Origin of the sequence: Schaalia turicensis ACS-279-V-Col4 (genome assembly GCF_000296505.1) — a bacterium.
GTDB lineage: Bacteria > Actinomycetota > Actinomycetes > Actinomycetales > Actinomycetaceae > Pauljensenia > Pauljensenia turicensis_A.
Map to the genome: position 1 here is coordinate 350,062 of NZ_JH815209.1, position 115,343 is coordinate 465,404.

Consider the following 115,343-nt stretch of genomic DNA (forward strand, 5'->3'; position numbering starts at 1 on the left):
TGTTCCCACCCAGCATGCGTATCCCCGCAACATTCGTCGCCGTCCTTGTTGCGCTCGGTTTGACTGGGTGGATCTCAGCGATTCTTGGTCGCGCACCTCGCCTTCCCGCAATTGCACGTCTGCTCGTTGGCGGCAGCGTCGCAATGACACTGACCTTCGCCGTCGGCCACATATTCGGCGTCGCAGTCTGAAAAACGCGGCCGGCCTCGTCAATTCGGCGACGAGGCCGGTTTGGTTTATCTGAAACTGACCGCATACGCAAACACGAACCAGCAGCCCCGCGCTGACCACGCGAGCGCCCCAACTGACGTAGGCTGGTGACGTGAGCGACATTCTTCTTCCTCGAATCCCAGTCACTGAAGTTTTCCCTGTCGTTGAAGACGGCACGTTGGCCGCAAAGGCAACAGAAAACGAGCCTCTTCCCATTCGCGCGACGGTTTTCCGCGAAGGACACGACGCATTTGCGGCCGAAGCGGTCTTGCTCGACCCCGATGGTGTCGAGCACATGCGCGCTCCAATGGCGGACATCGCACCCGGCCTTGACCGATACGAAGCGTGGGTCAAACCCGATCGCCCCGGCACGTGGTCTTTCCGCGTCGATTCATGGTCGGACCCCTATGCCACGTGGCGTCACGACGCAACCATCAAAGTTGACGCAGGTGTCGACGTCGAATTGATGCTGGAAGAAGGCGCACTCCTGATGGAACGCGCCATCGACGGAAAAGCCCTGAACAACCCCCTGCAGCAGCCCCTCGATGCCAAGGACGCCGAGGTTCTGCGTGACGCCGCAGCCCACCTGCGCGATACGTCACGTTCGGTTCAGCAACGCCTGTCCGCGGGCGTGTCGTCACACGTGCGCGCCGTGTTCCGCGCCCACCCCGTACGTGACCTTCTTGGGTCTTCACGCGAATACCCTCTGGCCGTTGCCCGTGAGCGCGCCCTGACCGGTGCTTGGTATGAGATCTTCCCGCGTTCAGCCGGCGCGTTCCAGCGCGAAGATGGATCGTGGGTGTCGGGAACTCTAAAGCAGGCTTCCTACGAGCTCGACCGCATTGCTGAAATGGGCTTCGATGTCGTCTATCTGACACCTATTCACCCGATCGGCACGACAAATCGTAAGGGTAAGAACAATACACTGGTCGCCTACGAGGGCGATCCGGGTTCCCCCTACGGCATTGGTTCCCCCGATGGTGGACACGATGCGATTCACCCCGAGCTGGGCGATTTCAATGATTTCGACGATTTCGTTGAGCGCGCGTTAGAGCTTGGACTTGAAGTCGCCCTCGACTTCGCGTTGCAGTGCTCCCCCGATCACCCGTGGGTCACCGAACACCCCGAATGGTTCACAACCCGCGCCGACGGTTCGATTGCATTCGCGGAGAATCCGCCGAAGAAGTACCAGGACATCTATCCGCTGAACTTCGACAACGACTATGACGGCATCTACGAGGCCATTCGTGATGTCCTCGAAGTGTGGATTGAGCACGGCGTGACGATCTTCCGCGTTGATAACCCGCACACGAAGCCGGTGCGTTTCTGGCAGGAAATCATCGCTGACGTTCACGATACGCACCCGGAGATTGTTTTCCTCGCTGAGGCATTTACTCGCCCCGCGATGATGCGCACCTTGGGCGCAGTCGGATTCGATCAGTCCTACACGTACTTTGCCTGGCGTACTGAAAAGCAGGAGATCGAAGAGTATCTGACCGAGGTTTCGACGCAAACCGCTCACCTGATGCGTCCGAGCTTCTGGCCGACCACTCACGATATTTTGACCCCGCAGATGACGACGGGCGGTACCGCGATCTTTGCGATTCGTGCAATGCTCGCTGCTCTTGGCGCTCCGAACTGGGGGATTTACTCGGGCTACGAGTTCGTTGAGAATGTTCAGCGTCCCGGCTTTGAAGAGCAGAACGATAACGAGAAGTATGAGTTCCGCCCGCGTAACTGGGAAGATGCTGAGCCTCTTGGCATTACGCGCTTGTTCACCCTGTTGAATGCTGCTCGCGCGAAGCACCCTGCCCTGCGTCAGCTTCACCAGCTTCGGATTCACCCAACCTCTCACCCAGAGATCATTTGTTTCTCCAAGCAGGTTTCCGGAGTATTCACCGAGTCCGGGAACACGGACACGGTGATCTGCATCGTGTCGCTCAATCCTCATGAAGGTGTGTCAGGCACCGTGCACATTGATCTGAACGACCTGGGAATTCAAACCGCCGGTGGTCATTTCCGCGTTGTCGACGAGCTTGACGGCACCACCTACACCTGGGGATCCGAAGGCTGGGTTGACCTTTCCCCCGTTACTCGTCTTGGTCATGTGTTCTCTGTTGAGCCCACAACTGACCTCGAACCTTGGACCAACCGACACTGACATCGAGAAAGGACGGCTCTCACGGTGTCTTATGGCGAATTTTAGTGTCGCCCATCTCACAAAGATGCCGATGACGTGCGAGAATGTGGACATGACTAATGACTTGACCCCCATCCCCGTGGATCTAGCGACGCTCGATGCCGTTGGCAACGGCGCTCACTACAATCCTCACTCTGTCCTCGGCGCACATATTGGTGATTCATCAGTCACCATCCGCTCCGTTCATCACCTTGCTGATGCAGTCGACATTGTCACCGCAACCGCAGCGTACCCCGCGACCCACGAACACGCCGGCGTGTGGGTTGGCGTCCTTCCCGGTGAAGAAGTCCCCGACTATCGCGTTCGCGTCACCTACGGTGATCAGATCACGACTCTCGACGACCCCTACCACTACCTGCCAACGCTCGGCGAGATGGACACCTACCTCATCTCCGAAGGCCGTCATGAGCAGCTCTGGAAGGTTCTTGGCGCGCACGTTAAGCACTACAGCGGCGACATGGGCGACGTCGACGGTGTTGCCTTCGCCGTGTGGGCACCGAACGCACGCGCTGTCCGCGTTGTCGGCGACTTCAACTTCTGGGACGGCACCGCAACCGCGATGCGTTCTCTTGGCTCGTCCGGCGTCTGGGAAATCTTCGTCCCCGGCGTCAAGGTAGGCGCACGCTACAAGTTCGAAATCCAAGGTCCCGGTGGCAACTGGTTCCAGAAGGCTGACCCCCTGGCACGCGCCACCGAAATACCGCCAGCAACAGCCTCCGTCGTCACCGACTACTACCACGAGTGGACCGACGAAAAGTGGATGACTGACCGCGCCGAGCGCAACGTCCATGAAGGCCCGATGTCGATTTACGAGGTCCATGCTGGATCGTGGAAACAGGGTCTGGGCTACCGCGGACTGGCTGACGAGCTTGTCCCCTACGTCAAGGAAATGGGCTTCACGCACGTTGAGTTCATGCCTATGGCGGAGCACCCCTTCGGCGGGTCGTGGGGCTACCAGGTGACCTCGTACTACGCACCCACCTCGCGTTTCGGCACACCCGACGATTTCCGCTACCTTGTCGACGAATTCCACAAGGCCGGAATTGGCGTCATTCTCGACTGGGTTCCCGCCCACTTCCCAAAGGACGACTGGGCGCTTGCTCGTTTCGACGGCACTCCCCTGTATGAGGATCCGGATCCGTTGCGTGGCGAGCATCCTGACTGGGGAACCTACGTCTTCAACTTCGGTCGTCGCGAGGTCCGCAACTTCCTGGTTGCGAACGCCCTCTACTGGCTCGAAGACTTCCACATTGACGGTCTGCGCGTCGACGCTGTCGCCTCGATGCTCTACCTCGACTACTCGCGTAAGGACGGCCAGTGGCGTCCAAACCAGTACGGTGGCCGCGAGAACCTTGAAGCGATTGAATTCCTGCAGGAAGCCAACGCGACTGCCTACCGCACGCATCCTGGCATTGTCATGATCGCAGAAGAATCAACCGCATGGCCGGGCGTGACCGCACCGACCAGTGGTGGTGGCCTGGGCTTTGGCATGAAGTGGAACATGGGCTGGATGAACGACACCCTCCACTACATGGCAGAAGACCCGGTGAACAGGCGCTGGCACCACGGCGAACTCACATTCTCGCTGGTCTACGCATTCTCTGAGAACTACGTGCTACCGATCTCCCACGATGAAGTTGTTCACGGCAAGGGCACCGTCGTCGAGAAGATGCCCGGTGACGACTGGCAGCGTTTCGCTGGCACCAAGGCACTGTACGCCTACCAGTGGTCGCACCCCGGCAAGCAACTCCTGTTCATGGGTCAAGAGATCGCCCAGCGCCAGGAATGGAACGAGTCCTACTCGCTCGACTGGTGGATCACCGACTTCGAAGGCCACGCTGGCGTTCAAGCGCTGGTCTCCCGACTCAACCACCTGTACGCCCAAAATCCTGCTTTCTGGGATGACGACTACACGGGCTTCGAGTGGATCGATGCATCCGACGGGGATCACAACCTCATCACCTACCTGCGTAAGGGCAAGCGCGAAGGCACCGAACAGCCGGTCGTCGTCTGCGCAGCAAACTTCGCTGGTAACCCGCATGAGGGCTACCGAGTGGGACTGCCCTTCGGCGGCGAATGGACTGAAATCCTCAACACCGACTCCGAAGAATTCGCAGGCTCCGGCGTGACCAACCCAGGTGTGATCATCGCAGAACCGATCCCGTGGAACGGCCGCCCGTTCTCAGTCGAGCTGCGTATTCCGCCGCTCGGTGGACTCTGGCTGGCACCCGTCACGCCTGACACAAAGCACTGACACCTTCAGGGCGGACTCATTCATCGAACGAATGTCGATAGAATGAGTCCGCATTTTGTGTTGCCCCCGCAAGGGCAGACACACATGCACCGCGCACCATCAACCGATGCTCCCCATCCGTCAAAGGAGACTAAACAGTGAACACCTCGACCTCGCACCTGTCGTGGCCCGCAGATGAGGACCTCCTTGCCGGGCTCCACGCATGGATGCAGGACCGCCGTTGGTTTCCACTGAAAGGTGACGCAGCACCGACACTTGATGAACTCAGCATCCACGCCGATGTTGCATTGGGCGACACGATTCGTGATCTGTTGATCAGCGCGAAACGCCCCGACGCTCTCGACGAGGCCCCCGTTCTGATCCACGTCCCCTTGGCCCTAGCACCCGCTTCAGACCTTGATTCCTTTGCTGTCGCCGGCGAAATCCCCGGATCGCATGGTTTCGTCATGGAAAGTACCCCCGAGGTCGCATTCATTGACGGTCCGCACCATCCCGATTTCTGGCGGGCGTGGGCGAGGCTTGCCCACACCCAGGGATCGTTCCTTGACGATGAGGGCATCGCTGCGATCGAAAGACGCGCCAATAGCGGACGAGTCATGACCGGTGAGCAGTCGAATACGAACGTCGTCATGCGTAGCGGTGAAGGTGATCCTTATGCTGATGACATCGTCATCAAGCTTTTCCGCGTCCTCGCCGCAGGTCGCAACCCCGATGTCGAGGTGTCTGTTGCATTGGCAAAGGACGGGTGGGATCGCGTCCGCACACCCGTCGCATGGTCCACACTCACTTGGAACGACGCTCTAACGGGCGAAACCATCCTGACCGACTCCGCGGTAGCCTGCACCTTCATTCCAGCCGCTGACGACGGTTTTGAACTCTTCTGCGACTATGCCACCCATGACAACCCAGCGAATGGAACAGTTCGTAGCTCCGCAAGAGCACTAGCATTCACTCTCGGTCAAACGACCGCCCAGATGCACTCCCATATGGCCGCCTCCCTGGGTACATCCGCCCCCGTTCCCCCCTCAGAGCTTGCCCACTCCCTGCGATCGCGCGCCTCGTGGGCGCTGGCAGAAGTCGCCTTCCTTGCAGAACGCATCCAGAATTTCGAAGAGAAAGTCGACCGCGTCTACGCGCGCCTCGAAGCTCTCGATCGCCTCGATGAAGCAACACGCATCCACGGCGACTACCACCTGGGGCAGGTCCTCCACGAAAAGGATCTTCCCAAAGGCGTAGAACCACGCTGGTTTGTTCTCGACTTCGAAGGAGAGCCCCTGCGTCCGCTTGCCGAACGCTCAATGCCTGACCAACCCATGCGCGATGTTGCCGGCATGCTCCGTTCCTTCGACTACGCGGCAGCCGTCGGAAAAGCCACCGACGAAACATGGCGAACCGACATGCGCACCGCTTTCATCGATGGATACCGCGATTCATTCGGTGACATGAACGAGGCAGACAAAGAACGTAAGCGAGCACTGATCGTGGCCCTCGAACTCGACAAGGCTCTCTACGAAGCCGTGTACGAAGCACGAAACCGCCCCGACTGGATTGACATTCCAGTACGAGCCATCGAAGCTCTCATCACTGAAGACTAAAAGCGCCATCCCTGCGTCAACCACTGCGGGGCGGGCATCACCACGATGCCCGCCCCGCAGAGTCTAAGAAAATCTTACTTTCTACGTCGCTCACACAAGCACGAGCGTCGACAAAATCATGCGCGCCTTCATGACATCGGGAGAGTTACCGGCGACGCGGAACAGATCCAGCAAGCGCAACCGCGCTGCATCCTTTGCTTCCGTGTCATCGGCCGTCGCAATGATCTTCAGCAACAGGTCAAACGCACCTTCGTGATCACCGGACGCAAAGAGAGCATCAGCATGGGCCGCCGGATCAGACGCATCAGCTGAAGCACTCCGCGCAGCAACACGCACACGCGCCAAGTGAGCCTTCGCGGCCTCGTCCTTCGGATTCAGATCCAGGACCTTCTCCCACAAAGCGATCGCTTCATCCAGCTGTCCTGCTTCTTCGGCGCTAAGAGGAGCCTCGTGTGCAGGCGGAATCGGAGCAGCCGTATCCTCTTCGGACACCGCAATACGACCGTTAATCCCCATCTGAGCGCCAGCATCCAACACCTGATCAATGATCGGGCGCACCTGATCCTTCGGCGCAATTCCCTGGAACAACGGAAGCGGACGCTGATTCATCAACGCCACAACGGCGGGTACACCCTGAATCTGGAACGCCTGCGCAATGTGAGGCGACGCATCAACATCGCCAGTCGCCAACTGGAAACGACCCGCATAGTCGCGAGCAAGATCCTCCATCGAAGCAACAAACGGCTTCGACTCCAATTGTGACGACGAATACATGACAATGATAACCGGAACGGTCGCTGAATTCGCCATCAGATCTTGGAAGTTCTCTTCACTGACCTGCACAACCAGTGGCACATTCAACCCCACCTGAGCCTCAGGTGAGCCCGTTTCCTGGCCAGAAACCTGAGCGGAAGCTAAAGCCCCCAGCTCCACCGCCCCATGGGAGTCAGCAGGCATCATGCTCGATTCATTCGGCATTGTTCCTCCAATGCATTTCAGACATACGTCGGCGGCAGTACCAATCAAGCGCCCCTCGAAGTGTGAGAACTCTAGTTACCGGGGTTCGTTGATTCGTCCATCGTCACGGATTCAAGAACACGTTCAGCGCCGATAATACGCGCGACACCGCCTTGTTCGCTCGACGGAATGTTCATCATCACGGTCGCCACGTAGGTTGCAACCGCAGTGCCCTTAACCGAATCATCATCTCCTGCGTTCATAGTTGCCGTCTGGCCCCCCAGCCGCATCGTCGAGCCGGCAACCGTACGAGAGTATGTCAACGTGTACGAGAATGTCGTAGCGACAAGAGCCGAACCATCTTCCAGTACAACGCCCGTCACCGGGTTCTCCGTCAGTCTTGCCGACGCAGTCACATTACCGGCAGCTGCCAGCGAGGAATTCAACGACGATGCCGCATCAAGGTACTTGGACGTGAACTCGTCCGAAGCGAAGTGTTCATTCGAAGACAAAGATGCGTTCAGCATGTCCACATACGCTTGCGCAGCGTCACCGGGTGTCATGACAAACCCCTCGGTGTCATTCGTTACGTATGCCGACCCCTTCGTCACCGCAGGGGTGGTCAGAGAAGTTCCCCCGAGCATACGCGCCCATGCAACCAGCGAGTATTCGCTACGAGCATCGTTCTGCACGAGCATCTCGATGACGGGCAACTGCGACGTGTCGGCTTGGCGGATATTCACGATGGCACGAGGCCACTGCAACGAGTTTGTCACTGCTGTCGTCTGAGGAGTCAGGTCAAGCTGGGTAACAGCCTCACCGGACGCAACAGAGTAAGCGTATTGGGCTTTACGCATACGAGCTGCGCCACCGGAAATACGGCCGTCAAAGACGTCACCATTGAGCGCTTCATCAGCACTGTTCAACGTTTCTTGAGCCTCTGCCAGCGCTGACGAAATCCGCTCTTGATCAAGGTTCGGCGAAACGGAGGCCGACTGGTTGGTGTCAGAAACAGTCAGTTCTCCCCCGCCACATCCAGCCAGGCCAAGCGTCGCTACAAGAGCAGTCGAAAAGACGAGAGTGCGTCGTTTCATTGCAATCTCCTTCGTCAATTCTTCTTCAACCAGCGAGACATGAGCTTCGTCCACGAGTCACTTCCGCTACGGGAAGCAGACGAGGATTCTTCAGACTCTGATCCCGCAGACTCATCAGAATCCGTCTGGTGCACAATCGGAATCAGGCCGGTGTTGAACTCGCGTCCATCAATCACGATCTTCTCTTCGCCCTTCTCACGGGCTTCGCGCAGTGCGCGACGGCTTGGAAGTGTGACGCCGGGGCGGATGCTCGACAGATCGATGATGCCGGTATCGGTTGAGACCTTCTCGGGCGGATCCTGGTCTTCGGTGCCCGTCCATTCACCGTGGCGACCAGCCACCGGCTTCACAGTCTCTTCTGCTTCGGGGACTTCTTCTGAGGTGTTGTCTTCGCCCCCAGCTGAATCTTCAGATTCAGCTTGAGCAACCTGCTCACTGTCGTCGGAAACAGGGGCACCATCAATGGTCACATCATCGAAAGTGGTTGCGTCACTGGTTTCTTCAGTGATTTCGCCGCCGTTTAGTCGGTCATCCGTCGCCCATTCGTCGATTGCCTGAGCTACTGCCTCTTCAGAATCGCTGACCTTGTCTGTAACTTCAGCATCTGCGACTTGGGGGGCTTCATCAGAAGTGTCCTGTTGCGCAGACTCTTCGTTTTCCTCGGTGGAAGCGTCCTGAATAGAAGCTTCTTCGGCCTTCTTTGCATCGGCTAGGGCGCTCACCGCATTAACGTCAATTGCTTGAGTATCGGTCGAGTCAGCGCTACGACGCTCTTCCAGCGCCTTCGCGCGCTCGGCACGATGACGAAGAAGCTGGTAACGGCTCAGGAATGCCACACCTGCGATCAACGCAAACAAGATCGCAAGAATAAAGGAAACAATCGCAAGAGTATTCACACTACGGGTTGCCCACGTCAGTGTCAGGGTCGTATCAGAAGCACCCGACGCAGAGACTGCCAGCACCGAAAGACCAGCGGAAACATCATCTAAAGACACAGATACCGTGCCTTCACCCGTCACGGAGTGCAACCACATATCAGACTTGGATGCGTCGGCAACCAACTGAGCAGGCTCAGTCCCCACCTGAGATTGAGTAGCACCAGATTGTGCACCTGACTGAGCACCGGAGTGCGCCGTATCCGAGCCAGACTGAGCACCAGACTGTGCACTCGACTGACCGGTATCACCAGCAACGCCTTCGTGCTGATTCACCTTCAGGACACTACGATCCGAGGTCAGACCAACAACTTCGGTGTAGGGATCGTTCCCGATCCAACCGAGGACGTCACCGGGAGTGCCGACACCCAGTGTCAGCTCAGCGCCCGATTTTGACGTCGCCGTCACGACAACGTTCTTGTCAAGCAACGGCAGAACGCGGTCACGCGTCATGATGATCGCCGTTGGCGACTCAATAGACGACGACAGTTCCTTTGGTGGCTGAAAAACGGTCAGAGCAAGGACACCAATGATCACAAAAACCAGTGCAATCGCGCCAGCGGTGGTAGCAGCGGCGTACGCCTTGATTCGGTCCACGCGTTGCCTCCTCGGTTATGAAGTAAAGACTCTAACCGTTCAACGATACGAGGAAACGCACGAACAGGCACATGAAATTCGCTATCTCGTGACAAATAACATGAGATTAAAGGGCACTTCCACGCTCCTATGCCACTTCCTAGTTCGGACGCAGTCCCCTGTTCCAACAATCCGTGTGCCAATGACGCCTACCATCGAGTCCCTGTGGCAGACCATAGGGAGCTTCTTCTGGCCATGCAACAACGTGTGCTGCCCCAACAAGCACCGGGCGTAAACACCCCGGACATGTATATTCCTTCGAAGATGACGAGATGCGACGAACCTGATAATCACTACCATCAGGCCCAGTTTCCGTATGAGGCATCGACGAAAGCCGTGTCATATCAAGCTCACGGTGAGGCTCACTCCATCGCCGTTTCATTGAACGTCGTGCCATGGCCCTACTTCTCCATTCGCTTCGTCATCATGGCGATAGATGTCAGCGCGCGTTCGACGACATCAGAACAGACGTGACTCAGGATCATCGAAGCCACGCATAGCGTCATAATCGAGCACAACACAGCGGATGCCACGATCCTCGGCCAGAGTACGAGCCTGCTTCGAAATCTCCTGGGCGGCAAAAATGCCCGACACATTCTTCAGCAACGGATCGCGCGACAAAAGCGAAAGGTAGCGAGTCAACTGCTCAACACCATCGATACCGCCACGACGTTTCACTTCAATAGCAACGTGCTCACCCTGCGGATTCTTCACCATCAAATCAACGGGGCCGATCGGAGTTTCAAACTCACGGCGAACGAAAGTCCAGCCTTCACCCAAGACTTCAGGAACCTGCTCTGCCAGCAACGCCTGAAGATGTGTCTCAACACCGTCCTTCACAAGACCGGGGTCTTCGCCCAAATCAACATTCACATCCGAGACGATGTCGTGAATCGAGATGACAAGACGGTCATCTTTCTTATCTGCTTGGACAGTCCACACTTCAGTAACGCCGTCGACTTCCTCATCACTTTCAGGCACTTCCACAGTGACCGTGCACGGGGCATTCATCCAGTTCAGAGGCTTATATGATCCACCATCCGAGTGGATCAAAATTGAACCATCCGCCTTGAGCATGATGACGCGCGTGGCGGGGTCAAGGTGGGCTGACAGACGACCGGAATAATCAACGGTGCACGTTGCAATGAGGACTCGCACGCCCCAGAGCCTAACAGGTGAAGGCACCCGATCTTTACTATCAACGCCTCAGACGTGGCAAGATGCTCAAATTTCAAAGCTGAGAAGCAGGAAGCGACAACCTAGTAGCAGTGCATGAAAGGAACTCAGACCTGAGGCGGACCGGATTCGACCCACGAGACAAGCGCATTGTATGTTTCCTTTGACAATGCGATCTCATAGCGCTTCTCGTTGGAGAGCAGGCGAATCTCAACAAGTTCGCCATCTTTAGAATGCGGGTTCGCCGCAGAGATCTGAAGTCCTCGACGCTTCACGGAATACACGGGCTTATTCGTCAAACCAACCAAGCGATACCACGACAGCGATTCAACGTCGTAGAGTCCCAGTCCCGCGGCCCATCCCGAGTGCTGATCGGGACGTGAGAATGACCGGAATGCGCCAAGCTTGTTTTCCAAGTGACGCGCACGCACGTTAATGATCAGCAAGACAGGCAGACCAATAACCACAACACATACCACGAGCCACACCACAATGGCGAAAAGCGAAGTCATGAAGCACCTCCGATCAAAAGTGTGAAAGTGCCCCCGCTCGGATTCGCCCGAACGGGGGCTCCTTATCAGGAAATCGTACCGTGATCAGCGACCACGGTCACAAAATCAGAGTCAATGGACGCAAATCCGCTGTCAACGGTGAATGTCTGGACACCTTCCTTGGTCGTCACCAGCACAGTGCCTGCATTCAGCATGGCAAGCATGGGCTGACGACCCGGCAGAATACCCAGCTGTCCATCAACCACGGGGATCTGGACGGACGTACCAATGCCGTGCCAGAGACGTCCCTCGTGGGAGACAATTTCGACTTGGAGTACCTTGTCGGCCATCAGGCATCCTTCTTGAGCTCATGCCATGCACGCTCAACGTCTTCGATGCCACCAGCATTGTAGAACGCTTGCTCCGGAGCCTCGTCGTAGTAGCCCTCGGCAAGACGCTTGAACGCTTCGATGGTTTCAGACAGTGGAACCGTCGAACCGGGAACACCGGTGAACTTCTCAGCCATGTACATGTTCTGTGCCAAGAACTGTTCAATACGACGTGCACGTGCGACCGTGACCTTGTCTTCTTCGGAGAGTTCATCAACTCCAAGAATCGCGATGATGTCCTGGAGTTCCTTGTTCTTCTGAAGAATCGCCTTCACGTGGGTTGCAGTGTCGTAGTGTTCGCGACCAACCAGAGTCGGATCAAGGATTCGTGACGAGGATGCCAGCGGATCCACTGCCGGGTAGATGCCCTTCGATGCAATTTCACGCGAAAGTTCGGTGGTTGCATCGAGGTGGGCGAAGGTCGTTGCCGGAGCCGGGTCGGTGTAGTCGTCGGCAGGCACGTAAATGGCCTGCAACGACGTAATCGAGTGACCGCCTGCGGAGGTAATACGTTCCTGTAACTGGCCCATTTCGTCGGCCAAGTTCGGCTGGTAGCCGACGGCCGAAGGCATGCGGCCAAGAAGCGTTGAAACCTCAGAACCTGCCTGAGTGAAACGGAAGATGTTGTCGATGAACAGAAGCACGTCCTGATGCTGAACATCGCGGAAGTACTCAGCCATCGTCAGACCGGTGAGTGCGATACGCAGACGCGTGCCTGGGGGTTCGTCCATCTGACCGAACACAAGCGCGGTCTTGTCGAAGACGCCTGCCTCTTCCATTTCGCGGATCAGGTCGTTGCCTTCACGGGTACGTTCGCCAACACCGGCGAACACGGACACGCCACCGTGGTTCAGAGCAACACGCTGAATCATTTCCTGAATCAGAACGGTCTTGCCGACGCCTGCACCGCCGAACAGACCGATCTTGCCACCCTGGACGTAGGGGGTCAGAAGGTCGATAACCTTGATGCCCGTTTCGAACATCTTGGTGCGGGCTTCAAGCTGATCGAATGCCGGAGGCTGGCGGTGAATTGGCCAACGCTCGGTGATTTCGAGTTGCTCGCCTTCCTTCAGGTTCAGCGGTTCGCCGGTCACGTTGAACACGTGGCCCTTGGTGATATCGCCGACGGGAACCGAGATCGGTGCACCCGTGTCAGTGACAACAGCACCACGAACTAGGCCATCGGTCGGCTTCAGCGCGATGGTACGAACAAGGTTGTCACCGAGGTGCTGCGCGACCTCGAGGGTCATGGTGAAGGATCCTTCACCCTCGCCCTGTCCGGCAAGGTCAACATCAACCTTCAGTGCGTTGTACAGCGGAGGAATGCTGTCTGGCGGGAACTCGACGTCAACGACGGGGCCGACGACGCGAGCGACGCGACCTTCCGCTTTTTGTTCTTCCTGGCTCATAGTTCTTCTCCGTGTTCTGGGGCTCAGCCCGCGACCAATGCGTCGGCCCCGCCCACGATCTCACTGATCTCCTGGGTGATGTCCGCCTGACGGGCCGAGTTGGCCAGGCGCGTGTACTTGGTGATGAGCTCTTCAGCGTTATCGGTTGCGGTGTGCATCGCGCGCTGACGCGACGCAAGCTCAGAGGCAGCCGACTGCAGGAGCACATTATGAATACGACTTTCCACATACAGCGGAAGGATCGCATCGAGTACGGCTTCCGGAGATGGGATAAATTCGTATTCGGGGAACGTCGATGATGGATCGTCGTAGTAACCGCGTTCTTCCCCGCGTTCTTGGTCCGATTCGGGAGCGTCAACAACAGAAAGCGGAAGCATCTGTCGGACCTCGGGAACCTGACTCATCACGGACACGAAACGCGTGTATACCAGGTGAACTTCTGAAACACCCGTTATCAGAGTACCGTCCAAGAAACGGGAGAGAAGTTCGGTTGCGATCTCACGAGCTGTTTCAAGAGTCGGCGAATCAGATTCACCTTCCCATGAACGTTCGATGGCGACTCCACGGAATCGGAAATACGAGCGTGCACGACGACCGAAGGTATAGATGATGGGTTCTTTGCCCTCGTCCTTCAGGCGAGTAATCAGGCGTTCCGATTCACGAAGAATCGTCGCCGCATAGGCACCCGCCATGCCACGGTCGGAAGCAATGACAAGAACAGCCACGCGATGCGTATTGTGACGTTCACGCGTCAGTGCGTGATCCAAATCCGTGTGGATCGCGACTGCTGCAACTGCCTGCGTCAATGCCTTTTCGTACGGGCCAAGGTCCGAAGCCGCGCGACGCGCAGCACCAATCCTTGACGCTGCGATCATTTCCATCGCGCGGAAGACCTTCGCCAGCGTTTGCGTTGAGGCAATCCGCTGCTTGTAGATCCTCTGCTGACCACCCATGGATCAGGCCTTCTCGTTCGAGGGACGCTGACGGGTGATTTCTTCGCGAGTCTGAGCTGCTTCCACCTCGGAGTCATCCAGCTTGACAACGCCTCGACCGGAGCTGACCCACTGATCATGGAATGCCTTCACCTGGGATTCCAGTTCAGCTTCTGTTTCGCTTTCCAACAGACCGGTTGATTCGATCGTGCCCAGAACTGAAGAGTTCACGCGCAGGTGATCCAGCAGGGAGCGCTCGAAGGAAAGAACCGCGTCGACCTCAAGATCATCCAAGTAGCCATGCGTACCAGTCCAGATCGAAGCGACCTGCTCTGCAGTCGAATACGGCGATGCCTGCGGTTGCTTCAGAAGCTCCATCAGACGCTCACCGCGAGTCAGCTGCTGGCGGGTTGCCGGATCAAGGTCGGAAGCGAACATGGCGAATGCAGCCATCGAACGGTACTGAGCGAGTGTCAGCTTCAGCGTGCCAGCAACCTTCTTCATTGCCTTCACCTGCGCGTCGCCACCAACTCGAGAAACCGAGATACCGACGTCAACGGCCGGGCGCTGATTCGAGTTGAACAGATCGGACTGCAGGAAGATCTGACCATCGGTAATCGAAATGACGTTGGTCGGAATGTAGGCAGACACGTCGTTTGCCTTGGTTTCAATGATCGGAAGCCCCGTCATTGAACCCGCACCGAGCTCATCGGAGAGCTTCGCACAACGTTCAAGGAGACGAGAGTGCAAGTAGAAAACGTCACCGGGGTATGCCTCACGCCCTGGCGGACGACGCAGAAGAAGGGAAACCGCTCGGTAGGCTTCAGCCTGCTTGGAGAGGTCATCGAAGATGATCAGAACGTGCTTGCCCTGATACATCCAGTGCTGGCCAAGTGCAGAACCCGTGTAGGGGGCCATGTACTTGTAGCCTGCGGGGTCGGAAGCCGGGGAGGCAACGATGGTCGTGTATTCGAGTGCACCGGCATCTTCCAGAGTTGAACGCACAGAAGCGATCGTCGAGCCCTTCTGACCGATAGCAACGTAGATGCATCGCACCTGCTTGTTCGGATCGCCGGATTTCCAGTTTTCGCGCTGGTTCAGGATCGTGTCCAGAGCAATCGCGGTCTTACCGGTCTTGCGGTCACCGATGATCAGCTGCCGCTGTCCGCGACCAATCGGGATCATTGAGTCGATTGCCTTCAGGCCGGTCTGCAACGGTTCATGAACCGACTTACGCATCATGACACCGGGGGCCTGCAGCTCGAGTGCGCGTCGGCCATCAACATCGGTGATCTCGCCCAAGCCATCGATCGGGCGACCCAGCGGGTCAACCGTACGCCCAAGGTAGCCATCACCAACCGGGACAGAAAGAACCTCACCCGTTCGGTGAACAACTTGGCCTTCTTCGATGCCACCGAAGTCACCGAGGATAACGGCACCGATTTCGCGTTGTTCAAGGTTCATTGCCAGGCCAAGTGTGCCATCGGAGAAGCGGAGAAGCTCATTGGCCATTGTGCCTGGCAAGCCTTCGATGTGAGCGATACCGTCGGCGGTCTCGGTGACGTGACCAACCTCTTCGGTGGCTACTTCACTGGGACGGTAGGACTGCATGAAGGAGTCCAATGCGCCACGGATCTCCTCGGGACTGATAGACAGGTCAGTCATGAGTAATTCCTTCTGTAAACGTTTCTAATCGGTAGTGGTGGCTGTTAGGAAGCCAGAGCCTGTTTCATATCTGAGATACGAGTCGAGAGGCTGGCATCGATCGATGTTGTCTGTGCACGTAATGTGAAGCCACCGACAAGACCGGGAACGACCGAGATAGCAAGTGAAATCTCTGAGTTGAAGCGCTTTTCCAAGAGCGAACGCAAGCGAGAAACCTGCTCTGACGACATTTCGACCGCGCTTTGAACTGTGACAAGCCGCCTGTTTTGGATGACAGCTGACCATTCGGCGAAGCGTCGAAGGTTCACCAGAAGGCGCCCGCGACGAGAACGACCGACGGCACGACGTAGCAAACGCATCGTCCACACTGAAAGCTTCGATCCAAAAATCGCGGTGGCTAGATCACCACGTTCATGGGATGTGCCTAGCGAAGCATCGGAAAGCTTCAAGCGGAGTTCACGGTTGCCTTCAAGGAAATGGCGTACTTCAAAGAGTTCGGATTCGACTCTATCGAGGCTCGAAGCACGATTCGCATCTGAAAGAACTGCGAGGATACCAAGGACCTCCGTGGCATCGGCAAAACTATCGAGATTCGACCAGTGTTCACGCACCATCATTTGAAGAACGCTGAGTGAAGCGTCCGTTGTAAGATGCGAGCTCAGCAAAGTGCGAACCAGCTGAGCTTTGTCGTCACCACTACGTGATGGATCAGTGAATGCACGAATAACCCGCGGTTCTTTCTTCACGAGGTCAGTGATGGAGAAGAAGTCCTCTCCCACTGCACGCGCGTCGACATCGCTCTGGGCTAGTGCGTCTTCGAGTTGCGTTGCACATGCAACGCGAGAGAGTCGACCGAGTTCACTCATCGATTCGTACGCTCGCTTTCACGGAGAGTATCCGCCTCAAGATCGTCAAGGAAACGATCGACGACACGGCTGGTCAGTGCGGTGTCGCTCAGATGTTCACCAACGATCTTTTCTGCCAACTCGGTTGCCAGAAGACCAACGTCAGAGCGCAGGGAGATCTCAGCTGCCTGCTTTTCAGCAAGAATCTGACGTTGCGCGTTCTCGAGGATACGGGTCGCTTCGTTCTGTGCTTCCACTCGCGCGTCAGCAATGATGCCCTGTGCTTCTTGGGAAGCCTTTTCACGAATCTCGTGAGCCTCGATATTCGCCTGCTTCAGCGCGTCTTCACGATCGCGTACTACACGCGCCTGGTCTTCCTTTGCTTTTTCGGCAAAAGCAAGGCCCTCTTCGATCTTCGCTTGGCGTTCGTCCATTGCAGTGTAAAGACGCGGAAGAGCAAACTTACCAACGAGGAGGAGGACGATGAGCAGAACAAGCGCCGACCAGAAGATCTCGTAGAGCGGAGGAAGAATGACGGCGAGGCCGCCTACTTCCTCACTCGCGGCGATTACCTGGTGCATAGCGATGGTCACTTAACGATGAGCGGAAGAACGAAGCCGATGAGGCCGAGTGCCTCGACCATGCCGGCGCCGATAATCATATTGGTGAACAGACGGCCACCAACCTCAGGCTGACGAGCGGTGGATTCCTGGGTCTTTCCGACCAATAAACCAATGCCGATGCCAGGGCCGAGGGTTGCAAGACCGTAGCCGATGTAGGCAAATGCTGCGGTTGTCATAGTGTTCTTCCTTTTGTATTGGACGCCAAGAGGCGCGGTTGGGCTTAGTGAGCTTCGATGGACAGTTTGATGTAAACGGCGGAAAGGATCGTGAAGATGTACGCCTGAAGGAACGCAACGAAAACCTCGAAGGCCGTCATGACAAACATTGCTGCACCGGTCAGCACGCCGAGGGAACTCATTGCGTTGAGCTCGTGCAGAAGGATTGCGGTACCGAAGTAGGTCATACCCAAGAGGAGGTGACCAGCAATCATATTCGCCAAAAGCCGCAACATCAGTGTGGACGGGCGAACGATGAACGTCGAGAGGAACTCAATCGGCGTGATCAGCAGGTACATTGCCTTCGGCAATCCCGGCGGGAAAAGCTGGGACTTAAAGTAGCGGCCAATGCCTTGGGCCTTGATACCGCTTCCGACGAAGGTCACGTAAGAGATGATGGCGAACACCATCGGAACAGCAACGACCGAGGATGCTGCAATGTTGATGCCGGGAATAACGCCGGCAAGGTTCATGGCCAAGACGCCAAAAAATGCAAACCCGATGAATCCTGCGAAGCGACGACCGTTCTTGTTCCCAAGCATTTCAAGCGCAACATTCGCGCGAATAAAATCGGCGAGGAATTCAACGGCCATCTGACCGCGACCTGGAACAAGCTTCGGCTTACGGGCAACACCGACCAGTGCAAGGCAGAGAACAAGCGCCATGATCACGCGGGCAAGAGTCAAGCGTGAGAACTCAAAAAGAGTTCCTTCCCCGAAAATTGCGCTCGGGAAAAAATCCTCAAGTCCGGGTTGATGGGGGTGCTGTGTAAAAGCGGGAATTGCCGTAACAACGATAACGATGACGAGAATGACAAGAAGCGTCCAATACCAGACCGGTTTTGCAGTGCTTGCTCGACGGCTCGTCGAGGGCGATGACGTGGACAGGGTGTCCTCCCGGGTAGGTTAATCGACTTTGACAGGCATTTTCACCGTTGATGAAGCGGTCTAACCATCGTACCAGCAGCGTGAGCTTTGATTCATCTTTAAACATGAGCTCACCAGATTGTTGTGGCTCACGTTTTCCCAAATGGGAACGAACAGGTGTTCAGAGGAGTAGTTCACACACGCAGTCGAAAGCCAGTCACGAGGTTCTTTCTGAGCCTCGTGAACCTTCGCACAACTAGTCGACGTTGAACTGGCGCATTCGCACCAGCGCCACCAACTCGAACAATTGGGAGACGACGATCGCGATCAAAGCGCAGGTAGCGGGAAAACGCACCGGCTGGGCAAAAGCGGTCGGTAGATAGACGAACAGAGCGATTGCGCCGATGCGACCGATGTACGAAAAGGCAATCCACGCCAGAGGATTGCGGGCGGGCTGGCCGAGCTCCAGAAGCGACCCCACATGAATGCCAATAACTGACGCGATCACGCCGATAGCAAGGAGGATTGAGAGGATTTGCGCTCCCCCCGCGTAGCCCAGCGCCCCTACAAGGAGGATCGCCACCACTGCGGTCACGATTTCAAAACGCGCAAGCTTTGCCACGGTCGAAACAAAGAAAGCGGGACGAGAATCGTCTACTCCTTCGTTTTCCTTCGGTTCGTGATTGTGGGAGGAAGTCGTCATTGCAGGGAGTTCTCTCAAAAGTGGGCGACGGATATTCAGCGTGCGCTGTAGCGGGCACTAGGGAATTCGCGCAGTGTCAGCCCGACAGCAACAGCCAAGAATGGGCTGGTAATCAGCAGAATGATCTTCCAGTCGACCACAAGCAGACAGACTGCGGGAATACACACTAGGGCTGTCCACATCCACATGATCGCGACGACCGTACGGTGCGAGTGTCCTCGCATGATCAGACGATCATGGAAGTGGGATCGGTCGGCGTGGAATGGGCTCTTGCCTCGAAGCATTCGCCTGATCGACGTGACAATCAAGTCAAGAATTGGGATGAAAATGACCGACAAGGGCAAAATAATCGGGAGCACCCCGACGAAAATCTGTTGCGTTCCCAGCAGTGATGGGTCAATTTGCCCAGTCATGATGATGCCGGCTGCAGCCAAAACAAGACCGAGTGTCTCCGCTCCCCCGCCCATCATGATTGACGATGGGTGGAAGTTGAACCAGAGGAAGCCGACACATACGCCTACCAGCGTGATCGTAATCAACGAGGCCGTCGTCGCATACGATGTTGCGCCGACGATGCGGGTCACCGAATAAGAATAGACGAAGAATGCTGCCGCCCCGATAGCGATAATCCCCGCTGCTAGCCCATCAAGACCATCAATGAAATTGACGGCGTTAATGATGCCGACGACAAGGAACACTGTCACGATCAAAGACAGGCGCGATGACCCGATGGTGATGCCGAAGATCGGGAAAGATACCAGCTGAACACCGTTAAACGCCATGATTCCGGTGATCAGAATCTGTCCGGACAGTTTCGCCATCCAGTCCAGTTCGATGACATCGTCGATAACTCCAAGGATGCACATTCCGAGAGTGGCAAAAAGGACTGCCCAGGGAATACTGGTTGCATACAGGGGACTCATGTAGGGAATCCTCGACGCCAATAAAAGCGTCACGACAAGACCGACCGTCATCGCGATTCCACCAAGGCGAGGAATCGGGTCCTTCTGGATATCGCGGGAACGCAGCTTGGGAACAATCCCCCACGCAATGCACGCACGCCTGACAATGGGAGTCATCAAAACGGTGACTCCCATGGCGACGAGCATGAGCAGAAGATAGACCTTCATCGGTCGGGGGGTTCCAGGCCTTTCAGTGTGAACCGGTTGCGATCACTTTGACGTGTTCGCGGGTTCGATGGTGGTTCCAGCGGTAAGCGATAACTGTTCTAAGGATAGTGTGCCCAGACGGATTGCCCGTACCCCACCCTTCGTGAAGTCGAGGATTGTTGAGGGTGTCGAGCCGGGAGTCGGGCCACCGTCAACGTAGAGCGGAACCTGCGTCCCAAAGTAGTCCACTGCTTCGCCAACGCTTGTTGCCGGTGGATTTCCGGTGGTGTTTGCGCTGGTCAAAGCCAGTGGGCCGACCGTATCCAACAGCGTGCGGATGCGGGGCTCGTTCGGCATACGCACGCCGATTGTTCCCCCGGTTTCACCCAGATCCCAGCCAAGGTCGGGGCGTGCCCGCAGGATCAGAGTCAATCCGCCCGGCCAGTATTCATCTGTCAACCGGTATGCAGCCTCGGGGATATCGATGCAAAGAGTTTCGATTGATTCGCGCCCCGGAACGACAACGGGCGGCGGCATTTGGCGACCTCGTCCCTTGACTGCAAGAACGCGAGCCACTGCGTCAGGATTACTCGCATCGCACCCGATTCCGTACACGGTGTCTGTCGGGATGACGATCAGCTGACCGCTTTTGACAGCGGTTGCCGCTTCCTTCAGGTCTGAGCTATCCCACGTGGGGGTGCAAGAAATGATTCGCGTAGTCACATCGGCATTGTGCCACGTCTGGTAACAAGATAGCGATCACGACCCGTCAGATCGGGCATGGTCTGAGGGTGCGTGAAGCCTGCCCGTTGTGCAGCGGTACGCATCAGTTCTGATTGACTCGGCGAGTGTTCAACAATCACCCAACCGCCGGGCTTCAACAAGGTGGCGCTGCGCGCGAGGATCGCAGATGGAATCTGCATGCCACTCTCTCCCAGCCCGTAGAGTGCCATATCCGGGTCTCGCTGGGCTTCTGCCTGCGTCGGAGCCTCGTTAAAAGGAACGTAAGGCGGGTTCGAGACAACAATGTCGACACTGCCGTCAAGGTCAGCCAAAGTGGCCGGGTCAGTTGCGTCACCGTTCACGAGGCCAATGCGCCCGCCACCGTATTTTTCACAATTTTCCTTGGCGCATTGGAATGCCACCGGCGACAGTTCGACGGCGAACACATCGCTTTTGGGGATTTCGTGTGCAAGCGAGCAGGCGATTGCACCAGATCCGGTACACAGATCGACGAGGCGCACGCTGTCACGAGTTTTCAGGATCTCGCGCGCCTGATCGATCGCCTGGCCCGCAACGACTTCGGTTTCTGGACGGCACACGAAGACACCTGGCATTGCACGCAACGTCAGACCACGGAAGAACATGCGCTCAGTGATGTGTTGCAGTGGAACACGTTTCATTCGTCGTTCAACCCCATCAATAAAGCGATGAACGATCGCTGGGGCGATGGGCTCACGGATTGACCACAGTGATTCCACATCCGCCGCCCATTCCAGAAGTTCGCGCGCCTCGGAAGCTGGAGCGGCCTCGTCGATCTGAGAAAGCTGGGCGCGTGCGAAGGCAAGAGCGTCGCGGACGGTGGAAATCTCGGCAGTCATTGGACGGTCGGTGAAATGGTCGCGAGAGACTCTCAGGCGCTGGCAGAGGCGAGTCGCTCGGCTTCATCGGCTTCGATCAGCGAAGCGATGACGGGCTCAAGTTCGCCGGCAAGCACGCGATCAAGATTGTGCGCTTTGTAGCCGGTGCGGTGTTCAGCGATGCGATTTTCTGGGAAGTTGTAGGTGCGTACGCGCTCGGAACGATCAACGGTGCGAACCTGGCTGAGGCGCTGGGCCGATGCTTCAGCTTCGCGCTTCGCACGAGCTTCGGCTGCCAAACGGGACGCCAAGACGCGCAGGGCTGCTTCCTTGTTCTGTAGCTGCGATTTTTCGTTCTGCATCGAGACCACGATGCCCGACGGAATGTGGGTGATGCGGACAGCGGAATCCGTGGTGTTCACCGACTGGCCACCGGGACCCGAGGAACGGTAGACGTCAATGCGCAGGTCGTTCGGGTCGATGACAATCTCAGTGTCATCTTCAAGTTCGGGCATGACGAAGACGCCGACTGCGGAGGTGTGAATACGACCCTGCGACTCGGTGACGGGCACGCGTTGCACGCGGTGAACTCCGCCCTCGAACTTTAAGTGAGCCCACACGCCTTCTTCTGGGGTCACGGTTCCCTTGGCTCGAATTGCCAGCGTGATGTCTTTGTAGCCACCGAGTTCAGTGTCCGTTGAAGAGAGTTCTTGGACGCTCCAGCCCTTCGATTCGGCGTAGCGCGCGTACATGCGAGCGAGGTCGGATGCGAAAAGAGCGGATTCTTCACCGCCCTCTCCTGCTTTAATTTCGAGGATGACGTCGAGGGCATCCTCACTGTCGCGCGGTGCGAGGATTTTCAGTAGCGTGTCGTAGGCGTCTTGCGCCTCATTTTCGAGGCCTGGAATCTCGTCAGCGAACGATGGATCTTCCGTGGCCAGTTCACGGGCAGCCTCAAGGTCATCTCGGGTGCTCGAGAGTCGATCAGCAGCAGCCTTGATGCGAGACAGCTCAGCAAAACGCCTTCCCACGCGACGCATCTTCGCAGGGTTGGAAAGAGTATCCGGCGCCGACATCTCCTGTTCGACGCTTTCGTACTCGCTCAAGAGTGCTTCAAGGGCACTCAGACCTTCACTGGTCTCGTTATCGACTGCCATGGACTTCCTTTAAAGCTGAGTGGCCAGATACGCCTCGGCGCCGGGCGCTTAACGCTCCCGGCGCCGATCAAAACGCAACGTACGCTTGCCTCATTTGGAGGGACGAACACGCTTTCCGTAACGTGCCTCGAACTTAGCGACGCGACCGCCGGTGTCGAGGATCTTCTGCTTGCCGGTGTAGAACGGGTGGCAAGCGGAGCAGACGTCCACGCGCATCTCACCGGTGGTGAGGGTGGAACGGGTGTGGAAGCTGTTACCGCACGTGCAAGTCACGAGGGTATCCACGTATTCGGGGTGGATGTCCTTCTTCATGGAGTATCTCCTGGGTTCGTTGGTGCCCCGGGTCCGGATCCGCAGATCTTCCCACATCTGGTGGCAAGTATCCTTCCGCCTTGGAGTATCCAATTGGAGTATCCAAACGGTGGCGAACCGGTGAACCGATGGCCGACGGCGTCAATTGTGCCACTTTCGGCGCTCTTACGTCTATGTGGCAGGGCCCTCATATGCGTGAAACGCGCGACCTTTTGACGCGCGTTTCACGTCAGGGGGTTCTCAGTCAGCACTGGGAGTGGTCTTTTGGACCATCATCAGGAACTCAGCGTTCGACTGGGTTTCCTTGAGCTTTTCAAGGATCAGTTCCAGACCGGACTGCTGATCCAGCGTGCCGATCACGCGACGAAGCTTCCACATGATGCGAAGTTCTTCAGGCTGGAACAGCATTTCTTCACGGCGGGTACCGGACGCATTGACGTCGATCGCTGGGAAGATACGACGGTCTGCCAGCTGACGCGACAGACGCAGTTCCATATTGCCGGTGCCCTTAAACTCTTCGAAAATGACCTCGTCCATCTTCGAACCGGTCTCGACCAGAGCCGACGCGATGATGGTGAGCGAGCCGCCTTCCTTGAGATTACGGGCACCACCGAAGAACTTCTTCGGCGGGTACAGGGCGGATGCGTCAACGCCACCCGACAGGATACGGCCGGAAGCCGGTGCAGCTAGGTTGTAGGCGCGCGACAGTCGCGTGATCGAGTCAAGAAGAACGACAACATCCTGGCCGAGTTCAACCAGACGCTTTGCGCGCTCTATGGCAAGTTCGGCGACGATCGTGTGATCCGATGCGGGGCGATCGAAGGTCGAGGCAATGACCTCACCCTTGACGATCGAACGCATATCCGTCACTTCTTCCGGACGTTCGTCAACCAGGACGACCATCAGGTGAACCTCGGGATTGTTGATCTCGATAGCCTTCGCGATCTGCTGGATGACCATCGTCTTACCGGCCTTCGGTGGCGAAACGATCAGGCCACGCTGGCCTTTACCGATCGGAGCGACCAAGTCGATAACGCGTGGCGTGTATGCCTTTGCGGACGTTTCGAGGCGTAGTTGCTCATTCGGGTAAACAGGGGTGAGCTTGGAGAACTCGCGACGAGCCTGCGCTTCCTCGATCGACATGCCGTTCACGGAGTCAACGCGAACCAGAGCGTTGTACTTCTGACGCTGCCGTTCGCCTTCACGGGGCTGCCGAACGGCACCTGCAACGGCATCGCCCGCACGCAGACCCCAACGGCGAACGTTGCCAAGGGTGACATACACATCGTTCGGACCGGGAAGGTAACCAGAAGTGCGAACAAATGCGTGATTGTCCTGGATATCCAAGATGCCAGCGATCGGAGCAAACTGTTCGTCTTCGCGCACCTGTTCTTCGCGGTCGCCACGATCATTGCGGTCACGGTTACGACGATTATAGCGATCGTTGCGGTTGTTGCGATCACGGCGACGGTTGTTGCGATCACGGCGGTTACGACCGCGCTCTTCACCTTCTTCCCCTTCGGGAAGCTCAATGGCGTCCAGGGACGGAGCCTTGACGGAAGCGTTTTTTTCCGCTTCGGGCTTCTCACCGCCCTTCTTGGGAGCCGGCAGTTCAATCGTCGCCGGTTCGGTTGGTTCAGCGGTCGCGACGCGACGACGACGCGACTTGCGCTGGGGCTGTTCAGCGTCGTCATTCTTCGTTCCCTGATCCTGGGCAGGCGCCTGGGTAGCAGGCGCAACCTGATCATGTGAAACTTCAGCGGTGGCCACACGACGCGTACCACGGGCACGGCGAGTGGGGGCCTCGTCAGATGAAGCGGAAGCCTTCGTAGCTGGCGCAGACGAGGAAGAAAGAGCTTCGATCAGGTCGGACTTACGCATCTTTGACGTACCCTTGAGACCTTGGCTGGAAGCTAGCGCCTGGAGTTCAGCCAGCTTCATGCCCCGCAATGCAGACCGTGTCTTGGGGGCGACTTGTTCGTTTGTCACGAATGAATCCTCACTGGATATGGAATGCTCTTTTCGAGCAAATGGGGATCTCCCTTTAAAACGGGAGGAATACGTTGCGATAACGCTGATCGCGTGACGTAAGGGATGAGCCACCAAAACGTGGCGGGCCGTAAGACCCGCTTCAAGTGTACCAATCGTTTGTCTCTATACGCACCACAACGTTAAAGTCGTGCGTTTGTGCGCATAAAGTCACACGAGAGTGAAAGAAAACAAAGAAAACAGAACTGAAGGATAATCAGTAGAGCTTCGCCAGTCGCCCGCGAGTAATCGCCGCACCTTTGCTTGGCACGTCAAGAGCCATGACCTTCCAGCCCGCTGATCTGGCGTCCGCGCAGATTTCGTCCGACACCGTCTCCATGGCCAGAACCGTCGGTCCAGCACCAGAAACTGTGGCCGCGATGCCGGCATTGCGCAACCAATCCACCAGCGCAAGCGAAGGCTCCATGGCTTCGCGTCGGTATTCCTGGTGCAAAACATCCGCCGTGGCATCCATCAGCAGATCATGGAACGAGGCCTGCCCCACCGAACGAGCCTGTCCTGAAAGGAGCGCAGAAAGAAGAGCGGCTCGGGCAACATTGAAGCGCGCATCTGTATGGGCGACCACTTGCGGAAGAGCGGAACGGGCCTTTTCGGTTGCCAATTCAAAGTCAGGTATAAAGACGACGGGGGCAATGGTGTGAGGAACCGAGAGTGAAACTGCACCCGGCCGGCCGTTATCGACCCACGCGATTGTTGCTCCACCAGCGATTGCTGGCGCAACGTTGTCGGGGTGTCCTTCCAGTTCGGTACCGATCATGAGGACTTCTTCGTCCGTCAGGACATCCTCGCGTCCGATAAGCGCGCGAGCAAGAAGAATTCCCGCAACGATCGCACTGGCCGATGAACCCATTCCGCGCGAATGAGGGATGCGGTTTGTGCAACGCATTTTCACGCCAACCTGCGGTGCGCCCGCACGATCGAGCGCTAAGCGCATCGCTTGGACGACAAGATTGTCTTCACCGGTTGCAACGTTCCCTGCGCCCTCACCTTCAACGGTGACGCTTGTGTGGACTCCGGAGGTTGCGTGAACTGCAACTTCGTCCCAAAGATTCAGCGCCAGCCCCAGCGAATCGAATCCTGGGCCAAGGTTCGCGCTGGTTGCGGGGACGCAGACGGCAACGAATTCTTCGGTGACTCTCATGTCACTCCCCTTCGACGCGAATCGCGCTGGTGACTTCACGAACCGCGGGCGAGTGCGACAGGGCGTGTGCGACTGCCGCCAGATCCGCTTCGCGGGCAAGGTGGGTTGTCGCCACGATAACGCAGGCACCCGGTTCCTTGTCGTCGCGCTGATGCACAGACTGGATGGAGACGCCGTGGCGAGCGAATATTCCGGCAACATCGGAAAGTACACCAAGGCGATCCTCTACCTGCATACGAATCTGGTAGCGAGTGAAGGCCGTGCCCGGATCAAGAATCGGCAGGTGAGCGTAGACGGACTCACGGGGTGCGTGTCCGCCGAATGCGCGGTGGTGGGCAGCAGCGACGAGGTCCGAAAGAACAGCGGACGCGGTGGGAGCACCGCCTGCACCCTGACCGTAGAACATCAGACGGCCTGCTGCTTCGCCTTCGATGAGGATGGCGTTGAACGCTCCGTCGACACTGGCCAGAGGCGAATCGAGCGGGACGAGCGCGGGGTGGACGCGCATGGCAACGCCGTCTTTACCATCTTCTCCAACACGACGCTCAGCGATGGCAAGAAGCTTGATCGTACGACCGAAGAAGGCAGCTTCTTCCATATCTTCTGCCGTGATCTTGGTGATGCCCTCAACGGCAACATCATCGATTCCGACGCGCGTATGGAAAGCCAACGAGGCCAGAATTGAACACTTTGCTGCCGCATCGAAACCGTCAACATCTGAGCTGGGATCGGCTTCAGCAAAACCGAGCTCCTGGGCTTGATTCAACGCTTCCTCATAGGACAGGCCGCGCGATGCCATCGCATCGAGGATGAAATTGGTCGTGCCATTGACGATGCCCATCACCTTGGTGATGCGGTCACCCGCAAGCGATTCGCGCAGGCCGTAAACGACGGGAACTGCGCCCGCAACCGAGGCCTCGTAGTAGAGGTCTGCGCCGGTTTCAGCCGCAGCAGCATACAGTTCTGGACCGTGAGTAGCAAGAAGCGCCTTGTTGCCGGTCACCACGGAAATGCCCTGTTTGAGTGCTCGGATGACATAGGTTCGGGCTGGCTCAATACCGCCGATCAATTCAACGACAATGTCGTGGCCATCGATGGCCTCTTCGGGATGGGTCGTCAGAAGTGCAGGATCCACATCGTAGTCACGAGGCGCATCAAGCCTGCGGACCGCCACCTTGTTCACGCGTATACGCGCACCTGAACGAGCTTCAAAATCGTCGGCCTGCTCTGTGAGCATGCGGATAACCTGCGATCCGACGGTACCTGCACCGAGAACACCGACTTTCAGTTCGGGGCTACGCTCTTCCACCGAGAAACTCCTTGACCACTCACGCACGTGTTTGCGCTGTTGGTAATGAGCATAGGCATAGATAGGACTCAATACATACGCGCGTCCATTTCTTTGAGAGAGAACAATAGTCGAGCGCGACCTCATGCTTAAAGAACATCACACCCACGTTTAGGACTAACGTCCCTATCCAAAATGTTTATTGTTAACAATTGCGCAAGTTGTGATAACCCGCACCTGTGACAAATGACCTCTGTATGGAAACCCTAACTATGTAGGTACACAATTGTTACAAGGTACCTACCGGTACACATTCGAGAATCATCTAATGCAGTGCGGTACAACGATCGTCCGCAAGCATTTATTGAGAAGAGGAACGATGACAGAGCAGACCGCTCCCAGCATCCCCACACAAGACGCTTGGACCGATTTCAAAACTGGAAATTGGGACAAAGAAATCGACGTCCGCGACTTCATCCAGCGTAACTACACGCCGTACGAGGGCGATGCCTCCTTCCTCGCAGGTCCCACCGAAAAGACGCTCCGCGTCTGGGACACCCTCGAAAAGGAGTACCTTTCCGAGGAGCGCAAGGTCCGCATCCTCGACGTCGACACCCACACCCCCGCCGACATCGACGCCTTCAAGCCCGGTTTCATCTCCTCTGACGACGACGTTATCGTCGGCCTGCAGACGGACGCCCCCCTCAAGCGCGCGATGATGCCCAACGGCGGCTGGCGCATGGTTGAGACCGCCATCAAGGAGGCCGGTAAGGAGGTCGACCCCGAGGTCAAGAAGATCTTCACCCAGTACCGCAAGACCCACAACGATGCGGTCTTCGACATCTACACGCCGCGGATCCGAGCCGCCCGCTCCTCACACATCATCACTGGCCTGCCGGACGCCTACGGTCGCGGTCGCATCATCGGCGACTACCGCCGCGTCGCCCTCTACGGCGTCGATCAGCTCATCGAGTGGAAGCAACAGGACAAGGACCGCTACGCAGACCAGCCTTTCTCCGAGCACTGGGCACGCTACCGCGAGGAACACTCCGAGCAGATCAAGGCGCTCAAGAAGCTGAAGAAGATGGCGGCCGACTACGGCTTCGACATCTCCGGGCCCGCGAAAACCGCGAAGGAAGCGGTCCAGTGGACCTACTTCGGCTACCTCGCCTCTGTGAAGTCGCAGGACGGCGCCGCGATGTCGATCGGTCGCCTCTCTGCCTTCTTCGACGTCTACTTCGAGCGCGACCTCGCCGCCGGTCTCATCACTGAATCCGACGCACAGGAGATCATCGACGCCCTCGTCATCAAGCTCCGCATCACGCGCTTCCTCCGCACGATTGATTACGACCAGATCTTCTCGGGAGACCCCTACTGGGCAACCTGGTCAGACGCAGGCTTCGGCGACGACGGTCGCACGCTGGTCACCAAGACCTCATTCCGCCTGTTGCAGACCCTGCGTAACCTGGGCCCCGCCCCCGAACCGAATATCACGATCTTCTGGGACGAAAACCTGCCCAAGGGCTACAAGGAATTCTGCGCAGCGATCTCGATCGAAACCTCGTCCATCCAGTATGAGTCCGACCCGCAGATCCGCCAGCACTGGGGCGACGACGCCGCCATCGCATGTTGCGTCTCCCCGATGAAGGTCGGCAAGCAGATGCAGTTCTTCGGTGCACGCGTCAACGCTGCAAAGGCCCTGCTCTACGCCATCAACGGTGGTCGCGACGAAATGAGTGGCAAGCAGGTCGTTGAAGGCTACGAGCCCATCACCGGCGACGAGCCACTGAAGTTCGACGAGGTCTGGGCCAAGTACGAAGAGATGCTCGACTGGGTTGTCGGCACCTACGTTGAAGCCCTCAACATTATCCACTACTGCCACGACCGCTATGCATACGAAGCAGTCGAGATGGCACTGCACGATTCCGAAATCATCCGCACCATGGGTTGCGGTATCGCAGGTCTGTCGATCGTTGCTGACTCGCTGGCAGCCATCAAGTACGCAAAGGTCACGCCGATCCGCGACGAAACCGGACTGGTTGTCGACTACACAACCGAAGGCGAATTCCCGACCTACGGCAACGATGACGACCGCGCCGATGACATCGCCGCAACCGTCGTCCACACCGTCATGGACAAGATCCGTCAGATCCCGATGTACCGCGACGCAATCCCGACACAGTCCGTCCTGACGATCACCTCGAACGTCGTCTACGGCAAGGCAACCGGTGCATTTCCATCCGGTCACCGCGCAGGCACCCCATTCGCACCGGGCGCAAACCCGGAGAACGGCATCGACACCCACGGCATGGTTGCTTCCATGCTGTCGGTCGGTAAGCTCGACTACAACGATGCGCTCGACGGCATCTCGCTGACGAACACCATCACCCCGTCCGGCCTTGGCCGTACAAAGGCCGAGCAGATCGACAACCTTGTCGGAATCCTCGATGCAGGCTTCGTCCCGGACGATACCTGTGAAATGATTTCCAGTAACTGATCATTCTTACCGGGAGCGGGGCGCTACCGAGCCCCGCTCCCGAGACCAGACAACACCCATAAGGAGAAAATCATCATGGCAACCAAGACCTACGAAGAGCGCCTCGCAGACATGAAGCTAGCCCGTGAAGAGCGCGGCGAGTCCGACGGCCTGTACCACGCCAACATCAACGTTCTTGATCGTTCCACCCTGGAAGACGCAATCGAGCACCCCGAGAAGTACCCGAACCTGACCGTTCGCGTTTCCGGCTACGCCGTTAACTTCGTGAAGCTCACCCGCGAGCAGCAGCTTGACGTTCTCTCGCGTACCTTCCACCACTCGGCCTGATATCCGCTTTACGCTGGCGTAAAACAGATTCAGCACCTTCCGGTTCGGGGCGCGGGATTCTTCCTGCGCCCCGAATTGCGTCGGTACCTTTAACAATTGCGCACTCACAATGAACAGAGCATGAACGTGCGCCTCGTTCCCTTTCATTCACGATCAGGACACCATGACTGAGCTTTCCCACACCGCCCCCGTAGGCGATGGATCTTCAATCGTTCCTACCGGACCCATTGATTCCCACTCGAAGCTCCGCGATCAAGACTTCCAAGCACCGACCGGTCGCGTGGGCGGTCAAGGAGTCGCAGGCCTGGGTGAGCTGAGCGACATGGAACGCACGGAGCGCCTGCGCAAGATGCATGACGGCACGCTGGGATCCGTTCACTCGTGGGAGCTTGTGACCGCTGTCGACGGTCCGGGAACGCGTCTGACGATTTTCCTTAACGGATGCGGGCTCCGCTGCCTGTACTGTCACAATCCCGACACGTTCTTCATGAAGGATGGAACGCCCGTTGAGATCGACGAGATCCTCGGCCGCATCCGTCGCTACCGTAAGATTTTCCGCACGACGGGTGGCGGTGTCACCCTGTCCGGTGGCGAAGCCATGATGCAGCCGGAGTTTGTTCGTCGCATCCTGGCCGGAGCGAAAGCAATGGGCGTTCACACCTGTTTGGATACGTCGGGGTTCCTTGGCGCGAACTGCGATGACGCGATGCTCGACAATCTGGATTTGGTTCTGCTGGACGTGAAGTCCGGTATCCCTGAGCTCTATAAGAAGGTCACGACCGGCGACCTTCAGCCGACCGTTGACTTCGGTGATCGCCTGGCGGCGCGTGGCACGACACGCGTGTGGATTCGTTTTGTCTTGGTGCCGGGATTGACTGACGGCAAGGACAATATCGAAGCGATCGGAAACATCATCACACAGTGGCGCAATGTCATCGACCGCGTTGAAGTTCTCCCCTTCCATCAGATGGGTCAGGATAAGTGGGATTCACTGGGCTTGGATTATCAGTTGCGTGACACAAAGCCTCCCTCGCCTGAGGCGACCGAGGAAGTTCGTGATTACTTCCGCTTACTGGGCTTCGAGGTTCACTGACGCTCAGTCGCTGTTCGTCCTATCGACGAGGCTCCACATGAGTCTCTATACTCTACGCACATGCACTTTGCGTGTATTTTTTCGTGAAATGGGCGGGTGCTATCAATGAGTAGCACCCGCCCCCACGTTTATTCAGGTCGGAAGTCTCACCGTTCTTGGTACATTCGCCACGAGACGTCACAGGGTCTGACACGATCGGCTAAGTGCCCCCAGTGAAACCAGAAGACCGAGTCAGTTGGCTGCAACAAAAGCGTCGAGCTCACCCAGCAGGCGTGCACGCTCTGCGTCGGAAACCCAAGCGATTTCAAGAGAATTACGTGCCAGCTGAACAAGCATGTCCTTGGTGAAGCCTGCCTGGTCGGCAAGAGCGTAGAAATTGTCGGCAACGTAGCCACCGAAGTAGGCCGGGTCATCAGAGTTGATGGTGACCTTCACGCCACGTTCAAGGAGATCCTTCACTTCCTTGTCCTTCATATCGTGGTTGTTCGCGGTGACGAACGAGTTCGATAGTGGGCAGGAGGTCAAGCCAATGCCCTTATCTGCGACCAGCTGAACCAGCGCATCGTCTTCCACGATGTTCGTGCCATGGTCAAGGCGCTCGGCACCGAGCTCAGTCAGCGCACGACGGATATTGTCGATGGAGCCAACCTGATCAATGTCGCAGTGCATCGTAACATGCAGACCGTTGTCCTTCGCCATCGCGAAGACCTCGGCGAACTTCTCCGGTGGATTATCGCACTCGTCAGAATCTAGGCCAACGGCGAAGAACTTGTCCTTGTATGGCAGTGCCGCCTCAAGGGTTTCTCGCGCGGATTCTGCGCTCATATCACGTAGGAAGCAGAGAATCAGGTCAGCGGAGAGTCCGTCTTCGCGTGCCTTCTCAACAGCCTTGTAGTAGCCGTTGATGACAGTTTCAATCGCAATACCACGCGTGGTGTGAGCCTGGGGGTCGAAGAAGCACTCAGCGCGACGAACACCGTTCGCCTTGGCTCGTGCGAAGTAAGCGGAGGCCAGAGCCTCGAAGTCCTCTTCATCCTGCAGGACATTCATCGCCGGGTAATAGACGGCGAGGAAGGAGGTCAGGTCGGTGAAGTTGTAGCTGGCCTGAACTTCCTCGATGGTCGACTGACCGATATCGACGCCGTGCTTGGTAGCAAGAGCAAGCTTAAGATCGGGTTCAAGCGTGCCCTCAAGGTGGAGATGCAGTTCTGCCTTGGGCAGGCCGGCAACGAATTCACGCGTGACGGTGGTGGTCACGATTCCTCCTTGGTAAGAGTTGTGCGACGAAAGTGTCGTCCACTCATTGTGTCACGACCGAATGACGAACATCTAGCCACTGAACACATCGGTAGAGTGCCAGTTCGTGCCTCGTCAATCTACCTCCCCACTTTGTCACTTTTCGCAACTAAGCTTGATTGCATAATCGTGCGAGTCCACGCATTCACCAACCGTCAGGAGCACCCATGCCTACCCGTCACGCGTCCGGTTACGAAATCTTTCTTTCTTCTGGAGAATATGAGGCTCGGATTGTTACCGTCGGCGCCGGACTCGCCTCACTCACGTACGCAGGGCGCGACTTAGTCGTCGCCCATGACGCGGATGAAATTCCCGAAGGCTACTTGGGGAAAACGCTGATGCCCTGGCCGAACCGTATTGCTGGAGGAACATACACATGGGAAGACATCACCTACACGGTTGACGTGAATGAACCTGCAACCGGCTCAGCATTGCACGGTCTGATGACCTGGGTTGACTGGACGATTATTCACGCTGATTCTGACTCAGCAACACTGGGAGCATTCATCGCTCCCCGCTATGGCTACCCGTGGCCGATTGAAGCGTGGGTAACCTACGCACTCAGCGCCTGCCGTGGTCTGACCGTCACTCTCGTGGCAAAAAACGTCGGCTCCACACCCGCCCCATATGGTGTTTCGTCCCACCCCTACCTGTCACTCGATGGCAAGAAGAATGATGGATACGAGGTTACGATTCCAGCCTCTGAAATCATCCAGGTCGATCAGAACATGGCTCCTGTTGAAACGGTCCCGGTAGATGATCTTGAGCGTGATTTCCGCACTCCACGCCTACTTGGCTCACAATCTGTTGACCATGCTTTCACCGGTTTGCCCGAAGGGGAATGGACCGTTCAACTGCGTGATCCAGAAACCGGATTGACGGTTCAATTGAAGGCTGACACCCCGTGGGTTCAGGCGTTCACTGCTGATTCCATGGGACGAACCGGCATCGCTGTTGAGCCAATGACCTGCCCCCCGAATGCCTTTAATTCAGGCAAGGATCTCATTGTGCTTGCCCCTGGCCAATCCCACACAATGACCTTCACGATCATCGGTTCGATCGAAAGCTGAGGCTTTAACCCATACGAGTACTGCTGGCCGACAGTATTCACTGTCGGCCAGCAGTACATACGCTCGAGTTACAGGCGTCCAAGCGTCGCGCTTAAGAGTGTCGCTCCCACGGCTCCAGCCGTCGACGAGCGAAGAACATTCGCGCCAAGACCAACCAAAGACGCCCCAGCGTCTTGAAGCCAGTTCACTTCTTCGCTCTTCATTCCGCCTTCTGGGCCAACCACCAGCGTCAAACTTGACGCTGTGGTGAATGACGTGGGATCACTGGCAAGGATTGAGCTCAGCGATTCGGTTGCTTCCTCGTGGCAAATTAAAACTTTGCCCCCGGCTTCTCTCTTTGCCTCAACCCATGTGGCGAGCGCTTTTGAGTTGACAACGTCGCCGACGCTGGGGATCCACGCTCGCCGCGCCTGCTTAGCGGCCGCACGAACGACGGATTCCCACTTCGCTTTACCTTTTGAGGCTTTTGAACCGTTCCACCGGACAACCGAATACTCAGATTGCCAGGGAATCACTTGATCAATCCCGATTTCGGTGCAGGCTTCAATTGCCTGTTCGTCTCGTCCAGCCTTTGCAAGCCCCTGAACAAGAATCAGTTGGGGCGTCGCCTGAGGTTCGATCACACGCTGATCGACACGAAGAACAAGACCTTTCTTCGAGGTGGAGAGAACCTCGCACGTGAGCCTCGTTCCGTGACCATCTATCAGGTCGATCCACTCGCCTACTCCGATGCGCCGAACGGTGGCCGCGTGATGGCCTTCAGTTCCTTCAAGCGAGACTGTATCGTCTGCATCCAACTCGCAGGGGACTAGGTCGCCCTCGTAAATGAAAACGGGACGTGTCATTGGCCGGTGAACGCTTCGCGGATCTTGTCGAACATTGACGAGGGACGACGGTCAGGTTCGATACGCGTCTCTTTGCGAAGATTCGCAAGCTGCTCAAGAAGGTCACGCGAACGATCATCAAGCTTCTTCGGGATCTCAACATTCACGTGGACGTGCAAGTCACCGCGACCAGAACGCTGCAACCGACTGACGCCCAAGTTCTTCAGTTCAATATCAGCATTCGGCTGAGTACCAGCCGGGATCTCGACGTGTTGCGCACCGTCGAACGTATCGAGGTCAAACTTCGTGCCCAAGGCCGCCGTTGTCATCGGGATCGTGATCCACGTGTGCAAGTCATCGCCTTGGCGGACGAAAACATCATCCGCTTTCTCGTTGATCTCAAGATAGAGATCACCATTCGGGCCGCCACCGGGGCCAACTTCAGCCTCGGAACCAACCCTGATACGAGTTCCTTCGTCTACACCGGCGGGAATATCAACCGTAATCGTACGACGCGAACGAACACGCCCCTGACCGGCACATTCATGGCAGGGCGATGCAATAATCGTGCCATACCCCTGACAGGTCGGACAGGCTCCACGCGACTGCATACGACCAAACATCGTGTTCTGGACGCGCGTCACCGAGCCCGTTCCATTACACGTCCCGCACCGTGTGGGCTCAGTATCCGGAGCACACATCGAACCATGGCACGAATCGCACAGAATATATGTTCCGTATGAAACTTCCTTCTTCGCGCCGAAAACAGCGTCCTTCAAGGAAATCTCCACGCCGATCAGCTGGTCGGAACCACGACGAACGCGAGGCGCAGGCCCGGAAGCTTGACCGGAGAAACCAGAGAACATCGCATCAAAGATGTCAGAAAACCCGCCACCAGCACCACCAAATGGTGAACCGCCACCACGCAAGGCATCAGGCCCTCCAAGGTCATACATTTGACGCTTCTGGGGATCTAAGAGCGTTTCGTAGGCGACAGAAAGCTCTTTGAAAGCCTCTTCTGACTCGGGTCCAGCGTAGTCAGGGTGTAGCAGACGTGCTTTCTTGCGATACGCCTTCTTAATCTCGTCGACAGTCGCATCCTTTGATACGCCAAGGACCTCGTAGTAGTCGTTCACTCGTCTTCGTTCCTTATGTTCTTTCGTGTGATCACCGCATCGGCGGTGAAAGCTCATGGGAGGTGATCTAGCGATTCAAGTACCGCGAAAGATAGGCAGCAACAGCCCTGACCGAAGCCATCGTTCGCGCATAATCCATGCGAGTCGGGCCAACAATACCAAGGTGAGCACGCGTATCACCACTACGTGGAGGCGCATGGTACGTGGAAGCCACAACCGATGCTTCAGCAAGCGCGTCATGTTCATTTTCCGCACCGATCGAAACATGAACATCATCATCAAGCTGCAGTTCAGAGAACAGGCGCATCAATACCACCTGCTCTTCCAAAGCGTCTAAGACCGGCGCAATATCATGGAAGTCAACCGCTCCCCTAGCAAGATTCGACATACCAGCCATGACGATCTTCGATTCACCACTGGGGCGAAGGAGACGCGCAATGCTCTGGGCAAGAACATCTGCCACATCACGCAAACGCATTTCAAGAAGCGCCTTCAGGGCCTCGACGCTAGCAAGAATCTCATCGGGGCCAAGAGCTGAAAAAACAGCGTTGAGCTTCTCGCGAAGAACCGCAATATCTCCGCTAGTCAACTGCGTACGAAGCTCAATAGTGTCCTGAGAAACGCGTCCGGAATCGGTCACGACAATGACCAGCACGTTGGTCGCAGCAAGATCAACGATCTCTACCCGCTTCAACATCTGCAACGCCAACGTCGGATACTCAACAACAGCCACCTGATGCGTTACTTGCGCCAGCAGACGCACGGTCCGAACAACCACATCGTCCAGGTTCGAAGAGTCCTCAAGGAAATGCTCAACAGCACTGCGCTCCGGGTCACTCATCGGTTTCAACGCGGACAGGGAATCAACAAAAAGTCGGTAGCCCTTATCCGTGGGAACACGACCAGCACTGGTATGAGGCTGATAGATCAAACCGGCTTCTTCCAACAGAGCCATGTCATTACGAATCGTCGCAGAAGAAACACCTAAATCGTGCGACTGAGCAATCACCTTCGAACCCACGGGTTCACGGGTGTGCACGTATTCAGTGACGATCGCTCGAAGAACGCCGAGCCGACGATCGTCGTTCATGTGTCCTCCGTTCCAAGCGAAAACTGACGCGAAGTACCACGCGCCATCGAAGCCGTGATGAAGTATCGGTTTCGACACGAATCTGGCACTCGCTCTATCTGAGTGCCAATTCTACTCCCTGCCCATCAAAGCACCCAGCCGAAGTAACGAGCACAACGTTGGCACTACCTCTTCACAACGGGCACTACTCACGCAAAGTCTTTGCTGACAGTCCCGGCCTCGTCACTACGAAACAACGAACGGCGGTGGAAATATCCCCCAACTGCGCAGACGCTAACGAGTACCGGGTTCAGTGACAAAATCAATCAGCTCTTCAACGCGCCCCAGCAGAGCCGGCTCAACGTCCTTATAATTGCGGACCTGGGCGAGAATTCGCTTCCACCCCATCGCAATATCCGCTTGATTTGCATGCGACCAGCCCAGCGCATCGAGAGTGCCATGCTTAATATCCGTACCTCGCGGAATATCCGGCCAGCGAGTCAGCCCCAGGCGAGCAGGTTTCACGGCCTGCCAAATATCCACAAACGGGTGACCAACAACCAGCACACCGCTAGACCAACGCGACTGAACACGCTGGGCAATCCGCGACTCTTTCGACCCCTCCACAAGGTGATCGACCAGAATACCGGCGCGAACTTCATCAGACGGTCCGAAGACTTCCAGGATCTCTTCAAGATGATCCACGCCCTCAAGCAACTGGACGGCTACTCCCGCTTCTGCCAGATCATCGCCCCACACGTGTTGGACGAGCTCCGCATCGTGGCGACCCTCAACCCAGATCCGCGACTGCTTCGCTATCTTCGGGCCCCCCTTCGGCCCAGCAATCGAACCCGAGTTCGTCACCGCACGCCCACCATGGGTAGTCAGCTGAGGCTTGAGTGTGAGCACATCAGATTCTTGGGGACGAGGTGGCGCAAGCATAACGGGACGGCCCTCCAGCCAGAAACCGCCACCGAGTGGGAAGGAACGGACTGAGCCTCGCCGATCTTCTAATTCAACGACGTGCATGCCACCCGATTTTTCAACGCGAATAACAGCACCAACCCAGCCTGTTGTCACGTCCTCTAACACCATGCCCAGTTCAACCGGGATTTCCTGCGAACGCGGGCGAAGCGCATGTGGCCCATCACGGTGCGGGTCGGAGCTCAAAATATCCGTGCCATACGGGTCGAACGAAGTCGAATATGGGTCGAAGCAGTTTTCTTGGGACATCACTCGACCACACTAAGCAAGATTGCGGGGCAGTGCCTGCCCGAAACGCCGCCGTTGATGACCAGACGGACACGTACGCGCCCGCCCCCCTTCCGCGGATCACCCCTACCAGTTCGGTTATACGAGGCGACAGAATCGGGCTCCCCGCCAAGAAAACGGTGCCTTACACGACACACCCCACCACAGCGCCCCGCCCGAAACGCAGGTGCCCGGCACCCCTCATGGGGCACCGGGCACCTCAGCGCACACTCGCACCAGAACGCGTTAGTTCGCGTTGATCACTTCAGCGTGTCCTTGCGGGTCTTGGAGTACAAGAAGCCGATCACACCAGCGAAAACGACCAAGCCGAGCCACTGAGCAACTCCCGCGAACGAGTCAGGCATGAACGCAAGTGGCGTGTCCTTACCGGAGAAGCCGACGATACCGGCGTAAACGACGCCCCAGAGGGACTCACCGACGATCAAACCGGTGGCAACCAGGGTACCCATGCGCTTTGCCTTCTCGGGATCCTTCTGCTTGACGGCCCACTTGTCGTGGATCATGCCGAGTAGCGCACCGATCGGGATAGTCAGGGTGATCGAGATCGGCAGGTACATGCCCATGCCGACAGCCAGACCGGGGAGTGACATCTTCTTGGTGGTCTTCTTCAGGACCTCGTCAATGATGATGACGACGATGCCGATCAGTGCGCCGATGCCCAACAGGTTCCAGTTCAAGTCTCCGCCGAAGACGCCCTTGATCAAATCAGAGATCAGAGAGGCCTGCGGAGCTGCAAGAGCGTTTTCGCCAGCGCCCGGAGCTCCCTGGAAACCGAAAGCGTTTCCCATCAGGTTCAGAACCGGCGGAATGATGATCGCGCCGAAGAGAACGCCGATGACCAGAGCAACCTGCTGCTTCCACGGGGTTGCACCCACCAGCTGGCCAGTCTTCAGATCCTGCAAGTTGTCGTTCGAAATCGTGGAGATACCGAAAACAACGGCTGCAGTGAACAACGTGTAGGCAACCAGGGCGGACAGTTCGTCACCGGATGCGCTGCCGTGAATAGCCTTCACAACCAGGGCAGCTGCGATAGCGACGATGATGCCGACACCGGAAATCGGCGAGTTGGAGGCGCCAATCAGACCCGCCATGTAACCGCAGACGGATGCAACAGCAAGCCCCGTGATCAGGATAAACAGGATCGAAATGATGATCAGACCCAACGAGTTGTGTGCAATGGCGGTATCCTTTAAAAACAGCCAGAGCAGAACACCGATCGGGAGCATCACCGCAAGGGTCACGCCGATAACGATCTTGCCGGACAGGTCCTGCTCGGTCAGCGGGACAGTTTCGCCCGACTCGCGCTTCGCGGTCGATGCAAGCGAATCCTTAATACCGATGATGATGGGGCCGATCAGCTTGATCAGAGTCCACACTGCTGCAACAGCAATCGCGCCGGCGCCGATCAACCGGACTTCAGAACGGAAGACGGTACCAACCGTGTCAGCCAGAGCCGAGGGATCAACAATTCCCCAGGTCCGCCACGGTAGCAAGACGATGTACGAAATCGCCAGGCCGACGATCATTGCGATACCCACACCAATGCCAACCAGGTGGCCAACACCGATCAGGGCCAGCGAGAACGAAGCCGAAGCCATGGTGCCACCCGCTCCGAACTTGAAAGCGGTGCCGATTTCGGTGCCGAGAACCTTCATCGAACCGAGGATGGCAAAACCAGCTGATGACAGACCGCCCCAGATAATGGCGAGCAAACCACGCTTGGATTCTTCGGCACCTTCGTTGGTGTCGCCAACCTTCAGGACCTCGGCAGCTGCGACGCCTTCGGGGTACGGGAGATCAGAGTGCGTGACCAGTGCGCGACGTAGCGGGATCGAATACATAACGCCGAGAATGCCACCGAGAGCGATGACGAAGACCGACTGCCAGTATGGGAAACCCTGCCACCAACCGACCATGACTAGGCCAGGGAGAACGAAGATGATCGCGGACAGTGTGCCTGCCGCGGACGCGATCGTTTGAACGATGTTGTTTTCTTGGACCGTATGGTCTTTGAAGTAACGCAGAATTGCCATCGAAATGACGGCCGCGGGGATGGAGGTTGCGAAGGTCAGGCCCGCCTTCAGGCCGAGGTACACGTTCGCTGCGGTGAAGATGATGGTGATGATGCCACCGATAATGACGCCTCGCAGGGTCAGTTCCTTCACCGACGTCCCCGTCGATTGTGTTGTCTGGGACATATAACCGGACTCTCTACTTAATAGACTGTGCCGATGGGAGTTTACCACCGCACTATTTCTCAGCAAATTCGGCAAAAGTTTGTCATTGTTGCAGTTCACGTACATGCTCAGCCTCTAGTTTCGCCGACGAGGCAACGCGATGGGACTGCAGGCTGGATTTGAATGGAAAAGCGGGTGATACCGGATCGCTCCGGTATCACCCGCCTCTTGAAAGACTCAGTGCCTTCTATGAAACTCAGTGTTCGCCATGCTCCAAGGCTTCGGCTTCCATGGCTTCTTCGTAGGTCACGTGGATGGTGCCATGTGCGTGCTCCGGCGGAGCGTAGATCGAGTAGACGCGAAGGGGCTCATCACCGATTGCGGTGACGTTGTGCCAAGAGCCAGCCGGAACGAAAATGGCATCATCGTCTGAGGCTTCGGCCTCGAAGGACAGATTATCCTTGGTCGGCCCCATCTGCACCAGGCCTCGCCCGCCTTCGATGCGGAGGAACTGGTCGTGGTCTTCGTGAATTTCCAGGCCGATGTCGTGTCCGGGCTGGATGCACATGACGGTGAGCTGCAAGTTCTTACCAGTCCACAGAGTGGTGCGGTAGTTGGTGTTTTCCATCGTCGCATCTTCGATGTTGACGACGTACGGGTTGGGTCCCATGTCTTGGCTCATTGCGCCCTCCTATTGACGGATCATCTGCGGCCAGTAATGACCGCGCTCCCTTTCAAGAATAGAGGCACCCCTGTAGGGGTGCAGTGGCAACGAGAGATGAAGGTTAGAATCCCATGAGTTCGCGGGTCACATAATCGGCAAGAAGTCGCCCTTTCAGGGTCAGAACGACCCGCCCTTTCAGCGCATGTCCTGCGTCGATCAGCTGGTCTGCGATCAAGCCTGGCAACGCGTGGATATTGATGACATCCGAGACGCGTATGCCTTCGGAGGTGCGCACGGCGAGCATGATTTTCTCCAGTGCTCGAGCATCGGATTCAAGTATTTCGCCCGCGAGCGCCGGAGAAACTCCCGCTTGCACGCGCCCCGCGTAGGCGGTCGGGTGTTTGACGTTCCACCAGCGGTAACGTCCCACGTGCGAGTGCGCGCCGGGCCCTAGCCCCCACCAGTCCCAGTCACGCCAATAGGCCAGGTTATGTCGACTTGCGTGGCGCAGTTCGGTCGGTTCCACGCCAGCTTCGTTTACGTCCGGGCGCGCAAAATTCGAGATTTCGTACCATTTGAAGCCCGCGTCACTAAGGACCTGGTCAGCGAGTTCGTACTTGGTTGCTTCGTCGTCCGGGTCCGGCATGGGCAACTCACCGCGAGCGACCTGCGCACCCATTTTTGTGCCCTCTTCGATCACCAGCGCATACGCACTAATGTGATCCGTTTCCAGGGCGACCGCAGCATCCAACGACCGATGCCAATCATCGATGCTCTCCCCCGGCGCCCCATAGATCAGGTCGACGGACACGTCCAAGCCAGCATCGCGCGCGGCTTGGACGACAGAGGGGACTTTCTGGGGATTGTGCGTGCGGTCCAACGTTGCAAGCACCTGAGGTACTGCTGACTGCATTCCGAAAGAAACCCGAGTGACACCCGCCTCTTTTAGCTTGAGCAGCCCCTTGACGTCGATTGAATCGGGGTTCGCTTCAATCGTGAGCTCGGCTTGGTGTGCGATCCCAAAATGATTTCGCAGGCTATCGAGGATGCGTGCCAGTTCGTCGGTGTCAAGAAGAGTGGGCGTTCCACCACCGATGAAGACAGTTTCGGCTGGTCGCGGTTCAAATCCGGCATTCACGAGGTCGCGCATACCGAATTGTGCTTCGGCTTCAATTGAGCGCGCGTATGAGCCCGGCTCTGCCCCCACGCCGAACCCTGTTGTGTACGTGTTGAAGTCGCAGTATCCGCATCGAACCGTGCAGAATGGCACATGCACGTAGAGCGAAAGCGGACGCCCTTGGTCGACTTCAGCTAATGCTGGCTCAAGATGGCCATCTTTTGGCCATTCAATTCCATCGGGTTGGACCGGAGGCAACAGCCAGCTCCTTATTCCGCCTGATCGGAAGTATTTTCACCCTGGGTCGTACGCGCATTCGTGGTTTCACGAGGCAAACGAACTCCGACAACGTCGTGGGCAACGCGACCTTCGTTAAGGCCTCGGGTTTCGAAGTGCGTGACAATGCGACCTGCAAAGCGAGGGGCAAAACCACCGCGAGTCGGTTGTTCATCGGCTTCGTCGGGGCGCTCGCCTTCGTAGGGATTAGCCAGCAACGGGCATCCCTCTACTACGTCGCGCATCTGCCAGGCGTAGTCGTCCCAATCGGTTGCAAGTCGCCAGATACCGCCGTCAGCGAGGATTCGGGCAACCTCGAGCGCAAACTTGGGGGACACAAGACGACGCTTATGGTGACGCGACTTCCTCCACGGATCGGGGAAGAATGTCCACACCTCGTCTGCGACTGAGTCAGCGAAAACAATCGGGAACGCCTGCTGAGCATCGGCTTCGATCACACGAATATTCGTTGCTCCAGCTTCAACGGCTTTGGAGATCAGCTTCGCAATACCGGGCACCCACACTTCAAACGCCAAGTAATCACGTTCGGGGTGTGTGCGAGCCGCTTCAACGATCTGTTCACCCGTGCCCGATCCGATTTCAACGGTCAGAGGGGCCTTGCGAGCGAAAAGTTGAACCGGATCCAAGCGAAAAGTATCGGCGACAGTCGTATGGCCGATCCCTCGCTCAGGTTCGATCACATACTTCGACGCGTGAGCATCCCAGGTTCGCTGGAGATTCAGCGGGAGCTCACGACTACGACGTGTAAACGACTTGGTCCGCGCGAAGAAGACTTCCCCTTCGGGAGCCTCTCCTGGGCGATAGCTGGGGCGATCCGCCACAATCACTTCTTTCCGGTTGGAACATCCGATGTCAGAGCTGCGATGAAGGCTTCCTGTGGCACGTCCACGCGACCGATGGACTTCATGCGCTTCTTGCCTTCCTTCTGCTTTTCGAGCAGCTTGCGCTTACGCGTAATGTCACCGCCGTAGCATTTAGCCAGCATGTCCTTACGCAATGCCTTGATCGTTTCGCGAGCGATAACTCGTGCACCTACTGCCGCTTGAACAGGGATTTCGAACTGCTGGCGGGGGATCAGCTCCTTCAGACGCTTCGTCATCCGCTGACCGTACGCATATGCAGCATCGCGGTGAACAATCGCGCTGAACGCGTCAACGCGGTCACCGTTGAGCAAAATATCGACCTTCACCAGATCGGCACTCTGCTCGCCCTTCTCCTGGTAATCGAGCGAGGCGTATCCGCGAGTGCGCGACTTCAACTGATCGAAGAAGTCGAACACGATTTCTGCCAGAGGCAAGGTGTAGTGGAGCTCGACGCGGTCTTCGGACAGGTACTCCATGCCCTTCATGGTTCCGCGACGATCCTGGCAGAGTTCCATGATCGTGCCGGTGAAATCAGTCGGCGTCAGGATTGTTGCTTCAACAAGAGGCTCGCGAACCTCAGAGATCTTCCCTTCGGGGAACATCGCCGGGTTTTCAACGATGATCTCGCTCCCGTCTTCTGCAACGACCGTGTAGACAACGTTCGGCGCTGTTGCGATCAAGTCGAGTCCGAATTCGCGTTCCAATCGCTCCCGGATAATTTCGAGGTGCAACAGGCCCAAGAAGCCACAACGGAACCCAAAGCCGAGGGCTGCCGACGATTCAGGTTCGAAGGTGAGCGCTGCGTCATTGAGCTGAAGACGTTCAAGGGCATCTCGCAGATCAGGGAAGTCCGAACCGTCAACCGGGTAGATACCGGAGAAGACCATCGGACGCGGATCCTTGTATCCGGACAGCGGTTCCTCAGCGCCTCGAACGTTCAATGTCACCGTGTCACCGACGCGCGACTGACGCACGTCTTTCACGCCCGTGATGAGGTAGCCTACTTCGCCGGCGGCAATACCTTCGCTGGGCATCGGTTCTGGCGAAATCACACCGATTTCAAGCAGTTCGTGGGTCGCGCCGGTCGACATCATCTTGACGCGCTGGCGCGTGGACAGGGCACCATCAACGACACGAACATAGGTCACCACACCGCGGTAGGTGTCGTAGACGGAGTCGAAAATCATGGCTCGGGTTGCACCGTCTGGGTTGCCATTCGGAGCGGGAACGACTTCGACGATACGATCCAGCAACTCGGCAACGCCTTCACCGGTCTTACCCGACACTTTCAGGACCTCGGATTCATCGCAACCAATCAGCTGAGCAACCTCGGCAGCATACTTTTCAGGCTGAGCACCGGGCAGATCGATCTTGTTCAAAACGGGAATGATCGCAAGATCGTTTTCCAGAGCGAGGTAAAGATTCGCCAGAGTCTGTGCTTCAATACCCTGCGCAGCATCAATCAGAAGAACCGCGCCTTCACACGCTGCAAGCGATCGAGAGACCTCGTAGGTGAAGTCAACATGACCGGGCGTATCGATCATATTGAGCGCGTACGCCTGGCCATCTCGTGTCCACGGCATACGAACAGCCTGAGACTTAATGGTGATGCCACGCTCACGCTCAATATCCATACGATCGAGGTACTGAGCGCGCATATCACGCTGCTCAACAATGCCGGTCAACTGCAACATGCGGTCAGCAAGCGTGGATTTACCGTGGTCAATGTGCGCGATGATGCAGAAGTTTCGCAGGCGTGACTGCTCGGTGTGAGCAGGACGAATCGTTTCCACTTGTGCGGGCGTAGGGATTGGCACGGTACCTCCAATAGATATTCCCCTTTATCGTCCCATTAACGCGCCCCCAAGTGCCAACTATGAGCGCGCGACCTCGCGCACATCACGTTCTTCCGTGTAAAAGAACTGTGTCGCATCCCTACTCTTCACCTTCCATGACAACGATCTGACGATAGCTTTCACTAATCTGGCGGAAGGTTTCGATCTCTTCTTCTTCCAATTCTTCGGGGGGATCATTGACAAGCATCTCTGAGAGGTCGATAACCGCCTGCGAATCATCCATATCAATCGACGCAGCAAGAAGAACACAATGAATCTCAAGTGTCAGCGGATTATGTGCTCCAAGAACCTCTACGCAGTCGGTGAACGTCTGTTTCCACTCTTTCATCGCCTGTTTTCTGCGTCCAAGCAAGAATTTTGTTCGAGCAATTTCCCCGCGCAGGCGAAGAGTTCTTCCATCTTCAAGCCCCCACTTCTTCTTTGAGATCCCATGCAGACTTCTATAGATTTTTAGTGCAGAGTCGTACTTATCAGCCAGCACCAAGGCTTCAGCCAAGTTGTCTTGCGCGGCCATCGCCAGCGAGTCGTCTTCGGCCAAGCGCGTCCCCATATCGCGCACAACGCGCCGATAAATTGAAACGGCCTTTGTAAAGTCACCCCTAGCTTTAGCGGGCATCGCGGAATTTGTTCGCACCGCCCACGCAAGTTCGCTGTGGTTCCCCATGACATGCTCAACATCGCGAATCAGAATCCGGTAGTTCTTATCGATATTTTGATAGTTTCCCAGCGTCACCTGCCAGTAAAGCTCAGAATTACGGGCAACCAACACATCCTCATCCAACGGTCCCAGGTTGTCCATTCCGATCTCGGTGGCGATACGTGCCACGCGAAGACAGTCGCTTGCTTGGTCATTGAGCGCATACCAATCAACAAGTGCGCGAGCAATCGTCAACCGCTCGTGCACATCAACTGATTCGTCCTTGATCAGCTCCTCAATCTTTGCGATTACCTCGCCCGAGTCTGATTGGAGAGCCTCTTCCATACGCTCGCGCACACGCATGTGCGAAAAACCCGTGCCACTCCCGCCCCAGTCAGGGGCATGCGAATCGGCGGGATTCCCTGCCTCGTCGATAGGGGTGGCAGACGTGCACTGAAGTGCCATGATCGCGTTCCTCCTTGTACGCATTGGTCACTGGTGCACCCACTATCTGCCTTCGATGAAAAGTGCGCCATCTTCCCAGTGGCAAATTGTGGATAACTCAGGGGGTGTGCACTGTGTGGATAACTTCGCGCCCACCATCACGCGGAAGTCGGAATCCTCGTGTCACACTTGACCGCAGAAAACAGTAAGGAAGGACCTCACGCGGCACAGGAAGCACCTAACGGCAGGTACTGGCTGGATATCGGATCGGGCGCATGGGACACATCAGGTCGCCCATCCGAGGTTCGCTTGGACCGAGCTCTTGTCGTGAGCCCCAGCGCTATCAGGCGTGAGGGCGCCACTGTGCCTCGCGACACGTGGGAAATGATGCTTCAAGCGCTCAAGAAGCACCCATAAGCGCGTTTAGTGAGCGCATTCACGCCCACTTTCCGCTAAGAAAATAGCGTTCGACGTATCGCGCTGGTAACGTTGTTAGTCGGACTCCCGGCCTGGTCGGGCAGGGGGTCTGGTCCGAGCCGTTTGCGGATGTCCCCACGTCCCAGTCCCGGTTCTGACACAGCCCTCACCGACCCTGTAATCACTTCAAGCAAGGAGTTTTCCGACTGTGGCGAATATTAAGTCTCAGATCAAGCGGATCCGCACCAACGAGAAGCGTCGTCTTCGTAACCAGTCTGTGAAGTCCGAGCTCAAGACGCTCGTTCGCAAGACCCGCGAAGCTGTTGAAGCAGGAGACAAAGAGCTCGCAATCGAGTCCCTCAAGACTGCTTCCCGCAAGCTGGATAAAGCCGTTTCCAAGGGCGTTATCCACAAGAACCAGGCCGCTAACCGCAAGTCCAAGCTTGCAAAGCGAGTTTCTTCGCTCGGCTGATCGCTCATTCTTCACCTTTGGGGTCGCATCCACGTGAGATGCGACCCCAAAGTGTTTGTGTACGGCGTGTTCATCAGGCAACGGACGGACGCGTTGGGTAACCCGTTCGCCCCGCGAACTTGAGCGTTTAACGCCTTCGACGCAACCGACAGATCGTCGTAATGGCCTTTTCAACTGCGTAGCGCGGGTCTCGGGACAAGCCTTTTGTTTCACTGTCTGCACGTCCAAGCGCTTGGATAGCATCTGCGAGCGAACGATCGTTCCACCCCCGCAACTGGCTACGCACGATATCCACCTGCCACTGTTGCATTCCCACGTTGACTCCGCGTCCGCTTGATGAGGCAGATACTTTCACCATCTGTCGGATCTTGATTGCCAGGGCAGCGACAAGCTGTTGAGGTTCAACACCCGTAGCGAACGCGTGCCGTACAAGGGTGAGGGCTCGCGCTGTTTCACCAGCGATGGCTGCATCGGCTACTTCGAATCTGCTTGCTTCAATGCGTCCCGCGTGATAACGATGCACGTCCTCTAGCGTGATTGTGCCGTCGCAGTCAGAGAGAAGCTGGGCAACTGCGGCCGCCATTTCGCGCAGGTCGGAGCCAAGCGCGTCAACGATCGCTTGCATCGCATCACGATCCATCTGACGGTGAGCACGGCGAACATCAGAGCGGATCAGCTCAAGCTTGTCCCGGTCAGATTTAATGATTTCTGCTGAGATAACGGGGAATTTAGCTTTTGCGATAGCGTCGGTGACCTTTTTTCCCTTCGCGTTTCCGCCGGGGTGAACCAGAAGAAGCCACACATCGAAGGCAGGGGCCGCAATATAGGTCAAGAGGTCGTTGGCAAGAGCGTCGCTCATCGTTTCAAGGTCACGAATGATCACCAGTCGGCTTTCACCAAACAGTGATGGCGAGGTAATCATGTCCAGTTGACCCGTCTGATAGGTGGCAGCGTTCAGGTCTGTGCGTTCAAGGTTTGGATCTACAGAACGCGCCTGCGAGCGCAGAGAATCAAGAGCGCGATCGATCAGCAGCCCTTCTTTGCCCTTAATCAAGACAATAGGAGCCAGTTCAATAGCAACCGGAGCTGGCGGTTTACTTCCCCGACTAGCCATTGATTACCTCTCTTTCTTCGCACGCCCTATAAGTCTGACACGTTCCATGTACACATGCGTTTGCACTCGACGTAGTAGGGGGATGACGAGCGCACGCTTCCAGTAGAGCACCAGTGCCGCGCTCACAATGCTAGCGACGATCACGTCACGCGACGAAAGCTGATGACTAGCCCCTGGAAGGTGTGCAAAGAAGAAAGCAACGTTCGTAATCCACCGCGTGAAGAACGCTGATCCTTGCGCGCACGCGTGAGCGAGCCAAGGAGAGACTCCAAGCAGGCATGTTGCCGCGATCGCCAGCAATGTCGCCGGCGCAACCGCTACCGAGGCCATAACATTCGCAGGTATGCCGTATACCGGGACGCGTGGGTTGGCAAGAAGCAGGATGGGGAAAGTCATCGCATAGCAACTGACTGGGATTGCCAAGTAGTCAATCGCGACGCCAATTGTTTTGCCGATGAGTGTGTCCGAACGGATTTTTCTGCGCCGATAATCGAGGATGTGCCGAGCGATCACAACCATTCCAAAGGTCGCCGCTACGGAGAGTGAAAAACCGAAGTTACTTGCGACCCACGGGTTGAACAGGATTGATCCGATGGTGACTGCGCTTAACGTCGTCACCCCCTGTTTTCCCCTACCGCTAGCCTCTGCCCCAATCCCCAACGCCGAGGTGAGTACCGCTCGCATTACTGCAGGCGTTGCCCCAACTATTGCAACCACAATGGTCAGAACTACTACGATTCCGAACAGACGAAAACGTGTGCGGCCTCGTAGGACGAGGGCGGCAACTCCCATGATGATCGCCAAGTGCGAGCCGGAGACTGCAGTTAAATGCAATAGTGAGGTCCGGCGAAAAGCTTCCTTCAGTTCTTTCGTCATTGCAGAGTCATTACCGATTGCCATTCCCGGAACCAAAGCTTGCGCTTGAGGTTCCAAGTCAGCAACCAGATCGACGAGGCCGGTGCGAATTCTTCGCACCGTAGCTCGCCACCCTTGTGGCCTAGCAACACATTTCAGTTTCGAGGTGTGAATGATTCCTGCCCAAGGAAGATGCGCGCTGAACTCAGTGTCGATCACTCCCCTGGTTTCAACTGTGTCCCCACGATAGAGAGTGGGCCAGTGGCTTCCTGTTAGTCGCACTTTAATAGGGCTAGTTGGTCGCATCCCTTGTGTGCCCGCGCCTGTCACGCGAAGGGAAACGATCTGCGAATCTGACGAGAACTTCCCTGAGACTTCAGATGGATCATCTTCTAGCTCGCCACGTATCGTGATCAACGATCCGGTTTGAGCCGCTTGAAAGACCTCGGTGCGCCGCGCACTGTTGTGAGCGACCGCCCCCACACACACGGCCACAACAGTGGCAAAACAGACCAGTGCTAGCAGGGCTCGCAGGGAACCAAATGGGATCAGGGTGTGACGCCCTTGGCGTGGCTGAACCGCATTCAACGATGCCAGCATCCACACGCACCCCAGGCTTGTAGCACCAGCAACAGCAGTTATGGCCGTGTTGCTGTCCGTTTTCGTTCCGAAGAGGGCACCGCACCAGACTGCCACTGCCACGGGGGCAAGACGCCAATCATGCATTGCCGGTGGCGGTTTCATTGACACGCCCGAGAACGGATCTTCTCTAGTAGTGCTGGTCCTATCCCCGGCACCGCATCAACGTCATCCACCGATTGGAACGGACCGGATTGGTCTCGGAACTCTTTGATTCGCCGGGCAAGTGCCGGACCAACGCCATCTAACTGCTCGAGAGCACCCACATCGGCCGTATTCAGGTCAATACATGAGCTCCCAGTTGTTGATGCGGTCGGTGACGAGGAATCAGAAGGGGTGTGTGCGACCTCGCCCACCCGAGGAATCACAATATGTTCCCCGTCCACCAGTGGGCGCGCTAGATTTACTTGTTCAACATCGGCATCTTCTGCCACTCCGCCCGCTTCTTCGAGTGCGTCAGCGACCCGTTTGCCCATTTCTAGGGTCAATAGGGACGGGGAATTGACCGCTCCCGTCACATAAACGGTGACCTGTTCTCTGTTCTGTTGATGTGGCGGAAGCGACGCGGGTTGGCTGGCGGATGACGCTACCCGAATCGACTGCGCAGACTCAGTGCTGGCGTAGTCTTCACTGTCATTCATCTGTTTTGCCGACGATGCCGTGGTTGTTTTCCACACACCGATCCCCGCAACAAGAAGAACAACGACTCCCAGTAGCACCATCGATTGAACCGACGGGAGCAGACGCACCTTCCACTCGGGACGCGACTCATCGAGCGGATCCTCATCTTCAGGCTCAAACACTGCCTCGGTCAGACGAGCGACATTCAGACGATTCGTGACATTCATGCGCACACACTAAGAAGCAACACCTCCTCGCGCACCTACGCAATAAGAAAACTGTGGATAACTCATCCGGCTATCAACAGGTTGGCTTGAGTCACGCCACCCGGCCTCGTTCCCCTTGAGGATGAAAGGCAGAACATCGAGTTCAGACATTCCCCGAAACGCCTTTGGCGTTGAACGAGGTTCTGACGCATCGTGGTACCGGACACGCAGGTGTCACGGTTCTCAATGAATCAGGTCGCCCAACTCCGGTTGCGCCGACGTCCATGTGGGCACCGCTTGCGTCATGGGACCGGCAAGCGCTGACTTTTGAGAAGGACTCCAAATCAGACAGGCGCGCACACTACGGCCTATCCCAACTAAGCTAAGGGGTTAAGGAACACAGCAGTGGCGAGCATCTCGCTTCATCCACTGCGGGATGCTCCTTCATCAAGCAGAGCCTGAAAGAGGAATCGACATGCGCATCGGATTTATTGGAGCCGGTTCAATGGTCGCCGCAATTGCACGCGGTGCGGTTGCAGCCGGAATGAACGGAGCTGATTTCCTTTTCACTGACGCGAATGGTGTCCATGCTCCGGCGCTTGCCCGCGAAGTTGGTGGGCAGGTTGCTTCATCCAATGGGTCGCTCGCTCATCAGGTTGACCTGCTTGTCCTTGGGGTGAAACCTCATATTCAGACTGAAGTGATCGAACAGATCGCTCATATCGTTCGCGAGCGTCCAGATATGGCCGTTGTTTCTTTGGCTGCCGGTCGCACCCTTGATTCAATGCTCCGCGATTTCGGCGCAGCGGTTCCCTTGATCCGCGTGATGCCGAATGTCAACGCACAGGTTGGCCAGTCAATGAGCGCAATCTGCTCTCAGGATGCAACCGAGGCTCAGCTTGGAGCAACCGAACGCCTGCTCAGCGCTGTCGGGCGTACCGTGCGAATCAGCGAGAAAGAATTCCCTGCGTTCATGGCGTTGGCAAGTTGCTCGCCCGCGTGGGTTTTCCAGATTATTGAGACGCTTGCCCGAGCCGGCGTGAAACATGGGCTGACGAAGTCTTCTGCCACCTTGATTGCCGCCCAGGCTGTTGCTGGCTCAGCGGACCTGCTTCTTGCAAGCCAAGAACGCGGTGTGAATGCTGCCCAGCTTATTGATTCGGTCTGCTCGCCCAATGGCACCACGATTGCCGGTCTGCTGGCCGCTGAAAACGCCGGTCTGTCCCCCGCACTTGTGACAGCTGTCGACGCTGCTATTGCACGCGATCAGGAAGTGTCTTCCTGATCTTTGTCTGTCCTGCGCGTCATCACTCCCAGTTGCGCGAACCCGACCAAGAAAACCCATCTCCCCATGAATGCTGTTGTCCTCTGATTGCGGATTTCACACTCGCGTGACTGGCTACGAAGGAGACTTCGTAGCCAGCTTTTATTGTGTTTCATTGACGAGGTTCCTCCCCGGGCCTCGTTGATTGATCGCCAGGGGTGGAAAGGTCGCGAATACCCGATGCGCACGTTTGGTTTTCCCCTTGAAATCCCACTACTCTAGTGGGGTACATGTCCACGACTCGGATGGAGAATATTGATATGGGTGGCCGTCTTTCGACCCCGACTTCTGTTGTAGCACCGACGGTTCCTGACCGTGTTGGCGCTGAAGGTTTGGAACACAAGTGGGGTGAGAGCTGGGAGAACGCAGGTACCTACGATTTCGATCGTACGGCAACGCGCGAGCAGGTGTACTCGATTGACACTCCGCCACCCACGGTTTCGGGTTCTCTTCACGTTGGACACGTGTTCTCGTACACCCACACTGACGTTATTGCGCGTTACCAGCGCATGATGGGTAAGTCCGTTTTCTACCCGATGGGTTGGGATGACAACGGTCTGCCGACTGAGCGTCGCGTGCAGAACTACTTTGGTGTTCGCGTTGATCCGACGCTCCCCTACGATCCTGACTTTGTTCCCCCACATGAGGGTGGCGAAGGTAAGTCGATCAAGGCTCGTGATCAGAAGCCGATTTCGCGTAAGAATTTCGTTGAGCTCTGCGAACGTCTGACGGTTGAAGATGAGGCTCAGTTCGAGGCGCTGTGGCGCTACCTTGGTCTGTCCGTGGATTGGAAGCAGCATTACCAGACGATCGGTAAGCGCGCCCGCAAGGTCGCTCAGGCTGCATTCCTCCGCAACTTGGCTCGCGGTGAGGCCTACCAGAGCGAGGCTCCCGGTCTTTGGGACATTACGTTCCAGACCGCTGTTGCTCAGGCTGAGCTTGAGTCGCGTGAGTACCCGGGCTTCTACCACCGTCTGGCGTTCCACCTCACAGATGCTGATGCTGCCGCAAAGGCTGTCGCTGCCGGTGCTCCCGTGGAGAACGGCGTGGATGTCTGCATCGAGACAACTCGTCCAGAGTTGCTCGGCGCGTGTGTTGCCCTTGTTGCTCACCCGGATGATGAGCGTTACAAGCCGTTGTTCGGAACGACCGTTGCCTCCCCCGTCTTCGGTGTTGAGGTTCCTGTTCTTCCTCATCCGCAGGCCGAGATGGATAAGGGCGCTGGTATCGCCATGTGCTGTACCTTCGGTGACACCACGGATATCGACTGGTGGCGTGACCTCGACCTTCCTCTGCGCGCGATCCTACGTAAGGACGGCCGTATCATCGCTGAAACGCCCAAGTGGATCACGTCCGCTGAAGGTATCGCAGCATTCGAGGCGATCGCCGGTAAGACGACGTTCTCCGCACGCGAGACCCTGGTTGCGATGCTCGCCGAGTCCGGTGAGATGCGCGGTGAGCCGACGAAGACGATGCGTCAGACGAACTTCTTCGAGAAGGGCGATAAGCCACTCGAAATCGTGACCTCGCGTCAGTGGTACATCCGTAACGGTGGCAAGCCGTGGACGAACCCGGCGTCGGGTAAGGATCTGAACGAAGAGCTGGTTGCTCGCGGTCGCGAGCTGGCATTCCACCCCGACTTCATGCGTGTACGCTACGAAAACTGGGTGACTGGCCTGAACAATGACTGGTTGGTTTCCCGCCAGCGTTTCTTCGGTGTTCCGTTCCCGCTGTGGTACAAGGTGAACGAGGCCGGCGAGGTCGATTACAACCAGATCATTACGCCGGCCGAAGACGAACTGCCCGTCGATCCTTCGTCTGATGTTCCGACTGGATACACCGAAGCCCAGCGTGGCGTTGCCGGCGGTTTCGTGGGAGAACTGGACATCATGGACACGTGGGCAACGTCGTCCCTGTCCCCGCAGCTGGCATGTGGTTGGCTCGAGGACGAGGATCTGTTCAGCCGTACGTACCCGATGGATCTGCGCCCTCAGGGTCAGGACATCATTCGTACTTGGCTCTTCTCGACCGTTGTTCGTGCAAACCTCGAGTTCGGAGAACTTCCGTGGAAGCACGCTGGTATCTCGGGCTGGATCCTTGATCCTGATCATAAGAAGATGTCGAAGTCCAAGGGCAACGTGGTCACCCCGATGGGTCTGCTTGAAAAGTACGGTTCGGATGCGGTTCGCTACTGGGCAACGTCCGCTCGACTGGGCTTGGATGCAATCTTCGACGAAGCGCAGATGAAGATCGGTCGTCGTCTGGCAATCAAGGTTCTGAACGCTTCGAAATTTGCTCTGACCATGGGTGGTGAGGGCGCGGCGATCGATCTGGATCCGGCGCAGGTGACGGTGCCGTTGGATCGTTCGGTTCTGGCGACGCTGGCCTCCGTCATCGACGAGGCCTCGGCTGCTCTGGCGTCCTACGAGCACTCTCGCGCGCTCGAGGTCACGGAGTCGTTCTTCTGGACGTTCTGCGACGACTACCTGGAGCTGGTCAAGGAGCGCGCCTACAACCGTGATGGCGCGTGGGACGAGGCCTCGGCCGCATCCGCCCGTGCGGCTCTGGCGATCGTTATCGACAACGTCGTGCGTCTGCTCGCCCCCTACCTGCCGTACGTGACGGAAGAGGTGTGGAGCTGGTACCGCGAGGGCAGCGTGCACACCGCTCCGTGGCCGGTCGTAGCTGACCTGGCTGGCGTCGAGGGCAATCCCTCAGTGCTCGAAGCCGCGTCCTCTGCTCTGATCGCGCTGCGTCGCGTGAAGTCTGAAGCGAAGGTGTCGCCACGTACGCCGTTCCTAGCGGTGACGGTGCGCGCCTCGCAGGCTCAGGTCGAGGCTCTGAAGTCCGTGAAGGGTGACCTGGAGGCTGCGTCAAAGGCCGTGGACGCCCTGACCGTGACCGCCTCCGATGACGCTGAGGCCACCGAGGCCGTCGTCGAGTCCTTCAAGCTGGGCGAGGCTCCTGCCAAACGCAAGGGCTGAGCGTTAGGCTACTGGGGGTCGCCCGTGGAACACCACGGGCGACCCCTCGTTTTACCCAGCATTGAAAGACAGGGCTAATGCCCGAAAGACACAGGTCTCAACAGCACTGATCTGCACGTTTACGACCTAGGGTGAAGCCATAGCACTCAAGAGGCTCAATGGGTTCCTGGCGACCATCCCACACTCCGACAACCGCGCTCGGATGGTAGAGGTGGCGGACTGGGGTGTTCACACCTACTCGGAACTGGAGCTGCGCATCGCGTGGAACCGCCGATGTTCACTCACCACAGCACGTATATCATTCGCGCTGAACTGGGATTGAATTGAACGAGCGATGCTCTCGCCTGATCCTGTCCCGTAAGGCAAAGCCACCCACCCCTAAAGACGCTCCCTCTCCCCCGTTCTACGGGCGCGTAGGATAGGGGGGGGAAACAGTAGGAGCGCCGCTGGCCCCGTCCCGCAGCACACACCGCCCAGCGACCAGGGAGCAGACATGACCGCCGAAGAAACCCCGGCCTCGTCCAACGACGACACGACGACGCAGGCGCAGACGACCACCAAAGCCCTTGAGTGGCACGCCCCCGTCCTGGTGCGCATCGACGACCACACGACGATCCCCCACCTGCTGAAAGAGCGCGTGCAGCGCAGTGCCACCCGCCCCCTCATCCTGCGCAAAATCGGTATCGGCGACACGTGGCGTTCCATCACGGCGCGCGACTTCTACGATGAGGTGCACGCGCTCGCCGCTGGCCTCATCGCGCGGGGCCTCGAACCCGGCGACCGCGTCGCGATTATGAGCCACACCCGCTACGAGTGGACGCTCCTCGACTTCGCGTGTTGGGCGGCCGGCCTCGTCCCCGTGCCCATCTACGAGACCAGCTCCATCGACCAGGTCGCCCACGTCCTCGTCGACGCGGACGTCAACCTCATCATCACCGAAACCGTGTCCATGGCAGAGATCGTGCGCGCGGCAGCAGAGCGAGAAAACCGGGACAGCACCCACGTGCTCTCCCTAGACTCCGAGGCCATCGAGACCCTCATCGCGGAGGGTTCGGCCACCCCGCGCGAGCGCGTCCTCGCCCGCTCGGAGGCCCTCACCAAGGACGACATCGCAACCATCGTCTACACGTCGGGCACGATGGGCACGCCCAAGGGCGCAGTCCTGTCCCATGAGAATTTCACGAACCTATGCCTGAACGCCCACTCGTGGATGCCGGAGATTGCCGCCGGCAAGGACTCGCGCCTGCTCCTCTTCCTACCGCTGGCCCACGTGTTCGCGCGCTTCCTGCAGGTCTTCCAGATCAGTGGCAACGGCGTGCTTGGCCACGCCTCTAACATCAAGAACCTGCTGAACGACCTGGCATCTTTCAAGCCGAGCTATCTCCTCGTCGTCCCGCGCGTCCTAGAAAAGATCTACAACTCGGCGGACACGAAGGCTTCCGGCCCCAAGCGCAAGATCTTCCGCTGGGCCGCCAAGATCGCGATCGCCTACTCGCGTGCCCTCGACACTGAGGAAGGCCCCAGCGCCTCCCTCAAGGCCCAGCACGCGCTGGCGAATAAGCTCGTCTACCAGCAGATCATCCGCCTGGTGGGCGGCAACGCAGACTACATCGTCTCGGGCGGCGCACCCCTGGCCACTTGGCTCGCCCACTTCTATCGCGGCGTCGGTATCCCCGTTCTAGAGGGCTACGGCCTGACAGAGACGGTCGGCCCGGTCTCTGTCAACACGCCCCACCTGTCCAAGATCGGCACCGTAGGCCCGGCTCTGCCGCCCATGTCCTTCAAGATCAGCGACGAGGGTGAGATCCTACTCAAGGGCCCAAGCATCTTCCAGTACTACCACAACGACCCCGAAGCAACGACCGCCTGCTTCACCGAAGACGGCTGGTTCCGCACGGGCGACCTGGGGTCCCTGGACCGCGACGGCTACGTGTCCATCACGGGCCGCGCGAAAGAGATCATCGTGACGGCGGGTGGCAAGAACGTCGCCCCGGCTGTCCTCGAAAACCCGATGCGCTCCCACCCGCTCATCTCCCAGGTCCTGGTCGTGGGCGACCAGAGGCCGTTCATCGCCGCGCTTATCACGCTGGACGCGGAGATGCTGCCCGATTGGCTCGCCACCCATTCGCTGCCCCCGATGAGCGTGGCGGAGGCAGCCACGAACGTCGAGGTCCTGGCCTCCCTAGAGAAGGCGGTGGCCTCGGCGAATAAGCACGTCTCGCGCGCCGAGTCGATCCGCAAGATCAAGGTCCTCACGACCGACTTCACGGAGGCAAACGGCCTGCTCACACCCTCGCTCAAGGTCAAGCGCCTGAAGGCCACGCATCGCCTTGCCTCCGTCATCGACGAGATCTACGGCGGTCCCGTGCAAAACTGACCTGCTCATGAACAAAGCCGTGGCCGGCTCGCTCCCCTCTCGGTGTCGGGGTTGGCGAGTCGGCCACGGCTTTCTTATGTGGGCAACCTACTGCGAGGCGAGCGCCGCTGTGGGTGGCGTGCGGGCCGCTCGGATCGCGGGGTAGAGCCCGGCGACGGCGCCGATGAGGAGAGTGGAGCCGAGGCCTGCGGCGATCACCCACCAGTGCAGGGTTGGCGGCCATCCGTACGCGTAACACATGCCCCAGGTGACACCGGCGCCGATGAGGCATCCGGCGAGTCCTCCGAGGAAGGACAGCAGCAGGGCTTCGGCCAGGAACTGCACGGTGACGTGTCCCCGCTTGGCGCCGAGCGAGCGGCGCAGGCCAATCTCCTTACGACGTTCCAGGACGGAAATGATCATCGTGTTGGCCACGCCGATGCCACCGACGAGCAGGGCGATCGAACCGACGCCGGCGAGCAGGGTCGTGAGCGTCTGGTCGGCCGCGTTTTGGGCGGCCAGTGCGTCGGAAGGGCGTGAGACCTTGAGGCCGGTGGCGCCCTGCGGGGCGAGCGTGGGTCCGAGGAGCTCGCGGACGTTCTCCACCTGGTCCTCGGAGGAGCGCTCATAGATCGTCGTGGGGGTCTTGCCCGCGCCGAAGTACGTGTCCGCGGCGGCAACGCCGATGAGGGCGGCGTTATCAAGTTCCTCGGCCAGGGGTGCTGGATCCATAATGCCCAAGACGGTGAACGACATGCCACCCAGCCACACCTGGGTGCCTGGCTCGACGACGCCGAGCAGCTGCGCGGCTTTCGAGCCCAGGACGACGCCCGGATACTTCGCGGTGGCATCGTTGAGCCACGTGCCCTTCTTCATGGTCCCGGATACGACATTCAGGAGGTTCGTGTCAGCCGCCATCGTGATGATGCCGCCGGTCGCGTTCGGGTCGGACAGGCGCGAGCGGTACACGGAGACGCCGCTCAGCGTCGACGTCGAAGCCGCGTCGGTGACGCCCGGGATCATGAGAGTGCGGCCCACGGCGTCCTCGGGCAGGATGAGGTCCGTCCCCGACAGGTCAGCGCCGCTGCGCGCCGTCAGCATGTTGGTACCCAGCGCCCGCAGCTGCTCTTGCAGGCGGGCCTGTGAGGATGCGGAGACGCCGACGACGCCGACCATGGCCGCGATGCCGATCGCGATGCCCAGGGCCGAGAGGACGGCACGCATAGGGCGAGCGCGCAGGCCCGTCAGGCCCAGGCGCGCGACGTCCGAGAGGCGCAGGGCGGAGCGACCGGTTTCTGAATTCTTCTCACTCTCCATGGCCACCTCCCGGGTGTGCGGAGTCGGAGACAATCTCGCCATCGCGGATGGCGATCTGCCTGGGCAGCGAGGCCGCCAGGTCGTTGTCGTGGGTGATCACGATGATGGTGGTGCCGGCCTCGTTGAGCTCGCGCAGGAGGGTGACGATGGACGCGCCCGAGCGCGAGTCGAGGTTGCCGGTGGGCTCGTCGGCCAGCAGCAGGGCCGGGTGCCCGATGATGGCACGAGCGATTGCGACGCGCTGGCGTTCACCGCCCGACATCTGGTGGGGCTTGTGGTCCATGCGGTGTCCGAGGCCCACGCGGGTCAGAGCCTCACGCGCGGCCTCGCGACGCTTGGCACGGGGCACGCCCCGATAGAGCAGTCCGTCTGCGACGTTGTCAAGGGCGCAGACGCCGGCCGTCAGGTGGAACTGCTGGAACACGAAACCGATCAGCGACGATCGCACTCCCGACAGCTCCGTGTCACGCAGGGAGGACACGTCTGTGCCGTTAATGCACACGCTGCCCGAGGTGGGGCGGTCGAGCGTTCCGATGAGGTTGAGCAGAGTGGATTTTCCGGAGCCGGACGGCCCGACGATGGCGACGAACTCTCCCTCGTCGACGGCCAGGGATACTCCGTTACAGGCATGCACGGGCGGGCTACCGAAGGACCGGTGCACGTCGGTCAGTTGCAGGATGTGGCTCATCGGTTGGGCACCACCACGCGCTGGCCTTCGGCGATCTCGTCGCCGCTCACTTCGACGCGGTCTCCCGCGAACAGGCCGACGGTGACAGGGACCCGACGAATCTTGCCCGACTCATCCACGACCTCGACGCCGAACTGGTCGGCACTCAGGGCCACGAGCGCGCTGAGGGGCACGGACAGCACGTCCGTGCGAGTCTCGGAGGTCAGGCCCAGGGAGACCGAGGCCTCCTGGAGCCCTTCGAGGGCGGAGGTGTCATCGGGGGTGACGGTGATCGGAATAATTCGTTCCTTGGTCGTCTCCTCGGATCCCTCCTCGCTGGCTTTTTCGCGCGGGGGTTCGACCGAGGTAATCGTCCCGGTCGTCGTGGTGGTGGAGCCGGGCAGGCGCACGGTCACTGAGTTTCCGACGACGCCGAGAGCCTGGTCGGAGAGCTTCAGGTTCGCGGAGATGACTTGACGCGAGGAAGAGGCCGTGAACAGTTCCGTCTCCATCGTCGCGTTGTCGCCGACGCGGGCCTTCAGGGCACCAATACGCAGGTCCTCAGGTGCAAAGAGGACGGTGCCCAGCGGCAGCGAGCCGGTCTGGGGCAGGTCGAGGGCCTTTTGCCACCTCTGGATCGCCACGGTCGTGTTCCAGTCGAAGTGGGCATCGGGGGTAGCCGTGAAATAGCCGAGCTCGGACAGCGCGGTCTCCAGCTGGGTGACATCCTCGCCGTTGTCCATGCCTGCCTCAAACGTGCGCCAGGCGGGGGTAGAGCCGTGGAGCAGATACGTGTTGTCGCCACCGACCGTGTACACGTGCGATCCCTGAGTGAGGGTCGTGCCGGGCGTGGGCAGGGAGGTGACAACGCCTTCGAAGGCACTCTTGAGGGTGTAGGAGTCGGCGTAGTGGAGGTTTCCCTGGACGGTGGTCTCCCCCGCCAGGTCTCCCTTCGTAATGGTCTCCGTCGCACCGTCAAAGGACTGGGGGGCTTGGGCGTCTGTGTTGGTGCCCGAGCAGGCGGACAGGGTCAGCGCGCCGATCGCCAGGATCGCGAGTGCCGCGGGGCGCAGGGTTTGCGAACGCTTCACTTGGCGGCCCCTGACTGCTGGAAGCACTTGTTGAGCACATCCTCGGGGATGTCCTTGACGCTGATGCCTTCGCCCGCCTGCGGGTCCTTGACGTCATATCCGGCCTCACGCAGGCACTGCGCTGCCTTGACCATTGACTCGCGCGCTGCGGGGTCGTTCGCAATGTTGTCCTCGCCGGTCAAGCCGGAGACCTTCATCATGCACTCGTTGAGGGCAGAGTCGAAGGCGGTGGAGTGATCGTTGAGCTGATCGGGCGTCAGGCCCGTGTCAGGCACGTCGAAGCCCTTGTCACGCATGCACTGAGCAAACAGCAGATTCGGGTCGTTGCTGGCCGCGTTGGTGGCCGTTCCGCTCTGGCTCTTGGTGTTGGACGCGGACGAGGTGGACGAGCCGGTCGATCCGCATGCGCTGAGGACCGTAGCCAGGGTGACGGCGACGACGGCAAGAGCGCGCATCTGCGTGCGATTCTTCATCAAAAAAACTCCTTGAGGACTGCTTATCGGCAATGGTTCTCACTGCCTGAATAGATTACAGTCCACAACCCTGAAAGCTGCCTGAAAACTATCGGGGAGCCTGCGCAGAATTCCACCAGACACCCCTGAGAGGGCAAAACGAGGCGGGGGGCGCTCGCACATCCACCGTCTCTCAGCAGATTCTCTTCCTCGTCGGGCGCTTATACGGTCAGTCTTCGCCCCCCTTCGGAGCGAGCCGTGTTTTGCTCGAGGATGGACAGGATCTCTACGTGCTTGGCCTCACTCAAGGCAACCTACCCGAGTGCCCATCATCTCCCAACAATGCCATGCTTCGGTATTGAGTGGGCGCTCCCCTCGTCGTACTCGGCCTTGATGTCTTCGTGGTGGCGAATAACTTCCTTCACCATGAAGGCAAGGAACTTTTCAGCAAAGTCGGGGTCGAGGCCGGATTCTTCGGCGAGCGATCGCAGACGCGCAACCTGTCGTGCTTCACGTGCCGGGTCAGCCGGCGGAAGATCATGGAGAGCTTTGATGTGTCCGACTCGCTGGGTACAGCGGAAACGCTCAGCAAGAATATGGACGAGCGCAGCATCGATGTTGTCGATGGTTCCACGCGCGTCAGCCAGCTCGGCAGGGATGCCTGTTCCGATCAGGGCCTCTCCGGACGTGTGGGCGCTGATCTGTGTTTCTTCTGCCACTGGTTTTCCCATCCGGTTCAGGCGGTGCGAATCTGATGAGCGCGCTCGGCGTAGAGCTCAGGCTCACCTTCACCAAGAACGTACTCGCGCGTAATCACAACGCGCCCCACGTCGTCACGGCTGGGCAGCTCAAACATCAGGTCAGACAGTGTGTTCTCCATGATCGACGACAGGCCACGGGCACCGGTCTTACGCTCGTTCGCCAAGGCCGCGACCTCGAGCAACGCCTCGTGCGTGAACTCCAGATCAATGCCGTCAAGCTCGAAAAGATGCTGGTACTGGCGAACTAGGGAGTTCGTCGGCTCGGTCAGGACGCGGACGAGGTCTTCTTCGGTCAGTTCCTGCGTGGACGTCAGGATCGGCAGACGACCAATGAATTCTGGAATCATGCCGAACTTGTGCAGATCTTCCGGGGTGATCTCTTTGTACAGGTCACCCATTTCAGCAGCAGACTTCAGGTCTGAGCCAAAACCGGTGGAACGCTGACCCAAACGAGCCTTCACGATCTCTTCAATACCGGCGAAAGCCCCCGCTGCGATGAACAGGATGCCCGACGTGTCAATCTCAAGGAACTGCTGGTTCGGGTGCTTGCGTCCGCCCTGCGGCGGCACCGAAGCAACCGTGCCTTCAATAATCTTCAGCAGAGCCTGCTGGACACCTTCGCCGGAAACATCGCGTGTAATCGAGGCGTTCTCTCCTTTACGGCCAATCTTGTCGATTTCGTCGACGTAGATGATGCCCCGTTCAGCCTTTTTAATGTCACCATCCGCGGTCTGGATCAGACGAAGAAGAATATTCTCGACGTCCTCACCAACGTAGCCGGCTTCCGTCAGCGCAGTCGCGTCAACGATCGCGAAAGGAACGTCAAGCATACGCGCCAGCGAACGCGCCAAGTGAGTCTTGCCCGTACCCGTGGGGCCAAGCAACAGAATGTTCGACTTGGTCCCCTGCATATCTTCAGCATGCCCAGCGTCACGCGACTTCACACGCTTGTAGTGGTTGTAGACCGCGACAGACAGCGCACGCTTCGCACGATCCTGGCCGATCACCCACGAATTCAGGAAGTCGTTGATTTCAATTGGCTTCGGCAGGGGCAGTTCCGAGGTTTCTTCGGGAGCCTTGCCCAATTCCTCAGCGATGATTTCGTTGCAGAGGTCTATGCACTCGTCGCAGATGTAGACACCGGAACCGCCGATGAGCTTGCGCACCTGCTTCTGACTCTTTCCACAGAACGAGCACTTGAGCAGTTCAGCTCCGTCGGTCAGTCGAGCCACGTTAGCCCTCCATCGATCAAAATTCATCACTACCGCGCGCCACCGGGACGTCACACGTAGATATGTTGGTTGCCACCTAGGATTGGCGTGCAAACGCTTCCGTTCAGCGTGTCTTCAGCCTATGTGAGGACAGGTAAGTCCGCCATTCGGCGCGCCATTTTCTCCCCACAGCGTAGCCACCTTCACGCTAGTGAGCGCCAGCGTTTTAGCCCTTGCGGGACTGAAGAACCTGGTCGATCAGGCCGTATTCTTTCGCCTGGGGAGCGGTCAGGATCTTGTCGCGCTCGATGTCGCGACGAACCTGCTCAACCGGGGTGCCCGAGTGATGCGCGAGCGTATCTTCCAGCCACGCGCGCATACGGTCGATCTCGTCAGCAACGATCTGGATATCGGATGCCTGCCCCTGCATGCCTTCCATGGCCGGCTGGTGGATCAGAACACGAGCATTCGGCAGTGCCAGGCGCTTGCCCGGTGAACCGGCCGCCAGCAGAACGGCTGCAGCCGATGCGGCCTGACCAAGGCACACGGTCTGGATCTGCGGCTTAATGTACTGCATCGTGTCGTAGATTGCGGTCAGCGCGGTGAAGGAACCACCGGGGCTGTTGATGTACATGGTGATCAGCGAATCGGGATCCTGGCTTTCCAGAACCAGAAGCTGCGCCATCACGTCATCAGCAGACGCGTCATCAACCTGCACGCCGAGGAACACAATGCGATCCTCGAATAGCTTGGCGTAGGGGTCCTGGCGCTTAAAACCGTAAGCGGTGCGCTCTTCGAAATTCGGCAGAACATAGCGAGCCTGTGGCATCTGACGGGCGATACCTTCAAAGTACGGGGTGGTGCTCATCAGTTTTCTCCATCCTGGCCGAGCGTACTAATTTCCTGCGGGTTCACGATGACCTTGTCAACGAAGCCGTATTCCAGGGCCTCGTACGCCGAGAACCAATTGTCACGGTCCGCGTCCAGTTCGATCTGCTCAACGGACTTGCCGGTACGCTCAGCGGTGATCTCAGCGAGTTCCTTCTTCATCTTCAGAATCAGGTCCGCGTTAATACGAATCTCAGTGGCGCTACCACCGGCACCACCAAGAGGCTGGTGGAGCAGGACGCGAGTATGCGGGGTGATGAAGCGCTTGCCCGGCGCGCCTGCGGTCAGCAGGAACTGACCCATCGAAGCAGCCAAGCCCATTGCGACAGTGACGACATCAGGCTTGACGTACTGCATAGTGTCGTAAATTGCCATGCCTGCGGTCACCGACCCACCCGGGCTGTTGATGTACAGGTAGATGTCGCGGTCCGGATCTTCGGCGGCAAGCAGAAGCATCTGGGCGCAGATCGCGTTGGCGTTTTCATCACGGACCTCGCCGTTCAGCCAAATGATGCGTTCTGCAAGAAGTCGCTGGTACACGGAGTCGGACAGACCCATCGGCGATTGCACGCCGCCGCCTGCCATTACAGCCTGGTCGCTCACGAGGATTCTCCTTGGTCGAATAGATCCGCTTTCAGATCCCACTGGGTATAACTTATCGGTTTCACGCGGACAAGGCTCAGCCAATCCCCCTCTGTTCGCTGTAGGCGCAGTGCTCATAGCAGTATGAGGCCTCCCACATGCAATGTGGCCGGTACCCGAAAGTACCGGCCACATTCACTCGCGTGTTGCTAGCGCATGCTTGAATCAGGCTTCAGTGGTTTCTTCTGCCTCTTCAGCTTCTGCTTCTTCCTTTGCAACGTCGCCGAAGAACTCAGAGAGGTCAACGACCGTGCCTTCAGTGTCCTTGACGGTGACCTGACGCAGAGCCTCGATCATAGCCTTGGAACGTCCGAGGTCTGCGACAACTGCTGCCATCTGCTGCGAGGAGGAGAACAGCTGGTTGATGTCGATGCCGAGGTTCTGCGACATCTGGATCGCGTAGTCGATGAGTTCCTGCTGGGAAACCTGAACATCGAACTTCTTCGCGATTGCCTCGGAGAGGAGTTCAGAACGCAGTTCGCGCTCGACGGCCGCGCGCGCTTCCTTCTTTTCTTTCGGCTTGGCATCTTCGGAGACGCGGCGCGAAACCTCGTGCTCGATGACCTCTTCAGGAAGAAGAATCTCAACCTGTTCGAGGAGGTCGGTGATCAGGTTGTCGCGGGCCTGTAGCGCCTGCTGCGAGGTCTTTGACTGGCCGGCCTGCGTGCGCAGGTCTTCCATGAGCTCGTCGATGGTGTCGAATTCAGAAACCATCTGAGCGAAGTCGTCGTCCGCCTTCGGCAGTTCGCGCGCCTTCATGGACTTCACGGTGATGGTGATGTCTGCTTCTTCACCTTCGTGGTCGCCGCCCTTGAGGGTGGACGTGAAGGAAACCTCGTCGCCTGCCTTGGTGCCACGCAGAGCCTTGTCCTGACCATTGAGCATGTTGCCCGAGCCGATTTCGTAGGACACGTCTGCGACCGAGTCGACCTCTTCACCGTTGATGGTGGCAACCATGTCGATGGTTGCGTAATCGCCGGTCTTGGCCTTGCGGTTGATGGTCTTCAGAGTTGCGAAGCGAGAGCGGAGCTCGTCGAGTTCCTTCTGGACGTCTTCGTCGGTGACCTCGGTGGTGTCGACGGTGACAACGGTCTTCTCGTCGAATTCGGGGAGCTCGAAGTCCGGCACAACCGGGACCTCAGCGGTGAAGATCAGCTGTCCCCCCTGTTCGCCGGTGGTGTTCGGGATCTCGGTGACCTCGACCTGTGGCTGTTGCATCGGGCGGAGCGAATGCTCTGCGACTGCATCCGAGTAGTGACCCGGCAGGACCTCGTTGACGACCTGTTCGATGACGGCTGCGCGACCGAAACGCTGGTCGATGATGCGAGGTGGCACGTGGCCCTTACGGAAACCGGGGATGGAGACCTGCTGGGAGATATCCTTGTAGGCCTTGTTCATCTCATCGGACAGTTCCTCGTAGGGAACCTCAACGGTCAGGCGAACCTTGGTGGGTTCGAGAGTCTCAACGGTGCTCTTCACGTGCGTGCACTCCAAAACGTTTCAAATTTGCGGGAGCACCCAATTCGGGCGCATGACAACTCGCCTAGTTTACGACAGACCCGCGTCAATGTCCCTATCGAGACCAGGTTTATGGCTTAAATGCGCGCAACTCCACTAATCGAGGGCGACTCCACCTTCGAAGTTTCCAAGGAGTGATCCACAGACCAGTCATTCATCAGTCGTGCGCAAACTCGAGGATCCCTAGGCTCTCACATACATAACCCCGACACTGCAGCTTTCGCCAGTGAAAGATCTGGGGTCTTCATCTCAGGCATACAGAAATTATCGCGAGGAGTATCCGCTGGGCGCGCCATTTCCCAGAAGGAGATCCACTCAATCCGTCTGCCTCGCCCTACTTAATCGCCAGAAGAGATCATGGACGCACGGCGTAGGCGTAGTACACCGACGAGGCCGAGGACAAGGAAGAGGCTCGCGGCTAGGAGCGCCCAGCTTGTGGCATCGCTAAAGCCCCTCGTCAGTGCTTCCACGGTGAGAGCAGTTTGATCACCAAGGGCGCTGTGATCGCCTTGAGCTCGCAGTTGCGCGATCATGACGCCGGCGGACGAGCGCGTTGCCTCGGCAATGGAATCGAATGCCTCCCCTGTCAGTCCGGCGTCTTCAAGCGCTTGAGGAAGAGCCATCGAGAGCGAAACGGAGAGCATGGCCCCCGCAACAGCAGTTCCCAAAGCCGAACCAATCTGCCTGACCGTACTCTGTGTCGCCGATCCTTGACCGGAGAATTGAACAGGAATATCCCGAAGTACCGTGCCCGTCAACTGCGCTGATGCAAGACCGAGTCCAAGACCATAGACGGTCAGAGGCAGGCCAATCCCCCATCCCGGGGTCGTCGGGCTCACAAGAAGTGCGAGAACCAGAATGCCTACCACTTCCAGAGCCAGTCCGATCAATACTGTCGCCGGAGCGCCGAACCTCGCCGCAAGATGTCGCGCAGACGCACCCGACAAGAACGCACCAACTGCCATCGCCGCAAGGACGAGCCCCGCGCCCATGATGTCCAAGCCAAGTGCGTTGATGAGATACAGGGGAAGAACAAAAATGATCGCGAATTCTCCCACTGCAACCATTCCGGCAGTCACGTTCCCCCACGCAAAGGTCGGCAGAAGGAAGAGGTCCAGGCGAAGAAGAGCTGTGCGCTGAACCTTCTCACGATGGCGTTCCCACATCACGAAGAGAGCCAGCGCAATCACTGCGACTCCCAAGGCAACGGGGACGGGAGAAAGCGCAGCAGTTGTCGGCCAATCCCACCCAAAGATGCTGAATTCACCCTTCGGAGTCCACCACCCAAGGTCAGGGCCCTCGATAACGGCGAAGACAAGAGCTCCGAAGCCAATCGCGCTGAGCATGGCTCCATCAACATCGATGCCGGGACGCCCACTCTTCCCCCGAGTATTCGGCACGGTAAACAGCGCGGCGACAAATACCAGCGCGCCAATCGGAAGGTTGACCAGGAAGATCCACGGCCACGAGGCCCACTGAGTCAGCGCTCCACCCGCAAGTGGCCCAACTGCGGCAGCGCCGGAAATAACGGCACCCCAGACACCGAATGCCGCCGCCCTATATCGACCACGGAATACCGCGTTTACCGTTGAAAGCGTCGAGGGCATGATGAAAGCCGCCCCCAATGCTTGGATCGCGCGCGACGAGATCAGAACCCCCGCGGTTTCGGATTGGGCAGCTAAGAGACTCCCCGCTACGAACACGACGATACCGATCAGGAATACCTTTTTACGCCCCCACCTATCAGCCAAGTTGCCCGTCGAAAGCAGAAGCGCTGCGAGCAGGACTGCATAGAGACTGTTTACCCATTGCGCGTCGGTGATATTCAGCTGCAAGTCCCCAATAATGACAGGGAGAGCAACTCCGACGATTGTGCCGTCAAGGACAATGAGCCCCAGACCGATGGAGAGAACTGCTAGAGCCATCCAGTCACGGCGCGTGGGTGCTACTTCAGAATTCTGGTTTACTGCGCTCATACTTCAATGACCTTTGACGTGGATCAACGAACGAATGCCATATACACAATTATTATGACACCCTGTCAGATACTTTGCTGAGCGAAACGCACATAAAAGAGGCAAAGCACCGAAGAGGGACAATCTCGCAGCGCTGAGGGCAAACTTTATCTGGCCAAAGAAGCGAAACCTCACCCCCGCTACCTCGCCACCTCGCCACAAACGGCGCGATAGCAAACCGAGAAAGACTGAGTTTCCTCCGTTTATCCAACAATGGGCGCGCGAAGGGTACGCTTTAGGTATGTCCGAAACGACTTCTTCCTACGAGCAACAGACGCGCCTTGCGTTTACTCTGTTTGATTTCTGGAAGACAACACGGGCAGCAACAATTCTTGGCGAAAAGTTCGCTGCGGATCTTTATTCGACGATCGATGAAGAGTCGACGATCGCATTGCATGAGATGCTCTACTCCCTCACAGAGTCGCAGGAGAGGCTTCCGAAGTCTCTCGAGACCGAGTATCTGGCATGGACTTCGCCGAAGATACGCGAAGACGATGAAGATTACGCTGGTTTTCATGCATTCCAGCTGGGTAAGGCGGATATCGAACAGCAGAAAGGGGTTGACGGTGACATTAGATAGTCGCTATGTCATTGACGACCCTGTGCGGTCTTCGCAGCGCGTATGGAGAGTAGCTGAGCTCAGTGATGATGGATCACCATTGCGCGGACCCATTCTTGTTACGTTTGACAAGAGAACAATTTTCAACTTGTGGACTGATTTCCCCTCTAAGTTCACCCCAGAGCAGATTCAGATCATGCGAGAAGAAGAACCATACTGGTATGAGTTCTTCATGCCAAGGCTAGAAGAAGCTTGAGGGCTCTATTCAGACGTAGCACCAATACACATCGACATCAGTCAGGCCAAAAGCCGTGTACGACCACAAGCCGGTGCAGATTCATTTCAGCGTTCCCCAAGGAACTCGGGCGGTCAATCCGATGCGGATTGGTCAATACGGTGCATCTGAGCGCGAAATCATTCTCCACCGCGGCCTGAAATACAGAATCGATCACGTACAAAAAGATAAAAAGGCGGGCAAGATTCACGTCTTTGCTACGATTCTCGAGGAAAAAGAGTAGAACAACGCCATGGAGCCGAAGAAGAAGTCGCTCTCGAATGAGGAGCTGAACAGGCTCGTCGAAGAATCCGGATGGATCGACGGCGAGTGGCATTCTGCCGCTGCGATAAGTCCCGCCGGCGAATCGTCCCTCCCGGAGGGCCGCTACCCATGCATGATCTTCCTCGTCGACGAGACGCCAGTCTCATGGGTCGACCTGATCCGCGATGGCAAGGTCGTCGCCATGCTCGCCTGGTACGGAGACCCCGTCACCTACATCGACCCGGACTGGATCAGCCACAGCACGGCCGATGATGAGCTCCAGCACTACATGGACGAACTCGGGATCCGCGGACTCACCATGACCGAGGCGCGCGACCACATCCTGGAGATCTGGGAGCACACCGAGATCCGCACAGGCACCCTCGGAGAGTACAACGCGATCTACGAAGAACGGCTGAACAAGCTGTAGAAGCTCAAGCGCTAACAGCACCAACACCTTCAACACACAGAGAGAACCCCGAAGCCACTGAAGCTCCGGGGTTTCTTCATGCCCGCGCTCGCGGGAAATCGACAACGTTATCGGCGCGCTGATTCAGCGTCCATATTGCTTCAGCCGAAGCGCGCGGAGCCCGCGAGGGGATCACCAACAGCCATGGAACGCATTTGCGTGATGATTTGGATGAAGTGCGCGCGGGTATGAAAACTCTTGTGCGCAAAATCGATGAAATCGAACGCGCCCGCGTGGAGGATGCTCGCAGTCGCGAACGACGCGACCAACGGGCAGAAGACCAAATCGACGGGCTCCGGCTCGATATTCGCGCCCTAACCGCGTCAGCAGAGAAAACGCATGGACGCTTAGAGTCGCGCCTAAACTGCTTAGAAGCCTCTGGCAATGACAAACACTACCCGGCTGGGAATCAAAAACCGCCCTCGCTTTCCCGCGTGGATTGTGAGGGCGGTTTTTGCGTATCTGTCATCAATTGGTTGGCTTTGACCAGTTGCCGCGTCCTGGGCGGCGAGCGTTCCACTCGTCGATTGTTTCTACTTTCCAGCCCATTGTGCGCCTGCCTTCGAGTCCGATGTACACGTCGGGCTCTGGAAGCGTGTAGTGCCCTAGAGTGCCTACTTGTACGCCAATACGGCGGGCAAGGTCAGAGCGAGACAGGTAGACGGGTGTCTGGTCTGTCATTTCTTGTTCCTTCCCATGATGAATGCAATCAGGTAGATGACCCATGCGACGACAAGCAACGTGCCTGCGATTGCTGCGTAGACCGTATAGCCTTCGACGGCAAGCCAGACGATGATGCATGCGAGAGCGAGCGAGATCAGGATGTCCTTGATGTTGTTCATGTTGTGTGGTGGAATTTTTCGTAGGGGCCGGTGGCCCGGAGTTGTTACTGGCATCTCCGGGCCATCGGTCTCATTTGCGGTTGTTCCTCGGTACTGTGATCACCTTGGCGCTTGCCTTGATGATTTCAGCGATCCCGAAGAGGATTCCCAGTAATTCCTACGAAATCCGTTTCCTTCACCCCCTTCCTACACCCCCATAATACCACACTAGTAAAGTGTTGACAGGTGGAAAGAGGATACAAAGCAAGAAAATGACTAGAACTTGAAACTCTCCCCAAGCTTCCGCGCGTTCGGCTTCCTCAGCTTCCTTCCGACGCTTACGACGGTCAGCGGGTGTGATATACACCCCACGAATCATCTCTGATTTCGCAATCGCCATCGCGTTTTGGGCGTCTTTCAGGTTGGAATATGAGCCGATTAGGTACCGTTTGCCCTCAAAACTGAAGCGGACGCGGTATTTTCCTCAGTATTTCTCGATTCCACGCGGTAACTGTGGCATTTCAGCTCCGTTGGTTGTGCCTGGTATCAATTTCAACGGCTATTGGTATCAGGCGGGCTTGATACCAGCATGATACCAATTTCAGGCACCTAAACGGCTTTCACTCTCCCCCACACCACCCCACCACAAACGGCGTGATAGCAACAAAAACCCCCGATTCTCAACGAAAACCGGGGGTTATCAGAGCGGATGACGGGAATCGAACCCGCGTGATCTGCTTGGAAGGCAGAGGCTCTACCATTGAGCTACATCCGCAGACGCATCAAAGCGCGCATGGTCGATAGTAGCGGGTTTTCACTTCGATTGCGAAATTTAACCCTCTAGGCCTTATGATCTTCCATGTAGCATTTCGCTTCGGCGCCCTCAAACGCCGTTGCGTGTGTTTCGGGGTGTGGCGCAGCTTGGTAGCGCGCCTGCTTTGGGAGCAGGATGTCGCAGGTTCAAATCCTGTCACCCCGACAGTCAAAAAGAGGCCGTGACCCGCATAAAGGTCACGGCCTCTTTCACTTCAATGCTCATGAAGCAACGTATTTCAGAACGTTGCCGTATCGATCACGTAGCGGTAGCGCACCTTAGAGTCGACAACGTTGTTGTAGGCCTCGGTGATGTCTTCGCCACTGATGATCTGAACCTGCGGGGCGATTCCATGCTCGCCACAGAAGTCCAACATTTCCTGCGTTTCGGGGATGCCACCAATGTTGGAACCAGCAACGATTCGGTTACCGCCAATGACCGAACGCCACGGCAGGGTCAGCGGTGTCTCGGGCAGGCCGACGTTCACGAAGGAACCGAGCGGACGCAGTGTTGCAATCAGCCCCGCGTAATCAAGGTTCGCGGCGCTAACGGTGCAGATAATCAGGTCAAAGCTGGAAGCAAGCGAGGCGACTGTCCCCTCTTCACTGGTGGCGTAGAAGTGCGTTGCGCCGAACCGACGCGCATCTTCTTCCTTCGAACGACCGTGCGAAATCACGGAGACCTCGGCACCCATGGCCGCCGCAATCTGGACCGCCATGTGCCCCAGTCCGCCCATGCCCACAATTGCGACCTTCTTGCCGGGGCCAGCTCCGAAGCGCTTCAGTGGCGAATACGTCGTAATACCCGCGCACAGCAACGGAGCCGCTGCCTCAAACGGGATTTCATCCGGGATACGGCACGCAAAGTTTTCCGACACCGTGAAGCCCTGGGAGTAACCGCCGGCAGTCGGATTTCCATCGGCATCCAAACCGTAGGTCCAGAGCGCTCCTGGAAGGCCGGCCTCGTCCCCTGTACAGAACTGTTCGTAGCCCGAGGTGCACATTTCACACGTGCCACACGAGTTGGTCAGGCAACCGACGCCGACCTTGTCGCCAACCTTGTACTTCGTGACGCCTTCGCCGACTTTGGTGACGATGCCGGCGATCTCATGACCGGGGACCAGAGGGTACTTCTTCGGGCCCCACTCGCCCCTGGCGCTGTGAATGTCGGAGTGGCAGACGCCGGCGTACTTGACCTCGAAATAGATTTCGCCGGGGCCGGGTTCGCGCAGGTGAATGGTGGTTTTGTGGAAAATGCTGGCGGTGTCGTCGCACGCGTAGGCGAGAACGTCGGGCATGATGCCTCCAAAGATTGTGGGGGGGGGATCGCCGATTATCGGCGTCGTTTCATTATCCGCGTTGGGTGCAATTCGCGCACGCCGACGACGGTGATGAAGTTGCTGGCGGCGTGAGCACGGTGGACGTGGGTGGATTCAGTTGCCACAAGTGGATCATTCCACGATGCACGAGGTCGCGCCCCTGATGAGGGCTCAACGCCTATGTGGCGCGAATATCACGAAGCATTTCCGCCGAGCGCTCTGGGGAGCCTCGTAGCTCGTCGCCTTACCAGCGACGAAGCGGCACCAACCGTAATCTGAAGGTCGCGGTGGCTGAACCAGGTTTGCCTTCGTCTTCACACACAAAAGAGAAAAGATCATCAATCATTTCTCGCAATTCGCGGAGCGTGTGGCCCTGCGTGTGGTAGGTCTGCCCAGCGTACGTTAAATGAGCGATCCACCAGCCACGATCACGAGCGACCTCAACGGTCATCATTTCCCCTCCAGTTCCTCGTAAGAAAAATTGCCACTGTAGTCCTCAGACATTCGCGGAGCCCCCCCCTTATGCCCCCGTCAGCGTAGGAAACTCCTTACGAAAACAAAAACCCGGAACCGCAAGGTTCCGGGATTCATCTGGGTGGCTGACGGGACTCGAACCCGCGACGTCCTGGACCACAACCAGGTGCTCTACCAACTGAACTACAGCCACCATTGAAGCGCTTAGCGCAACGGAGAAAACTCTAGCAAATAAGTCACCTCAAATGAAAATCGTACTGGGTACTAGCGCGTGTCATTCGCCACGTCGCCCCCAACAAGCGCAAAGCCACACCAAGCAAGGCGCCACGTCACCAACCGCACCCAACGCGACAAAACCGAACTTTTAAACCCACATCCGTCACACCAAGCGCACCCGGGAACCACACACACTCACCACCACATCACCCACCGCACCCAACGCGACAAAACCAAGCTTTTAGACCCACATCCGTCGCACCAAGCGCACCCGGGAACCACACACACGCACCACCACATCACCCACCGCACCCAACGCGACAAAACCGAGCTTTTAAACCCACATCCGTCGCACCAAGTGCAGTCGGGAACAAAAAATCAACCCACACACGGCACCAACCGCACCCAACGCGACAAAACCGAGCTTTTAAACCCACATTCGTCGCACCAAGTGCACCTGGGAACAGAAAAGACTCAGCCAGGCACCGATGCAATATCGGAATCAGACCCTTGAGACCCTAACCACCTAGAATTAAACCAGTCCAACTTCCAGGGGCTAGTTCGCCAACTTCCGGGCGCTAGTTCAGGCCTTCGGGGCGTCCTCACTCAAGCGAGATGCTCACCAGTGCGCACGCACCGAGATTGCATCAGCAAAGTTTCCGAGCGCTTCCGGCGTTGCGCCCAGGTACAGGTCAGCATCAACCAAAGACACTTCCATGACCAAGAACGAGCCCTTACCGTCCGGCACCAGGTCCACGCGGTTGAACAGGAACTGTTCGTCGCGTCCAATGCGTTCCTTCACGTATGCGTGCAGGTTACGGCGGATTTCTTCGCCCCACTGCCATGCGACAGAGTCGGCTGCCTGAGCGGTGACAACTGCTTCGTGCATGCTCGGGTCGGTGACGGATGCGGGGTGCAGCTGCGCACGCTTCACCACAGCGTGCGAGACCAGACCATTGAAGAACACCAGCGAAATCTCACCGTTGGTGTCGATTTCTTCGAGGTAGCGCTGAACCATGACCGCACGTCCCTCGCCCAGCAGCTGCTGGACCTGCGCGATGGCGGCTTGACGCTGCGGGGTGGAAAGAGTGGTGTATCGGCCGATATCACGCACGCCGGACGAAACGGCGGGCTTGACAATGAACTCACCAGAGGCCGGGAATCGTGTGTGGATCTGGTGCTTCGACAGGTTCTGCTCAGGTTCCAGCCAGGTGGTGGGAATGGTGGGCAGACCGCGCTTCGCCAGCGAGCGCAGGTAGGTCTTATGCGTGTTCCACTCGAGAATGTCGGGGTGGTTCAGGATTCGCGGAACCTTCTTGGTCCATTCGAGGAAGGTGTCGCGTTGCAACGGGTAGTCGCTGACCGAACGAACGATGACCATTCCGGCTTCGTTCCAGTCCACGTCCGGGTCATTCCAAACTTTAATGTGGGGGTCGCATCCGCGTTCCGCGAGAGCATCCAGCAATCCTTCCTCACCGTGGTAGAGGTTCGGCATTGCAGATGATGTCACCAGCGTGACTTTGGGCTTGGTCGTCATAGTTCCAAAGATACCGAATCGGCGCATGCTTGTGGGAGTTAAGTCCTGAGAGCCAGCGCACGCCACAGTGGTCGTTTGTTCGCTCAGCGACGAGGCCGCCTCCACTTGGAAACCGTCTCACCACTACAGGGGCGGGGGCACACTCGCGTCTAAGATCAAGGAGGGGCGTACTCAAATCTGGGTACGCCCCTTCCCGTTGTCTTTATCGGTTCGACACTTATCGCAATCCGAGTTCCCGATCGAGCGCTTCTTCAAGAAGTGTGTCAATCAAGCTGGTGTAGTCGAGTCCTCCCTTTGCCCACATTTGCGGGAACATGGAGATCGGCGTGAATCCGGGCATGGTATTCACTTCGTTGATGATGACGGATCCGGTTTCTTCATTGTGGAAGAAGTCGACGCGTGCCAGACCTTCGCATTCCAAAGCGTCGAACGCGCGGGCAGCCGTGTCGCGGATCTTCTTTTCGAATTCGGGCGCCACGTTTGCCGGGCACACGAGGCCGATGGCTTCGGTGTCGACGTATTTGAGTTCGTAGTCGTAGAACTCGCCTTCGGGGACCTCGATTTCGCCGAGGGGCGCGGTGCGCGGGTGTCCCGTGGCGGATCCGAGGACGCCGCATTCGATTTCGCGTCCAACGATTCCGGCTTCGACGATGACGCGCGGGTCAGCGTTTTGCGCTTCCTTCATGGCGACTGCAAGCTCGCCCGCGGAATCGACTTTGGTGATACCGATGGAGGAGCCTGCGCGACAGGGCTTCACGAACACAGGGTATCCAAGTGCGCTCACGCGGTCGGTGCATGCCTTGGGGTCTTCTGCCCATTGAAGAGCGGTGATGAGTTCCCACTGCCCCACGTCGATTCCGGCTGCGGCAAGCACGGTCTTCGTCAGGTGCTTGTCCATAGAGATTGCGCTGGAGGTGACGCCGCATCCGACGTAGCGGACGTTCGCCATCTCGAAGAGGCCCTGGATGGTGCCGTCTTCGCCGTAGGGTCCGTGCAATAGAGGCAGGACAACGTCAACATGTCCAAGGTCTTCAACGCCGGAAACATGGGAATCTAAAGCCGAGGGATCGCCTTCGTAGGTGACGTCAAGCAGCGACCCAGAACCGGGAGCAAGAACAACGCGCGAGGCGCCGGCCGTCACGCTCTGGCCGTGTCCGTCTTTGAATTCCAACGCCGAAGGGTCATCGGCTACGCGCACCCATTCCCCATCGTGAGTAATACCGACGGGCAGAACATCCCACTTCTCGCGATCAATTGCGCGCAGAATTCCGGCCGCTGTCGCACACGAAACCTCGTGTTCACCTGAGCGTCCACCAAAAACGATGAGGACGCGACGCTTTTCAGTTTCAGTCATGCGTTAAGAGTATCGCCACCGCGCGCCCGTTCGACTACGCGGTAGCGGTGTGCCCGTTTACTCGCATTGCCGAAGCCACGCTCGGCATATTTTCACGCTACGCGTGAACGCCACCCGAACAAGGGCGCGAATAGGAACCTCAGAGTAGCGAGATCTCCCAGCCATCCATCTTCTGCGGGCGCGCAAGGAGCATCTGTCCCATCTGTTCGATCGTGGCGTCACCGCTGACAACGGCTAGAACGGCTGCGCTGATCGGCATATCGATGCCCAGCGAATCAGCGACAGCAAGGATCGGCTCGGCAGAACGCACGCCTTCAACAACGCCAGGTGACAACGCGAGGGCCTTGTCCAAACTCAAGCCCGTACCCATACGATGACCCAAGGAGAAGTTACGTGACAGGCGCGACGAACAGGTTGCCATCAGATCACCAATACCGGCGAGTCCAGCAAATGTGGCGGGGTCTCCCCCAAGCGCTTGACCCAGGCGAGTCATCTCAGCAAGACCTCGTGTAATGAGAGTCGCGCGGGTATTGAGCCCCAGCCCCATCCCCTCTGCAGCGCCAATAGCCACGGCAATGACGTTCTTCGTCGCGCCCGCGATCTCACAGCCAATAACGTCCGTCGAGACATACGGCCTAAAGTACGAGGTGTGACACGCCTTCGCAATATCGATAGCCAACTGCTGGTTCGTTGAGGCAACGACTGTGGCCGTCGGCTGATGCTCGGCGATTTCGCGCGACAGGTTCGGCCCGGAAATGATAGCAATACGATCTTGGCCTAGTCCCGAGGCTTGTTCGATAATCTCGTCGACGCGCAGATGACTTGCAAGCTCCAAGCCCTTCGCAAGAGACACGATCACAACATCATCACTCAAGCATGGGCGCGCAGCCTCCAGAGTCGAACGCACACCGGCAACCGGCACAGCGATAACGATCAGTTGAGCGCCGGTCACAACCTCTTCGATAGACGTCGACGCACTGATCTGATCCGACAGTTCAATACCGGGAAGATAGGTCGCGTTCTCACCCGAGTTGATGAAGTCAACCGTGGTAGCTTTCCGACCCCACATTGTTACATTGAGCCCAGCATCCGCAAGAATCTGCGCAAAAGTAGTACCCCAAGCGCCGGTACCTAAAACCGCCGCGCGCGTAAACACACGTTCCTTACTCATATGTGAGACCCTACTAGCACCTCGACAATTATGGCGGTGAAGATTCAATGATGTCTCGTAAGCGTGTGATTGGCGTTGCCCTGCTGGCATCCTGCGGTGTGATCTTGGGCGCCTGCGCACCTCAAGCCGACGACACTATGAGTGATGGATCGACACCACAACCGATGCCCTCACAATCTGGCCAGTCAGGTGATGCCACCCCAGAATCTGGCCCTGACGCACACGAACAGGGCACGCAGCCAATTAACGGCGACGCTTGGGTCAACGAGTTGGAAGACGCCCCGTCTCAACCTGGCGAAACCCCAGCAATCTTCCACGATATGCGTGTTGGCGAACACGACACTTTCTATCGCATTGTCGTTGAGTTCACCGGCGAGGCCACCCTGGGCTACCACCAATCGTGGGCCGACAAGCCGATCGAACAGGGACGCGGACAGGAATTGGACGTGGAAGGCGTCGCCTATCTTGATTTCGTCCTGACCGGAACATCAATGCCGATCATGGACGGACAACTCGAGCAGTATTATCAGGGGCCACGAAACCTGCAGGTTGGTCCCTTGGACGTACGCGAAGACGGAACCTTTGAAGATTCGACCCACATCGTGATCGGTATGGATCACGCGAGGAATTTCCAGCTCGGCTTCCTGACACATCCGCTTCGAGCAGTAATCGACATCCAGAAATAGCAAGCAGAGCTAATCCAGAAATAGCAAGCAGAGCGAGAGCCTCGGGAGCGCGTGTCTTCCCCAGCCTATTTGCCTGCCTTCTTCGCCTTCTTCTCTTCGAGCTTCTTACCTTCTTTTTCCCACCACGGGCCGGCCTTCGTCTTCGCCTGCCACATACGAGTCGGAGGTTCAAGGCCGCGCAGTTGTGCCACTCCCTTGGTCAGCGCAGTGTGCATGCGCGAAGTCGCTTCTTTCACTGCCTCGTGATTATCTGCCCCCTGGTCACTCATCAGATCCGACAGGTCAACAGGAGGCATGATCTGGTAGCGAATCGTGCGCCCAGGGCGGAAATCAATCTTCGACGAGTACGGGCCCTTGACGAATTGAGCACCCCATTGGGCAATCGGAACCACCGACACACCGGTGTCCAACGCCAGGCGCGCAGCACCCGTCTTGAACGACATCGGCCATTGATCGGGGTCTTGAGTGAATGTGCCTTCCGGCCAGATAGCGACAATATCGCCGTCTTTCAGAGCCTCGGTGGCAGCTTCCAAAGACTGAGCGGGATTCACTTCGCGGTCAACGGGGATCAGCCCCATGCCCGCAAAAATTGTGCCCATCACCGGCACAGAAAACATCGACTTCTTCGCCAGAAAACGAATCTTCGTCTTGCGCTTCATGTAGAACCAGCAGAGGCTCAGAGGATCAACGGCTGACAAATGGTTCACAATCAGCAAATACGGGCCGTTTTCCGGGATGTTTTCGGTACCCTGCGCATCAATCTTCACCCACGGTGTCATGATCGGACGCAGGACGTTCTGGGCGAAGCGGTAGACGCCAGTGATCTTCGTGCTCATGGATCGAAGTCTAACGTGAGAACAGGCACTCATCGCGGAATGTCAGGGTGCTGTCCACCTGCGCCTTTGCGTCTAAGGTCGGCGAATGGGTGCAGGAGCGATCCGCCACGCCTTACGCCGACTACGTTCCTCAGACCAGAACGTCGACGATGTGCGGCGCCGAAGTCACGGTGAAGGGAATCTCGGCCACCTTATCGCCGTCCGCCATGGCAACCATGCCAACGGGCTGGGTAATTTCAATCGACGAGGCCGGCTCCACATGGATGACCTCATGCCCCTGCGAGCGGCCACCCACAACCTTCGCCAAGATCGGAAGAGCCTTCAGCAACGGGATGTCTTCAACGTGGCACAGTTCCATGATCCCGTCGGTCATATCGGACTGAGGAACAAGGCGAACGCCACCACCCAATCGTCCAGAGTTAGAAACGGACGTGATCCACCCAGTAAGCTCGCGTTCTTGCCCATCAATCTTCAGCGTAATGGTGGAAGGGCGATGGGTTGCGAGAGCAGCGAACGCTCCATAGCCGTATGCGATAGGACCAGACGTAAACATTGACTCGTTCGCCAATAGATTCGCCTTCGCATCCAAGCCCAAAGAGACCAGCCCCAAAACCAGGGAATGAACAGTTCCGTCTGGGGTGGTCACCCACATTCCGTCCATCGGGCGAATTCGCGAAGCAAATAGCTCGTCGCTTTCTTCGTTCACAAAACCCAGTTCTGCCAACTGTTTCGCGCGAGCTGACGCATCGGGGCTGATCCCAAGAGCTCGACACAGATCATTGCCTCGTCCGCCAGGAATCGGCGCGAACAACGTGCCAGCTTCGTGGGCGCCTCGTGCGATCGCCGAAATGAAACCGTCACCACCCAGGGCACCAATCACATCCTCGGTTGTTGCAGACGCAATCTGACAAGGGTCATCCGACGCTCTGGTGACGCTGACTCGGACCGCCCAACCACCGCCACGTAAAATGCGGACAACTTCGGGGCCGACGTTCACTGAACGACCACCGGCTGACATAGAAGAAATCAGCAGATGGATTGATCGCCTCTCCGCCGTAGTGTGCGCAGTCATTGATTCGCTTACTTCACGTAGTCGACGCGAGCATCCAGCTGGTGCAGCTTCTTCGTAAAGTGCTCATAGCCTCGAGCAATCACGTCAATGCCAGCAACCGTAGACGTTCCCTGAGCGGCAAGCGCAGCAATCAGATGCGAGAAGCCACCGCGCAGATCAGGAACCTCGATGTCCGCACTATGCAGCGGAGTGGGGCCGGAAATAACAGCGGAGTGGAAGAAGTTACGCTGGCCGAAACGGCACGGTGTTCCGCCCAAGCACTCGCGGTAGACCTGAATATTTGCGCCCATCTTGCGCAGGGCCTTCGTGAACCCAAATCGGTTCTCATAGACGGTTTCGTGAACGATGGACAGGCCTTCAGCCTGAGTCAAAGCAACGACAAGAGGCTGTTGCCAGTCGGTCATAAAGCCCGGGTGCACGGCCGTTTCAAGGGCAATCGACTTCAGTTCGTCACCGGGATGGTAGAAGCGGATGCCGTCAGAGTCGATGTTGAACGCTCCACCAACCTTGCGGAAGGTGTTAAGGAAGGTCGTCATGTCGGGCTGGTGTGCGCCACGGACATAAATATCACCGCGGGTTGCCAGCGCAGCGGCGGCCCATGATGCAGCCTCAATACGGTCAGGAAGTGCGGTATGGCGGTAGCCCTTCAGCGTGGGCACGCCTTCGATGCGGATCGTGCGATCCGTATCGACGGAGATGATGGCACCCATCTTCTGCAGGACGTTAATGAGATCCATGATCTCAGGCTCGATCGCCGCCCCCTTCAAGGTGGTAATACCTTCAGCACGAACAGCGGTCAAAAGGGTCTGCTCGGTGGCACCGACTGAAGGGAACGGAAGCTCAATAACCGCACCGTGCAAGCCCTCTGCGGGCTTCGTGATGTGGACGCCGTCAACACGCTTATCGACGTTCGCGCCAAACTTGCGCAGGCCTTCAAGGTGGAAGTCAATGGGGCGACCACCGATGTTGCACCCACCCAGTTCCGGGATGAAGGCTTCACCGAGCTGGTGCAACAACGGACCGCAGAACAGAATCGGGATGCGCGAAGCCCCGCCGAGGGAATCGATGTCAGAGCGCGACGCAACCTGAACGTTCGTCGGGTCCAGCGTCATCACACCGGTTGTTTGGTCGAAATCAACAGTCACGCCGTGAAGGCGCAACAGGTCCGACACAACATCAACGTCGCAAATCAACGGCACGTTCGACAGCTGTGACGGAGATTCACCAAGAAGCGACGCAACCATCGCTTTGGGCACGAAGTTCTTGGCACCACGAACAGTGATTTCACCGGTTAGCGGGTGACCGCCTTCAACGCGAAGCACGGAGGGCATGAATCAGGCTCCTCAAAAAGATGAATAGTCTGCCTCAACTTTAAAGCACGGCGTGCCGTGAGCGTCTGCAAAGGAGAGTCACGTCTCCCACAGATTCACTCACGGCACAACACACTCAGATGAAACCGAGTTTCGAAGTATTCAGTGATCCGAACTCGTTCAGCGAGCGGACGGCATTCCCAGCCCAACAGGACGAGCAGGAATGACCTCTTCCTTCGGAAGATACTTCGCCGGAAGCGTCTTCGGCTTGAAAGAAGGACGGCTGGTTTCGTAGGCGTCGATTGCGTCTTCGTCGCGGAGAGTGAGAGCAATATCGTCGAGGCCCTCCATCAGGCACCAGCGCACGTAGTCATCAATCTGGAAGGACGCGGTGACCGGACCGGCGGTCACCGTCTTGTTTTCAAGCGAAACAGTGACTTCTGTGCCCGGCTCGTTTTCGAGGATCTTCCACAGGGACTCACAGTCTTCTTGAGAGATCACGCCAGCAACAAGACCCTGCTTACCCGCATTGCCTCGGAAAATATCGGCAAACTTGGCAGACAGGACGACGCGAAAACCGTAGTCCTTCAACGCCCATACCGCGTGTTCACGCGACGAACCGGTACCGAAGTCGGGGCCGGCAATCAGGACAGAGCCAGAGCGGTACGCATCCTGGTTCAAAATGAACTCGGGATCGTTACGCCAAGCAGCGAAGAGAGCGTCTTCGAAGCCGCTGCGAGTAATGCGCTTCAAGTAGACGGCGGGAATGATCTGGTCGGTATCGACGTTCGAGCGACGAAGCGGAACACCAACACCGGTATGGGTCGTGAACTTCTCCATGAGTGTTATCTCCTTCTTCGTTTCTTACAGATCAGCGGGGCTGGACAGGGTGCCTCGAACCGCGGTTGCAGCGGCAACCAGCGGGGAAACCAGGTGGGTGCGACCACCCTTACCCTGGCGACCTTCGAAGTTACGGTTCGAGGTGGATGCTGAACGCTCCCCTTCCTTCAGCTTGTCGGGGTTCATTGCCAGGCACATCGAGCAACCGGCATTACGCCATTCAGCGCCGAAGTCGGTGAAGATCTTGTCCAGTCCTTCAGCTTCAGCCTGCAGGCGCACGCGAGCAGAGCCGGGCACGACCAGCATGCGCAGGCTGTCTGCCTTCTTACGGCCCTTGATGACGGCTGCCGCTGCACGCAGATCTTCGATACGACCGTTCGTGCACGAGCCGAGAAAGACGGTATCGATCGGGATTTCACGCATCGGAGTGCCCGCCTCGAGCCCCATGTATTCAAGCGCACGCTCGGCTGCCATCTTGCCAGTCTCATCGGTGAAATCATCCGGATTCGGGACAGTGGCTGAGAGCGGCACGCCCTGGCCGGGGTTTGTGCCCCAAGTGACAAATGGCTCAATATCGGCGGCTTCGAGGATGACCTCGTTATCGAAGACGGCATCATCGTCGGATCGCAGAGTCTTCCAGTATTCGACTGCGCGTTCCCACTCTTCCCCTTCGGGAGCGTGCGGACGGCCCTTGATGTATTCGAAGGTGGTTTCGTCGGGAGCAACCATGCCGGCGCGGGCGCCCGCTTCAATCGACATGTTGCAGATCGTCATGCGGCCTTCCATCGACAGCTCGCGGATTGCTTGGCCTCGATATTCCAGAACGTAGCCCTGGCCACCGCCGGTGCCGATCTTTGCGATGACAGCGAGGATGATGTCCTTCGCAGTCGACCCTGCAGGCAGGGAACCGTTGACGGTGATTGCCATGGTCTTGAACGGAGCCAGTGGCAGGGTCTGGGTTGCCAGAACGTGTTCGACCTGGCTGGTACCGATACCGAATGCGAGTGCGCCGAATGCACCGTGCGTCGAGGTGTGCGAGTCACCGCAGACAATTGTCATACCCGGCTGAGTGATACCCAGCTGCGGGCCGACAACGTGAACGATGCCCTGGTCGGCATCACCCAGCGAGTGCAGACGAATACCGAACTCTTCAGCGTTCGAACGCAGAGTGTGAATCTGTGTACGGCTGGTCTCATCAGCGATCGGCAGGTCGATATCGAGGGTCGGGGTATTGTGATCCTCGGTGGCGATCGTCTGATCGGGACGACGAACCTTTCGCCCTGCCAAGCGCAACCCTTCGAAAGCCTGGGGACTGGTCACTTCGTGAACAAGGTGGAGGTCAATGTAAAGAAGGTCAGGGGCGCCACCTTCGCCCTTTTTCACAATATGGTCGTGCCAGACCTTTTCGGCCATTGTGCCGGTCATGTTTCCCCCTTACGTGCGTTCAAAATAGTCCTGAACAGCGCTTACTTACAGACAAACGGTCACCGAGCGACTTATTCGCTTGCTGTTTCCTTGTTCATCGTCTGCCGTTTCAGCATGCGAAGAGTTGCAGTCTCATTGGTTGAGATGGCAAACTTTTGAATATGGAGGATTCAACGACTAGCGGAGTCGGAGTTCTTGACAAGGCAGCACTCGTTCTTGGCGCGCTTGAAGCCGGACCTGCTACCTTGGCTCAACTCGTCTCCGCGACAGGTTTGGCTCGACCCACCGCGCACCGTCTAGCGGTTGCCCTTGAGTACCACCGCATGGTTGCTCGCGACATGCAGGGACGTTTTGTTCTCGGTCCCCGCCTCCAAGAACTCGCTTCGTCTGCTGGCGAAGACCGTCTGCTTGCAGCGTCGATGCCCGTCCTGAAGGCTCTTCGGGATCATACGAAGGAATCCTCACAGATCTTCCGTCGCCAAGGCGACTACCGTGTCTGCGTTGCCGCATCCGAACGTGAGATGGGTCTGCGCGACTCCATCCCGGTTGGCGCAACTCTATCGATGTCCGCTGGTAGCGCAGCACAGGTTCTGCTTGCATGGGAAGAACCCGACCGCCTGCACCGCGGTCTTTACGGAGCCTCCTTCAACGCGACGACGCTCTCTCAGGTTCGTCGTCGCGGGTGGGCACAGTCTGTCGGTGAACGCGAGCCGGGAGTCGCGTCAGTTTCCGCTCCGGTACGAGGCCCCTCGGGTCGAGTCCTCGCTGCCCTGTCGATTTCCGGTCCGATTGAACGCATGGGGCGCCAGCCCGGTCGCCAGCACGGCCCGTCCGTCGTTGCAGCGGCAAACCGCCTGTCTGACTTCCTGCGTAGCGTCGAAGACGGCGAGCTCTAGCCTCCTCTGCCGTCTTTAACCTCCAACGCATAAAAGTGTGAGCCCCAAGAAAACTCTTGGGGCTCACACTTTTGACTATCGAGTCGTCAGCAGTCCGTTGTCGTGTTCAGACGCAGGACACCGTAGGTCCAACCGTGTCGGTGGTAGACGACGCACGGTTGCTTCGTTTCCTTGTCAATGAACAGAAAGAACGGGTGGCCAACCATTTCCATCTGGTTGAGTGCTTCATCAACCGTCATCGGTTCGGCTTCGTGAACCTTTTGACGAACCAGGATCGGAGTATCGCCAAGCTGCTCTTCGCGCGCTTCACCAACCTTGAGGTCTTCCGCAGAGCGAAGTTTGAGCGGAGCGGCCTCTTCGATGGTATCTTCAACCGGCGCAGGTTCTTCGAGGAACTCGACCTCATCCATCTCGTGAGAGTAGCGACGACGATGATCCTTGGCGCGGTCACGCAAGCGACGGAGGCGTTCGAAGAGTTTACCGGCCGCAATATCTACAGCTGCGTAGCGGTCGCCGGATTCTGCTTCTGCTCGAATGATTGGACCCTTGCCGTAGACCGTGAGCTCAATTCGCTCGGCGGTATCTGCTTGGCGAGGATTACGTTCGTGTGTCAGTTCCACGTCGACGCGCTGAGCGCGCGGGTAGAACAGGGTAATCTTCGAGACTTTCTCTTCGACGTACTCACGGAAGTTCGGGTGGATTTCCGCGTTGCGTGCGACGACAGTGATGTCCATTTTTCCTCCATGGGAAGCTGGCGAGCTTCGTTGCTCGCGGGGTTGAATGTCCGATTGCCTCATCGCATCGGACGGTGATCGTAGCTATCACCCCCAGTCGCTGGGCAAAGACGCCATTCTTCGGGTCATCTTTGCTCTATCGGTTATACGCCTATCATACCCCTTTTTGCGTGAGCTGCGTCATAGAAAGGCTAAACTCGGGCACATACGCCGACCGCGTCAACCCGTCCAACAGCGCGCGCCACCTCACGGCATGTCGCTCCTGTTGTCAACACATCATCAACAATCACTACCGCCACATTGGCGGGAATATGAAGCCGCCGGCGCATGGATCCGGCTCGATCGAGACGGCGGCCTCGTCCCCCACGACCCGCTTGAGAGCGCACGCCAAACCGCAAACGAACGGCGCCAACCACCCGCGCTGGCCGTCCACTGACCTGCGCAAGCCCTAACGCAACACCCCGAGCAAAAGCGCCGGTCACATTCTTACCGTGAAGCACTCGTTTCCAGCTCGACGGCGCAGGAATCACCCACCACGGCTCATCGCCTGGAAGCGCAGCGGCAAGACAACGCCCCACACTTGCGCCCGCGTCATATAAGAAGTCGTCGCCACGAAAGGTCGGCGAATGTTTAGAGGCGATGATGATGTTCCTCAACTCGCCGTCATACCTTCCGATAAACCCCATCGGCACGGTGGCGCCACTTCCGTCATTATCACAGGGCGCGCATGGCATTCCCGTTTCGCTCTCCCCTAAGGTGACGAGGCCGATCCGCTCTAATCGAGCGGATCGAAGCGCGATACTACGACAACGCGGACACACGACATGATCCCAGACCATACAACCCGCACATTGAGCAGGCATCAGTATTGACAGCAGGGACAAAACCGCGATGCGTAAACGCTGAAGAAACTCCATTTCTCCATCATGTGCCTCTGCTTCAAGGAGGGCGAACGGGGAATCTGCATTCTGTGGATAACCCGCCTCAATTTGCTACGGTGTTTAACAATTGTTCACTTTGACGTGAAAACGAAACTGAAAATGAATCAGATGCGCACTCTAGCCAGGGAATCGCACGTCGGCGAAAGTTGCGGGCATAGCCTGCCATAAAGCACCCGTTCGACACGTGACGCTACCCGAACGGACCTTCACACACACATTCGCCGTCGTCAGACCAGCACTGACTGCTAAGGCCTGATCTGGAACCTCGGACTGGGAAACAAAGCCACCAATCGCAACTTCATCGAGTTCCATATCGTCACTATCAGCCGACGATTCAGCCGAACGAACAACCACATAGGACGACGAACCAGCCCACGAAAGATCAGCAATCTGCCCGTGAATACCGAGAATCGCCTGACCATCTTCAAGGCCTAGTGGCACACCGCTACCATCTCGCGCAACCGCGAACATCCAAGCGGTCGCGTTCGACGGCGTTCCAGACAAAACAAGAGCTCGCGCACCATCGGGCGAAATGACAACGCGAAGCACGCTCACAACACCTGTTTCATTCATGGGAACACGTCCAACCTGGCCGTCGGGAGTCGTTGCAATGATCGGTCCGCTTGTTGAAGCGGGCGACCAGACCCAGCCGAAGCGGTCAATCGAAGGAGCCCCGGCCTCGTTCCCCGCCGACCCCACGTCCACCGACGAATGCGCGCCTTGAGCACCCGAGGCGGACACGACCAGCGAATTTCCTTCGCGCCATGCCACAACATCGCGGTTAATCGGCGACACCGCCGGATACGACGCGGAAGAAGCAGGAGAAATCGGCAAGTCAAACGGTGTCAGAGTAGAGCCCGCCAGCGATCCAATGCGACCTGCCTGCAAAGCAATTCGCGTATCCAACGAATAGGAGGGCAACGACGGAGTCTCGACCCCTTCAAGAGAAACCCCGGAAAGACTCAGATCCACTGTGGAAATCTGCGAATCCTGAAGGAGGGTTTCCGTCACCTCCCACGCAAGAAGCTGACGCGGGGTTCCCTCGCCAACCGTGGGGGCGCTCAGATCCACTTTCGCGATCTGATCACTGATTTCAACACCCTGAGCCGGGAACGTCGTTCCACCGGGAATCGCATTCGTGACCGCCGCTTCGATCGTTTGGCTCGGCCCAGCGATCAGACCTGAGAGCAGATGCGAGGCAAGGCGACGCGAAGGATACCAACGAGGATCCGCAACCAAGGCATCCCCGGTCGTCGCCGGGAAATAGAGGTTCGCTTGTTCATAGGCGGCACTGAACGCCGTTTGAGAAACGATGAACGCATCTTCGGGGGAATCGATGCGCCACTGCCCGCCCTCTTGGACCAGGTTGAACGTCGACGAGATCATGGAGTCTTCGCTCCGCGTCATCACGCCTTCACTGTTCACTGACGCGACAGCGGGAACAGTCACCGTTGCTGTTAACGTTCCCGATCCCTCATCACCTTTAATTGAAATCGACGGCGACGAAGCAGTGTCATAGATCAGAGCCTCATCATCTGGTGCCCACGCCTGCTGGGAAGCAGCCGTTAAAAACAAGCGCGCAGTCGCAAAATCATCATTCGTTCCCGCAGCGCTTGCAAGAAGAAAATCAGAAATCAACGTCTGCGGATCAGAATTCTTCAAAGGCCCATCAGCAGCAAATTCAACGGGATCAACGTCAGGAACAGACACCTCAAAGGGCGCTGGATCCGATGCCAGAGGCAAAGCAATACAGCCGGCAAGGCCAAACATGAGGATTCCGGACAATAATCCGGACGCACATCGTCGCTTGAGGGCACACCTCATCATGTGGCTTCCTCCCACAATTCAAGAGGAGTCGACACTACGGTCCCACCCGACGCCTTCGGCAGGGTCATCACGAACGAGGCTCCTTCGCCAATCTTTCCTGTCGCAACCAAAGTACCCCCGTGAAGCGCCACGTCCTCTGCAGAAATGGACAGACCCAACCCGGTACCACCCGTTGTACGTTTACGCGAAGAATCCGCGCGGAAGAAGCGGTCAAAAACGTGGGAGGCTGTTTCCTCACTCATACCGGCGCCATGGTCGCGCACTCTGACAGCAACGTCTGTTTGACTCTGAGCGACCGTAATATCAACCGGAGTTCCTTCAGCGAATTCAAGAGCATTCACGAGAAGATTGCGTAGCACGCGCTCGATACGACGCACATCAATCGGGCACGCGCACCGTTCTTCGCCCGCGTGAAGTGCGACGGGTACACCCAGTCGATATGCCAGCTCAGTATTAGCTTCAATAACCCTGGCAACAACCGTCTTCAGGTCCGTCATTTCAGCTTCAAGATCAGCTGAGCGAGCATCGTAGCGTGAAATCTCAAGCAGATCGGTAAACAGTGAATCCATTCGTTCTGTCTGATCGTGGAGAAGTTCAGCCGATCGTTTCGCCGGAGCGGGTAGGACATCCCGGTTATCCCAGATGACTGAATCCGCCATCTTGATTGTCGTCAAAGGCGTTCGAAGTTCGTGGGACACATCGGAAACGAAGCGCTGCTGAAGCTGTGAGAGCTCGTCATATTCTTCGATCTTTAATTGTAAGGATTCAGCCATCAGGTTGAAGGCCCCCGACAGCTGTGCCATTTCGTCACTGCCCTTCACGTCAAGACGAACGTCCAGATCACCGGTAGCAAGTTTCTTCGCCGCATCTGCCGTTTTGCGAACGGGACGAAGCAACTGAAATAGCATCCAAAACGCGCCAACTGGCAGAGCAATCATCAAGGGAGTGGCGGCGACCAAAAGGACACGCATCACCATATTCACCTGGCGCTGATCGGAGGCAAGGGAATAGACGATGTACAGTTCGTGCGTTCCTGCTCGAGGAAGACGCACCGTCGTTCCGACAAGGATTCCCGGATCCACGTGATCGCCGTTGGCTGGGATGGCAACAGACTTCCACTGAGCCTGTCCCCCGTTTTGCACGGCATCGCGCATTTCGGTGTCGATCAACGCATCAACATTCGCGTCGACGATCTGGTTGATACGGAACGTCGATGTCGAGGTCTGAGAACGCAAGAGAATAACAGAAACAGCACCCGCACCACCGGCAGATGCCCGAATGTTCTGAACAACCTGACGGGCAGCTTCCTGAACCTGATCGGGAGTTGAAGCCGTTGACTGGTCGAAAACAACCTGGGCGCTTGAAAAACGCAGGGCTGCGTCTTCGAGGATCTGAGTTCGACGCGACTCAAATGCGGTATCTTTCAACTCAGCAGACACGAGCAGTCCGAAAACAGTGATCACTCCGAGGGCTGCAACCGTGATCGCTAAAGCCGAACGAAGTGATAGCGAGGCGCGGACCGCGCGCGCAGGCCCAGAGCGATAGACGGCTGTGTAGACACGCGAGTTCGTCCACTTACGCACACGCGAACGAAGGCTCTGAACCCACTTCTTCAGCCGCGGATACTTGTGATAAGGCGTGTCAGGCGAGCTGGCAACATCGCTGGTTGAAGCCACCGCGTCATCTTGAACGAGCTCCGAGTCAGTGTCGCTTGCCACGCCACGGTCAGGCGCCTGCGCCGGCACGGTAGCCGACTCCCCTCACCGTGATAACAACTTCAGGCTTTTCCGGATCTCGTTCGATCTTCGAACGCAGACGCTGGATATGAACATTCACAAGACGTGTGTCCGCCGCATGGCGGTACCCCCACACCTGCTCAAGAAGTTCTTCTCGGCTAAACACCTTCCACGGTGCTCGCGCCAGCGCAACAAGAAGATCGAATTCAAGCGGGGTCAGCGAAATTGCTTCGCCCCCACGCATGACCTCGTGCCCAGGAACATCAATCTCGACGTCATTAATCGACAGCTTTTCGTCACCTGAGTCGTCACGCCCACGCAGACGTGCACGAATTCGAGCAACAAGCTCCTTCGGCTTAAACGGCTTTGCCACATAGTCGTCCGCACCTGCTTCAAGGCCAGCCACAACATCTGACGTATCCGTGCGAGCGGTCAGCATGACAATCGGAACATCCGACTCCAGACGAATCTGTCGGCAGACTTCAATACCGTCGATACCGGGCAACATGAGATCCAAGAGGATCAAATCAGGATTCGACGCGTGGAAAGCCGCGAGCGCTCCGCTTCCATCTGAGCAGGTGGCGATAGCAAATCCTTCGGCTTCTAATACGATGCCAATCATCTCTGCAAGGGCGACGTCATCGTCGACTACTAGGATTCGCAAAGTCATATAACGATCGTGTCACGATCGAACGGTTTTTGTGACTCGACTCGCCAAATGGTTCAGCGTTACCCTTTTTCGCTGCCCATTTTCCTTATCTTTTTATCGTCTCATGCCATACTTTTTTCATCTTCATTGATTGAAGTGACCTCCAGAGAGCCGTCATGACTGATTCACACGACTTCCGCCACCTCCACGTGGGTTCATGGGGAGAACCGGATTCTCCGAACACTCCACAGTTCCACCCACAGGACAATGCCACTGTGTGTGCCTCTCAGGATCCTTCGTCCGCTCAGGGCTTCAATCAGCCTCCCATTCAGGCAATGAACTCCACGCCGATGTCGCCCGGTTCCCCCTCCCCAGTTCAGCCCGGAATTGTCCCCCTGCGCCCACTGGGCGTGGGTGACCTGTTTTCTGGAACGTTCGAGGCTCTTTCAAAGAACCCGTTCGTCTTGTTCATTCTTCCCGGAATCGTCACGATTGTTGCTGGGATCATTACGCTCGTCACGATCTATTTCGCGTTACCGAATTTCACGTCGCTTGTTGATTTTGACGGTCGCATATCGACCGATGACCTGTCGACAATCGGGATGACGATGGCGCTTCGTACTATTCCCTTCGTTCTGATTCTGCTTGGTCTAGCTGGCTTGTTCCCAGCGATCGTGGTTCCAAACGGTACGGCTGACGCGATCATCGGTAAGAAGCTATCCGCCGAAGATGCCTTCAAGCGCTTTAAGTCCAGACTGCTTGCCATGATCGGTTTAAACATTCTCTGGGCATTCCTCTTCACCCTGATCGTCAGCGTTACATTCGCCGTATTCTCACTGGTCGCCCTAGGCGTAAACTACGTCACCGACCGTAGCCACACTCAGATGATGATGGTTTTCTTGCTCTTCGGCTCAGTTGGAGCAATCACGACATTCCTTGTGTGCGTGTTCTTCCACGTTCGGTTCATTTTTGCTCAAACGGTATGCGCGGTAGAAAATCTCTCCCCATTTAAAGCGTTGAAGCGCTCGTGGACGCTCACACAAGGCGTAGCGTTCAAGACTCTTGGACGCTCCATCCTGATTGCAATGGTGATGGGCGCGATCGGAAGTATTTTCTCCGGAGTGCTCTCCACATTCACTACGTTCACCATCAGTACCGACTTCACTTCGTTCACCATCAGTACCGATCCGCAGATGTATCTGACCGCAATTCCGTTAGCGGCAGTAGCATCCACGATCGTGCAGATGCTTGTCATGCCTCTTTCGCAGACATACATCGCGTTGATGTACGTCGACGAACGTATCCGCAAAGAAAACTTCGCTTACACGTTGATGGAGCAGATTCGTCACTGAGCCTGCTGAGCGCGTCCGTTTAGTGTGAGTGCGGAGCGTCAGAATCAGAAATAACCGTGAACTGAGCCCTGCGTTTCGCATACGGAGACTGCGGGTCAAGAGGGCTTGAAGTATCAGGATCTTGGGACGTAAACGGACCTCGTTCGCAGGCCTCGTAGGTTCGCGGTCTGGAACTACGCGATGGCGAATCCGTTGCCTGAGAGGCGGACGAACGCGGAGGAACTCCAGCCTGCGATGCTTCAGATGACGAGGTAGGCGTCTTGGCGGCCTGGCGAACCGCGTCCACAAGGGCAAGCAGATCGTCGCCCGAAGGCGGAACCGAATCAAAGTGGGTGACAAGTCGGATGAGCTGCCAGTCCTGAGGCGGATTAAAGCGGTTCGCGTGGTCTTCGCACATGTCATACGCGTTGGGTTGCGCATATGTTGACAGTGGGCCGAGGACAGCCGTAGCGTCCGCATAGTCATAGGTCAACGTGGCAACTGCCGGACGTGAGCATCCTGGCTTAGAACAAAGACGAGCCGAAATCACCCCCATAGCCTACGCCAGGATTACCCATTCGGGGCGTTGGCACTCTGACTAAGGCGAAGCACGTTAATGTTGTGGGGTGCCTAGTCGAATTCATCATCCTCGTCGCGATCCTCATGGTCGTGGTGGCAGGGGTCCCGTCTTTTTCCCGGGAACACCCGCATGGCGAACCAGGCGCGAAGCCTTCGATGAAATGATCGGCGCGCACATCGTAGAGCTCACTCGACGCTGGCCCGAAGTGGCAACAATCGAATTCGCTACCGAGGATGTTCCTCCGTCAAATCCAGCTCCGTGGGAATCTCACGCTGAAGTGCTTGCACGCATTTTCCACGCTGATCGCAGGCGAGGTCTTCGAGACAGAATTGTCATCTATCGGCTTCCGATCGTTCTTCGCGCAGGCGATCATGACGTCGTGAAGATTACACGTCAGATTCTGGTCGACAGGATCTCGCACATCTTGGCGATTCCGCCGGATGAATTAGACGAATACCTGCGCTGACAGGTTGAAGACACACTGCCAGCCGAACACGTTGTCAGCGCGTCGGCTAATATGCGTGCCTTACCTAGTTGAAAACACACTGCCAGCCGGGACGTCGTCAGGGGCCGACGTGGACCCTAGCTTGTTGCGTTGCCAACCCTCCGGTGCCAACATTCCACGTTGCGTGCACAACACCATTCGGAGTTGTTGCGCTGACAACGATGGAGGCGTAAATCTGCTGATCAGATGTCACTTTGCCGTCATCTCTAGGAAGATCAACGACGGTGGATGTGCCCGCAGGAACTTGGACTTCCCGACCAGCAACGCTGACCGTAGCGTCTGAGGACGCATCCGTGAGAGGATTCACCAGTACCATCTGCGCAACCACGTCGCTCACACCGGAGTTACTTTCCAGAGACGTTGCGCGCAGAGGCGTGGCACTCAGTTCCTTTGTTACCAGATCACTCAGGGTTGTTAGCCCTGGAACATCTGCCTTCGAGAGAGCGTTCGCAGTGGCGATACTCGACAGGATCGTCCACGTCTGATCCGTCTGCGCCCACTTTCCGCCATCCCACGATTGTTCAATGGCACTCACGACCGGCGCATCGGAAGTGACCATAATGCCACTGGCGGTTGATGCGATACCCGTCAGTGGAATATCCAGAACGGTTTGGGCATCAATTTCCAGTTCTGTTCCTTCGACAACCTTTGACCCGTCCTCGCCGATCAAGGTGACCTGAATCGACGCGGGGTCTTCCCCGGGGACACCGATGCGGAGAAGAGACGCTGTTTCGCCACCAAGACCCGCGAACACCACTTGTGTCGCAGGTTTCGTCGACGCACTCCATGTGGCACCAGCGGGGATTTCGCCATCCAATCGGGAAGTTTGAGCCCACGCGGAGATGCCCGCCGAATCGGACTCAATATGCAGGGCGATTCTCTCTTCGTCGGGGTACCAGCCCGAGGGCACGACGGTGATCGTTTTCCCAGCGGGCACGGTGAGCGTGTGCGGAGCATCGTCCAGCAATCCAATCGGCCCATAGCCGGTCACGGAAACGGTTGCTGGGATTGCGCTGGGATTGGCCAGAGCAAGAACAACGTCATTACCCGCATACGTCGAGCCCGTAAGAATCCATTGATCACCGCTGGGAAGTGAGCAGCCCGTGGCTGACAATCCCAGTAGTTCTCCGCCGCCTTGGCCAGTGATGACAACACCTGTAGGAACGCTGATTTCTTCATTTGGCGCCCCTGAGGCAGTGATCGATCGGGCCAGTTCATCACCGTCTGTGGGGGCAAGAGTCGACCAGATGTGTCCTGCAGTCGTGGTGGCAGGAGTCGACGCGAATGGGTCAATGATTCCCGGTGGACATGCAAGCGTCACCGACGACGGGGCAGCCGTGATGACGGGTGTTTCAATCGTCGTGGGTTCTTCACCGGACAGGAACGTTGTAGCGCTAGCGGCAAGCCCCAAGAGTGCAAGCGCACCAAGGGAAGCGAGCAGTGCGACCGGTTTGTTCATGCGTTCAGTCATGAGCGACGCTTCCTCCACGGCATACCGGCCAAGAACGCGAATCCTAGAGCCACCAGTGATGCGATCATCCAAGGGAGTTGCCACCAGCTTTGATGCCACACGTGAAGCTCTCCGTCGGTAACCCCACTAAATGCTTGCGCCCAGCCATTGGAGGCCAGCTGCGGGGTGAGCTCGGTTCCGTTCACTGTTGCTTTCCAGCTGGAATGCGCGCGTTCTGCCAGTTGCACTGTCGCATTCGTTCCGGTGTTTTCAACCGTTCCACGCGCATCAAGCAAGCCGGAGTCGAGGCTGGCGACGGTGCCCTTCGCATTCAGTGTCACCCGCGCAGGGGTACGGCCTTGCGGGCGGATACGCCACAGGTATCCCGCATCGGTTTCGCCAACGCGTTCAATGTCGGGGGCAGATGCCAGTGCTTGCACGAACTGCTGGACTTGTACAGAATCAGAGCGCACCAGAATCGAGTCGATTCCGTGTTCACCGATTGCCTGGACTGTAGAGGCGTCAGGGTAGGAAACGAGCGTGAGCACCAGCGTTTGAAGGTCTGCTGTTGCTGCGTCCGATGGTGCACCCGCGGTGGCCTCGTGGTAGGCGATCGCGCGGGTAAGCGCTGTTGAGTCGGTGAATGACGGTCCGTTTGCGCGCCATACGTTGGCATCAATGACGAAGAATGTTGCGTCTGCGTCCAGGACAAGGACGCGTCCTGCAGTTTCGGACGTTTGCGCCTGCTTGGACACTGCCGCGATCACATTCGGGTTGGCGACGACGTGGTCTGAAGTCAAGCGTTGAGTTTGCGTCAAGTCGCCGTCAGCGCCAAGCGCACGAATGTGAGTGAAAGCAGGAAGCACCCCACCGGCGACGATTCCGATTGTGCCGATGAAAGCGACGAGTTTCAGCCAGAACGGTGCTTTGGCGTCCCACGTCTTGACGTGAGAGGACGAAAGTGCAATGGCAACAAGCATGCCGACCGCGCCAAGCGAGAAGTAAGTGCCAGTCCAGATAGTTGTCGTGGTTGCTCCGCTCAGGCCTGCATCGAGTCTGGAGGCGAAGGGTGTCGACGCAAGAATCAGTGCACTGGTGAACACGATCAGTGGGACGATGCGGTTGCGACGGTGCGCGCTAAGCGTCGACGTGGTCATGACTGCGAAGGAGCATGCCACTCCCCCGATGATTAAGAATGCCGAAGGCGCGACCCAGATGCTCATTTCAAGAATCGACGAGGCCGCGCTTCCCAATCCGAGCACCGTGAACCACGAGGGCGCGGTCGTGGAAGCAAAGGTTCCGCCCGAAGCGTCCAGCAAGGCTCGCCAGCCTCCGGGACTGGTCAGGGCGAAAGCGTAGAGCGGAGTGACAAGAACAAGCGAAGGAAGAAGAGCGAGCAGAGCGCGAACCCATGGCAGGCGCCGGGTTGCGGTAGCCACAATCAGTGCGAAGAGCACTGCAAGAAGCGCGGAAGGAAGCGCTGAAACAAGGAAGGCCGAGGTCAACGCAAAGCGCGCTAACGCACCGGTTCGTTCTGACCTGAGCAGTTCCACGGTGCCTTGCGCTCCGGCAATTCGCAGAGGCTCTGGCGCAATGAGAACGCGGAACCATTGGTCAACGGCAAGGGGAAGCAGGACGTGGAAGAGTGCCGGTCCGATACGCCCCTGCGAAGTGGCAAGGCTGAGGGACGGAAGGAATGCCCATGCGAGCGATCCCAGGGCACGCACTGCGATGGACTGAGTCAGACGACCGGTCAGACACCATGCGCTCAGGCAGGCAAGTGGCCCGGTGAGCATCGCAATGATGCCGATAACGGTAGTCGGTTCGATGCCGGCAAAAGAGAAAGGCCATGTAATAAGTGCGAAGGGAATCAACAGCGGATCGTTAGGGCCGGCCATACCATCGCCACCGGGGATCCATGAAGCCCATGCTGCGTCCCAAAGATCGCTCCACGACGAAGGGAGAGTACGCCACGCGCCACCACTCACTGACGAGGTACGTCCCCACCAGAAGGCCACGCTGAGGGCGATCGTAACGAGCATGATGGTCGCGAAAGCTACGCGTGAGCGCGAACGATACTGAGCGCGCGATGTGGTGACCAGCGGGTCTTCGTCTTTGTCTTGACCGATTGCCTGGCGTCGTCTGCGCGCACTGTCACGCACCTGTCGACCGCTTACGTACAGCTCGCGAAGAACCTTGACGGGAACGATACGACTACGTGCTGCACGGTGACGCGCTAAGAGCAGGTGCGGGGTTATCGCAATCAGAGCCAACCATGCCCGCAATTCAGGCCAGAACAGTTCACTGCGACCGCTGACTAAGCGTCCAAAAGCACGTGCGGGCGACCAGAAGGCAAGCCAGAGCGCCAAGAATGGCAAAGTGAAGACTCGCACGCCCTTTGCCCAGTTATAGAGCTGGGCAAAGCGACGCTGGCCAAAACTCATATCGCGGGGGACGCGCGCGGAAATGGAGGAAGGCTGGTTGAACAGATCGAGAACGCTGGCATCGTCACTCGCCGTTGCAGGCTGGTCGTCTAAAGACTCTTCAGTGTTTTCGCTGAGCGCCAGTAGTGCCGGAGGAATGTACGAGGTACGAAGGTGGCGAATCCTCGCTGTGGGCGCTACAACAACGCGATAGCCGGCAAGGTGCAACCGGCGGGAGAAATCGAGGCCTTCTCCGAACGGACCGAGAGCAGTGTCAAATCCTCCCACTGCGTTCCAAGCAACGGTGGAGACGAGCATTCCCGCAGTGCCGACGCCCAGGACATCAGAGGTTGAGTCGTATTGTCCTTGGTCGATTTCGCCACGGAGAATTCCGTCAGCTCGACGCGCGCTGGACGTTGCCTGAATACCGCATTCAATAATGTGGGACCCATCGGAGCACATTTGTTTTGGACCGACGGCACCGATGGTGCGTGAGCGGTCTGCATTTGCCCAGAGGGCATTCAAGCAGTCTGGTTCAGGAATGGAATCGGAGTGAAGGACCCACGCCCACGCGTAGGTGTTCAGAGCAGCATCTTTATCGGCGAACGCCTGGTTGAGAGCCTGCGAAATGTTCTTGGCGCGGGGCGCGCTGATTCTGTGGGCCGTGGGAGCAATGCGACCAATGAGCCCAGCAATTTCAGTGTCTGACGCTGGAGAACAATCAATAACATAGGTTGCACCAGGCTTCATTGTCTGGGCTTGAACAGCAACGAGGACGTCGCTGAGGATTTCCGTGGCCTCGTGAGCGACAACGAGAGCTACGAGAGAGGAGCTCACTGGAGAGTCATCTTTCAGATAGCGAGGCGACGCATACGACGGCGTTCGCGCTCTGACAGCCCGCCCCAAATACCGAATCGCTCGTCGTGTTCGAGAGCGTACTGCAAGCATTCTTCACGAACTTCGCAGGACTGGCAGACAGCTTTTGCTTCGCGTGTTGACCCGCCCTTTTCGGGGAAGAAGGCTTCCGGGTCGGTCTGAGCGCAGAGTGCGTGCTCCTGCCATGCAAGAGGGCCGTCAATCGACGCGTAGAAGTCAGCATCGAGTGCTTCAGACCAAGAAATCGGTCCGTCACCGAGAATGTTCCACACGTGAATATCTCCTTGCAGTTTTACATCAATATAAGAATTACACGCGTGTCATCTTCATAAGTCAAGCCCGAGGGAGTAATTAAGAAATCCTTGCCTGCCAGTTGCGAGAAGTGAACTATTGTGGTTAGCCAGTATTTGTGCGCCTCAAGCAGGTTTTCGGCAGGAATCCGGCATTGTTATTCGATGAGCTTGGAGAACATCTGTCCACTACGATTCCACTTATGACCACTTTCCCGCAACTCATTTCGCTTCTGGCAACACGTCCATCCCCGCAAATGACGATCTATTCGCAAGAACGCGTTGAGTTCAACGGACCGGTCATTGCCCGCTGGTTCGCGAAGGTCGCCAATCTTCTGGGAAGCGACCTTGCTCCGAACCTGTTTGATGGCCCCTTTGGCTTCGAAACTCCTTCGACCGTCCCTTCTGACTCCAACAATGAGACGCGCCAAACACTGTGCCTCGCCGTGGGCCCGTGGCAGGAGCTCGCATGGAGCGTTCCCGCGCTTGCTATGGGATTGAAGCTCTGCAGTGATTCAGCAACGCTAGGTGTTTCCGACATCCTTGTGACAGATTCGGTTGACGAGGCCTCACGCGACGCGCTGAAGCGCGGCGCGTGGGTGTTAGCCCAACCACGCACCTACCTCACGTTTTCGTGGAATGGAGAGCCCCTGCCTGATGGAGTGCTCGATGCACTCATGGAGGTCGGCGCTCAAAGCGACGCACTCGACGTACCCATTCCACAGCGGGCACCCACATCCGTTGAAGAAGCGTGTGGCATCACCCACCTGCTTGAACCAGCCACCGCGTCTTCTGAATCGCAACGCATTGCCCTTTATCAGTTGGATCATTGCGCCCCCATCGCAGTCACGCACTGGTTAAGTGGGCGCAGCCTCGTACTTATTGATCCGAAACTGTATTCCGAGCAAGAGGCACAACGAATCGCTGAGTCAGAAGGCGCATCGCTCCTTCACGACGGCGCGCACTGAACGCGACCGAACAATCGGCGACTACCACACGCCCAATACGTGTGCGAGCGCCAGCTGGAAACCTTCACGAGGCTTGCGTCGAATCTGACGCCAACGACGAGCGAACTTCAGACGACCAGAAACAGACGTGTCCTCAAGCTCGCCGATCAGTGAGCTCAGATCCGCCATCACCTGATCGTCGTATCGTGCCACCTGACGCACAGCACGCGCGACCGCCAAGAACTGACCACGATAGAAACCGCTACGCAGACGCGCAAAACGGTCGGCATACGCTCCCAATCCCCTATTCGCGCCCTGCACATTCGCTTCATGCTGACGATAATCCAGGGTCGGCGTCGCACTCACAATCCACTTGGCACCAATCGCACGCGAAATCGCATACACGTACCAATCGTGGACACCGATGGCAGAGTAATCCAAAAGCTCTAGAGCATCACGAAGTTTTTCATGGAATTCCGGCGTAAAAACATAGGTCGACCCCGGTCCGGCAGCCTCAAAAATGTGGTCCCACCGTTGCATGGCACCCGCTTTATCAATCAGAGTCTTCTTCCCCGACTGATCGAAGCTCGTGACATTCGAGGATGTCACATCCGCATGTTCAGCTTCAAGAATCGCAATCTGTCTGGACAACTTATCCAGATGCCACACATCATCTTGATCCGTAAACGCAACATACGAACCATCCGGACGATGCGTCATGAACAGATGAAGGAAATTCCCCGTCACACCCGGCGTACCGTCGCGAGGCGGAAGAAGCCGAATACGTCGATCCTGACCAGCGCGCTGTGCAACGTGTTCAACAGTGCCGTCTGTTGACCCGTCATCAGAAACGAGCAACGTGACGTCGACTCCCCTCTGATCAAGGATTGAATCGATCTGTTCGTCAATCCACGTCCGACCGTTGTAGGTCGCCATTAAGACCGTGACGCGCGGGCTTTCACCCAACGCGCCACGTGCGTGACTATCCACGAATCAGTGACCTTCAGCCGCATACTTCGCTTCGACGGCTTCCTTCAGTGGCGCCCACCATGCTTCGTTATCGGTGTACCACTTGATCGTGTCGGCAAGACCCGAGCGGAAGTCCGTAAAGTGGGGCTCCCACCCAAGGTCTTCGCGGAGCTTCGTGTTATCGATCGCGTAGCGCAGGTCGTGGCCAGGGCGATCGGCGACATGATCGAAATCGTCTGCCGGGTAGCCCATCAGTTCGTTCAGGATCGTGACAACATCGTGGTTGTTCGTTTCACCGTCAGCGCCGATCAGGTATGTTTCGCCGATACGACCCTTCATCAGGATGTCCCAGACCGCCGTGTTGTGGTCGCGAACATGGATCCAGTCGCGGACGTTCAGACCATCGCCGTACAGGCGCGGACGGACACCGCGCAGACGGTTCGTGATCATGCGAGGGATGAACTTCTCGATGTGCTGGTAGGGACCGTAGTTGTTCGAGCAGTTCGAAATCGTTGCTTCCACACCGAACGAACGCACCCACGCGCGAACCAGATGGTCCGAGCCAGCCTTCGATGCCGAGTAGGGCGACGAGGGGTTGTAGGGGGTGGTCGGCGTGAACTTAGCGGGATCGTCCAGTTCCAGATCGCCGTAGACCTCGTCGGTTGAAATGTGGTGGAAACGAACCTTGTGGCGTCGGACTGCTTCAAGCAGGGTGAACGTACCAACCAGGTTCGTCTGAATGAACGGCGACGGATCGTTCAGAGAGTTGTCATTGTGTGACTCAGCAGCAAAGTGCACGACAGCATCAGCCTTCGCAACGACTGAATCGACAAGATCAGCATCCGCAATGTCGCCTTCAATGACGCTCAGACGCTTCGCCATATCCTCGGACACATCGGTCAACGAGCCACGGTTGCCTGCGTAGGTGAACGCATCAAGAACAACAACATCTACATCCGGATGGTCTTCAAGAAGAGTGTGGACGAAGTTAGCTCCGATGAAACCAGCACCACCAGTAACGACGATTCGCACGATGAACTCCTAACAATTGAACAGCTTTATAGGCAATTATGCCGTACGAGGACATTGAATGAGCTTCAGACGCACCATCAACAGACAAGAGAAGCCGAGGGAAGCACATTTCTTGATGTCGTGCTTGCGAGCACAAGAAGCCCTGATCACCTGAGGGGAGAAAAACGTACTCCCCTAATCCCCATCAGCTAGATGTCGTCTCAGGAATCAAAGCTTCGCACAAGATCACGACCGAACGCCCAGATACCCCGCGAATACTTCGAGTAGTTGCCTTTAGACGCCTCCCCCATAAGCGTTGGGATCCGAGAAAAATGCCCTTTGGGCATGAGTGAACGAGCCTGCTGATGCTTCGCTGCCCGTTCTAAGCGTTCTCTGTCCTCTTCGAGTCCACGGTTGGTGCTGGCGACAAAGTGGAATGCGCTGAGGGCTCGCGTCAAGCGTCGCGCGTCATCATCAGAGTCTGCTGAAATCTTGCGTTTGATCTGAACAGATAACGGTTCTTTTTTCGCGCCAATTTGGTTATTCTCATGCTGGCGATAGTCCGTCAGGGCTTCTGGAAGAAGAACCAGCTGACGGTCAAAAGCGGCAATGAACGCAAGCCACTCGTCGTGGATCCAGCCGTCAGGAACCGGCATAATACTGCGCGCGAATTCCCCCTTCACCGCAGCCGTTGCGCCCGTAACAAGGTTCCGCTTGAGTAGTACCGCGAGCGCATCGCCATCGACGAGGTTCCGTTTCTCCCACGCGCTGACGTTGAGCTCTTCAAGAAGCGCCGATCCCTTTGGATTCCCCTCAGCGTCGACAAGGCGGGCATCAGAATGAACGAGCTCTTTGTCGTCAAGAGTTTCAACTAGTTTCTCAACTTTGTCCTGATGCCAGACATCATCCTGATCGCACAAAATAATGACGTCACCGGTCGTCGCGCTGATTGCATCAGCAAAGTTACTCCTGACGCCAAGGCCGGGATTATGACGCCGGACCATGAGGTCGATGTTTGTTCCAGCAACACGCTCTTCAACAATCTGAACTGTGTTGTCACTAGAAGCGTCATCGCCCAGAACAATCTCATCCACCGGCATGGATTGAGCCAGAATCGACTCAATCTGCTGAGCGATAAATCGTTCGCCGTTATACGTACACAGGGCGACGCTGATGCGCGGAGAATCAATCATTGAAAGTAATTGTTGGCATCATCGCAATCGGCCCCGTACCTGCATAAGGCCCAGCAACGATCAAGTCCCACGCGTTGTGGCGATGATTGATGGTCCTCCCAAGTCCATCTGCAATCCCCGCATGAAGGCGATACATTCCATCCCCAAGAGGAAGATTAGGAATCGAGAATGTGACTCGATTCTGACCCGTAACTGAAGGCATCACCGATTTTGAGGCATTGGTATCAAATGTAAACAAGTGCTGACCAAGATTGGTCTCGAATGTAATACCAACCAGCCAGTCATCCATTTTCTCTTCAGTGGTGAAAACCATCTGGACTTTCATATCATCGCCAGTATTCAGGCGATGAACACGATTACCGTGTGCGTCCTCAATATAAACATCATCGAGACGGACTTTGCCAAACAAGTAATCTGAAGGATCGCTTTCCTTCTGTTCCCTATCGGCAAGCTCAAATGCTTCACGAAGAGCATGAACTGCTTCTTGCGTATTACCGTCAAAAACAACGTGTCCATGATCGAGAACAACACCGCGGTCACAGACCGCATTCACTTGATCTGCTGAGTGCGAGACAAGAAGAATCGTTCGTCCTTCACGTTGAAATTCGGAAATCTTATCCATGCACTTTCGTTGGAATGGCTCATCACCAACCGCAAGGACTTCATCAACAAGAAGAATGTCCGGATCCGAGTGAACCGCAACTGCAAAGGCTAGGCGCACATACATTCCGGAGGAATAGAACTTCACCTGAGTGTCGATGAAGCGTTCGATTCCAGAAAAGGCAACGATCTCATCGAACTGTCGTTCAGTCTCCACGCGAGTCATGCCAAGAACTGATGCATTGAGAAAGACGTTCTCTCTACCAGTTAAATCCTGATGGAAGCCAGCTCCAAGCTCAAGTAAAGCCGCCATGCGCCCACGTGTAGTCACCGTTCCTATCGTCGGACGAATGATCGAGCCCATGATTTTAAGCAGTGTAGATTTACCAGAACCGTTGTGTCCCATCAGACCGACTGTTTGATTCATTGGGATCGACAAAGAAACGTCTTCCAACGCATTAAACTCTTCGATATGAGCTTTTGAAGAATGGACGACTCGATCCTTTATCGACATATCTCGATGGATCTTAAAAGATTTTGACACATTATCTACACGGATAACATCTGGATAAGTCTTAGCCATTATCACAGCTCCTGTGCGAAGTTACCTTCGAGACGCACAAACACGCGGTGCGCTCCGAAAAGAAGAAGAATTCCGACAATCAAAGCAATTGTCATGCGGAGAATCATATGAGTGGGATAGGGAGCATCGACTCCTGCCGCCCACATTGTCCTTTGGAACCCAAGAATTGCTAGGGTAATTGGATTAGCCAGGTACAGTTCAAGAATCCATCCGGAAACTGTGTTTGCTACGAAAGAATAGGAATAGACAATAGGGGAAGCCCAGAATCCTAGAAATGTAATCACTTCAATCAGATGTTGAACATCACGCAAGTAAACATTTATTGCTGAGAGAAATAAGCCTCCAGCCAAGCCGTAAACGATAAGGAGAAGAAGGGCTAGCGGAAAGAATACGAGTAAATGCAGATGCGGGAATTGAAAAGTACATACGACAGCAATCAGGAGGATGATGAACTGAGTTAAGAAGTTAACAAGCGCATTTCCTGCAACAGATAGTGGGAATACCTCACGTGGAAGGTAAACCTTCTTTACAAGCCCGGAATTTGCGACAATTGATCCGGTTCCTCCATTAATGATGTCAGCGAATAGCGTCCATGCTGTCAATCCGGAGAAGACGAAGATAGCAAACTGCGGGATACCTCGCGCTGCTCCAAGAAAATGACCAATAACGATGAAGTAGATCAGCAATTGTGCCAGTGGCTTCACTAGCGACCAGGCAAAACCGAAAGTTGAGTCCTTGTATTTTGCTTTAAGCTCTCGTCTGACAAGGTAACCGAACAGTTCTCGACGTCGCCACAGATCTCGGACAGCCGTCCGCGTACCTTTGATAATTCCCGTCTTGTCCCCGAGCTCTTTAAGAGGTTCTTGAACCAGGCGTGCTTCCCGATCAGCAACGATCTTGTCGAGTGTTTCTGGTGTCATCCCTGATAATTCGGCTCCTGATTCAGAGGGGCTATGAAACTCTGAGTTCGCTCTTGTAGTCACTTCACTCTCCCCCTCATTCTCCATAGCGCTTCAACGCTGAACGCACTCCTCGACGTACGCCTCGCCAGCGCTGGACATGATAGGCCGGGTTCACAAGCAATCCGTGAAGCTTGCGTTTGGTTGTAACCTCGCGATCACGAACTAAACGAACAGCATCCCGAAGCACTCCACCAACAACAAGCTTTGCGACTGTAGGAATCGACGGAAGGGCTACATCAATCCCGACTTCGCGAAGGCCCTGCGTTTCTTCGAACATACGATCGTCGTATTCTAAGATCGTCATCTCGTTAGAGTGCCAAACGACAGCTCGCGGAGCGTACGCCTTAATATAGCCAGCATCAATGACATCTCGGCCAAGCAACTGATCCTCGGCATACGAAACATCGCGGTAAGGAATCTCGCCTGTGAGAACTGAACGACGAGCTGCCGAATTCACGTCGGAATAGAAGGTCACCGCATTACGCACGCCCTCGTCCTGAATGAAATCATCGTCGTAGAACAAGGTTGTACCGTGCATCGGCCCAAAACTGGCAAAGGTGTTTTTCACGTCGTAGCGCAGCAATGGGAATGCATCTGCACGAGGCACTTGAGAACCCATAACTGCAACAATGCGCTCGCTAATATCAAAGGGAGCAGTGATCTCATGAAGCCAGCGATCAGATGCTGGAGTCGCATCGTGAGTCAGGTAGACAACATAGCGCCCCTTAGCCAAGTGGGCACCAAGGTTGCGTGTTTTTCCATGACCAAACTCGCTATTCGGGATCTGATGAAGCCTGACCCACGGATTCTTCGCGATGATGTCGAGCGTCGAGTCTGTGGATCCCGAATCAATGACGAGCGTTTCAAACGTGCCACCATAGCGCTGAGCATGAACCGCATTAAGAATTTCCTCAAGGTGTTGCTCACCGTTATAGGTCAGAATGACGACTGTTGCGTCGAATTCATATTCTTTTTCAGAAGCCATGTTCACAAATCTCCTGCCACGTACGTTGAATACCGACCTCAAGTTCAGTCATTTCGAACGGTCCGAACTCGTTTTGGATGCGTGTCGTGTCAAGAACGCTACCGTGGACATAGGTGCTGGGAACGTCACGGTATTCGATAACAGGATGCCTACCCGTCACGTTGACCATCGCGTCGACAAGTTCGTTCACCGTAGTGCCACGTCCCGAACCAACGTTGTATACCGGCTGGCTTGGGCCCGTCGAAATCATCGTAGCGACGATATTCGCGAAATCTTTGACATAGATGTAGTCACGGAACATCGTTCCGTCTCCCATCACTGTCAGAGGCTTATTGTTCAGAATATTCCTCAAGAAAATCGGAATAATTCCCTGGCGCTTATGCGGGTTTTGACGAGTCCCATACGGGTTCGAAATACGGAAACTCGTTGAACGCAAACCATATTTCCGTTCAAAGAAACGCATGTAGTTTTCGATGGCAAGCTTTCCAATGCCATAGGGAGAAACTGGAAGCGTCAGATCCTCTTCGGAAAAGTTTTCTTGATCGCGGTCTCCGTAGATCGTGCCACCTGAAGAAGCAAAGTAGACATGCTCAACTCCCTCGTCAGCACAGATCTGGAACAACTCAACCGAGCCAAGAATGTTCGTGCGAATATCCACGATCGGGTCATTTTCTGCTGTTGCAGGATCCGTCGTCGACAGCATGTGAACAACAATCTGCTTGCCGCGAACCGCCCGTCGAAGATCAGCTATGTTCAGAAAATTTCCATCAACGATATCAACGCCTTCCGAGGCCCAATGGGTAGTCCCCGAAAACATGTCGAATACGGTGACACGATGCTCACGCACTACGAGAGCATCCACGAGGTGGGATCCAAGAAAACCGTTTCCGCCAATGACGAGAATGTTAGCCACGCATTGCCTCCTCGAAGGCGGTGACAAATTGAGCCCCCGCATCGTCCCATGAGAAATCCGAAACGGACGAGGCTGCCTCGCAAGATTTTTCAATCTGCTGAGAATCATCGAGAATTTCAACGATTCTATGCGCCAATGCCTTTGGCGACAGTAGCGTGTATGCGATATGCGGATTAGCTGAAACCAGACGGTTATTCTCTGCGTCATTTACGACCGGGATCGTTCCACACGAAAGCAATTCAAGTGGGAGCAACGACATGTTCGTCAGTGACATCACCAGAGCGGCCGCACATTTGTTGTAGAGAGGACTCAAATCACTGATACTCATCGCACCATGATCGATAAAGTCGAATGGCACATCCCAACCACCGAGAGGCCATCCTGCCATGTGAATCGTTGTTAGAGGACGTAGCCGTTTCACTTCAGCAAGAGTCATGACCCCCAGCTCAAACCCTCGACGAGCCGTCACTGGTCGCGCATAGAAGAACACATCTGATCGGCGCTGTTCATTCGTTCGCTTATAGAGTGAAAAATCTGCCGCAAAATCGAAGGGATGTGTTTTCATTCCGTAGTCAGTGGAAAGCTTCTTTGCAAGCCAGCGTCCAGCAGTGAAAGCTTCAAAGCCGAAGCGGTACGTATTTTCGGCAAGCACGGATTCGGAGCCAACAGAGTAGAACGACGGCTCGAAGTCCTGCACAAAGTAGTATCTGCGCGCATTCGAACGGTCGAGGTACGAGGGGTATGCCGTCTCCCAACCGGTGGAGAAGATCGCGTCGACTTCTTCGCCGACTCCAGCCGATGGCGAATACACCTCGATTGAAGCATTCAACTGAGGATAAGCAACCGAATCACGAAGTATCTTTTGGATGCCCTTGATGTTGATCGGCAGGGGGTTAGAGGAATAGAGAAAGATCTTGACCGTATGTCCGGCTTGTTCCAAGAAAGAAAGGAAACGGAATATATTCTGGTGTCCACCTGAATGCTCTCCGGGGGGAGACATAATCCAGGCGGTCGTAAATGGGCCGTCTCCGACCGATCGAGGCTCTTGTTTCCACTGCGGAGCTACTGTCCAGTCAGCAACCGCCGCGTCCTCGAACTTCACCAACGAAGCATTCCTTCGTCCGCTGAGCCCACCCGCATTTTTGGGAGAGGATAAGTGAGTGCCCACTCCAAGGAAGAGGCGCCCTACTGTCAGTCGTGCGCCGTTACGTTTGTAATACGAGGCGCCCAGCTTTGAATAGTTCGCGAGCTTCTTCATTCCATTCATACGCGTCAGTGTATATGTCCGAGGCCTTGATACAGGGCAGTACATACACAGGTCTGCCAGTTCCCCATCACACGACGTTGACGGGAAACTGACAGATCAGATCACTTCAACAGGTCCAGCAGGTACTGCCCGTAACCGGACTTCACCAGCGGTTCAGCGCGCTGACGCAGTCCTTCATCATCAATGAAGCCCATACGCCAAGCCACTTCTTCAGGAGCTCCAACCTTCATCCCCTGGCGTGCTTCCACTGTACGAACGAAGTTCGTTGCATCAGCAAGGGAATCAAATGTTCCAGTATCGAGCCAAGCAGTACCTCGAGGGAGAACCTCAACTTGAAGCTTTCCTGCTTCAAGGTAAACCTTGTTCACATCCGTGATTTCGTATTCACCGCGTGCGGAAGGCTTGAGATTCTTCGCGATCTCTACGACGTTATTGTCGTAGAAGTACAGACCAGGAACCGCATAGTTCGACTTCGGATGAGCAGGCTTTTCTTCAATAGAAATTGCGGTGTAGTTATCATCGAATTCAACGACACCGTACGCGGTTGGATCTGCCACATGGTAGGCGAACACTGCACCACCATCAGGATCCACATGACGGCGAAGCTTCGTGCCCATACCGGGACCGTAGAAGATGTTGTCACCAAGAACGAGAGCCGCGGGGTCAGTTCCAACATGATCAGCACCAAGGACAAATGCCTGGGCAAGTCCGTTCGGCACTTCTTGAACAGCATACGAGATATTGACACCAAGCTGTGAGCCATCGCCCAGCAGGCGGTGGAAAGCTTCGGCATCATGAGGTGTCGTAATGACAAGGACGTCTTGGATACCTGCAAGCATCAGCGTTGACAACGGATAGTAGATCATCGGTTTGTCATACACCGGGACAAGCTGTTTTGACGTTCCCAATGTAATTGGATTCAATCGGGTTCCTGATCCGCCGGCAAGGATAATGCCCTTCATCGTTCCTCCGCAGGTTGAGTGCGCGCACTGATCGACTTACTTGTGCACCTTGACGCTCATTATGCCAAGATTCTTTTCTAATGTTACGCATCACACTCACACATGTACCAGAGTGCAACTGAGGAATATCACCGCTTGCTTCAGCGATAAACAGCCCACTATCACCTAAACTCGTTCCAGTACTAGTTTCCACTCAGCGCCAGCCATGGATGTAGGAGCACGATTCACGATGACGACAGCGACAGGAAAAGCTCTTGGCATTGAGGAAACCCCTATTCCCGGCTTCCTGCGCATTGATCTCACCGTGCATGGAGACAACCGTGGCTGGTTTAAAGAAAACTGGCAACGAGAGAAGATGCTTGCTCTTGGGTTACCTGACTTTGGCCCCGTGCAGAACAACATTTCTTTCAACGATGAAGTTGGCGTAACACGCGGTATTCACGCTGAGCCGTGGGACAAGTTTGTTTCGGTCGCAACCGGCCGAGTCTTCGGCGCGTGGGTAGATCTGCGCGAAGGTCCTTCGTTCGGAACGGTTTACACGACTGAAATTGACCCCTCGGTTGCAGTGTTCGTTCCCCGTGGCGTGGGCAATTCATACCAGACTTTGGAGCCAAATACTGCATACACCTATCTGGTGAATGACCATTGGTCTGCCGACGCAAAATACACCTTCTTGAACCTCAACGATGAAACTGTCGCAATTGATTGGCCAATTCCGTTGGAGGACGCGATTCTGTCCGATAAGGACAAGGCTCATCCCAAACTCGCAGATGTTATCCCTTTCCCCTCCCCGGATACGCGACGTGTTTTGGTAACCGGAGCAAATGGTCAGCTTGGACGCGAACTCCTCAAGCAGCTCCCCGAAGCTGGCTACAGCGTGACAGGTGTCGATCTACCACAATTTGATATTGCTGACGATGTCACCATGGACACGGTCGACTGGTCGCGATACGACATCATTATCAATGCAGCAGCTTGGACAGACGTCGACGGAGCAGAAACACCTGAAGGGCGCCCGCTTGCTTGGCGGGCCAACGCTCTTGGGCCTGCGAATCTCTCTCGAATCGCAAGCAAACACCACTTGACGGTGGTGCATATTTCTTCCGAATACACTTTCGATGGTTCAGCGGAGTTTCACACAGAGACCGAGAATCCAAGCCCTCTAAGCGTGTATGGTCAGTCGAAAGCTGGTGGCGATGCAGCAATTGTCACCACTGCCCAGCACTACTTGGTTCGGACCAGCTGGGTTGTTGGCGATGGAAAGAACTTCATTAAGACGATGAAGGGTCTTGCTGATGAAGGTGTTAATCCCACCGTTGTCAACGACCAAAAAGGGCGTCTTACTTTTACTACCGACCTAGCAGGTGGAATTATTCACCTTCTGTCAACTAACGCCGAATACGGAACATACAATCTTTCTGGCGAAGGTCCCGTTGTCTCATGGTGTGACATCGCGAAAAGAGTTTTCGAATTAGTCGGTCGTTCGCCAGACGACGTTACCCCCGTAACAACCGTTGAGTATTACGCAGGAAAAGAACAGATTGCTCCCCGTCCTCTCAACTCGACGCTTGATTTGACGAAGCTTGAACAGACAGGCTTCACACCACGAAACTCGATGCAGGTTCTTACAAAGACTCTCAGCTGAGAGCAACTTACCCGTTATGACCGCCCTGGATACCAAACCAAGCGAAGGCACTCGCACCATCATGAACATGAAACTGTATCGGGATGCTTCTGAGGCGCCACTGTGGGTACGAACTATTCTTTTGGCTCTTATCTTTACGGCGCTCTCAGCGCTCGTCGGTTATCGCTATATTTCGGAGCATAGTGCGATCTCCCCGCAAGACGAGTACGTATATATCGACGCTGTTGATAAAGCAATGCACGGCGAAGTTACTCGTCAATACTCTGAAACGGACGAATACGCGCGTTCGCTCATTACATGCGTAGGCATCGAGATTTACGGCCCGCAAGGTCCTGCCTGTGGTGACACCAATGCGCCCTCTGAAGATTATCCCTTTAAAGGCTATTCAACCGCTTCAGTTCACTCACCTCTCTATTTCTTTATCACTGCTTTCTTGACGAAGATTCTTCTCTTCCTCGCCCCCGGCAAGCAGATGTATTTGTTAGCCAAGTTCACCGGTACTCTATGGCTCGGGCTGGGATTAACTGCGACATGGCGCCTTGCACGATACCTCGGCGGTTCACGCCTTATCACGGCATCAGTGACCGCCCTTATGCTTGCAAGTCCCGCGATCAGGTGGGCGAACTTCTATGTCACCCCTGACTCGTTCAGTTTGCTCGCAGGTTCATTCATCTTCTTATCTACGCTGAAAATGGTCCGCAAAGAATGGACTTCGATTCCCCTCATCGTTGCTTCGATTTTTTTTGGTCTGATTAAGTTCCAGATGCTCTTTGCAACGGGTGCAGCACTGCTGTTTATCCTCATCTATTTCATACGCGTTAAAGAGGAACGTTCTTCACTCAAGCGACCAATTCTTCTTGCATTATTGGCCCTACTTTTGGGCCTTGTCGCTCAATTTGCTTACCAGCATTACAGGAGCCTCACTGCAATCCACATCAGAGAAGATTATTCAATCGATGCCCATGTTCCCTTCTCGCCGACTTTTGCGGTCGAGCAACTAGATAATTTCCTTACCTACCTTTACATGGGCCCTGTATCACTCAATGGAGGCTTACTCAGCGCAGTCGGGCTCCCTTATGCTTTCACAACGTTATCTTCCTTGCTTCTAGTTTCAGGTCTCGTTGGAGCAGCTCTCTTCGCTGTTAACACTGAAGTACTTAACCAATCATTCGCGCTTGCCCTATTGTTGGCCTCAATCTTCGTAGCCCCCGCGTTCTACATCTACCTGAACCTCACAATGGGTGTCGGGTTTGACCTTGCTCCGCGATATGGTGCCGCTCTTCTACCGGCTCTTGCGATAGGTCTACCCGTGACAGTAAAGTCCAAGAGTTCTTCGGTTCTAGTGGCAGTATTCGCCGTGTTTGCACTCGCGTTTGCTCTGATTGCAAACAGTATTGTCTAGGTCGATACATCCACTATGCACTCGACACCGATGAACAGAAAGTAACAGATAATGGCTGAAGCAAAATCACGAATCTTGGTCATCGTTCCGGCATGGAACGAAGAAGCAGTCATCGGACCTGTGCTTGAAGAACTTCGTAGCGAAGTCGGCTCGATGGCTGATATAGCTGTTGTCTCTGACGGCTCCGGCGATCGCACAGCAGCAATTGCCAAAGAACACGGCGCGATAGTTCTTGATCTGCCAATCAACCTCGGTGTCGGAGGAGCGATGAGGACAGGTTATTCCTATGCTCAACGCAACAACTACGACTATGCTGTTCAGCTCGATGCAGACGGGCAACACGACCCCAAGGAGATCTCGAATCTCTTGGCATCCGCGAAGAAAACGGATGCCGATGTTGTGATCGGCGCACGCTTCGCAGGAAAAGGCGACTACACCGTTCGAGGCCCCCGTCATTGGGCAATGAAAGTTCTCTCCACAATCCTTTCGAGAGTATGCGAAACAAAATTGACTGACACAACGTCGGGCTTCAAACTAAGCAACCGAAAAGCTATCGCTTTGTTTGCACGGAACTATCCGGCTGAGTACCTGGGTGACACAATCGAAGCACTTGTCATCGCAAAACGTCACGGTTTATCGATTCGGCAGGTCCCCGTAGAAATGCGTCCCCGTGCTGGAGGAGAACCCTCACATAATCCTCTTAAAGCTGCTCGATTCCTGATTCGCGCGTTCATTGCACTGTCCGTTGCCTTGACACGCCCCTCTGTTGGCTGACGAGTGAGAGAAACTGGAGATCAGAAATGACATCAACATACTGGCTCGGCATCCTTTTCGCGCTCGTCATCTTTTACGCAATCTTCATCAAGATGCGCAATGCTGGAATGAAGGAACGCTACGCGACGTGGTGGTTCGTCATTGCAATCGGGGTATTGATCGTTTCCTTGTTCCCGCAGGCACTGAGCTTTGTTGCTCATCTCTTGGGAGTTCAGGTTCCTTTGAACCTCGCTCTAGTAACCGGCGCGGTCGTTTTTATGCTTCTTACGCTCCGAATGAGTGTTGATCTTTCCCATGCCAGCGAAGAACGACGAAAGCTCACTGAAGAAATCGCAATCCTCAACTACGAGCTCGACATCATTAAATCCCAGCAAGCTGGAAAGCAATCAGATCACTAAAGTCACTCAACGTGTTATCTCGGAGAGCTAAGACCTCACTGGCAACGTGACGAGCACCAATCTTTCCGCTATCAAGAACTCTAGATCAGTCAGGTACGCTCAAAACATGAATGTGCAGTTCCTAAGAGACTCCGTGCGTGCCACGGCACTTTTTCTGTTTTCTTTGATCGCAGTTGCTCTATTCGGAATGGTCGTAAAGACTGGCATCGCCTTGGTATTCTGGACAGCCATCATCGTTGCGCTTGTCCTTATTGGTGCCGTCATCTATCGGAACTACCAGACACTGAATCGTCGGTCTTTCTTCACCGCACTCGCAATTCTTCTTCCCTCTCTTGTCGGTGTCGCTTCAGTCGTCTATTTGCTCTCGTACTATGACGGTGGCGTTCCGGTTCAGTTCACGCGTAACGATATGGTGATGAATACCATCGAAGCGCTGACAATCCACCAGAACGGCGGACTAGGCTCCGGCGATGAGGTCAAACCTGTCTTCCTTACTGCGGTTATCACCTCAATTTTCTATGGGCCAGGTACTTCCTTCAGCCCACTTCTGACGATGTTGTATGGCAATATCGTTGCGGGTCTCGTTGTATGTTGTCTCGCCAGTATGTTTACCGGCTGGTTGACGTGGGCGTTGTTGTCACACGCTCCATGGCCTCTACGTACAGCTGCCGTGTTTGTTATCGGATGGGTCCCCTTTACTCGTAATATTTTTGGCGCGGTTGAATTTGATGGCTACCTCAACATCCCAGTTATCTATTTGATCTTGATCCTTTCGTGGATTACCTATCGGACCCTCCGTCCTGCCCAAGCACTCATCTGGCTTCCTGTGCTACTGGTCGCCACTCTTGCTACGTGGTCTCCGGCTTCCCTGATGCCCGGCCTGTTGCTACTAATGGCACTTGTACGTTGTCTGCATAATCTTCCCGCACATCGCCCAACGTCACGAGAGTTGATGTGGATCGCACTGACTTGGCTCTGCGTTGCAGTATTCTTCTTCGCTTGGTCACTCCCAGCACTCCGCGTCGACGGTGATTACCTCTCTGCTGGTCCCGGCTATTTTGCTGGTGAGATAAGCGACCACCTTACAATTGCCAGCATTCTTCTGCTTCTCCTGCTCTTCGTTTTCGCTGCTGCCCTTCCCCGGCATCGCTCGCCCGAGGCAATGGGACTTGGCGCCTTTGCAGTTGGCAGTTGGCTCGCGATCTTCTTCCTCCTCTTACTGCGAGAATCTGGCGATTCTCGCTGGGGCTACTATCCCCTGAAGATGATGTGGATCTCAACGATCACATTTGCAACCATCATGACGATTGAAGCGCTCCGCCAAGCGTTTACCCCTCGATCAGCATCTGACCGACGCTCCTACGCATGGTGGCGAGGGCGTTGTGTTCAAGCCGCCTTCTTTGCCCTGTCGGTAGTCATCATGGGCGTAGGCTCTCTTCTCCCATTTGAACATTTCGGTCGGGGTGGGACTCTCTTCCCCACGCTGCCTCGCTACGCAACAATGCCCACCGATAAAGACCACAAAATGCCGACCCCTGAGGAAAAGAAACTGTACGACCAATTGGTTGAAGTTTTTGACGAAAACCAGGGCGCTCCTGTCGTGTTCATTCGTCACGCGTCCAACCTCGCATTCGATGGTGATCGAAATCGGTACCTTATTCAATTCTCAGCGCCTACCAGTTATGATGTGCGTATTCACGCATACCGCGAATGGCACGGCGACTACTACGGAATGCTCTGCCCGCTCCTACGCGCTTGGGATAAAGAAGCGACTGTTATTACGTCCACTGAGGGCTACAAAACTACGCGCGAACAGATTGACTACTGTGGTCTATCGGATCGCGTCAAGCTCATCACCCTCGACAACTGATTCAGTCTTGTCTTTAGCTCTTGAGGAATCCATGCTTGATAAGCTACGAAAGACCTTCGTCCAAAAAGATCTCAGTTCTCGAGATAACTCGCTGAATTTTCTACGTTTGCTCTTCGCTCTACTCGTCGTCTTCTCCCACGCGCAGATTCTCACCGCTACAGGTGATGGTGTCGTTGTTCTAGGACAACACCTCGGAAGCTGGGCAGTTGTTGGATTCTTTGGAATTTCGGGTTACCTCATTACCGGAGCCCGAGTCCGAAGCGATGCGGGAAAATATCTGATTAACCGCGTCGCCCGCATCTATCCTGCATTCCTTGTAGCACTAGCATTCGTCGCTTTCGTGCTCGCTCCTATTGCCCACGTGATTGAAAAGGGCACTATTGACGGATATTTTGGTTCTTCCCCTACCCCACTTGACTACGTCTATAGCAATATCCTGCTGAAGGTCAGCTACTACCACATCGGTACAACCCTGTCAGATCATCCGCTTACGGCGTGGAATGGGTCGCTGTGGACGCTCTCATATGAATTCTGGTGCTACATCATCATCGGCGTATTCATGTCCTGGGCATTTATGCGCAAGCATGTCTGGCCAACTGCCGTTCTATTCGCAGTTTCAGTGTTGGCCCACGCTGGTATTGGACGCCTCAATCCCTACATCGATAGCAACTACGATTTGGGACTACTCATTTTCATGCTTCCCTATTTCTTGGGCGGTGCGCTGATTTTCCAGCTGAAAGACACTCTTCCAATGCGTGGTCGCTATGCACTGATCGCTGCTATCGCTTCAGTTGGCATCATCTATGCCCTGCCAGACTTCGGTAAGCAACTCGCCTCTCCACTCATGGCATACTTCGTTCTCTACCTAGGTACGATCGTGCCATCACCACGTTGGGTGAAAACACATGATATTTCGTACGGGATCTACGTATTCCACTTCCCCATCATTCAGTTCCTGATCACTCTTCACCTAGACAAACTCGGATTCATTCCATTCTTGATTGTCGCTGCACTTATCACGATGACACTGGCGACTCTCAGCTGGTTTGGAGTCGAACGTGCTGCGATGCGGTGGGCACGTGGAAAATCACCATGGGGTGGCCTAAAGAAGACTTCTTCTATTTCTCCGGTGCCAGCGAGTGAACACACAACCGAAGACAGCTC

Annotated in this window: 102 protein-coding genes, 3 tRNA genes and 1 pseudogene (2 of these 106 only partly in view); 29 read left to right on the forward strand and 77 right to left on the reverse strand. The window is 56.6% G+C overall.

The window, feature by feature from the left end:
• The 4 genes from HMPREF9241_RS05285 to HMPREF9241_RS05300 form a co-directional block, all read left to right on the forward strand.
• A protein-coding gene (locus tag HMPREF9241_RS05285) for a VIT1/CCC1 transporter family protein (protein WP_006681248.1) crosses the window boundary here: on the forward strand, positions 1 to 191 show its 3' end. Its footprint begins 571 nt before the window's first position; only the last 191 of its 762 coding nucleotides appear in the window; the start codon falls outside the window, past its left edge; its stop codon occupies positions 189 to 191.
• 131 nt (positions 192 to 322) lie between these two features.
• Positions 323 to 2,371 carry an alpha-1,4-glucan--maltose-1-phosphate maltosyltransferase gene (locus HMPREF9241_RS05290; RefSeq protein ID WP_006681249.1) on the forward strand — a complete coding sequence of 683 codons (2,049 nt, stop codon included), beginning with the start codon at positions 323 to 325 and terminating at the stop codon, positions 2,369 to 2,371.
• 91 nt (positions 2,372 to 2,462) lie between these two features.
• Positions 2,463 to 4,664, forward strand: coding sequence for a 1,4-alpha-glucan branching protein GlgB (gene glgB / locus HMPREF9241_RS05295; RefSeq protein ID WP_040318627.1), 2,202 nt, complete (start codon positions 2,463 to 2,465; stop codon positions 4,662 to 4,664).
• Positions 4,665 to 4,801: 137 nt separating this feature from the next.
• Positions 4,802 to 6,259, forward strand: coding sequence for a phosphotransferase (locus HMPREF9241_RS05300; protein ID WP_006681251.1), 1,458 nt, complete (start codon positions 4,802 to 4,804; stop codon positions 6,257 to 6,259).
• A gap of 90 nt (positions 6,260 to 6,349) precedes the next feature.
• Here the strand turns inward: HMPREF9241_RS05300 and HMPREF9241_RS05305 are convergent, their stop codons facing one another.
• The 23 genes from HMPREF9241_RS05305 to HMPREF9241_RS05415 all read right to left on the reverse strand — a co-directional run bounded on the left by HMPREF9241_RS05305 (position 6,350) and on the right by HMPREF9241_RS05415 (position 27,852).
• Entirely contained in the window at positions 6,350 to 7,237 is an 888-nt protein-coding gene (locus HMPREF9241_RS05305; RefSeq protein WP_006681252.1) for a tetratricopeptide repeat protein, read from the reverse strand.
• A 71-nt stretch (positions 7,238 to 7,308) separates the two neighbouring features.
• Complete coding sequence (locus tag HMPREF9241_RS05310) at positions 7,309 to 8,364, reverse strand: hypothetical protein (RefSeq protein ID WP_243440779.1); 1,056 nt, start codon at positions 8,362 to 8,364, stop codon at positions 7,309 to 7,311.
• A complete protein-coding gene (locus tag HMPREF9241_RS05315; protein WP_006681254.1) occupies positions 8,325 to 9,842 on the reverse strand; it encodes a hypothetical protein in 1,518 nt (505 codons plus the stop codon). Before HMPREF9241_RS05315 ends, HMPREF9241_RS05310 begins: the two co-directional genes overlap by 40 nt.
• Before the next feature lie 139 nt (positions 9,843 to 9,981).
• The gene (locus HMPREF9241_RS09655) at positions 9,982 to 10,224 is read right to left on the reverse strand and encodes a hypothetical protein (RefSeq protein WP_083856949.1); all 243 of its coding nucleotides are present in this window, start codon (positions 10,222 to 10,224) and stop codon (positions 9,982 to 9,984) included.
• A 116-nt stretch (positions 10,225 to 10,340) separates the two neighbouring features.
• Positions 10,341 to 11,039, reverse strand: a complete 699-nt coding sequence (gene nucS / locus HMPREF9241_RS05325; RefSeq protein WP_006681256.1) for an endonuclease NucS — start codon at positions 11,037 to 11,039, stop codon at positions 10,341 to 10,343.
• A 125-nt stretch (positions 11,040 to 11,164) separates the two neighbouring features.
• Positions 11,165 to 11,569 carry a DUF2550 family protein gene (locus HMPREF9241_RS05330; RefSeq protein ID WP_006681257.1) on the reverse strand — a complete coding sequence of 135 codons (405 nt, stop codon included), beginning with the start codon at positions 11,567 to 11,569 and terminating at the stop codon, positions 11,165 to 11,167.
• A 65-nt stretch (positions 11,570 to 11,634) separates the two neighbouring features.
• On the reverse strand, positions 11,635 to 11,898 hold the full coding sequence (locus tag HMPREF9241_RS05335) for a F0F1 ATP synthase subunit delta/epsilon (protein ID WP_006681258.1): 264 nt from the start codon (positions 11,896 to 11,898) through the stop codon (positions 11,635 to 11,637).
• Positions 11,898 to 13,346, reverse strand: coding sequence for a F0F1 ATP synthase subunit beta (gene atpD, locus HMPREF9241_RS05340; RefSeq protein WP_006681259.1), 1,449 nt, complete (start codon positions 13,344 to 13,346; stop codon positions 11,898 to 11,900). The genes HMPREF9241_RS05335 and atpD overlap by 1 nt, the downstream gene beginning before the upstream one ends.
• A 23-nt stretch (positions 13,347 to 13,369) precedes the next feature.
• Positions 13,370 to 14,299 carry a F0F1 ATP synthase subunit gamma gene (locus tag HMPREF9241_RS05345; protein WP_006681260.1) on the reverse strand — a complete coding sequence of 310 codons (930 nt, stop codon included), beginning with the start codon at positions 14,297 to 14,299 and terminating at the stop codon, positions 13,370 to 13,372.
• A gap of 3 nt (positions 14,300 to 14,302) precedes the next feature.
• The gene (gene atpA / locus HMPREF9241_RS05350; protein ID WP_006681261.1) at positions 14,303 to 15,943 is read right to left on the reverse strand and encodes a F0F1 ATP synthase subunit alpha; all 1,641 of its coding nucleotides are present in this window, start codon (positions 15,941 to 15,943) and stop codon (positions 14,303 to 14,305) included.
• Positions 15,944 to 15,987: 44 nt separating this feature from the next.
• On the reverse strand, positions 15,988 to 16,809 hold the full coding sequence (atpH, locus tag HMPREF9241_RS05355; protein WP_006681262.1) for an ATP synthase F1 subunit delta: 822 nt from the start codon (positions 16,807 to 16,809) through the stop codon (positions 15,988 to 15,990).
• Positions 16,806 to 17,369 (reverse strand): F0F1 ATP synthase subunit B, encoded by a 564-nt coding sequence (locus HMPREF9241_RS05360; protein WP_040318562.1) that lies wholly within the window; start codon positions 17,367 to 17,369, stop codon positions 16,806 to 16,808. Before HMPREF9241_RS05360 ends, atpH begins: the two co-directional genes overlap by 4 nt.
• Positions 17,370 to 17,377: 8 nt before the next feature.
• Complete coding sequence (gene atpE, locus HMPREF9241_RS05365; protein ID WP_006681264.1) at positions 17,378 to 17,587, reverse strand: ATP synthase F0 subunit C; 210 nt, start codon at positions 17,585 to 17,587, stop codon at positions 17,378 to 17,380.
• Positions 17,588 to 17,631: 44 nt separating this feature from the next.
• Positions 17,632 to 18,513 (reverse strand): F0F1 ATP synthase subunit A, encoded by an 882-nt coding sequence (gene atpB, locus HMPREF9241_RS05370; protein WP_040318563.1) that lies wholly within the window; start codon positions 18,511 to 18,513, stop codon positions 17,632 to 17,634.
• Positions 18,514 to 18,748: 235 nt separating this feature from the next.
• Positions 18,749 to 19,195, reverse strand: coding sequence for a hypothetical protein (locus tag HMPREF9241_RS05375; protein ID WP_006681266.1), 447 nt, complete (start codon positions 19,193 to 19,195; stop codon positions 18,749 to 18,751).
• A 35-nt stretch (positions 19,196 to 19,230) separates the two neighbouring features.
• Positions 19,231 to 20,325, reverse strand: coding sequence for a glycosyltransferase family 4 protein (locus HMPREF9241_RS05380; protein ID WP_006681267.1), 1,095 nt, complete (start codon positions 20,323 to 20,325; stop codon positions 19,231 to 19,233).
• A 42-nt stretch (positions 20,326 to 20,367) separates the two neighbouring features.
• Positions 20,368 to 21,027, reverse strand: a complete 660-nt coding sequence (locus tag HMPREF9241_RS05385) for an L-threonylcarbamoyladenylate synthase (RefSeq protein WP_006681268.1) — start codon at positions 21,025 to 21,027, stop codon at positions 20,368 to 20,370.
• The gene (gene prmC / locus HMPREF9241_RS05390; RefSeq protein WP_006681269.1) at positions 21,024 to 21,905 is read right to left on the reverse strand and encodes a peptide chain release factor N(5)-glutamine methyltransferase; all 882 of its coding nucleotides are present in this window, start codon (positions 21,903 to 21,905) and stop codon (positions 21,024 to 21,026) included. The genes HMPREF9241_RS05385 and prmC overlap by 4 nt, the downstream gene beginning before the upstream one ends.
• A 32-nt stretch (positions 21,906 to 21,937) precedes the next feature.
• Positions 21,938 to 23,041 carry a peptide chain release factor 1 gene (prfA, locus tag HMPREF9241_RS05395; RefSeq protein WP_006681270.1) on the reverse strand — a complete coding sequence of 368 codons (1,104 nt, stop codon included), beginning with the start codon at positions 23,039 to 23,041 and terminating at the stop codon, positions 21,938 to 21,940.
• Between the two features lie 90 nt (positions 23,042 to 23,131).
• Positions 23,132 to 23,353 carry a 50S ribosomal protein L31 gene (rpmE, locus tag HMPREF9241_RS05400; RefSeq protein ID WP_006681271.1) on the reverse strand — a complete coding sequence of 74 codons (222 nt, stop codon included), beginning with the start codon at positions 23,351 to 23,353 and terminating at the stop codon, positions 23,132 to 23,134.
• Positions 23,354 to 23,593: 240 nt separating this feature from the next.
• The gene (rho, locus tag HMPREF9241_RS05405; RefSeq protein WP_006681272.1) at positions 23,594 to 25,342 is read right to left on the reverse strand and encodes a transcription termination factor Rho; all 1,749 of its coding nucleotides are present in this window, start codon (positions 25,340 to 25,342) and stop codon (positions 23,594 to 23,596) included.
• 256 nt (positions 25,343 to 25,598) lie between these two features.
• Positions 25,599 to 26,543 (reverse strand): homoserine kinase, encoded by a 945-nt coding sequence (gene thrB / locus HMPREF9241_RS05410; protein WP_006681273.1) that lies wholly within the window; start codon positions 26,541 to 26,543, stop codon positions 25,599 to 25,601.
• 1 nt (position 26,544) lies between these two features.
• On the reverse strand, positions 26,545 to 27,852 hold the full coding sequence (locus HMPREF9241_RS05415; protein ID WP_006681274.1) for a homoserine dehydrogenase: 1,308 nt from the start codon (positions 27,850 to 27,852) through the stop codon (positions 26,545 to 26,547).
• Positions 27,853 to 28,210: 358 nt separating this feature from the next.
• Here HMPREF9241_RS05415 and pflB point away from each other — a divergent pair, with 358 nt between their 5' ends.
• The 3 genes from pflB to pflA all read left to right on the forward strand — a co-directional run bounded on the left by pflB (position 28,211) and on the right by pflA (position 31,748).
• Entirely contained in the window at positions 28,211 to 30,328 is a 2,118-nt protein-coding gene (gene pflB, locus HMPREF9241_RS05420; RefSeq protein ID WP_040318564.1) for a formate C-acetyltransferase, read from the forward strand.
• A gap of 75 nt (positions 30,329 to 30,403) precedes the next feature.
• Positions 30,404 to 30,655: an autonomous glycyl radical cofactor GrcA2 gene (grcA2, locus tag HMPREF9241_RS09735; RefSeq protein ID WP_006681276.1), complete on the forward strand. Its 252-nt coding sequence runs from the start codon at positions 30,404 to 30,406 to the stop codon at positions 30,653 to 30,655.
• A gap of 163 nt (positions 30,656 to 30,818) precedes the next feature.
• On the forward strand, positions 30,819 to 31,748 hold the full coding sequence (gene pflA, locus HMPREF9241_RS05430; protein ID WP_006681277.1) for a pyruvate formate-lyase-activating protein: 930 nt from the start codon (positions 30,819 to 30,821) through the stop codon (positions 31,746 to 31,748).
• 231 nt (positions 31,749 to 31,979) lie between these two features.
• Here pflA and add read toward each other — a convergent pair whose 3' ends face one another.
• The gene (add, locus tag HMPREF9241_RS05435) at positions 31,980 to 33,005 is read right to left on the reverse strand and encodes an adenosine deaminase (RefSeq protein ID WP_006681278.1); all 1,026 of its coding nucleotides are present in this window, start codon (positions 33,003 to 33,005) and stop codon (positions 31,980 to 31,982) included.
• 206 nt (positions 33,006 to 33,211) lie between these two features.
• Here add and HMPREF9241_RS05440 point away from each other — a divergent pair, with 206 nt between their 5' ends.
• On the forward strand, positions 33,212 to 34,114 hold the full coding sequence (locus HMPREF9241_RS05440) for an aldose-1-epimerase (protein ID WP_006681279.1): 903 nt from the start codon (positions 33,212 to 33,214) through the stop codon (positions 34,112 to 34,114).
• Positions 34,115 to 34,182: 68 nt separating this feature from the next.
• Here the strand turns inward: HMPREF9241_RS05440 and HMPREF9241_RS05445 are convergent, their stop codons facing one another.
• The 10 genes from HMPREF9241_RS05445 to HMPREF9241_RS05490 all read right to left on the reverse strand — a co-directional run bounded on the left by HMPREF9241_RS05445 (position 34,183) and on the right by HMPREF9241_RS05490 (position 46,491).
• Positions 34,183 to 34,959 carry a 16S rRNA (uracil(1498)-N(3))-methyltransferase gene (locus tag HMPREF9241_RS05445; protein ID WP_006681280.1) on the reverse strand — a complete coding sequence of 259 codons (777 nt, stop codon included), beginning with the start codon at positions 34,957 to 34,959 and terminating at the stop codon, positions 34,183 to 34,185.
• On the reverse strand, positions 34,956 to 36,074 hold the full coding sequence (gene dnaJ / locus HMPREF9241_RS05450) for a molecular chaperone DnaJ (RefSeq protein WP_006681281.1): 1,119 nt from the start codon (positions 36,072 to 36,074) through the stop codon (positions 34,956 to 34,958). Before dnaJ ends, HMPREF9241_RS05445 begins: the two co-directional genes overlap by 4 nt.
• Before the next feature lie 67 nt (positions 36,075 to 36,141).
• Entirely contained in the window at positions 36,142 to 37,164 is a 1,023-nt protein-coding gene (gene hrcA, locus HMPREF9241_RS05455) for a heat-inducible transcriptional repressor HrcA (protein ID WP_006681282.1), read from the reverse strand.
• Between the two features lie 273 nt (positions 37,165 to 37,437).
• Positions 37,438 to 38,238, reverse strand: a complete 801-nt coding sequence (locus tag HMPREF9241_RS05460) for a DUF3097 family protein (RefSeq protein WP_040318631.1) — start codon at positions 38,236 to 38,238, stop codon at positions 37,438 to 37,440.
• 416 nt (positions 38,239 to 38,654) lie between these two features.
• The gene (locus HMPREF9241_RS05465; protein WP_040318565.1) at positions 38,655 to 40,613 is read right to left on the reverse strand and encodes an OPT family oligopeptide transporter; all 1,959 of its coding nucleotides are present in this window, start codon (positions 40,611 to 40,613) and stop codon (positions 38,655 to 38,657) included.
• 235 nt (positions 40,614 to 40,848) lie between these two features.
• On the reverse strand, positions 40,849 to 41,274 hold the full coding sequence (locus tag HMPREF9241_RS05470; protein WP_006681285.1) for a cupin domain-containing protein: 426 nt from the start codon (positions 41,272 to 41,274) through the stop codon (positions 40,849 to 40,851).
• A 103-nt stretch (positions 41,275 to 41,377) separates the two neighbouring features.
• Positions 41,378 to 42,631 (reverse strand): radical SAM family heme chaperone HemW, encoded by a 1,254-nt coding sequence (gene hemW, locus HMPREF9241_RS05475; RefSeq protein WP_006681286.1) that lies wholly within the window; start codon positions 42,629 to 42,631, stop codon positions 41,378 to 41,380.
• Positions 42,632 to 42,642: 11 nt separating this feature from the next.
• Positions 42,643 to 43,497 (reverse strand): tRNA (guanosine(46)-N7)-methyltransferase TrmB, encoded by an 855-nt coding sequence (trmB, locus tag HMPREF9241_RS05480; RefSeq protein ID WP_006681287.1) that lies wholly within the window; start codon positions 43,495 to 43,497, stop codon positions 42,643 to 42,645.
• Positions 43,494 to 45,350, reverse strand: a complete 1,857-nt coding sequence (gene lepA / locus HMPREF9241_RS05485) for a translation elongation factor 4 (RefSeq protein WP_006681288.1) — start codon at positions 45,348 to 45,350, stop codon at positions 43,494 to 43,496. Before lepA ends, trmB begins: the two co-directional genes overlap by 4 nt.
• Positions 45,351 to 45,468: 118 nt before the next feature.
• Positions 45,469 to 46,491: a tetratricopeptide repeat protein gene (locus HMPREF9241_RS05490; RefSeq protein WP_006681289.1), complete on the reverse strand. Its 1,023-nt coding sequence runs from the start codon at positions 46,489 to 46,491 to the stop codon at positions 45,469 to 45,471.
• Between the two features lie 604 nt (positions 46,492 to 47,095).
• On the opposite strand from HMPREF9241_RS05490, the gene rpsT reads away from it, so the two are divergent.
• Complete coding sequence (gene rpsT, locus HMPREF9241_RS05500) at positions 47,096 to 47,359, forward strand: 30S ribosomal protein S20 (protein ID WP_006681291.1); 264 nt, start codon at positions 47,096 to 47,098, stop codon at positions 47,357 to 47,359.
• 127 nt (positions 47,360 to 47,486) lie between these two features.
• Here the strand turns inward: rpsT and holA are convergent, their stop codons facing one another.
• The 3 genes from holA to HMPREF9241_RS05515 are packed head-to-tail and all read right to left on the reverse strand — an operon-like array spanning position 47,487 to position 50,815.
• Positions 47,487 to 48,473, reverse strand: coding sequence for a DNA polymerase III subunit delta (holA, locus tag HMPREF9241_RS05505; protein WP_006681292.1), 987 nt, complete (start codon positions 48,471 to 48,473; stop codon positions 47,487 to 47,489).
• A gap of 3 nt (positions 48,474 to 48,476) precedes the next feature.
• Positions 48,477 to 50,072: a ComEC/Rec2 family competence protein gene (locus HMPREF9241_RS05510; RefSeq protein ID WP_006681293.1), complete on the reverse strand. Its 1,596-nt coding sequence runs from the start codon at positions 50,070 to 50,072 to the stop codon at positions 48,477 to 48,479.
• A complete protein-coding gene (locus HMPREF9241_RS05515) occupies positions 50,069 to 50,815 on the reverse strand; it encodes a helix-hairpin-helix domain-containing protein (protein ID WP_006681294.1) in 747 nt (248 codons plus the stop codon). The genes HMPREF9241_RS05510 and HMPREF9241_RS05515 overlap by 4 nt, the downstream gene beginning before the upstream one ends.
• A 170-nt stretch (positions 50,816 to 50,985) precedes the next feature.
• Between HMPREF9241_RS05515 and HMPREF9241_RS09660 the strand changes: the two genes are divergently transcribed.
• The 4 genes from HMPREF9241_RS09660 (at position 50,986) to HMPREF9241_RS05530 (ending at position 57,479) form a co-directional block, all read left to right on the forward strand.
• A complete protein-coding gene (locus HMPREF9241_RS09660) occupies positions 50,986 to 51,180 on the forward strand; it encodes a hypothetical protein (protein WP_341532739.1) in 195 nt (64 codons plus the stop codon).
• A gap of 89 nt (positions 51,181 to 51,269) precedes the next feature.
• Positions 51,270 to 52,079 (forward strand): pyrroline-5-carboxylate reductase, encoded by an 810-nt coding sequence (gene proC / locus HMPREF9241_RS05520; protein ID WP_006681295.1) that lies wholly within the window; start codon positions 51,270 to 51,272, stop codon positions 52,077 to 52,079.
• A 299-nt stretch (positions 52,080 to 52,378) separates the two neighbouring features.
• A complete protein-coding gene (gene valS, locus HMPREF9241_RS05525; protein WP_006681296.1) occupies positions 52,379 to 55,102 on the forward strand; it encodes a valine--tRNA ligase in 2,724 nt (907 codons plus the stop codon).
• Positions 55,103 to 55,595: 493 nt separating this feature from the next.
• Positions 55,596 to 57,479, forward strand: coding sequence for an AMP-dependent synthetase/ligase (locus HMPREF9241_RS05530; RefSeq protein ID WP_006681297.1), 1,884 nt, complete (start codon positions 55,596 to 55,598; stop codon positions 57,477 to 57,479).
• Between the two features lie 87 nt (positions 57,480 to 57,566).
• On the opposite strand, the gene HMPREF9241_RS05535 is transcribed toward HMPREF9241_RS05530, so the two are convergent.
• The 10 genes from HMPREF9241_RS05535 to HMPREF9241_RS05580 form a co-directional block, all read right to left on the reverse strand.
• Complete coding sequence (locus HMPREF9241_RS05535; protein ID WP_006681298.1) at positions 57,567 to 58,775, reverse strand: ABC transporter permease; 1,209 nt, start codon at positions 58,773 to 58,775, stop codon at positions 57,567 to 57,569.
• Positions 58,765 to 59,463 (reverse strand): ABC transporter ATP-binding protein, encoded by a 699-nt coding sequence (locus HMPREF9241_RS05540; protein WP_006681299.1) that lies wholly within the window; start codon positions 59,461 to 59,463, stop codon positions 58,765 to 58,767. The genes HMPREF9241_RS05535 and HMPREF9241_RS05540 overlap by 11 nt, the downstream gene beginning before the upstream one ends.
• Entirely contained in the window at positions 59,460 to 60,533 is a 1,074-nt protein-coding gene (locus HMPREF9241_RS05545; protein ID WP_006681300.1) for a peptidoglycan-binding protein, read from the reverse strand. The genes HMPREF9241_RS05540 and HMPREF9241_RS05545 overlap by 4 nt, the downstream gene beginning before the upstream one ends.
• Positions 60,530 to 61,006 carry a hypothetical protein gene (locus HMPREF9241_RS05550; RefSeq protein ID WP_006681301.1) on the reverse strand — a complete coding sequence of 159 codons (477 nt, stop codon included), beginning with the start codon at positions 61,004 to 61,006 and terminating at the stop codon, positions 60,530 to 60,532. The genes HMPREF9241_RS05545 and HMPREF9241_RS05550 overlap by 4 nt, the downstream gene beginning before the upstream one ends.
• Positions 61,007 to 61,314: 308 nt before the next feature.
• Positions 61,315 to 61,704 (reverse strand): chorismate mutase, encoded by a 390-nt coding sequence (locus HMPREF9241_RS05555; protein WP_006681302.1) that lies wholly within the window; start codon positions 61,702 to 61,704, stop codon positions 61,315 to 61,317.
• Positions 61,705 to 61,721: 17 nt separating this feature from the next.
• The gene (gene clpX / locus HMPREF9241_RS05560) at positions 61,722 to 62,978 is read right to left on the reverse strand and encodes an ATP-dependent Clp protease ATP-binding subunit ClpX (protein ID WP_006681303.1); all 1,257 of its coding nucleotides are present in this window, start codon (positions 62,976 to 62,978) and stop codon (positions 61,722 to 61,724) included.
• A gap of 205 nt (positions 62,979 to 63,183) precedes the next feature.
• Positions 63,184 to 63,825, reverse strand: a complete 642-nt coding sequence (locus HMPREF9241_RS05565; protein ID WP_006681304.1) for an ATP-dependent Clp protease proteolytic subunit — start codon at positions 63,823 to 63,825, stop codon at positions 63,184 to 63,186.
• Positions 63,825 to 64,430 (reverse strand): ATP-dependent Clp protease proteolytic subunit, encoded by a 606-nt coding sequence (locus HMPREF9241_RS05570; protein WP_040318567.1) that lies wholly within the window; start codon positions 64,428 to 64,430, stop codon positions 63,825 to 63,827. Before HMPREF9241_RS05570 ends, HMPREF9241_RS05565 begins: the two co-directional genes overlap by 1 nt.
• 222 nt (positions 64,431 to 64,652) lie before the next feature.
• Positions 64,653 to 65,966 carry a trigger factor gene (gene tig / locus HMPREF9241_RS05575; protein WP_006681306.1) on the reverse strand — a complete coding sequence of 438 codons (1,314 nt, stop codon included), beginning with the start codon at positions 65,964 to 65,966 and terminating at the stop codon, positions 64,653 to 64,655.
• 377 nt (positions 65,967 to 66,343) lie between these two features.
• The gene (locus HMPREF9241_RS05580; RefSeq protein ID WP_006681307.1) at positions 66,344 to 67,981 is read right to left on the reverse strand and encodes an MFS transporter; all 1,638 of its coding nucleotides are present in this window, start codon (positions 67,979 to 67,981) and stop codon (positions 66,344 to 66,346) included.
• Positions 67,982 to 68,261: 280 nt separating this feature from the next.
• On the opposite strand from HMPREF9241_RS05580, the gene HMPREF9241_RS05585 reads away from it, so the two are divergent.
• The 4 genes and pseudogenes from HMPREF9241_RS05585 to HMPREF9241_RS05590 all read left to right on the forward strand — a co-directional run bounded on the left by HMPREF9241_RS05585 (position 68,262) and on the right by HMPREF9241_RS05590 (position 69,547).
• On the forward strand, positions 68,262 to 68,600 hold the full coding sequence (locus HMPREF9241_RS05585; protein ID WP_006681308.1) for a hypothetical protein: 339 nt from the start codon (positions 68,262 to 68,264) through the stop codon (positions 68,598 to 68,600).
• A complete protein-coding gene (locus tag HMPREF9241_RS09800) occupies positions 68,536 to 68,835 on the forward strand; it encodes a DUF7675 family protein (RefSeq protein WP_424133817.1) in 300 nt (99 codons plus the stop codon). The genes HMPREF9241_RS05585 and HMPREF9241_RS09800 overlap by 65 nt, the downstream gene beginning before the upstream one ends.
• Before the next feature lie 34 nt (positions 68,836 to 68,869).
• Positions 68,870 to 69,097 (forward strand): annotated as a pseudogene (locus HMPREF9241_RS09080) (ADP-ribosyltransferase); the annotation flags it as partial.
• Positions 69,098 to 69,106: 9 nt separating this feature from the next.
• Positions 69,107 to 69,547, forward strand: a complete 441-nt coding sequence (locus HMPREF9241_RS05590; RefSeq protein ID WP_006681311.1) for a hypothetical protein — start codon at positions 69,107 to 69,109, stop codon at positions 69,545 to 69,547.
• Positions 69,548 to 70,054: 507 nt separating this feature from the next.
• Here the strand turns inward: HMPREF9241_RS05590 and HMPREF9241_RS05595 are convergent.
• The 3 genes from HMPREF9241_RS05595 to HMPREF9241_RS05600 all read right to left on the reverse strand — a co-directional run bounded on the left by HMPREF9241_RS05595 (position 70,055) and on the right by HMPREF9241_RS05600 (position 71,182).
• Entirely contained in the window at positions 70,055 to 70,267 is a 213-nt protein-coding gene (locus HMPREF9241_RS05595; RefSeq protein ID WP_006681312.1) for a hypothetical protein, read from the reverse strand.
• A complete protein-coding gene (locus HMPREF9241_RS09400; RefSeq protein ID WP_006681313.1) occupies positions 70,264 to 70,428 on the reverse strand; it encodes a hypothetical protein in 165 nt (54 codons plus the stop codon). Before HMPREF9241_RS09400 ends, HMPREF9241_RS05595 begins: the two co-directional genes overlap by 4 nt.
• Before the next feature lie 683 nt (positions 70,429 to 71,111).
• Positions 71,112 to 71,182, reverse strand: a tRNA-Gly gene (locus tag HMPREF9241_RS05600).
• A 130-nt stretch (positions 71,183 to 71,312) separates the two neighbouring features.
• On the opposite strand from HMPREF9241_RS05600, the gene HMPREF9241_RS05605 reads away from it, so the two are divergent.
• A tRNA-Pro gene (locus HMPREF9241_RS05605) sits at positions 71,313 to 71,386 on the forward strand.
• A gap of 73 nt (positions 71,387 to 71,459) precedes the next feature.
• On the opposite strand, the gene HMPREF9241_RS05610 is transcribed toward HMPREF9241_RS05605, so the two are convergent.
• From HMPREF9241_RS05610 to HMPREF9241_RS05635, 5 genes are all read right to left on the reverse strand, one after another.
• The gene (locus tag HMPREF9241_RS05610) at positions 71,460 to 72,518 is read right to left on the reverse strand and encodes an NAD(P)-dependent alcohol dehydrogenase (RefSeq protein ID WP_006681314.1); all 1,059 of its coding nucleotides are present in this window, start codon (positions 72,516 to 72,518) and stop codon (positions 71,460 to 71,462) included.
• Positions 72,519 to 73,133: 615 nt separating this feature from the next.
• Positions 73,134 to 73,206: transfer RNA gene (locus HMPREF9241_RS05620), tRNA-His, on the reverse strand.
• A gap of 642 nt (positions 73,207 to 73,848) precedes the next feature.
• Positions 73,849 to 74,766 carry an ATP-grasp domain-containing protein gene (locus HMPREF9241_RS05625; protein ID WP_040318568.1) on the reverse strand — a complete coding sequence of 306 codons (918 nt, stop codon included), beginning with the start codon at positions 74,764 to 74,766 and terminating at the stop codon, positions 73,849 to 73,851.
• 217 nt (positions 74,767 to 74,983) lie between these two features.
• The gene (locus tag HMPREF9241_RS05630; RefSeq protein WP_006681317.1) at positions 74,984 to 76,120 is read right to left on the reverse strand and encodes a D-alanine--D-alanine ligase family protein; all 1,137 of its coding nucleotides are present in this window, start codon (positions 76,118 to 76,120) and stop codon (positions 74,984 to 74,986) included.
• A 139-nt stretch (positions 76,121 to 76,259) separates the two neighbouring features.
• Positions 76,260 to 77,291, reverse strand: a complete 1,032-nt coding sequence (locus HMPREF9241_RS05635) for an NAD(P)H-dependent glycerol-3-phosphate dehydrogenase (RefSeq protein ID WP_006681318.1) — start codon at positions 77,289 to 77,291, stop codon at positions 76,260 to 76,262.
• 50 nt (positions 77,292 to 77,341) lie between these two features.
• On the opposite strand from HMPREF9241_RS05635, the gene HMPREF9241_RS05640 reads away from it, so the two are divergent.
• Positions 77,342 to 77,977 (forward strand): AMIN-like domain-containing (lipo)protein, encoded by a 636-nt coding sequence (locus HMPREF9241_RS05640; RefSeq protein WP_131367641.1) that lies wholly within the window; start codon positions 77,342 to 77,344, stop codon positions 77,975 to 77,977.
• Between the two features lie 65 nt (positions 77,978 to 78,042).
• Here HMPREF9241_RS05640 and HMPREF9241_RS05645 read toward each other — a convergent pair whose 3' ends face one another.
• The 5 genes from HMPREF9241_RS05645 to leuC form a co-directional block, all read right to left on the reverse strand.
• Positions 78,043 to 78,813 carry a lysophospholipid acyltransferase family protein gene (locus tag HMPREF9241_RS05645; protein ID WP_006681320.1) on the reverse strand — a complete coding sequence of 257 codons (771 nt, stop codon included), beginning with the start codon at positions 78,811 to 78,813 and terminating at the stop codon, positions 78,043 to 78,045.
• Positions 78,814 to 78,943: 130 nt separating this feature from the next.
• Positions 78,944 to 79,885 carry a diacylglycerol/lipid kinase family protein gene (locus tag HMPREF9241_RS05650; protein ID WP_006681321.1) on the reverse strand — a complete coding sequence of 314 codons (942 nt, stop codon included), beginning with the start codon at positions 79,883 to 79,885 and terminating at the stop codon, positions 78,944 to 78,946.
• Positions 79,886 to 79,893: 8 nt separating this feature from the next.
• Complete coding sequence (gene murA, locus HMPREF9241_RS05655; protein WP_006681322.1) at positions 79,894 to 81,216, reverse strand: UDP-N-acetylglucosamine 1-carboxyvinyltransferase; 1,323 nt, start codon at positions 81,214 to 81,216, stop codon at positions 79,894 to 79,896.
• Positions 81,217 to 81,375: 159 nt separating this feature from the next.
• Positions 81,376 to 82,035 (reverse strand): 3-isopropylmalate dehydratase small subunit, encoded by a 660-nt coding sequence (leuD, locus tag HMPREF9241_RS05660; RefSeq protein WP_006681323.1) that lies wholly within the window; start codon positions 82,033 to 82,035, stop codon positions 81,376 to 81,378.
• 24 nt (positions 82,036 to 82,059) lie between these two features.
• A complete protein-coding gene (gene leuC, locus HMPREF9241_RS05665) occupies positions 82,060 to 83,460 on the reverse strand; it encodes a 3-isopropylmalate dehydratase large subunit (protein WP_006681324.1) in 1,401 nt (466 codons plus the stop codon).
• Positions 83,461 to 83,621: 161 nt separating this feature from the next.
• Here leuC and HMPREF9241_RS05670 point away from each other — a divergent pair, with 161 nt between their 5' ends.
• Positions 83,622 to 84,356: an IclR family transcriptional regulator gene (locus tag HMPREF9241_RS05670; protein WP_006681325.1), complete on the forward strand. Its 735-nt coding sequence runs from the start codon at positions 83,622 to 83,624 to the stop codon at positions 84,354 to 84,356.
• 86 nt (positions 84,357 to 84,442) lie between these two features.
• On the opposite strand, the gene hpf is transcribed toward HMPREF9241_RS05670, so the two are convergent.
• The 4 genes from hpf to mtrA all read right to left on the reverse strand — a co-directional run bounded on the left by hpf (position 84,443) and on the right by mtrA (position 90,264).
• On the reverse strand, positions 84,443 to 85,090 hold the full coding sequence (hpf, locus tag HMPREF9241_RS05675) for a ribosome hibernation-promoting factor, HPF/YfiA family (protein WP_006681326.1): 648 nt from the start codon (positions 85,088 to 85,090) through the stop codon (positions 84,443 to 84,445).
• Between the two features lie 1,058 nt (positions 85,091 to 86,148).
• Positions 86,149 to 87,858, reverse strand: a complete 1,710-nt coding sequence (locus HMPREF9241_RS05680; RefSeq protein ID WP_006681328.1) for an LpqB family beta-propeller domain-containing protein — start codon at positions 87,856 to 87,858, stop codon at positions 86,149 to 86,151.
• The gene (mtrB, locus tag HMPREF9241_RS05685; RefSeq protein WP_006681329.1) at positions 87,855 to 89,603 is read right to left on the reverse strand and encodes an MtrAB system histidine kinase MtrB; all 1,749 of its coding nucleotides are present in this window, start codon (positions 89,601 to 89,603) and stop codon (positions 87,855 to 87,857) included. Before mtrB ends, HMPREF9241_RS05680 begins: the two co-directional genes overlap by 4 nt.
• Positions 89,584 to 90,264 carry an MtrAB system response regulator MtrA gene (gene mtrA / locus HMPREF9241_RS05690; protein WP_006681330.1) on the reverse strand — a complete coding sequence of 227 codons (681 nt, stop codon included), beginning with the start codon at positions 90,262 to 90,264 and terminating at the stop codon, positions 89,584 to 89,586. Before mtrA ends, mtrB begins: the two co-directional genes overlap by 20 nt.
• Positions 90,265 to 90,419: 155 nt before the next feature.
• Between mtrA and HMPREF9241_RS05695 the strand changes: the two genes are divergently transcribed.
• Positions 90,420 to 91,595 (forward strand): DUF7847 domain-containing protein, encoded by a 1,176-nt coding sequence (locus tag HMPREF9241_RS05695; RefSeq protein ID WP_006681331.1) that lies wholly within the window; start codon positions 90,420 to 90,422, stop codon positions 91,593 to 91,595.
• Positions 91,596 to 91,614: 19 nt separating this feature from the next.
• On the opposite strand, the gene HMPREF9241_RS05700 is transcribed toward HMPREF9241_RS05695, so the two are convergent.
• Positions 91,615 to 92,124 carry a DUF3499 domain-containing protein gene (locus HMPREF9241_RS05700; RefSeq protein WP_006681332.1) on the reverse strand — a complete coding sequence of 170 codons (510 nt, stop codon included), beginning with the start codon at positions 92,122 to 92,124 and terminating at the stop codon, positions 91,615 to 91,617.
• Between the two features lie 76 nt (positions 92,125 to 92,200).
• On the opposite strand from HMPREF9241_RS05700, the gene HMPREF9241_RS05705 reads away from it, so the two are divergent.
• Positions 92,201 to 92,620, forward strand: coding sequence for a metallopeptidase family protein (locus HMPREF9241_RS05705; protein ID WP_243440780.1), 420 nt, complete (start codon positions 92,201 to 92,203; stop codon positions 92,618 to 92,620).
• Between the two features lie 97 nt (positions 92,621 to 92,717).
• Here HMPREF9241_RS05705 and HMPREF9241_RS05710 read toward each other — a convergent pair whose 3' ends face one another.
• The 3 genes from HMPREF9241_RS05710 to HMPREF9241_RS05720 are packed head-to-tail and all read right to left on the reverse strand — an operon-like array spanning position 92,718 to position 97,680.
• Positions 92,718 to 94,130 (reverse strand): DUF5719 family protein, encoded by a 1,413-nt coding sequence (locus tag HMPREF9241_RS05710; RefSeq protein WP_006681334.1) that lies wholly within the window; start codon positions 94,128 to 94,130, stop codon positions 92,718 to 92,720.
• On the reverse strand, positions 94,127 to 97,369 hold the full coding sequence (locus HMPREF9241_RS05715; protein WP_006681335.1) for a glycosyltransferase family 2 protein: 3,243 nt from the start codon (positions 97,367 to 97,369) through the stop codon (positions 94,127 to 94,129). Before HMPREF9241_RS05715 ends, HMPREF9241_RS05710 begins: the two co-directional genes overlap by 4 nt.
• 14 nt (positions 97,370 to 97,383) lie before the next feature.
• A complete protein-coding gene (locus HMPREF9241_RS05720) occupies positions 97,384 to 97,680 on the reverse strand; it encodes a WhiB family transcriptional regulator (RefSeq protein ID WP_006681336.1) in 297 nt (98 codons plus the stop codon).
• 221 nt (positions 97,681 to 97,901) lie between these two features.
• On the opposite strand from HMPREF9241_RS05720, the gene HMPREF9241_RS05725 reads away from it, so the two are divergent.
• Positions 97,902 to 98,666 carry a hypothetical protein gene (locus HMPREF9241_RS05725; protein WP_131367642.1) on the forward strand — a complete coding sequence of 255 codons (765 nt, stop codon included), beginning with the start codon at positions 97,902 to 97,904 and terminating at the stop codon, positions 98,664 to 98,666.
• Between the two features lie 21 nt (positions 98,667 to 98,687).
• On the opposite strand, the gene HMPREF9241_RS05730 is transcribed toward HMPREF9241_RS05725, so the two are convergent.
• The 9 genes from HMPREF9241_RS05730 to rfbA all read right to left on the reverse strand — a co-directional run bounded on the left by HMPREF9241_RS05730 (position 98,688) and on the right by rfbA (position 108,090).
• Entirely contained in the window at positions 98,688 to 99,635 is a 948-nt protein-coding gene (locus HMPREF9241_RS05730) for a glycosyltransferase (protein WP_006681338.1), read from the reverse strand.
• A 3-nt stretch (positions 99,636 to 99,638) separates the two neighbouring features.
• Positions 99,639 to 100,646, reverse strand: a complete 1,008-nt coding sequence (rfbB, locus tag HMPREF9241_RS05735) for a dTDP-glucose 4,6-dehydratase (protein ID WP_006681339.1) — start codon at positions 100,644 to 100,646, stop codon at positions 99,639 to 99,641.
• A 200-nt stretch (positions 100,647 to 100,846) separates the two neighbouring features.
• A complete protein-coding gene (locus HMPREF9241_RS05740) occupies positions 100,847 to 101,818 on the reverse strand; it encodes a glycosyltransferase family 2 protein (protein ID WP_006681340.1) in 972 nt (323 codons plus the stop codon).
• On the reverse strand, positions 101,811 to 103,001 hold the full coding sequence (locus HMPREF9241_RS05745; RefSeq protein ID WP_006681341.1) for an ABC transporter ATP-binding protein: 1,191 nt from the start codon (positions 102,999 to 103,001) through the stop codon (positions 101,811 to 101,813). Before HMPREF9241_RS05745 ends, HMPREF9241_RS05740 begins: the two co-directional genes overlap by 8 nt.
• 2 nt (positions 103,002 to 103,003) lie before the next feature.
• The gene (locus HMPREF9241_RS05750) at positions 103,004 to 103,984 is read right to left on the reverse strand and encodes an ABC transporter permease (RefSeq protein WP_219810862.1); all 981 of its coding nucleotides are present in this window, start codon (positions 103,982 to 103,984) and stop codon (positions 103,004 to 103,006) included.
• A 13-nt stretch (positions 103,985 to 103,997) separates the two neighbouring features.
• Positions 103,998 to 104,948: a glycosyltransferase family 2 protein gene (locus HMPREF9241_RS05755; RefSeq protein ID WP_006681343.1), complete on the reverse strand. Its 951-nt coding sequence runs from the start codon at positions 104,946 to 104,948 to the stop codon at positions 103,998 to 104,000.
• Complete coding sequence (locus HMPREF9241_RS05760) at positions 104,938 to 105,861, reverse strand: NAD-dependent epimerase/dehydratase family protein (protein WP_006681344.1); 924 nt, start codon at positions 105,859 to 105,861, stop codon at positions 104,938 to 104,940. The genes HMPREF9241_RS05755 and HMPREF9241_RS05760 overlap by 11 nt, the downstream gene beginning before the upstream one ends.
• The gene (locus HMPREF9241_RS05765; RefSeq protein ID WP_006681345.1) at positions 105,854 to 107,128 is read right to left on the reverse strand and encodes a rhamnosyltransferase WsaF family glycosyltransferase; all 1,275 of its coding nucleotides are present in this window, start codon (positions 107,126 to 107,128) and stop codon (positions 105,854 to 105,856) included. The genes HMPREF9241_RS05760 and HMPREF9241_RS05765 overlap by 8 nt, the downstream gene beginning before the upstream one ends.
• Before the next feature lie 101 nt (positions 107,129 to 107,229).
• On the reverse strand, positions 107,230 to 108,090 hold the full coding sequence (rfbA, locus tag HMPREF9241_RS05770) for a glucose-1-phosphate thymidylyltransferase RfbA (RefSeq protein ID WP_006681346.1): 861 nt from the start codon (positions 108,088 to 108,090) through the stop codon (positions 107,230 to 107,232).
• Positions 108,091 to 108,319: 229 nt separating this feature from the next.
• On the opposite strand from rfbA, the gene HMPREF9241_RS05775 reads away from it, so the two are divergent.
• From HMPREF9241_RS05775 to HMPREF9241_RS05800, 6 genes are all read left to right on the forward strand, one after another.
• The gene (locus tag HMPREF9241_RS05775; protein WP_006681347.1) at positions 108,320 to 109,735 is read left to right on the forward strand and encodes a sugar nucleotide-binding protein; all 1,416 of its coding nucleotides are present in this window, start codon (positions 108,320 to 108,322) and stop codon (positions 109,733 to 109,735) included.
• Between the two features lie 16 nt (positions 109,736 to 109,751).
• The gene (locus HMPREF9241_RS05780; protein WP_006681348.1) at positions 109,752 to 111,137 is read left to right on the forward strand and encodes a hypothetical protein; all 1,386 of its coding nucleotides are present in this window, start codon (positions 109,752 to 109,754) and stop codon (positions 111,135 to 111,137) included.
• Between the two features lie 51 nt (positions 111,138 to 111,188).
• Positions 111,189 to 111,911, forward strand: coding sequence for a glycosyltransferase family 2 protein (locus HMPREF9241_RS05785; protein ID WP_006681349.1), 723 nt, complete (start codon positions 111,189 to 111,191; stop codon positions 111,909 to 111,911).
• Between the two features lie 26 nt (positions 111,912 to 111,937).
• Complete coding sequence (locus HMPREF9241_RS05790) at positions 111,938 to 112,309, forward strand: DUF2304 domain-containing protein (protein ID WP_006681350.1); 372 nt, start codon at positions 111,938 to 111,940, stop codon at positions 112,307 to 112,309.
• 106 nt (positions 112,310 to 112,415) lie between these two features.
• Positions 112,416 to 114,179 (forward strand): hypothetical protein, encoded by a 1,764-nt coding sequence (locus tag HMPREF9241_RS05795; protein ID WP_006681351.1) that lies wholly within the window; start codon positions 112,416 to 112,418, stop codon positions 114,177 to 114,179.
• Positions 114,180 to 114,210: 31 nt separating this feature from the next.
• A protein-coding gene (locus tag HMPREF9241_RS05800; RefSeq protein WP_006681352.1) for an acyltransferase family protein crosses the window boundary here: on the forward strand, positions 114,211 to 115,343 show its 5' portion. 13 nt of this gene lie beyond the right edge of the window; only the first 1,133 of its 1,146 coding nucleotides appear in the window; the start codon lies at positions 114,211 to 114,213; the stop codon falls past the right edge of the window.

Coding starts and splice junctions, on each gene's coding strand:
- HMPREF9241_RS05745 (WP_006681341.1), bottom strand. CDS start 103,001: ATGGCTAAGACTTATCCAGATGTTATCCGTGTAGATAATGTGTCAAAA.
- HMPREF9241_RS05465 (WP_040318565.1), bottom strand. CDS start 40,613: ATGTCCCAGACAACACAATCGACGGGGACGTCGGTGAAGGAACTGACC.
- leuD (WP_006681323.1), bottom strand. CDS start 82,035: ATGGAGAAGTTCACGACCCATACCGGTGTTGGTGTTCCGCTTCGTCGC.
- HMPREF9241_RS05710 (WP_006681334.1), bottom strand. CDS start 94,130: ATGACTGAACGCATGAACAAACCGGTCGCACTGCTCGCTTCCCTTGGT.
- HMPREF9241_RS05775 (WP_006681347.1), top strand. CDS start 108,320: ATGACGACAGCGACAGGAAAAGCTCTTGGCATTGAGGAAACCCCTATT.
- HMPREF9241_RS05630 (WP_006681317.1), bottom strand. CDS start 76,120: ATGACTGAAACTGAAAAGCGTCGCGTCCTCATCGTTTTTGGTGGACGC.
- HMPREF9241_RS05445 (WP_006681280.1), bottom strand. CDS start 34,959: ATGACACGTCCCGTTTTCATTTACGAGGGCGACCTAGTCCCCTGCGAG.
- HMPREF9241_RS05610 (WP_006681314.1), bottom strand. CDS start 72,518: ATGCCCGACGTTCTCGCCTACGCGTGCGACGACACCGCCAGCATTTTC.
- HMPREF9241_RS05740 (WP_006681340.1), bottom strand. CDS start 101,818: ATGATTGATTCTCCGCGCATCAGCGTCGCCCTGTGTACGTATAACGGC.
- glgB (WP_040318627.1), top strand. CDS start 2,463: ATGACTAATGACTTGACCCCCATCCCCGTGGATCTAGCGACGCTCGAT.
- prmC (WP_006681269.1), bottom strand. CDS start 21,905: ATGACTGCCGAGATTTCCACCGTCCGCGACGCTCTTGCCTTCGCACGC.
- rfbA (WP_006681346.1), bottom strand. CDS start 108,090: ATGAAGGGCATTATCCTTGCCGGCGGATCAGGAACCCGATTGAATCCA.
- HMPREF9241_RS05645 (WP_006681320.1), bottom strand. CDS start 78,813: ATGAGCACGAAGATCACTGGCGTCTACCGCTTCGCCCAGAACGTCCTG.
- atpH (WP_006681262.1), bottom strand. CDS start 16,809: ATGAGTGAACTCGGTCGACTCTCTCGCGTTGCATGTGCAACGCAACTC.
- HMPREF9241_RS05790 (WP_006681350.1), top strand. CDS start 111,938: ATGACATCAACATACTGGCTCGGCATCCTTTTCGCGCTCGTCATCTTT.
- hpf (WP_006681326.1), bottom strand. CDS start 85,090: ATGGACATCACTGTCGTCGCACGCAACGCGGAAATCCACCCGAACTTC.
- valS (WP_006681296.1), top strand. CDS start 52,379: ATGGGTGGCCGTCTTTCGACCCCGACTTCTGTTGTAGCACCGACGGTT.
- HMPREF9241_RS09400 (WP_006681313.1), bottom strand. CDS start 70,428: ATGAACAACATCAAGGACATCCTGATCTCGCTCGCTCTCGCATGCATC.
- HMPREF9241_RS05460 (WP_040318631.1), bottom strand. CDS start 38,238: ATGGTGTTAGAGGACGTGACAACAGGCTGGGTTGGTGCTGTTATTCGC.
- HMPREF9241_RS05550 (WP_006681301.1), bottom strand. CDS start 61,006: ATGAAGAATCGCACGCAGATGCGCGCTCTTGCCGTCGTCGCCGTCACC.
- rpmE (WP_006681271.1), bottom strand. CDS start 23,353: ATGAAGAAGGACATCCACCCCGAATACGTGGATACCCTCGTGACTTGC.
- HMPREF9241_RS05510 (WP_006681293.1), bottom strand. CDS start 50,072: ATGAAACCGCCACCGGCAATGCATGATTGGCGTCTTGCCCCCGTGGCA.
- murA (WP_006681322.1), bottom strand. CDS start 81,216: ATGCCCTCCGTGCTTCGCGTTGAAGGCGGTCACCCGCTAACCGGTGAA.
- HMPREF9241_RS05725 (WP_131367642.1), top strand. CDS start 97,902: ATGACCACTTTCCCGCAACTCATTTCGCTTCTGGCAACACGTCCATCC.
- HMPREF9241_RS05650 (WP_006681321.1), bottom strand. CDS start 79,885: ATGACTGCGCACACTACGGCGGAGAGGCGATCAATCCATCTGCTGATT.
- HMPREF9241_RS09800 (WP_424133817.1), top strand. CDS start 68,536: ATGCATTCCAGCTGGGTAAGGCGGATATCGAACAGCAGAAAGGGGTTG.
- HMPREF9241_RS05530 (WP_006681297.1), top strand. CDS start 55,596: ATGACCGCCGAAGAAACCCCGGCCTCGTCCAACGACGACACGACGACG.
- HMPREF9241_RS05345 (WP_006681260.1), bottom strand. CDS start 14,299: ATGGGTGGTCAGCAGAGGATCTACAAGCAGCGGATTGCCTCAACGCAA.
- HMPREF9241_RS05380 (WP_006681267.1), bottom strand. CDS start 20,325: ATGAAGGTCTATCTTCTGCTCATGCTCGTCGCCATGGGAGTCACCGTT.
- proC (WP_006681295.1), top strand. CDS start 51,270: ATGCGCATCGGATTTATTGGAGCCGGTTCAATGGTCGCCGCAATTGCA.
- atpD (WP_006681259.1), bottom strand. CDS start 13,346: ATGAGCCAGGAAGAACAAAAAGCGGAAGGTCGCGTCGCTCGCGTCGTC.
- HMPREF9241_RS05305 (WP_006681252.1), bottom strand. CDS start 7,237: ATGCCGAATGAATCGAGCATGATGCCTGCTGACTCCCATGGGGCGGTG.
- thrB (WP_006681273.1), bottom strand. CDS start 26,543: ATGAGAGTCACCGAAGAATTCGTTGCCGTCTGCGTCCCCGCAACCAGC.
- HMPREF9241_RS05585 (WP_006681308.1), top strand. CDS start 68,262: ATGTCCGAAACGACTTCTTCCTACGAGCAACAGACGCGCCTTGCGTTT.
- prfA (WP_006681270.1), bottom strand. CDS start 23,041: ATGGCAGTCGATAACGAGACCAGTGAAGGTCTGAGTGCCCTTGAAGCA.
- HMPREF9241_RS05540 (WP_006681299.1), bottom strand. CDS start 59,463: ATGAGCCACATCCTGCAACTGACCGACGTGCACCGGTCCTTCGGTAGC.
- HMPREF9241_RS05590 (WP_006681311.1), top strand. CDS start 69,107: ATGGAGCCGAAGAAGAAGTCGCTCTCGAATGAGGAGCTGAACAGGCTC.
- HMPREF9241_RS09655 (WP_083856949.1), bottom strand. CDS start 10,224: ATGACACGGCTTTCGTCGATGCCTCATACGGAAACTGGGCCTGATGGT.
- grcA2 (WP_006681276.1), top strand. CDS start 30,404: ATGGCAACCAAGACCTACGAAGAGCGCCTCGCAGACATGAAGCTAGCC.
- HMPREF9241_RS05780 (WP_006681348.1), top strand. CDS start 109,752: ATGACCGCCCTGGATACCAAACCAAGCGAAGGCACTCGCACCATCATG.
- HMPREF9241_RS05670 (WP_006681325.1), top strand. CDS start 83,622: ATGGAGGATTCAACGACTAGCGGAGTCGGAGTTCTTGACAAGGCAGCA.
- HMPREF9241_RS05680 (WP_006681328.1), bottom strand. CDS start 87,858: ATGATGAGGTGTGCCCTCAAGCGACGATGTGCGTCCGGATTATTGTCC.
- HMPREF9241_RS05640 (WP_131367641.1), top strand. CDS start 77,342: ATGTCTCGTAAGCGTGTGATTGGCGTTGCCCTGCTGGCATCCTGCGGT.
- HMPREF9241_RS05440 (WP_006681279.1), top strand. CDS start 33,212: ATGCCTACCCGTCACGCGTCCGGTTACGAAATCTTTCTTTCTTCTGGA.
- HMPREF9241_RS05635 (WP_006681318.1), bottom strand. CDS start 77,291: ATGAGTAAGGAACGTGTGTTTACGCGCGCGGCGGTTTTAGGTACCGGC.
- HMPREF9241_RS05490 (WP_006681289.1), bottom strand. CDS start 46,491: ATGGCACTTCAGTGCACGTCTGCCACCCCTATCGACGAGGCAGGGAAT.
- HMPREF9241_RS05625 (WP_040318568.1), bottom strand. CDS start 74,766: ATGACGACCAAGCCCAAAGTCACGCTGGTGACATCATCTGCAATGCCG.
- atpA (WP_006681261.1), bottom strand. CDS start 15,943: ATGACTGACCTGTCTATCAGTCCCGAGGAGATCCGTGGCGCATTGGAC.
- mtrA (WP_006681330.1), bottom strand. CDS start 90,264: ATGACTTTGCGAATCCTAGTAGTCGACGATGACGTCGCCCTTGCAGAG.
- HMPREF9241_RS05795 (WP_006681351.1), top strand. CDS start 112,416: ATGAATGTGCAGTTCCTAAGAGACTCCGTGCGTGCCACGGCACTTTTT.
- HMPREF9241_RS05375 (WP_006681266.1), bottom strand. CDS start 19,195: ATGACGACTTCCTCCCACAATCACGAACCGAAGGAAAACGAAGGAGTA.
- pflB (WP_040318564.1), top strand. CDS start 28,211: ATGACAGAGCAGACCGCTCCCAGCATCCCCACACAAGACGCTTGGACC.
- HMPREF9241_RS05580 (WP_006681307.1), bottom strand. CDS start 67,981: ATGAGCGCAGTAAACCAGAATTCTGAAGTAGCACCCACGCGCCGTGAC.
- HMPREF9241_RS05765 (WP_006681345.1), bottom strand. CDS start 107,128: ATGAATGGAATGAAGAAGCTCGCGAACTATTCAAAGCTGGGCGCCTCG.
- HMPREF9241_RS05570 (WP_040318567.1), bottom strand. CDS start 64,430: ATGGCAGGCGGCGGCGTGCAATCGCCGATGGGTCTGTCCGACTCCGTG.
- HMPREF9241_RS05515 (WP_006681294.1), bottom strand. CDS start 50,815: ATGAATGTCACGAATCGTCTGAATGTCGCTCGTCTGACCGAGGCAGTG.
- pflA (WP_006681277.1), top strand. CDS start 30,819: ATGACTGAGCTTTCCCACACCGCCCCCGTAGGCGATGGATCTTCAATC.
- HMPREF9241_RS05785 (WP_006681349.1), top strand. CDS start 111,189: ATGGCTGAAGCAAAATCACGAATCTTGGTCATCGTTCCGGCATGGAAC.
- leuC (WP_006681324.1), bottom strand. CDS start 83,460: ATGACCGGCACAATGGCCGAAAAGGTCTGGCACGACCATATTGTGAAA.
- HMPREF9241_RS05360 (WP_040318562.1), bottom strand. CDS start 17,369: ATGCACCAGGTAATCGCCGCGAGTGAGGAAGTAGGCGGCCTCGCCGTC.
- atpE (WP_006681264.1), bottom strand. CDS start 17,587: ATGACAACCGCAGCATTTGCCTACATCGGCTACGGTCTTGCAACCCTC.
- HMPREF9241_RS05330 (WP_006681257.1), bottom strand. CDS start 11,569: ATGACTTCGCTTTTCGCCATTGTGGTGTGGCTCGTGGTATGTGTTGTG.
- HMPREF9241_RS05470 (WP_006681285.1), bottom strand. CDS start 41,274: ATGAGCCAAGACATGGGACCCAACCCGTACGTCGTCAACATCGAAGAT.
- HMPREF9241_RS05335 (WP_006681258.1), bottom strand. CDS start 11,898: ATGGCCGACAAGGTACTCCAAGTCGAAATTGTCTCCCACGAGGGACGT.
- HMPREF9241_RS05535 (WP_006681298.1), bottom strand. CDS start 58,775: ATGGAGAGTGAGAAGAATTCAGAAACCGGTCGCTCCGCCCTGCGCCTC.
- HMPREF9241_RS05565 (WP_006681304.1), bottom strand. CDS start 63,825: ATGAGCACCACCCCGTACTTTGAAGGTATCGCCCGTCAGATGCCACAG.
- HMPREF9241_RS05695 (WP_006681331.1), top strand. CDS start 90,420: ATGACTGATTCACACGACTTCCGCCACCTCCACGTGGGTTCATGGGGA.
- HMPREF9241_RS05755 (WP_006681343.1), bottom strand. CDS start 104,948: ATGGCTTCTGAAAAAGAATATGAATTCGACGCAACAGTCGTCATTCTG.
- HMPREF9241_RS05595 (WP_006681312.1), bottom strand. CDS start 70,267: ATGACAGACCAGACACCCGTCTACCTGTCTCGCTCTGACCTTGCCCGC.
- hrcA (WP_006681282.1), bottom strand. CDS start 37,164: ATGAACGACGATCGTCGGCTCGGCGTTCTTCGAGCGATCGTCACTGAA.
- holA (WP_006681292.1), bottom strand. CDS start 48,473: ATGGCTAGTCGGGGAAGTAAACCGCCAGCTCCGGTTGCTATTGAACTG.